At 45.0% G+C, this 115,343-nt stretch carries 101 protein-coding genes, 1 pseudogene and 1 riboswitch (2 of these 103 cut by a window edge); of the genes and pseudogenes, 13 read left to right on the top strand and 89 right to left on the bottom strand.

Features of this window, described 5'->3' with window-relative positions; genetic code table 11:
* The 20 genes from MHB46_RS16970 to MHB46_RS16875 form a co-directional block, all read right to left on the bottom strand.
* Positions 1–105: the 5' portion of a motility associated factor glycosyltransferase family protein gene (locus MHB46_RS16970; protein ID WP_341162934.1), read on the bottom strand. The gene continues 1,704 nt to the left of window position 1, outside the view; the window shows 105 of its 1,809 coding nt (coding positions 1–105); its start codon is at positions 103–105; its stop codon lies off the left edge, out of view.
* Positions 106–233: 128 nt separating this feature from the next.
* Positions 234–563, bottom strand: coding sequence for a hypothetical protein (locus tag MHB46_RS16965; protein WP_341162933.1), 330 nt, complete (start codon positions 561–563; stop codon positions 234–236).
* A gap of 14 nt (positions 564–577) precedes the next feature.
* Positions 578–961 (bottom strand): flagellar export chaperone FliS, encoded by a 384-nt coding sequence (gene fliS, locus MHB46_RS16960; protein WP_339201040.1) that lies wholly within the window; start codon positions 959–961, stop codon positions 578–580.
* 14 nt (positions 962–975) lie between these two features.
* On the bottom strand, positions 976–2,448 hold the full coding sequence (gene fliD / locus MHB46_RS16955; protein WP_339201041.1) for a flagellar filament capping protein FliD: 1,473 nt from the start codon (positions 2,446–2,448) through the stop codon (positions 976–978).
* Between the two features lie 14 nt (positions 2,449–2,462).
* Positions 2,463–2,846 carry a flagellar protein FlaG gene (locus tag MHB46_RS16950; protein ID WP_339201042.1) on the bottom strand — a complete coding sequence of 128 codons (384 nt, stop codon included), beginning with the start codon at positions 2,844–2,846 and terminating at the stop codon, positions 2,463–2,465.
* A gap of 170 nt (positions 2,847–3,016) precedes the next feature.
* Positions 3,017–3,790 carry a flagellin N-terminal helical domain-containing protein gene (locus tag MHB46_RS16945; RefSeq protein ID WP_322158809.1) on the bottom strand — a complete coding sequence of 258 codons (774 nt, stop codon included), beginning with the start codon at positions 3,788–3,790 and terminating at the stop codon, positions 3,017–3,019.
* A 420-nt stretch (positions 3,791–4,210) separates the two neighbouring features.
* Positions 4,211–4,444: a carbon storage regulator CsrA gene (csrA, locus tag MHB46_RS16940; protein ID WP_341162932.1), complete on the bottom strand. Its 234-nt coding sequence runs from the start codon at positions 4,442–4,444 to the stop codon at positions 4,211–4,213.
* Entirely contained in the window at positions 4,444–4,890 is a 447-nt protein-coding gene (locus MHB46_RS16935; protein ID WP_053326245.1) for a flagellar assembly protein FliW, read from the bottom strand. Before MHB46_RS16935 ends, csrA begins: the two co-directional genes overlap by 1 nt.
* A gap of 83 nt (positions 4,891–4,973) precedes the next feature.
* Complete coding sequence (flgL, locus tag MHB46_RS16930) at positions 4,974–5,882, bottom strand: flagellar hook-associated protein FlgL (protein ID WP_076294043.1); 909 nt, start codon at positions 5,880–5,882, stop codon at positions 4,974–4,976.
* Between the two features lie 24 nt (positions 5,883–5,906).
* Positions 5,907–7,487: a flagellar hook-associated protein FlgK gene (gene flgK, locus MHB46_RS16925; RefSeq protein ID WP_341162931.1), complete on the bottom strand. Its 1,581-nt coding sequence runs from the start codon at positions 7,485–7,487 to the stop codon at positions 5,907–5,909.
* Between the two features lie 15 nt (positions 7,488–7,502).
* Positions 7,503–8,003, bottom strand: a complete 501-nt coding sequence (locus MHB46_RS16920) for a flagellar protein FlgN (protein ID WP_341162930.1) — start codon at positions 8,001–8,003, stop codon at positions 7,503–7,505.
* A 10-nt stretch (positions 8,004–8,013) separates the two neighbouring features.
* Entirely contained in the window at positions 8,014–8,289 is a 276-nt protein-coding gene (gene flgM / locus MHB46_RS16915) for a flagellar biosynthesis anti-sigma factor FlgM (RefSeq protein ID WP_013312286.1), read from the bottom strand.
* Positions 8,290–8,485: 196 nt separating this feature from the next.
* Positions 8,486–8,896, bottom strand: a complete 411-nt coding sequence (locus MHB46_RS16910; protein WP_044648603.1) for a TIGR03826 family flagellar region protein — start codon at positions 8,894–8,896, stop codon at positions 8,486–8,488.
* Between the two features lie 747 nt (positions 8,897–9,643).
* Positions 9,644–10,111, bottom strand: coding sequence for a LysM peptidoglycan-binding domain-containing protein (locus MHB46_RS16905; protein ID WP_341162929.1), 468 nt, complete (start codon positions 10,109–10,111; stop codon positions 9,644–9,646).
* A 382-nt stretch (positions 10,112–10,493) separates the two neighbouring features.
* On the bottom strand, positions 10,494–11,321 hold the full coding sequence (locus MHB46_RS16900; protein ID WP_341162928.1) for a ComF family protein: 828 nt from the start codon (positions 11,319–11,321) through the stop codon (positions 10,494–10,496).
* Between the two features lie 86 nt (positions 11,322–11,407).
* The gene (locus tag MHB46_RS16895; protein ID WP_341162927.1) at positions 11,408–13,522 is read right to left on the bottom strand and encodes a helicase-related protein; all 2,115 of its coding nucleotides are present in this window, start codon (positions 13,520–13,522) and stop codon (positions 11,408–11,410) included.
* Between the two features lie 200 nt (positions 13,523–13,722).
* Complete coding sequence (locus MHB46_RS16890) at positions 13,723–14,163, bottom strand: hypothetical protein (protein WP_061831630.1); 441 nt, start codon at positions 14,161–14,163, stop codon at positions 13,723–13,725.
* A gap of 169 nt (positions 14,164–14,332) precedes the next feature.
* Positions 14,333–15,055, bottom strand: a complete 723-nt coding sequence (locus MHB46_RS16885; protein WP_007432713.1) for a response regulator — start codon at positions 15,053–15,055, stop codon at positions 14,333–14,335.
* Between the two features lie 4 nt (positions 15,056–15,059).
* On the bottom strand, positions 15,060–16,220 hold the full coding sequence (locus MHB46_RS16880; protein ID WP_013312293.1) for a sensor histidine kinase: 1,161 nt from the start codon (positions 16,218–16,220) through the stop codon (positions 15,060–15,062).
* A gap of 47 nt (positions 16,221–16,267) precedes the next feature.
* Positions 16,268–18,985 (bottom strand): stalk domain-containing protein, encoded by a 2,718-nt coding sequence (locus MHB46_RS16875; protein WP_341162926.1) that lies wholly within the window; start codon positions 18,983–18,985, stop codon positions 16,268–16,270.
* Positions 18,986–19,251: 266 nt separating this feature from the next.
* Here MHB46_RS16875 and MHB46_RS16870 point away from each other — a divergent pair, with 266 nt between their 5' ends.
* The 3 genes from MHB46_RS16870 to MHB46_RS16860 are packed head-to-tail and all read left to right on the top strand — an operon-like array spanning position 19,252 to position 24,732.
* Complete coding sequence (locus MHB46_RS16870) at positions 19,252–20,661, top strand: efflux RND transporter periplasmic adaptor subunit (protein ID WP_254326128.1); 1,410 nt, start codon at positions 19,252–19,254, stop codon at positions 20,659–20,661.
* Positions 20,658–23,774 carry an efflux RND transporter permease subunit gene (locus MHB46_RS16865; RefSeq protein WP_341162925.1) on the top strand — a complete coding sequence of 1,039 codons (3,117 nt, stop codon included), beginning with the start codon at positions 20,658–20,660 and terminating at the stop codon, positions 23,772–23,774. Before MHB46_RS16870 ends, MHB46_RS16865 begins: the two co-directional genes overlap by 4 nt.
* Before the next feature lie 55 nt (positions 23,775–23,829).
* The gene (locus tag MHB46_RS16860) at positions 23,830–24,732 is read left to right on the top strand and encodes a TetR/AcrR family transcriptional regulator (RefSeq protein WP_341162924.1); all 903 of its coding nucleotides are present in this window, start codon (positions 23,830–23,832) and stop codon (positions 24,730–24,732) included.
* A gap of 129 nt (positions 24,733–24,861) precedes the next feature.
* Here the strand turns inward: MHB46_RS16860 and metK are convergent, their stop codons facing one another.
* The 58 genes from metK to MHB46_RS16570 all read right to left on the bottom strand — a co-directional run bounded on the left by metK (position 24,862) and on the right by MHB46_RS16570 (position 91,017).
* A complete protein-coding gene (gene metK / locus MHB46_RS16855; protein ID WP_013312298.1) occupies positions 24,862–26,064 on the bottom strand; it encodes a methionine adenosyltransferase in 1,203 nt (400 codons plus the stop codon).
* Positions 26,065–26,395: 331 nt separating this feature from the next.
* A complete protein-coding gene (locus MHB46_RS16850) occupies positions 26,396–26,686 on the bottom strand; it encodes an alpha/beta-type small acid-soluble spore protein (RefSeq protein ID WP_341162923.1) in 291 nt (96 codons plus the stop codon).
* A gap of 143 nt (positions 26,687–26,829) precedes the next feature.
* Positions 26,830–27,408, bottom strand: coding sequence for a hypothetical protein (locus MHB46_RS16845; protein WP_341162922.1), 579 nt, complete (start codon positions 27,406–27,408; stop codon positions 26,830–26,832).
* 45 nt (positions 27,409–27,453) lie between these two features.
* Positions 27,454–28,995, bottom strand: coding sequence for a stalk domain-containing protein (locus MHB46_RS16840; protein WP_341162921.1), 1,542 nt, complete (start codon positions 28,993–28,995; stop codon positions 27,454–27,456).
* A 99-nt stretch (positions 28,996–29,094) separates the two neighbouring features.
* On the bottom strand, positions 29,095–31,467 hold the full coding sequence (locus MHB46_RS16835) for a copper amine oxidase N-terminal domain-containing protein (protein ID WP_341162920.1): 2,373 nt from the start codon (positions 31,465–31,467) through the stop codon (positions 29,095–29,097).
* A 541-nt stretch (positions 31,468–32,008) separates the two neighbouring features.
* Positions 32,009–33,355 (bottom strand): efflux RND transporter periplasmic adaptor subunit, encoded by a 1,347-nt coding sequence (locus MHB46_RS16830; RefSeq protein ID WP_341162919.1) that lies wholly within the window; start codon positions 33,353–33,355, stop codon positions 32,009–32,011.
* Between the two features lie 19 nt (positions 33,356–33,374).
* Positions 33,375–36,512 (bottom strand): efflux RND transporter permease subunit, encoded by a 3,138-nt coding sequence (locus tag MHB46_RS16825; RefSeq protein WP_341162918.1) that lies wholly within the window; start codon positions 36,510–36,512, stop codon positions 33,375–33,377.
* Positions 36,513–36,864: 352 nt separating this feature from the next.
* Positions 36,865–40,884 (bottom strand): S-layer homology domain-containing protein, encoded by a 4,020-nt coding sequence (locus MHB46_RS16820; protein WP_341162917.1) that lies wholly within the window; start codon positions 40,882–40,884, stop codon positions 36,865–36,867.
* A gap of 190 nt (positions 40,885–41,074) precedes the next feature.
* On the bottom strand, positions 41,075–42,205 hold the full coding sequence (locus MHB46_RS16815; RefSeq protein WP_013312307.1) for a glycosyltransferase family 4 protein: 1,131 nt from the start codon (positions 42,203–42,205) through the stop codon (positions 41,075–41,077).
* Between the two features lie 137 nt (positions 42,206–42,342).
* The gene (locus MHB46_RS16810) at positions 42,343–43,104 is read right to left on the bottom strand and encodes a WecB/TagA/CpsF family glycosyltransferase (protein ID WP_165177723.1); all 762 of its coding nucleotides are present in this window, start codon (positions 43,102–43,104) and stop codon (positions 42,343–42,345) included.
* A gap of 8 nt (positions 43,105–43,112) precedes the next feature.
* Positions 43,113–44,249, bottom strand: a complete 1,137-nt coding sequence (gene csaB / locus MHB46_RS16805) for a polysaccharide pyruvyl transferase CsaB (RefSeq protein ID WP_165177725.1) — start codon at positions 44,247–44,249, stop codon at positions 43,113–43,115.
* On the bottom strand, positions 44,225–46,240 hold the full coding sequence (locus tag MHB46_RS16800) for a DUF5693 family protein (protein WP_341162916.1): 2,016 nt from the start codon (positions 46,238–46,240) through the stop codon (positions 44,225–44,227). Before MHB46_RS16800 ends, csaB begins: the two co-directional genes overlap by 25 nt.
* Before the next feature lie 259 nt (positions 46,241–46,499).
* Entirely contained in the window at positions 46,500–48,218 is a 1,719-nt protein-coding gene (locus MHB46_RS16795) for a phospho-sugar mutase (RefSeq protein WP_341162915.1), read from the bottom strand.
* 98 nt (positions 48,219–48,316) lie between these two features.
* A complete protein-coding gene (gene fabZ / locus MHB46_RS16790) occupies positions 48,317–48,763 on the bottom strand; it encodes a 3-hydroxyacyl-ACP dehydratase FabZ (protein ID WP_013312312.1) in 447 nt (148 codons plus the stop codon).
* 893 nt (positions 48,764–49,656) lie between these two features.
* Positions 49,657–49,869 carry a DNA-directed RNA polymerase subunit beta gene (locus MHB46_RS16785; RefSeq protein ID WP_028542171.1) on the bottom strand — a complete coding sequence of 71 codons (213 nt, stop codon included), beginning with the start codon at positions 49,867–49,869 and terminating at the stop codon, positions 49,657–49,659.
* Between the two features lie 10 nt (positions 49,870–49,879).
* Complete coding sequence (locus MHB46_RS16780; RefSeq protein WP_134902232.1) at positions 49,880–50,707, bottom strand: flagellar hook-basal body protein; 828 nt, start codon at positions 50,705–50,707, stop codon at positions 49,880–49,882.
* A gap of 13 nt (positions 50,708–50,720) precedes the next feature.
* Complete coding sequence (locus tag MHB46_RS16775) at positions 50,721–51,605, bottom strand: flagellar hook-basal body protein (RefSeq protein ID WP_341162914.1); 885 nt, start codon at positions 51,603–51,605, stop codon at positions 50,721–50,723.
* Between the two features lie 104 nt (positions 51,606–51,709).
* On the bottom strand, positions 51,710–52,708 hold the full coding sequence (locus MHB46_RS16770) for a rod shape-determining protein (RefSeq protein ID WP_023990703.1): 999 nt from the start codon (positions 52,706–52,708) through the stop codon (positions 51,710–51,712).
* 170 nt (positions 52,709–52,878) lie between these two features.
* Positions 52,879–53,166 (bottom strand): sporulation transcriptional regulator SpoIIID, encoded by a 288-nt coding sequence (spoIIID, locus tag MHB46_RS16765; protein ID WP_007432737.1) that lies wholly within the window; start codon positions 53,164–53,166, stop codon positions 52,879–52,881.
* 201 nt (positions 53,167–53,367) lie between these two features.
* Positions 53,368–54,108 carry a M23 family metallopeptidase gene (locus MHB46_RS16760; protein ID WP_190298128.1) on the bottom strand — a complete coding sequence of 247 codons (741 nt, stop codon included), beginning with the start codon at positions 54,106–54,108 and terminating at the stop codon, positions 53,368–53,370.
* A gap of 70 nt (positions 54,109–54,178) precedes the next feature.
* Positions 54,179–55,618, bottom strand: a complete 1,440-nt coding sequence (spoIID, locus tag MHB46_RS16755) for a stage II sporulation protein D (RefSeq protein ID WP_341162913.1) — start codon at positions 55,616–55,618, stop codon at positions 54,179–54,181.
* A gap of 226 nt (positions 55,619–55,844) precedes the next feature.
* Entirely contained in the window at positions 55,845–57,200 is a 1,356-nt protein-coding gene (gene murA, locus MHB46_RS16750) for a UDP-N-acetylglucosamine 1-carboxyvinyltransferase (protein WP_013312320.1), read from the bottom strand.
* 323 nt (positions 57,201–57,523) lie between these two features.
* On the bottom strand, positions 57,524–57,775 hold the full coding sequence (locus MHB46_RS16745; RefSeq protein ID WP_013373430.1) for a DUF1146 family protein: 252 nt from the start codon (positions 57,773–57,775) through the stop codon (positions 57,524–57,526).
* A gap of 348 nt (positions 57,776–58,123) precedes the next feature.
* Complete coding sequence (locus tag MHB46_RS16740) at positions 58,124–58,537, bottom strand: F0F1 ATP synthase subunit epsilon (RefSeq protein ID WP_013312322.1); 414 nt, start codon at positions 58,535–58,537, stop codon at positions 58,124–58,126.
* A gap of 69 nt (positions 58,538–58,606) precedes the next feature.
* A complete protein-coding gene (gene atpD / locus MHB46_RS16735; protein WP_013312323.1) occupies positions 58,607–60,007 on the bottom strand; it encodes a F0F1 ATP synthase subunit beta in 1,401 nt (466 codons plus the stop codon).
* 120 nt (positions 60,008–60,127) lie between these two features.
* Entirely contained in the window at positions 60,128–60,994 is an 867-nt protein-coding gene (gene atpG / locus MHB46_RS16730) for an ATP synthase F1 subunit gamma (RefSeq protein WP_039271553.1), read from the bottom strand.
* Positions 60,995–61,212: 218 nt separating this feature from the next.
* On the bottom strand, positions 61,213–62,727 hold the full coding sequence (atpA, locus tag MHB46_RS16725) for a F0F1 ATP synthase subunit alpha (RefSeq protein WP_013312325.1): 1,515 nt from the start codon (positions 62,725–62,727) through the stop codon (positions 61,213–61,215).
* A 19-nt stretch (positions 62,728–62,746) separates the two neighbouring features.
* Entirely contained in the window at positions 62,747–63,292 is a 546-nt protein-coding gene (locus MHB46_RS16720) for a F0F1 ATP synthase subunit delta (protein ID WP_061832042.1), read from the bottom strand.
* Entirely contained in the window at positions 63,289–63,777 is a 489-nt protein-coding gene (gene atpF, locus MHB46_RS16715; RefSeq protein WP_023990709.1) for a F0F1 ATP synthase subunit B, read from the bottom strand. Before atpF ends, MHB46_RS16720 begins: the two co-directional genes overlap by 4 nt.
* A 113-nt stretch (positions 63,778–63,890) precedes the next feature.
* Positions 63,891–64,115: a F0F1 ATP synthase subunit C gene (gene atpE, locus MHB46_RS16710; protein WP_025683777.1), complete on the bottom strand. Its 225-nt coding sequence runs from the start codon at positions 64,113–64,115 to the stop codon at positions 63,891–63,893.
* 103 nt (positions 64,116–64,218) lie between these two features.
* Positions 64,219–65,043, bottom strand: a complete 825-nt coding sequence (gene atpB / locus MHB46_RS16705; RefSeq protein WP_103047405.1) for a F0F1 ATP synthase subunit A — start codon at positions 65,041–65,043, stop codon at positions 64,219–64,221.
* Between the two features lie 29 nt (positions 65,044–65,072).
* Positions 65,073–65,453, bottom strand: a complete 381-nt coding sequence (locus tag MHB46_RS16700; RefSeq protein ID WP_341162912.1) for an ATP synthase subunit I — start codon at positions 65,451–65,453, stop codon at positions 65,073–65,075.
* Positions 65,446–65,700 carry an AtpZ/AtpI family protein gene (locus tag MHB46_RS16695; RefSeq protein ID WP_341162911.1) on the bottom strand — a complete coding sequence of 85 codons (255 nt, stop codon included), beginning with the start codon at positions 65,698–65,700 and terminating at the stop codon, positions 65,446–65,448. Before MHB46_RS16695 ends, MHB46_RS16700 begins: the two co-directional genes overlap by 8 nt.
* Positions 65,701–65,871: 171 nt before the next feature.
* Positions 65,872–67,041 (bottom strand): non-hydrolyzing UDP-N-acetylglucosamine 2-epimerase, encoded by a 1,170-nt coding sequence (wecB, locus tag MHB46_RS16690; protein WP_341162910.1) that lies wholly within the window; start codon positions 67,039–67,041, stop codon positions 65,872–65,874.
* 110 nt (positions 67,042–67,151) lie between these two features.
* Positions 67,152–67,781 carry a uracil phosphoribosyltransferase gene (gene upp / locus MHB46_RS16685; RefSeq protein ID WP_013312332.1) on the bottom strand — a complete coding sequence of 210 codons (630 nt, stop codon included), beginning with the start codon at positions 67,779–67,781 and terminating at the stop codon, positions 67,152–67,154.
* A gap of 173 nt (positions 67,782–67,954) precedes the next feature.
* Positions 67,955–68,146 carry a hypothetical protein gene (locus tag MHB46_RS16680; RefSeq protein ID WP_341162909.1) on the bottom strand — a complete coding sequence of 64 codons (192 nt, stop codon included), beginning with the start codon at positions 68,144–68,146 and terminating at the stop codon, positions 67,955–67,957.
* Positions 68,147–68,225: 79 nt separating this feature from the next.
* Entirely contained in the window at positions 68,226–68,522 is a 297-nt protein-coding gene (locus MHB46_RS16675; RefSeq protein ID WP_341162908.1) for a CXXX repeat peptide modification system protein, read from the bottom strand.
* A 29-nt stretch (positions 68,523–68,551) separates the two neighbouring features.
* Positions 68,552–70,690 (bottom strand): radical SAM peptide maturase, CXXX-repeat target family, encoded by a 2,139-nt coding sequence (locus MHB46_RS16670; RefSeq protein WP_341162907.1) that lies wholly within the window; start codon positions 70,688–70,690, stop codon positions 68,552–68,554.
* Complete coding sequence (locus tag MHB46_RS16665) at positions 70,687–71,397, bottom strand: S8 family serine peptidase (RefSeq protein WP_341162906.1); 711 nt, start codon at positions 71,395–71,397, stop codon at positions 70,687–70,689. The genes MHB46_RS16670 and MHB46_RS16665 overlap by 4 nt, the downstream gene beginning before the upstream one ends.
* A gap of 14 nt (positions 71,398–71,411) precedes the next feature.
* The gene (locus MHB46_RS16660) at positions 71,412–73,160 is read right to left on the bottom strand and encodes an ABC transporter ATP-binding protein (protein ID WP_341162905.1); all 1,749 of its coding nucleotides are present in this window, start codon (positions 73,158–73,160) and stop codon (positions 71,412–71,414) included.
* Between the two features lie 181 nt (positions 73,161–73,341).
* Positions 73,342–74,607, bottom strand: a complete 1,266-nt coding sequence (locus tag MHB46_RS16655; protein WP_341162904.1) for an ABC transporter substrate-binding protein — start codon at positions 74,605–74,607, stop codon at positions 73,342–73,344.
* A gap of 15 nt (positions 74,608–74,622) precedes the next feature.
* Entirely contained in the window at positions 74,623–75,459 is an 837-nt protein-coding gene (locus MHB46_RS16650; protein WP_103047401.1) for a carbohydrate ABC transporter permease, read from the bottom strand.
* Positions 75,459–76,367: a carbohydrate ABC transporter permease gene (locus MHB46_RS16645; protein WP_445667594.1), complete on the bottom strand. Its 909-nt coding sequence runs from the start codon at positions 76,365–76,367 to the stop codon at positions 75,459–75,461. The genes MHB46_RS16650 and MHB46_RS16645 overlap by 1 nt, the downstream gene beginning before the upstream one ends.
* 147 nt (positions 76,368–76,514) lie before the next feature.
* Positions 76,515–77,765 carry a serine hydroxymethyltransferase gene (gene glyA / locus MHB46_RS16640; protein WP_013312336.1) on the bottom strand — a complete coding sequence of 417 codons (1,251 nt, stop codon included), beginning with the start codon at positions 77,763–77,765 and terminating at the stop codon, positions 76,515–76,517.
* 120 nt (positions 77,766–77,885) lie between these two features.
* Positions 77,886–78,473: a TIGR01440 family protein gene (locus tag MHB46_RS16635; RefSeq protein ID WP_341163761.1), complete on the bottom strand. Its 588-nt coding sequence runs from the start codon at positions 78,471–78,473 to the stop codon at positions 77,886–77,888.
* Positions 78,474–78,693: 220 nt separating this feature from the next.
* Positions 78,694–78,775: riboswitch (ZMP/ZTP riboswitch) on the bottom strand.
* 78 nt (positions 78,776–78,853) lie between these two features.
* Positions 78,854–79,438, bottom strand: a complete 585-nt coding sequence (locus tag MHB46_RS16630) for a low molecular weight protein arginine phosphatase (RefSeq protein ID WP_029518516.1) — start codon at positions 79,436–79,438, stop codon at positions 78,854–78,856.
* Between the two features lie 104 nt (positions 79,439–79,542).
* Positions 79,543–80,103 (bottom strand): manganese efflux pump MntP, encoded by a 561-nt coding sequence (locus MHB46_RS16625; protein WP_023990719.1) that lies wholly within the window; start codon positions 80,101–80,103, stop codon positions 79,543–79,545.
* Positions 80,104–80,245: 142 nt separating this feature from the next.
* On the bottom strand, positions 80,246–81,493 hold the full coding sequence (locus tag MHB46_RS16620; protein WP_341162902.1) for an L-threonylcarbamoyladenylate synthase: 1,248 nt from the start codon (positions 81,491–81,493) through the stop codon (positions 80,246–80,248).
* 155 nt (positions 81,494–81,648) lie between these two features.
* Positions 81,649–82,341, bottom strand: coding sequence for a stage II sporulation protein R (gene spoIIR / locus MHB46_RS16615; protein ID WP_341162901.1), 693 nt, complete (start codon positions 82,339–82,341; stop codon positions 81,649–81,651).
* Positions 82,342–82,597: 256 nt separating this feature from the next.
* Complete coding sequence (locus MHB46_RS16610) at positions 82,598–83,791, bottom strand: FtsW/RodA/SpoVE family cell cycle protein (RefSeq protein WP_071643366.1); 1,194 nt, start codon at positions 83,789–83,791, stop codon at positions 82,598–82,600.
* A gap of 75 nt (positions 83,792–83,866) precedes the next feature.
* Positions 83,867–84,766: a peptide chain release factor N(5)-glutamine methyltransferase gene (gene prmC, locus MHB46_RS16605; RefSeq protein WP_341162900.1), complete on the bottom strand. Its 900-nt coding sequence runs from the start codon at positions 84,764–84,766 to the stop codon at positions 83,867–83,869.
* A gap of 3 nt (positions 84,767–84,769) precedes the next feature.
* A complete protein-coding gene (prfA, locus tag MHB46_RS16600; protein ID WP_013312344.1) occupies positions 84,770–85,837 on the bottom strand; it encodes a peptide chain release factor 1 in 1,068 nt (355 codons plus the stop codon).
* Between the two features lie 270 nt (positions 85,838–86,107).
* On the bottom strand, positions 86,108–87,208 hold the full coding sequence (ychF, locus tag MHB46_RS16595) for a redox-regulated ATPase YchF (RefSeq protein ID WP_209947790.1): 1,101 nt from the start codon (positions 87,206–87,208) through the stop codon (positions 86,108–86,110).
* A gap of 131 nt (positions 87,209–87,339) precedes the next feature.
* Positions 87,340–87,831: a GNAT family N-acetyltransferase gene (locus MHB46_RS16590; RefSeq protein WP_209947788.1), complete on the bottom strand. Its 492-nt coding sequence runs from the start codon at positions 87,829–87,831 to the stop codon at positions 87,340–87,342.
* Positions 87,828–88,928, bottom strand: a complete 1,101-nt coding sequence (fni, locus tag MHB46_RS16585) for a type 2 isopentenyl-diphosphate Delta-isomerase (RefSeq protein WP_341162899.1) — start codon at positions 88,926–88,928, stop codon at positions 87,828–87,830. The genes MHB46_RS16590 and fni overlap by 4 nt, the downstream gene beginning before the upstream one ends.
* A gap of 351 nt (positions 88,929–89,279) precedes the next feature.
* A complete protein-coding gene (locus MHB46_RS16580; protein ID WP_023990727.1) occupies positions 89,280–89,771 on the bottom strand; it encodes a DMT family transporter in 492 nt (163 codons plus the stop codon).
* Positions 89,772–89,827: 56 nt separating this feature from the next.
* Positions 89,828–90,532: a Crp/Fnr family transcriptional regulator gene (locus MHB46_RS16575; RefSeq protein WP_341162898.1), complete on the bottom strand. Its 705-nt coding sequence runs from the start codon at positions 90,530–90,532 to the stop codon at positions 89,828–89,830.
* A gap of 59 nt (positions 90,533–90,591) precedes the next feature.
* Positions 90,592–91,017 (bottom strand): DMT family transporter, encoded by a 426-nt coding sequence (locus MHB46_RS16570; RefSeq protein ID WP_039271579.1) that lies wholly within the window; start codon positions 91,015–91,017, stop codon positions 90,592–90,594.
* A 235-nt stretch (positions 91,018–91,252) separates the two neighbouring features.
* Between MHB46_RS16570 and MHB46_RS16565 the strand changes: the two genes are divergently transcribed.
* The gene (locus MHB46_RS16565) at positions 91,253–92,749 is read left to right on the top strand and encodes a phospholipase D family protein (RefSeq protein WP_341162897.1); all 1,497 of its coding nucleotides are present in this window, start codon (positions 91,253–91,255) and stop codon (positions 92,747–92,749) included.
* Positions 92,750–92,783: 34 nt separating this feature from the next.
* On the opposite strand, the gene cls is transcribed toward MHB46_RS16565, so the two are convergent.
* Positions 92,784–94,295, bottom strand: a complete 1,512-nt coding sequence (cls, locus tag MHB46_RS16560; RefSeq protein WP_341162896.1) for a cardiolipin synthase — start codon at positions 94,293–94,295, stop codon at positions 92,784–92,786.
* 205 nt (positions 94,296–94,500) lie between these two features.
* Here cls and MHB46_RS16555 point away from each other — a divergent pair, with 205 nt between their 5' ends.
* From MHB46_RS16555 to MHB46_RS16540, 4 genes are read left to right on the top strand one after another with little or no spacing between them, the layout of a single operon-like run.
* On the top strand, positions 94,501–95,094 hold the full coding sequence (locus MHB46_RS16555) for a TetR/AcrR family transcriptional regulator (RefSeq protein WP_322155121.1): 594 nt from the start codon (positions 94,501–94,503) through the stop codon (positions 95,092–95,094).
* A gap of 44 nt (positions 95,095–95,138) precedes the next feature.
* Entirely contained in the window at positions 95,139–95,480 is a 342-nt protein-coding gene (locus MHB46_RS16550) for a DMT family transporter (protein WP_341162895.1), read from the top strand.
* A complete protein-coding gene (locus MHB46_RS16545) occupies positions 95,480–95,794 on the top strand; it encodes a DMT family transporter (RefSeq protein ID WP_013312355.1) in 315 nt (104 codons plus the stop codon). The genes MHB46_RS16550 and MHB46_RS16545 overlap by 1 nt, the downstream gene beginning before the upstream one ends.
* A gap of 56 nt (positions 95,795–95,850) precedes the next feature.
* Entirely contained in the window at positions 95,851–96,783 is a 933-nt protein-coding gene (locus tag MHB46_RS16540; protein ID WP_341162894.1) for a 1-phosphofructokinase family hexose kinase, read from the top strand.
* 104 nt (positions 96,784–96,887) lie between these two features.
* Here the strand turns inward: MHB46_RS16540 and MHB46_RS16535 are convergent, their stop codons facing one another.
* On the bottom strand, positions 96,888–97,322 hold the full coding sequence (locus MHB46_RS16535; RefSeq protein ID WP_341162893.1) for an Lrp/AsnC family transcriptional regulator: 435 nt from the start codon (positions 97,320–97,322) through the stop codon (positions 96,888–96,890).
* 160 nt (positions 97,323–97,482) lie between these two features.
* Between MHB46_RS16535 and MHB46_RS16530 the strand changes: the two genes are divergently transcribed.
* Both MHB46_RS16530 and MHB46_RS16525 read left to right on the top strand, forming a co-directional pair.
* Positions 97,483–97,944, top strand: coding sequence for a VOC family protein (locus MHB46_RS16530; RefSeq protein ID WP_341162892.1), 462 nt, complete (start codon positions 97,483–97,485; stop codon positions 97,942–97,944).
* A gap of 243 nt (positions 97,945–98,187) precedes the next feature.
* On the top strand, positions 98,188–98,637 hold the full coding sequence (locus tag MHB46_RS16525; protein WP_341162891.1) for a DUF3592 domain-containing protein: 450 nt from the start codon (positions 98,188–98,190) through the stop codon (positions 98,635–98,637).
* Here MHB46_RS16525 and MHB46_RS16520 read toward each other — a convergent pair.
* From MHB46_RS16520 to MHB46_RS16505, 4 genes are all read right to left on the bottom strand, one after another.
* Positions 98,590–99,204 (bottom strand): LysE/ArgO family amino acid transporter, encoded by a 615-nt coding sequence (locus MHB46_RS16520; RefSeq protein WP_165177779.1) that lies wholly within the window; start codon positions 99,202–99,204, stop codon positions 98,590–98,592. The two genes, MHB46_RS16525 and MHB46_RS16520, sit on opposite strands and share 48 nt — an antisense overlap.
* 74 nt (positions 99,205–99,278) lie before the next feature.
* Complete coding sequence (gene mobA / locus MHB46_RS16515; RefSeq protein WP_341163760.1) at positions 99,279–100,031, bottom strand: molybdenum cofactor guanylyltransferase; 753 nt, start codon at positions 100,029–100,031, stop codon at positions 99,279–99,281.
* Positions 100,032–100,173: 142 nt separating this feature from the next.
* Positions 100,174–103,782, bottom strand: a complete 3,609-nt coding sequence (locus MHB46_RS16510; protein WP_341162890.1) for an Ig-like domain-containing protein — start codon at positions 103,780–103,782, stop codon at positions 100,174–100,176.
* A gap of 18 nt (positions 103,783–103,800) precedes the next feature.
* Positions 103,801–105,624, bottom strand: a complete 1,824-nt coding sequence (locus MHB46_RS16505; RefSeq protein ID WP_165177783.1) for a motility associated factor glycosyltransferase family protein — start codon at positions 105,622–105,624, stop codon at positions 103,801–103,803.
* A 517-nt stretch (positions 105,625–106,141) separates the two neighbouring features.
* On the opposite strand from MHB46_RS16505, the pseudogene MHB46_RS16500 reads away from it, so the two are divergent.
* A pseudogene (locus MHB46_RS16500) lies at positions 106,142–107,364 on the top strand (MFS transporter).
* Positions 107,365–107,549: 185 nt separating this feature from the next.
* On the opposite strand, the gene MHB46_RS16495 reads toward MHB46_RS16500, so the two are convergent.
* Positions 107,550–109,229: a glutamine--tRNA ligase/YqeY domain fusion protein gene (locus MHB46_RS16495; RefSeq protein WP_039272163.1), complete on the bottom strand. Its 1,680-nt coding sequence runs from the start codon at positions 109,227–109,229 to the stop codon at positions 107,550–107,552.
* Between the two features lie 207 nt (positions 109,230–109,436).
* Here MHB46_RS16495 and MHB46_RS16490 point away from each other — a divergent pair, with 207 nt between their 5' ends.
* Positions 109,437–110,162 (top strand): copper amine oxidase, encoded by a 726-nt coding sequence (locus tag MHB46_RS16490; protein ID WP_341162889.1) that lies wholly within the window; start codon positions 109,437–109,439, stop codon positions 110,160–110,162.
* Positions 110,163–110,246: 84 nt separating this feature from the next.
* Positions 110,247–110,795 (top strand): GNAT family N-acetyltransferase, encoded by a 549-nt coding sequence (locus MHB46_RS16485; protein ID WP_028540721.1) that lies wholly within the window; start codon positions 110,247–110,249, stop codon positions 110,793–110,795.
* A gap of 99 nt (positions 110,796–110,894) precedes the next feature.
* Here MHB46_RS16485 and MHB46_RS16480 read toward each other — a convergent pair whose 3' ends face one another.
* The 4 genes from MHB46_RS16480 to MHB46_RS16465 all read right to left on the bottom strand — a co-directional run.
* A complete protein-coding gene (locus MHB46_RS16480) occupies positions 110,895–111,389 on the bottom strand; it encodes a GNAT family N-acetyltransferase (protein WP_103047379.1) in 495 nt (164 codons plus the stop codon).
* Positions 111,390–111,493: 104 nt separating this feature from the next.
* Complete coding sequence (locus MHB46_RS16475; RefSeq protein WP_341162888.1) at positions 111,494–112,741, bottom strand: MFS transporter; 1,248 nt, start codon at positions 112,739–112,741, stop codon at positions 111,494–111,496.
* A gap of 46 nt (positions 112,742–112,787) precedes the next feature.
* On the bottom strand, positions 112,788–114,920 hold the full coding sequence (locus MHB46_RS16470) for a molybdopterin-containing oxidoreductase family protein (protein ID WP_341162887.1): 2,133 nt from the start codon (positions 114,918–114,920) through the stop codon (positions 112,788–112,790).
* Between the two features lie 372 nt (positions 114,921–115,292).
* Positions 115,293–115,343 carry the 3' portion of a formate/nitrite transporter family protein gene (locus MHB46_RS16465; RefSeq protein ID WP_165177793.1) on the bottom strand. Its footprint extends 783 nt past the window's final position, so only the last 51 of its 834 coding nucleotides appear in the window; the start codon falls outside the window, past its right edge; its stop codon occupies positions 115,293–115,295.

The following is a 115,343-nucleotide window of genomic DNA, read 5'->3' as shown; positions in this document are numbered from 1 at the left end:
AAACAAAGGTATAGATAAGTCATCATTCGGCAAGCTATTGATTTTGGTTGCAACATGAGGAAACCTCTGCTTTAGAATTGTATGGTTTATTTGTAGTTGAGACAAGGTAATACCACCGTTTCGCATTAATATTTGTTAATTAGTATATCGGATTTACTCTTAATGGAATGAACCTTTTCACAAAAATCCCCCCATTCTAAATCGAATAGGGGGTACGCTCCATAAAGCATTTTTTATTTGCGATGATCAATAAACAAACTGTCTACAGAATAAGCTTGCTGGTATGCATGCTGCTGCATACGAATGGCTCCGCGTTTCTCCATCCAGTGACCAGCCTCATCCTTTAGTACATGCATACGCTGCAAAATTACAGAATCGTTACTTAGTATGTCACGAATTTTCTGCTTATCATGTTCCGTTAACGATAATTGATAGGACTGCATCTGTTCTACAATGCGCTGCCTTTGATCTGCAAAGTGTTCAAACTCTTCCTCACTTATATTCAGAAGGTTAGATAACACTGCTTCTGTCCTATGTTGCAGCTCTTCAAGGAGTACTTGCATATTAGGATCTTCCATCACACACTACCAACTACACCAGGCATTTTCGCGGCTTCCAACCAAGCTTCCCGTAGGTCAGTCAAATGTTCCAGCACCTCTTGTGCCGGAGCGGCTATTTTGTGAACATTCGCCTCAATCAGCTCATGCAGCATATATTCATACAATCGCAATAAATCATGGGATATTGGATACTCAAAATTCAACGCAGATATCAACTCGTGTACAATCGCTTGTGCTTTACACAAATTATTATTTGCCTTCTCATTATCCTTATTCTCTATCCCCTCAATTCCCGCACGAAGGAAACGAATAGCCCCATCGTACAACATAATTAGCAGTTTAGGCTTGGAAGCAGTTTGCGCTTGAGTCTGCCGGTATTTCTGATAGGGTGTATTGATCAATTGTAAAACCTCCTTTATGACGACATGCCTGTAAGACTCGAAGATGTACTATTATACTTGCTGATTGCCGTCTCCATCGCAGTGAATTTTTTGTAATAGTTAGTTTCAATCATCGTTAGTCGACTAGTCATGTCACTAATTCGACGGTCCAGGCTCGACAATTGCTCTCCCATTGTGCTCGTAGTAATAAATGAAGCTGTTAGATCCTTACTCACTTTTGAAGTACCAGCTGTATCGGCCATTCTTTGAAGTGAGGTATTCGAAATCTTTTTAAGTTTAGCAAGAATACCGTCTTGCTGTGTATATTTATTAGTTAGCGCCGTGCTTGGATCCTGTTTCCCAAAAAAATTCGAGATAACATCTGGATCTTTTTCTACCGCTGCGCGCAATTTGTCTGCATCTAGAATAAGCTTACCTTTCGTATCATAAGTGCCTGTAGTAATTCCAAGTTCAGACATCATTAAGGGCATATTCTTACCATTTGCATCAACTCTGCCGATGTCTACACCTTGAATCATAGCACTACGCATTTCAGATAATGTATCCTGCAGGATAGGATCGTTTCTAAGCATGCCACTCTTGGCCTTGGTTGTCCAGAGCTTGGCTTCATCATCACTCATAGCGGCTCTTTGTTCCGTCGTAAGCGGGGCGTATTTTTTATATCTCTCCTCACCAACCTTGCCATTGAGTGTAGCGAGAACATCATTATATGCATCGACAAAGCTTTGAATATTTTCGACAATCTTATCGGTATCTTTGGTAGCTTCGATTCTTGTCGCAGCACCACCGGCTGTCTTCAGTGTAATATCAATGCCATTAATGGTAAAATTATTTGATGACTTTTTGACTTCAAGTCCATTTACCTTTAGCACAGCATCCGTTCCGTTTGTTGAAGACAATTTAAATTCACTACTAATTTGAGAATCAATATTGAATGTTTGCGACCCCGTAGTCTTACTAGTTAATGACAAACCAGATTTGGGATCGTACAGGGCAGTTACTCCTGTCTTACTGTTATCATTAATTTTTTTAACAAACGATTCAATGGTTTCGTTTGCATCCACATCAATGGTGTCCCCACCAACCTGAACCGTACGAGCTGCCCCATCGGCAAAGGCAAGCTCTGTGCTTGCCTTTTCAGACCATGAGCTGTCTGAGACAGATCTTGCGGCAGTAGCGAGATTGGTTACCGAGATATCCAATACTCCACTGGCAGACGATGAAGCCGATGCAGTCAACGCGTCACTATTTCCCGATACTGTTACTTTCTGCGGATTCATTGAAGCAGTACGGCTTAATGTCGTCAGTTTATCTTGTAGAAATGAAACAATTTTAGTACTGGACTCACGATAGTTTTCTCGTTTCCATTCCATTAGCTGCTTTTGTTGAGTCAGCTTATCGAGAGGTACACGCTCAGCAGTCATCAGCTTTTTAACTACTGCATCAATATCCATGCCAGAGGCAAGACCGCTTATTCTAGTTACCATAATTGTATATCCCCCTATACTTTTTTATCGATAATGATTCCTGCAATCTCCATCATTCTAGCCGCTATATCCAAAATTTTTTCTGGAGGTACTTCACGAATCAAATCACCCGTTTCCTTGTTCATCACTTTTATCATGATTGCATGCGTCTTCTCATGCACAGATATTTCAAACGTCTTCTGTGGACCTTGTATAGCATCAATTACTTTCTGTAGCTCCAAAACTGCTTCCTCATGTGTCGGTTGCTTCTGACCGGTATCACCTCTATTGGTTGTTCGGACAGCATCTTGTGTAGCAACATAATTTGTTTCGGCATCTGAAAAGGCTTCACGTTTTATTCCTGTTGATGGCTGAACCGGCAACAGATTCCCAGTGCTAGGGGGGATCATCGAATCCATAGAATAACCTCCATTCATAGTTTTAGACACAATAAAACCGTTCTATATTTGAAAAGCTAATACATTATATATCGGTAAATGAGTGCAATTATTTACGAAAAAACTAAAATAAAACAAAAAAAGATCCTGCAAGAAGCAGGATCTTTTTTTGTAACGGCTGTCGTTTAAAATTAACGAAGCAACGACAATACGCCTTGTGGCGCAGAGTTTGCTTGTGACAGCATGGATTGGGAAGCTTGCAGCAAGATGTTGTTTTTGGACAGAGCAACCATTTCTTTTGCCATGTCAGTGTCACGAATACGGGATTCGGAAGCTGTCAGGTTTTCTACAGTTGTGCCCAAGTTGTTGGAAGTATATTCCAGACGGTTTTGCATAGCACCCAAGTTAGCACGTTGCTTAGCAACTTTTTCAATTGCATTTGTTGTTTGAGACAAACTTACACCAGAAGTAAGACCACGGAATCCAGTGGAATCGATACCTTTGATAGTAATTACGAACTTGTCGTCATCAGCTTGGATTTTAACACCTGTTCCGCCGGAAATTGCAATACCGTTGAATTTAGTGTTGGACAGGATTGCGTCAATTTGACCACCCAATTGACCAAGCTCTGCTTTGATGTTGGATTTATCGCCAGCACTGTAAGTATCATTGGATTGTTGAACGCTCAGTTCTTTCATACGAGTCAGCATGGAGGATACTTCGTTCATTGCACCTTCAGCTGTTTGTGCGAAAGAGATACCGTCTTGAACGTTACGTTGTGCTTGTTCCAGACCACGGATTTGACCGCGCATTTTTTCGGAAATAGAGAGACCAGCAGCATCGTCAGCTGCACGGTTGATACGCAGACCTGAAGACAATTTCTCCATATTTTTGCTTGCTGCCGTGTTGTTCAATTGCATGTTACGGTGTGTATTTACTGCAGGTAAGTTGTGATTGATAATCATTTTAAATTTCCTCCCTGAAATGGTTTGATTCCCACGTCCTTGTGGTATAAGCGTCTTCACAGGTCGGCCGCCCTGAAGAATTACCGCTCTAAACTATATATCGACCCTTAAGCTAGAATTGTTTATAGCATTCAAGCTTTTTTTTGAAATATTTTCTTAGAAGTTTACGACTCGGTTATTTCGATTTAAAATCACCATTTTATATAGTGATGACCTTGCCCAAATCCAACCTGTCCTACCTAACTTAAGCCATCAAACAATAACCAGATGGAGATTTTCGGTATTACCGATAAACGCGGTAATACATGATTATATCAATTACTGTTCCAGATAAATAAGCATAAAATCTAGCCAAACAAAGGCCGACACTTTACTCGTGTCGGCCTTTCTCAATGAATGTGCACTACTATCATTGGTGGATCAGGACTTTCTCTTCTCCATCTCCAACATAGCACTTTGAATGGCATTGGAATCCATAACAGCGAATTGGTTATTTTGCTGAATAGCATCAAAGACTTCTTTTCGATAAATATCGATATCCTTAGGGGCAGAAATACCGATTTTCACAGTATCTCCTTCAACAGAAAGAACTGTAATAACGATATCATTCTGAATTACAATGGATTCACCCTTTTTACGTGTTAATACCAGCATTAGGATTCACCGCCTTTGCTGGACTCTATTTTATTCCACAAGGGATGCTTAATTGTATAGTTCGTATTTTGCAAAACAACTTGCTTTCCCGTCTGCTGTTCAATGTTAAAAATTAAAGGCGCAAGCAAATTAACTGTTGTTTTGGATTGATCACTGTTCCATGTACAAATACATCGTACTGATATCTGTTCCTGACTTATAATCCCAATGTCCTCTAGAGCATCATCGGATAACTCAAATTCATAATCTTCAAAGAAATCAAATGGATTTACGGTAATAAAAATAGTAGCTGGCTGCTCTACTGCACTGAAAAGACTAAATAATTCATTATGCTCCTGTAGTTGAAATTCCCGAAGTTGTTCAAATCCTGGTATTCCTTTCGGAAACACATAAAGACTAGTATTTTTATCTTGGTTCTCTTCATCTAATTTCTGTTCTGGGGTCATAAGTAGTCCCTCCTATATATAGTAACAAAAAAGCTACGGACCACTCGTCCATAGCTTCAAATTATAAATGTCAAAGATAAAAATCAGCTCATAAAGTCCATCAAAGATGGCTGCATGATCTTAGCAGATGATTTCAGGGCAGCTTCATAAATGGTTTGGGCAGATGTAGCTTGAATCATCAAACTAGCAACATCCGCATCTTCCGTTTTAGCTTGAAGTGTCGTCAAATTCAAATTTCGCTCTTCCAAACGGGATTGTATCAGTTCAACCCGATTCGTACGTGCACCTACTTCAGACAAACTGGTCTGCATTTTAGTAAAGCGGGATTCAATACTTGAAAGTTGACTCGATATTGCTGTACTATTTCCGCTGCTTAGTGCAGAAGATATAGCATCCATGACCTTAAAAACATTATCAGCATCTGTCGATTTCCCAAAAAAATCGCTACCGGATGTATTTACCCGAAATGCATCTTGGTCTCCAACTGCATAGCTGACCGCGGCTTGATCCGGATTGATCTGATCATAACTTGTTACTGTAGCAGAAAGCTGATACGGCGCCTGATCATAATTTTGTCCATTAAAAACATACTTCCCACGAAGCTGGCTGTTACCAATATTCATCATTTGTTCTTTTAACTGATCAACTTCTAGCTTAATCGAATCCAAGCCGGATTGAGGTAGTGTTTCACTTGAAGCCTGTACTGTCAGCTCTTTAAGACGCTTCATTACATCACTGGCTTGTTGCATGGTTGTATCAGTGAAATCTAACCAGCTAACAGCCGCATCTGAGTTTGTCTTGTATTGTTCATTAGAAGCTAACTCAGCTCTGTAACGTAGGGCATAAGTTACCCCTACTGGATCATCTGAAGGCTTATTCAACTTACGACCAGTCGAAATCTGATTCTCCATTTTACCCATATTATTATTATTTCGATTCAGGTTACTGAGCAGTTGCATACTGGTCATCCCTGAAGTCACTCGAATTGGCATGGCTTACTCCACCTTCTCATTATACTAGAGACCTACGCGGCCTGTACCATTAATCAGTTTGTCCAACAGTTGATCAAACGTTGTCATGAACCGGGAAGCTGCACTGTAAGCATGTTGAAACTTGATCATGTTCGACATTTCTTCATCCAGTGACACCCCGCTGACGGATTGGCGGTTCAAGTCCACTTGCTCAGTCAACAGCTGCGCATTCTGCGATTGTCGCTCTGCTTCCTGAGTTTGGACACCTAATTGCCCAACAATTGCACTGAAGAAGTCATCTACAGTGGTAGTTTGCGCTTGAGTTGTATTAAAACCAAACTTCACATTTTTCAGGCTCGCCATAGACAATGCCAAAGCATTGTTACCTACAGTTACCTTTTCATTAGCTGTTCCCGTTCCATCTACACGCAAAGAACTGGCAATTTTATTGGGATCATCTTGAATATCCTTATTCAGCGTAATGTTACCGGCTGTAATAGCAGTTCCATCTTTCGAGGTGAAAAACACTCCTCCCTTTTCTGGAGTTGTGCCACTGAGTGTGTATCCCAATTGATGGAGTCCATTAATTCCTTGTACGGTTACTTTCAAATCCGCGGTCAAGGTTCTGTTGTTATTCGCATTTGAGTAAGTCACTGCTGCATTGTTGACACCTGAATTCAGTACCGTTCCCTCAGGTAGAACTGTACCTGCGGGTAAAGTAATTTCAATATCACCATTTGCCAAAGTATTAGCTAACTGGTCCATTTGGGTTTTGTAATCTGCTACATATTTATCTCTAGATAAAATCATACCGTACACTTCGCCACCAGTTAACGCTCCACCTTGATATGCAGCCTCAAGGCCAGCCGCCGTAATAGCAGTTACCTCTGTGCCTGCTACAGCTATCTGTCCTGCCACCGTTACCTGATAACCGTTATCCAGCTGAGTTACCTGCACATTCGCAAGCTTGGACAACTTATCAACTGCATAATCCCGCTGATCACGCAAGTCATTCGGATTATCCCCAAGTTGTTCTAACTTGTAAATATTACCATTCAAGTCCGCTACAGACTGCAATAACGAATTCATCTCGCTTGTTTTTAATGTAACGTTAGTAGTCAAATCAGAACTGAGTGCATCCAGTTGCTTGCTAGCCTGGTTCATCGCATCTGTTAGAGCAAGTGTAGTCTCTTTTACAATTTTGCGATTCGTGACATCCTGAGGGTCTTGGCTCAGATCGGACCATGCATCCCAGAAATTATCCATGACCTTACGGATACCTGTATCCGAAGGCTCATTCATAATGGTCTCCAGCTTGTTCAGTGTGTCATAGCGAATGTCCCATCCACCTTGAGAAGAACTTTCATTACGATACTGATCGTCCAAAAACGTCTGACGGACGCGTTCAATAGCAGTGAATTCAACCCCTGTACCCATTTGACCTCGTACAACGGAACGATTCAAACCGTAGGCTTCCATAGAATCCGAGGCCTTCATACTAACCACTTGTCTGGAGTAACCAGCTGTGTTGGCATTTGAGATATTGTGTCCGGTTGTATTAAGTGCTGCCGTTTGTGTGTTTAAGCTTCTCTTCGCTGTTTCTATACCATGAAATGTTGAGACCATATTTTCCTCCTTCAATTAGGCGCGTGTATCAAATAGTCCCGCTCGTACAGTAGAGGTGCTTTTGTCAGCTGGACGCTGATAAACCGCTTCAGATTCCGCATAATATGACATACTCTCAATGGAAAAATCAATATAGGAAAGCGCCTGTTGTATAAGCTGTTGATTCAACTCATTTAATTTCTTCAATTCTACAAGCGTATCCGCTAGATTTTTTTGAATTTGAAGGAGGCGTTGCTTGTCTTCTACATCAAACACAAGACGAGACAACTCCGTAATATTGAGATTCAACTTGGACTTAATACCACGTTCCTGCAAAAATTCATATGCAGCCTGCAGGCGTCGCTCATCCAGCTGTTCAATGTGTCTGGACATCTTCGATTCCTGGTTCATGACTAGAATGAGCTGATCTACCTTATTTGATATCAGTGCTTCTTTTTTTTGATTCCCTAATGTAATCAACTGCTCGTGAGTCTCTCTAAGTTGCTCCAGCACATCAATCAATCGATCTAAAGGCATATTCCTTCACCTAGCTTTCAGAAGACTGCTTGAAATAAGGTAACAGCTTCTCTGCAATTTTATCGGCATCCACACGATAAGTACCAGAAGCTACTTGCTGCTTAAGCTCCTGAATTTTCTTAACACGGTCTGCATCACTGCTGCGGTTCAGCATTTCCATTGCTTCTGGAGAAATCGAAACCTCGTCCTTGCGGCGGGATTTCTTTTGCTCCTCTTGACGTCCTGTTTCAATATTTCGCTGATATGGATTAATGGCTCCGATGCGGTTGGTCTCGTTAATTTTCATAACTTCCACCTTCCTTAGTTATTTGATATGGTCAGAATGTATCAGACGACATAGCGTCGAACATGGTTCGTATTATGCCTCACTTCTTTATTTTGTGCATGGTTGCTAAAAATAAAAAAACCGATAAGCTCTATAAAGATTATCGGTGGTATTTGAAACTTTTTGAATAGCTGAATGTGTTTTTAATTCCCCTGTACTACTTTCCACGAAGTTTATCAATCGCGCTGTAGGTACCTGAGCCCATATTATTACTTTGATCCTGATTACTACTTTCGCGTACAGCCTGATGCAGGTCTTTAGTCAGACGTGTTCGACAAGAATCGCACATATGCCCTTCACGAATCGGTATCCCGCATACCTCGCAAGGATACGTCATATTGGGCGCATTAGCAATGGAAATACGTCCCTCACGTATAAATGTCGTGATTTGCTTTACAGATACCTCAGTAGCCTCTGAAAGCTCATGCATATGAATGCCCTTATTTTCACGTATATGTTTGACACAACGTTCGTATTCAATTTCAATTTCTTTAATACAGTTCTGACAGATTCCCCTGACATTCTTAATAAACAGCTTTCCACAGCGAGGACAGTTATCCAAATTCATCCTCTGTAGCGCCCCTTTCCAATTTCCGATCTTTAATTACTTTTATCCTTACATTAACTTATAATGAAGAGCCTCGTCTAGCAAATATTTCAAAAAAAGTTTTTCAGATTTTACACAATTGCACATTTTATAAGTTATCATATTAAAAGTATAAGAGAGAATGATCCATCAGCAAAAGTTTCTCTATATTTATATGCATCAATATGCAATGACATAAAAATAAAGAAAGCCCATGAAGGCTAATAGCTCAGCCTAGTGCATGTATCTATTTATCGTCAAACATTACACCGTACTTTAGATAGAAAATAAAATAAGCGCCATTCCAGTTATTTTCGGGAATAGCGCTTCATTATACAATTAAATAGCTATATATGAATATGAGTAAATGTAGAAATTAATTATCAAGATGAGGGAAAAACCGGGCGAAACAATCCTCAGAAGAATTCATGTTCACCTGTGCCCCGAATGACATCAAGGAAATCCTGTAAATCCGGGGGAACGGCGCCCATACGAATGCTCCGCACATGGAGTGTGGGTATTCATAAATCTCATGGACCTAACATCATCTCAACTTATAACATATCTGAAATCAAGCTAGATGCATCAGTGGAAATTTGCAGCCCAAAAAAACAAGCTATTTCACAAATAATTATTCAAAAAAGCATTGTTTTAATAGAGGCCTTCCCGTATACTATAGTCAAACGCTTGGTTTAAAAAACACACTTCATTATACATTTATAATGATATTTATTTATTTGTGTTTGCCTGCGGTACTTGCAGTTCTTGGCCTACTTTAACTAGGTTGTTGATTTTAACCAGTTCTTCAACAGTTACACCGTATTTTTCAGCAATAGAAGCCAATGTGTCGCCCTCTTGAACATTTACTGTTATTGTATTTACAGTTGCTGGTGTTTCAGTTGTAGTCGTTGCTGGTTTTGTGGTTGTTGCTTGATTGTTGTTCTCAGTAGCTGGTTGAGCTGGTGTTGTAGTTGCTGCATCTTTAGTAGTTACAGTCCCAAAAACTTTTGTTTCAAATGCTTTTTGCGCTTCTTCTTGCTGTTTGATGATCAGTTGTTCTTCAGCTTGATCCTTATTATGGTCAGAGTTCGATTTTGCCATTACTTGACCTGTTGCAAGTGGACTCAACAAAGATACTGCACCTAAACTAACTGCCAACATGCTAGATACTGCTACTTTTTTCATTACGTTTTTCATGATTTGTTCTCTCCTCTTTTTAGCTTTAAATTTTAATTAACTGCTTTACTACTGAGCGAGACACTCCCAATGTCCGCTCTTTAGTCATTAGCTAATCACTTATTACCAATCATGTTAGCTATCAACAGATAGAAATTGTACTCCTCTTTTCCAAAAAAATCAACCTCTAAATTGAAATATTCTGTTTTCATCCCTCACTTCCTTACTTTTTGTTTGTCTCTATATTTTTATTATATACCTCTCTCTAGCTCGTTGTCAAATCCTGCTGATTGTACGGCTTAAAAGACTTTTACTCTATCATTTAATCCTGCTTTCAAGAAAGTTATAACCTTTTTTTCATAGTTTCAAGCAAAATTTCATGGAAAATACTAGATATTTAGACTTATGATCTTGCTAAGGTCAGGCAAAAAATAGTCAAATGCATTCCTTGCTCTAATGCCCTTTCTCTCAAAACACGTGCACACGCCTGCAATGTGCTCCCCGTTGTATAAATATCATCTACAAGCAAAACGGTAACGGAAAGCTTGTTCTCCGTAACACATTGAGATTCAGTTTTTAAAATAAAAGACTTCATCAAATTCGCCATATTGGGGTTAACAGAAAACGCGTTATTCATGGTGTTCATTCGTTCCTTTTTGGATTTAAAGCTTTGTTTGCCTGTATCTTGTGGACGAGCAAGTAAAGATAGGAAGGGGAGCTTATTCCGCCTAGCAATCTCTTCTGCCAAGATCCGAGCCTGATTGAAGCCTCGCTCCGTCAGCCTCTTCTCACTTACCGGGACACAGGTCACTACATCTACACTCCACAAAGATTGCTTGAAACGAGAATGTTTATGACTTGCAAACTCATACCTCATCGCCTGATAGGCTCGATTCATGATCTCGCCCAGCAAGGAACCATACTTTTCATTTCCACGATATTTGAACTGCCCAATCCATTCTCTCATCATCGGTGTATAGCTGGTTGCACTCCGATTGCACACATAGTAACGTACTAATCGGTCAAGCCTTACGCAATCCGGGCAAAACGTCGGACGTCCACAATAAACACAACGAATATCGTAAACCCAAGGAATTTGAAGCGAACAAGAAGTACAAATTCCAGGAAATTCGGAAAAACGCCCTGTGAGAGTGCCGCAAGCCATACATGTTTGGGACTGGCGATGGAATAACCAATTCAAAAATAGACGGGTTGTTGGAATCATCCCCATACCAGAATGCACCTTTCTTGGTAGTTTACGTACTGACATTGTTTCAGGTTTCACATTTCCAAAAAAACTTTTTTTATTTAATGCATTTAGTGCTTCGCCTCCTTCAGGTATCCTCTTTTCCGAGCCAGTGCATTCATACGTTTAATCTGTTTAATTGCTCTTTTTTGACCTCGTGTCCATTGGGGGGATGTAAAAATAACACCTCCACATGGGTCATCCTTGAACCTGCCCGCGCGACCCGCCATTTGGACAAGAGAGGCTTCATCAAAAAGACTGCTGTCCGCGTCTAATATGTACACATCACTCCGTGGAACAGTTACCCCTCGCTCCAAAATAGTCGTTGTAACCAGCACACGTATTTCAGTAGCTCGAAATAAGCGCACTTTAGCGGTTCTTTCTTCATCCTGTGAGGAGGTGCCTGCAATAGGTACATCAGGTAATTGTTTAATCAGCAGCTTCACAAGTCCCTGAATATGTGAGATTCGTGTCACAAATAGGAAAACCTGTGCCCCACGTTGTATAGATACGCGTAGGCGTTGAATAAAGGATAGGGGAAGCCGACCTTTTTGCAGCCAATGTTGCACTGAAGCAGCCCCCAGGCGAAATGGGACAGGTAAGGGATGACGATGAAAACGAACGGGAACCTTGGCGTGTGGCAGTAGACCGCATGCAGCCTCTTTCTGCAAGGATTGCGGTGGTGTAGCAGACAAATAGATAAACTTTCCCTTCGGCTTACATACTGCTCGTGCAGCAAAGGCAAGCATAGGATCATTGTGATAAGGGAACGCGTCAATCTCGTCAATCACAACCAAATCAAAGGCTTGACGATAACGCAATAGCTGATGTGTCGTTGCCAGTGTAAGCTGTCCCCTTTGCCACCGTTCTGCGCTTCCCCCGTAGAGCGTCACCATGCTCACATCGGGAAAAGCAATGGCCAAACGAGGCGCTAACTCCAGTACCACATCACGGCGTGGTGTTGCCACAAGTGCCGTTCCTCCGTGGTCCAACACATATTGCAATAGCGGAAACATCATTTCCGTCTTGCCTGCGCCTGTTACAGCCCAGAGCAGAAAACGTTCTACCGTGGTATCAGGTACCTGCCGATCAGCGTTATGCCTCGCACCTTCTCCAGGTTTCGGCGAAGGTTGCCTGCTGCGGGCAAGGTTGCTGCCATGCGAAGCGGCAGCATCTGATCCCCGGCGCGCAACCCTATCGTGCCGGAACAACGCCCGGAGCCCACGGCCTTCCGGGCGAAAACGTCCCCGCACTTCGCCGTGCGGTGCGGCCAAAAAGCGCAGCGCCGCTTCGGCGGCGGCACGTTGTGCAGGGCTCAGCCCCCAGCGGTCGAGTTCCGTCGCCGGGGCCCTGACTGCTGTGCGCGGCAGGACGAGTTTCGCTGCACCGCGCAACAGCAGCGAGCATTCACGGCTTCGCCCCAGTGCGAGACATGTCTCGCAGTAAGCGCACGCCTTACGTCCGCACGATGCGCAGCTCGTGCGGTGCACTACCCCGCTGCCACAACGATTGCAGCGAAGTTCATGCGTACGCGCGGCAGACCAGCGCGTACGTGGTGCTGGAGCGAGGCCAGCAGCAAAGCAGAGTCGGCCTTGCAGATATGCAAGTTGTGCAGCGGATCGCCAAGTATGCTCCAAACCTGGCGCTGCCTCTGCCAGCAGCGCTTCGACTTCCGGAACGAGTAACTGGCGTCCTGACAACAAATTAGCCAGTTCATTCGCTTGTCGTGTTAAACACTCCCTATCCAATCCATCAATTCCCGTGATGAGACTTCTTTTTTGAATAGAACGTAAAATTCCGTTTGTTTCCCGTCCCTCATCCCCACCTTTTGTGCAGGAAGTCCACCCTTGTACATGATCCCAAATGCATATATTTTCTACTCCTCCAGATAAAATTCGTTCTCCATCAAAAGGCTCAAGAGCCAGTTCACTTTTTAGCTGTGCGAGAATATAAGCCCACCACTTTCCTTTTCCCCATCGCTCCATATCTGCCAATCCCTTAAATGTTTCGCACAACTTTGTCCCCCAGGACAAGGGAAGCTCATCTCCTAATAACACCCATCTTTCGACAACATTCTCCTGCCCCTCATCTTGATTCATCCACCATGTCATATCTACTCGAATATCCACAGATAATCGGAGAGTCCAATTCCCTTTATACCTCACTGCATATACTGAAATCTTCACCTTCCCCTGCTCCTCCCATTCATGATTTTTGCGGTTCTTGTTACCCCAGAGAACAGCAAAAAAGCACACTCCTATGGCTAATAGCCTGAAGTGTGCTTCACATCAAGTAGATCTCAACGAAATCCCTGTCGTCTTGCCTATGCAACTGTTTTAAAACATTTATATCCGATTTTAACCACGATGTCCACAATCCCCTATCGCTAAGGAACAAATGGGGCGTCCGCCAACGACTTGACCGTTCTAAGATCAATAACAACCTGCTTTTCACCGCCTGACTTCGGTAAGACCGGGTTCCCCGGTGAAAAACGACTTGAAATGACTGAAACATCCATATGACTATAGCGTAGTAGCCGTGTCAGAATCGGTAGCGTATCGTCCATAGATTCATCATCCAGTACCGTCACATGTAGCGGCCTCCGGTGTAGCCAGGCAAGTATGTTCAGCGAACGCATCACCCATTCCACACGATCTCCGTCATTGGACGTAATCACAATATAGCGAGTCGCGCGATGACCCGGAGATATTGCGCGTGAATCTTCACCATTGTGATAAGCCTGAACCGCCTGTCGTATATACATAAGATGAACGACTGCGGCTCCCACACCGTATATAAGCAATATCCAAACCAAGTGAGCCGTCACGAGGGTTCCACCTCCTCCTATAGCGACAATATATGCCGTATAACAGGAAGAGGTGTCACGGTTATGTACTGGGTTTCCGTATGAGCGGACATATCGCTCCCAAAGAAAGGCGGTACAGCATTCATATCTATTAGCAGCTGCATCGACTAATGCATGGAAAGACTACACTTTACAGCGTAACCCATCCATATTTAATTGAGTTAATAACTGCTTGTGTACGGTCATCAACTTCCATTTTTTGCAGAATGCTGCTGACATGGTTTTTGACCGTTTTCTCACTAATGAATAAATATTCACCGATCATCTTGTTGCTCTTACCTTCAGCCATCAGACGCAGCACTTCAGCTTCACGACGGGTCAATGGATTATTTTCACCTGCGACAAACTTCACGCCGGCTTCCTTCGTATGACCTTCAGCCATAGCCCCTGTTTCATTCAGGTAGGTCATCCGGCGAAGCTGCTGAATGAGCTTACCCGTTACCTTCGGATGGATAAACGCATATCCTTCATGAACCGAACGAATTGCATTAATGAGGGACTCGGCCTCCATATCTTTTAACAGATAACCATTGGCTCCCTTGCGCAACGTCTCGAATACATAGCTTTCATCATCATGAATGGATAAAATGATAACTTTGACATCCGGGAACATCTCACGCAGTTTTTCGGTTGCCTCTACACCATTTTCAATTGGCATATTAATGTCCATCAGAACAATATCTGGTTTCTCTACGTTACAGAATTCCAACACTTGAATACCATCGCCACATTCTCCGATGACCTCAATGTCGTCCTCCATATTCAAAATACGTTTAAGTCCTTCACGGAACAACTGATGATCGTCCGCTAAGAGAACTTTAATGGGTGCATTGCTAATTTCCTGATTTTCCATGTTGTTACTCCTTTCCCTTTTCCACGTTGGTTGGGATATGAATCACTATCTTGGTGCCTTGATTCTCAGCTGATTCGATCTCCATTCTCCCCTCGAGCAGTTCAACCCTTTCCCGCATACCAATCAGACCAAAATGCCCATGATCTTTGCTTTTTTGCTGAAAAAGCTCTGGCTTAAAGCCCAAACCATTATCCTGCACCACGATTTTTACAAGCTGCGCCTGATAGGTAATCTCAACAAGCACATAGGTAGGATAAGCATGCTTGGCAGCGTTGGTCAAAGCTTCCTGGATCAGACGGTAAATGGCTGCTTCCATCGCGGAAGAGAGACGGTGTTCCTTGCCCCTTGTTTCAAAAAGCGATCTAATTTTCGTTTTTTCTTCAAAATCCTGCACATATTTCCGGAGCGTCGGAATAAGTCCCAGGTCATCCAGGGCCATAGGACGCAAATTGAAAATGACCTTTCGCATTTCCTCAAGACTGGAGCGAACCTGTTTCTTCAAGTCTACTATTTCGTCCTGAACCATCTTAAATTCCTGCTTGGCGATCATTCTTTCCACAATTTCCGTCCTAAGCACTAGATGCGCAAGGAGCTGCGCAGGTCCATCGTGAATTTCACGGGATATACGTTTGCGCTCCTCTTCCTGAGCCAAAATAATTTTCAGACCAATAAACTGCCGGTTTTTGGCCGATTCGATGATCCGCGTCACTTGCCCCAATTCACCTGACAAATATTCCAGCACGACCCCCATCTGCGAACCGATGGTTTCGGCACGCTCGACAGAAGCCTCGACACTTTTGGCCCGCTTTTGAAGATCATCTCTTCTGGCTTTGAGATACATTTCCTTCTCGCGGAAAATCATCACATCGAGTTGAAGCTGTGTTGCCTTCTCATAAGCCTGCTTGATATCCTCTTCCGAATAGCGAACGAAGTCGCGGCTGACCTCAGTCAACCGAATGCGGGACCGCCGATAGTTCATTTCCAGCTGGTCCACCTTTTCGATCGTTTCTGCTGTTTCCTTCAAGACGCTCTGGAGCTCCTGATTTAACGTGACCAGCTCGGTCCGGGCCGTGTCCAATATTTCGAACATCTGATATTTGCTGTTCTCCATCACCTGGATGGCGTTTTTAATGACTCGGTCTATGATATCGGCTTGAAAGTCCACAAATGTTCTACTCCAATCCTAGCATTTCAAGTATATATCATACCATATCATGACTGGAGGGTGATGGTCTTCGTTTCTTGTTCCCATTTTACAGTCATTCCTAACTGCTCAGACACGAGTCTTAATGGGACTAAAGTCCTACCTCCTAGCACAATGGGTGCAACATCAGTGCTTTGACGCTTCCCGTTCAGAACAACTTCTTTTTTCCCTACGGTCAAATCCATCAGCACACCGCCGCGCATAATGGTGATCCGCTGATCGCCCGCATTCCATTTGGCTTGTCCGCCAAATGCGTCCAGTACATACTTGATCGGAACATATGTTGAACCATCGCGAGTCATCGGAGCGGCATCAATCGTGGTCGGCGTTCCGTTCACCGTCATTGATTTTTGCCCGATCGTCATTTGAGCTGTTCCTTTTTTGAGTCCTTCTGTACCGACCGTTCCCGGTGTATTAAAAGAAATATTATCAAAAGCAACATTGCCTGTTTTAGCGCGCTCGTCCTGACCCTCTGCCACATTGACCACATAAAGACGCTTCAGCTTCGCCGGATACGAAATATTCAAACCGCTCATATCTGCGTTAATGGTTTTCCAGCCGTTCCAGTCGATCACTTTAGCGAGATCAATATATGCTGTTTTGCCTTGAGCATCCTCTAGCTCTGCGCGCAGCCAGTTCAGACTCTTATCCCCTCTGACATCAATCGAGATGGAAGTAGCCGCCTGTTCAAGCGTTTTCCCGGATGTGCCGTTCAATTGAGCGTAAGCATACATTTTACCACTGCCGTTCGTCATATCGTAGTTCAGCTCTAGCACTTTGGAATTGGCATGGTCGCCATCTCCTTGTACAACAGCCGCTGTGCCGGTAACACCTTCCACATTCGAAGTAAAATCAACCGGATACGAAACATTTTCGAAGTTCTCCCAGTTGTTTGTACTTGCTCCGCCAGCAGACAGGAAGACGACAGCGCTGAAACCATCATAGCGACCGATGGCATAGCCCGTTTTCACGCCTGCATCCACCGTATTTACTGTAAGCTGATTGTCCTTGACACTGCCCTTAAAGCCGATGAACTCCCATTTGAGCGCATCTGACGTAATGCTGACACTCTGTCCATCTTTTGTCTTTGCCGTTACCGGTACAGCGATTTTAGCTCCAGCGGTAAACGAGCCAGTTCCAGTGCCTGCGGTAAGTGATGAAATTTCATCTGCTCCAAGCACCGTGACCTTGGTTGTAGCGCTGGCTGAGCCACTAGATGCCGTTAAAGTAGCAGTTCCCGGTTTGGCTCCCTTTACAACGCCGCCGCTCACTGACACAACAGCCGGATTGCTGGATTTCCACGTCACTTGTACTTTCGAGGTATCGAATGGATTGTAGTAGTTGTCATAACCTTTGAAGGAATAGCTTCCGGTCTGACCAATCAGCAACGTTTTATTGCCCTTGATGGTGAAGCCTTTGAGCGTTCCTTTAGGAGCATTGGTATATACCCCCACTCCATTTACAATACTACGTTGCTCTGTACCATATTCTGTATTGAACGTAAGCCCCGCTGTCGTATCTCCCAAATCACGTGTCACCATGGTGGTAGAGCCGCCCCCGTCAAGGTTCATACCCTTCCAGACGCCAATATCTTTCATCAGCGTTTGCAGCTCGCTCAGGGATACACCAACGCTGTTCCCATTCTTCTCAACAGCAATGACATAAGCGTAACGCTTGTCACGAGAATATCCCAGAGCTGTACGCGCACGCGTTCCGCCTATGCTTGTTGTGCTTCGGGAGAAAGAGGTTTTCTGACCGTCATTTACTAATATGGTATGTCCACCAATCATCATTTGAAGGTTAGAAGGATCTACTTCACTCCCTGTCGATTTAACACGAAGGTGATAACTTGTTTCTACCGTCTGTCCCACGGTCAGATGCGCTTTGGCATAATCAGCAGCTTTACCATGAGTACGTAAAATATAGCCATCCTGCGGAACGGTCATATTCAACGTAGCATTGTCGGAGACTTGTGTAACCACACCATTTTGTACCAATATCTCGGTGGGCGTTGTCGAACTGTTTTTGGGCCGCTCAATCGCTTTCCAAGCAGATGTATAAATATACATAGCATTAGAGTGGCTATAGCCGCCCCCACTCGTCTCAGGCGAATACGAAGCCTTGTTCATCCCCGCCAAAGAGAAGGACGACCCATCTCCAGCTTTTACTGTACCTTCAAAAGTAAACTGCTCCACCATGGGAGAACCATCCTTGGTTACAGCAAAGGCATACATACCCGTTAAATCAGACGGAGTAGACATCAACACACCCTTGGATACTTGTCCACCGATCGGCGCTCCCTCGCTGGAGGTATTAAAATAATCTCCGTTTACACCAGCAACCGCCCCGGTCTCTTTTGCCATGCCACCTGTACTCTGACGGGTCGTAAACTGTCCATTCTTCCCCGTCATGACATCCAGCTTGACGTACGGATTTTGTAAGTCCACTCGAATGATATCAGCCAGCGCTGTTCCCTTGGACCCTTTAAAACGATATTTCAATAATGTTGCACCCGAAGTAATGATCTCTTCGCCCAATTTTAAAGTTGAACCAGAGGCTGCACTTGCGATTGGAGCAGACATCCAACTATTCAAGGGCATTAGAGCCCCAGTTCCAGCAACCGGACCGACCCATAATACCCCTGCCAGTGTTAACACGGCCCATCTTTTAGCAATTCCTCTGCCATTTACTTTCACTTCACTCTGTTTCTTATTACTTAAAAACATTTGGATAATAGCTCCCATCTTCAGTGTATTCAAACGGTTTTATTCCGCACGTGTACTCTATCAATAAACAAAAAAATCCTCTTATGTTAATAGACTTATTATATAGGCAAAAGTTACGAAAATCCCGTCAACTAATTCATAAAATCTAAAACGATGAATTGACGAATGCAATATCGGCGCACTATAATACATTTGAACTTATTAGTTCAAATAATACTGATTAGTTCACAAATCCAATTATGACCCTATCGGAAGGATTGATAATCATGAACAAACAACGGGCCATCATCATATTCACTTTATCCCTGAGCATCGCAATGACCGGATGTTCTACAGAAAAAAAAGATGCCGCTCTAGGTTCATCTGCACAGCCAACCGTTGTGCGCACCGCAATCGTCAAATCCACGCCACTTCATACGGCCTATAACTTGTCAGGCACTCTTCAGGCTTATGAGGAGAACACACTGGCTTTCCAAAATGGAGGCACTGTAGCCAGTGCATATCTCACTGTCGGTACTGCTGTACAGAAGGGCGCCGTTATTGCTAGTCTGGATGACGCTGACTACAAGCTTCAGGTGGCACAGGCGACAGCCTCCATCTTGGAGGCACAGGCTGGTATTGATAACGCACAGGCTAATTTACAGGCTGCTACCTCCGCGATTCAATCCGCCGATGCCGGCATTACAGGAGCTCGCGCGAATGTTAACAAGGTCAATAAAGGCGCACGTGCTCAAGAGAAACAACAAGCGCAAGCTACTGTAGATAAGGCACAAAGCGCTTATAACAAGGCCAAGACGGATAGCGAGCGTACACAGAAGCTGTTTGAGGCAGGCGCTGCTACCGCATCAGATAATGAAAATGCTCGCCTGAATGCTACCGCAGCCCTGAAAGACCTGGAACAAGCCAAGGAATCCCTGTCCCTTTTGCTGGAAGGAGCCACAGCCGAAGATCATCAATCCGCCCAAGCTTCCTTTCAAGATGCGCTTGCAGGTAAAAGCAAAGCCCTTGCGGCCAGTGAACAGGCTGCAGCTTCCCAAAAACAAGCCCATGCCAACTACGAAAAAGCCCTTGTTGCCAAGGGGCAGGCAGAACTGGCACTTTCACGCACACGTCTAATCTCTCCTGTGAACGGTGTAATCTTAGACAAAATCGTGAATACAGGTGATTTGGTCGCGTCAGGGCAAGCCGTCTATCGCATAGGGTCCATCGACCGCCTCAAAGTGCTGCTTCCTGTACCAGACAGTGAAATTAAGGATTGGAAAAAGGGTCAACAAGTAGAAGTGGCGCTCTATGAAGAGACTCGTCAAGGTACGGTGTCTAACGTCTATCCTTCGACCAGCACCGACACGGGAAGGGTTAACGTAGAGATTGTTATAAACAATCCACAGCGAGACTGGTTACCCGGTCAGGTCATTAAAGCTGCTCAACAGGTGACCGACAAGAATGGGATTCTCGTTCCTGCCGAAGCAGTCATTAACACGGGAAGCAAGCCTTTTATTTTCAAAGACATTCAAGGAAAAGCTGTTAAAACCCCTGTGGAGCTTGGTAATCAGGTTGTAGATAATCAGTTGCAAATCGTATCGGGACTTCGTGAAGGCGAACGTATTATCGTTAAAGGGGCAGAAAACCTGTTTGATGGAAATGCGATTCAGTCAGAGGAAGGCGGACGCCCATGATTGAGTACATCGTAAAAAAACGAAAAATTACATTGCTGTTTTTTGTCATGCTGATTTTGGTCGGAATCTTCGGCTTTTTCCAGTTACCACAGCAGGAAATGCCGGATGTCACCATACAGAATGCTATGGTAACAACAGTCTACCCCGGTGCTTCACCACAAAAAGTAGAACAAACCGTAACTAAAGAGCTGGAGAAACGCATTAAGGAAGTTGAAGGTGTTAAAACGATTAGTTCGACTTCTGGTAACGGATTCTCCTCTATTTTAATCGAATCCAAAAACGGAGTTGATCCTCAAACGGTTTGGGATAATATGCGTAAAAAAGTGCAGGATGCACAAGCTGATCTTCCTCAAGGCGCTGAAGTGCCTGTTGTAAATGACAAGCTAACCAGCTCTTTTATCGGCTCCTATGCCCTAACAGCTGACTCTTCCGCACCACTGTATAAACTAAATGATTTAACAACAACTTGGAAAGATCAGCTCAACACCATTTCTGGCGTATCTAGCGTCAAATTCAATGGTCTCCCTGATCAAGAAGTACGTGTTCATATTGACAACCAGAAGCTTCAGCAATACCAGCTGTCATGGGGACAAGTAGCTCAAGCGATCCAGTCTCAAATTGATCGGGTTCCTACTGGTAATATTGAATACAACGGACGTACCTATCAACTTATTGTTCGCGAAACCGAAAAAGCTGATGAATTGAATCAGGTCCTTTTGACACGCACCAAAGAAGGTAATCCTGTATATTTGAGAGATATCGGCACAACGGAGCTGGCACATCCTAATACAGAATACTTTGCCTATGTAGAGGGTAAACCGGCCATTACGCTAAGTATTGGAGCAGAAACAGGCACAGACATCCCTTCTATGAGCGAAAAGGTCAATACCAAGCTCAAAGAACTGGAGAAAACACTTCCCGCAGGTGTTCACTTTCAAACTCTTTTTGCACAAAAGGATCAGGTAAGCCATATCTTTGACGACTTAAAGCGTGAAACGATTCTTGCGATTGCGGCCGTTATTCTCGTTTGTATGTTGGGGCTGAATTTGCTCACCTCTGCATTTGTTGCACTGGCCATTCCTATTTCGGTTTCGATTGCCATTATCTTTTTGCCTATGTTCGGCATCACTCTAAATCAGATTTCCGTTGTCGGTCTGATCATCGTACTCGGCATACTCGTGGATGATGCCGTAGTTGTAAATGATAATATTGAGCGTAGACTTACGGAATTAGGAGAATCACCCTCAGTCGCAGCTGTAAAAGGTACCAAAGAGGTCATGCTTTCTATTTTGGTTGCAACTCTGGCTACTATCTCAGCTTTCGCGCCATTGTTGTTTCTTCCTGGAAATGTAGGTGCCTTTATTAAACCTATTCCTGCTATTGTCTCCCTAACCATGCTTGCCTCTATGATCATGTCGCTCACCATCATCCCTATTTTTCGAGAATGGTATGAGAAGCGCAGACAGGCTCGTCACCCTCAGGGTAAGTCTAAACCAGCAGGCTTGCTCGGCCAGCAGATTCATTCTTTAAACAAGCTCTATTCACAAAAACTGATGCCTAAGGTTATTCAGCGTCCCTTGTTGACAGCCATGGTCGGACTCATGCTTGGAACAGCCGCCTATGGATTAGTTCCCTTTACCTCAGTTGAACTTTTTCCTGAGTCGGAAGATCCTCATGTCGCACTAAATGTAAAAATGCCTGTAGGCACTTCAATTGCGGAAACCGACCAGGTCGTTAAAGACCTTGCAGGCTGGGTGAAAAAGCAACCTGAAACTTCCAAGGTCGTCTACAGCGCTGGAGGGACTGCCCCACAACTTTTTAGTGACATTAATAGTTCGGGTGGAAATATTAGTTATAACGAAACGGTGGGGCAGATTGCTGTCGTCGGCAAAGAAAACGTATTCGATCTCAATACGACAGTTGATGCTTGGGAACAACATGTTAAGAAATCCTACCCTGGAGTTACAGTTACGATGTATGTTCCTCGTCTCGGGATTCCAGTGGGTAAGCCCGTTTCTATTCGTATCTCAGGTCAGAATCTGAATGAACTGCAAACTCTTGCCCAAAAAGCAAAGGAGCAGATCGCGACAGTAGAGGGCACAACAGGCATCGTGGATGATATAGGAATTGAACGATATGCACTGGAGCTTGAGGTCAACAAACAAGCGATGGATCAATACCTGGTAAGTTACACAGATTTGACTCGCACCCTGCTTCTATTAAAAGAAGGAGCCCAAGTCAGCCAATTTGATACTGGAAACAGTCTGGTAGATATTAAAATGTATTTGAATCACAGCGACGAGGAGCCAAGTAAGCTTTTCCAACAATTAAGTGTAGTTAATGCAGCTGGTAAGCAAATTCCATTAAACCAGCTTGTCCAGATTAAACCGTCATTTGCTATTCAGCAAATCAAGCATTACAATATGGAGCGGACGATTACGGTGGAAGCCGATTTGAACGGACGAACTGCAAGCGAAGCGATGGTTGATGTTGAAGGTAAGCTGGCGCAAATGAAGTTCCCAGAAGGCTACAAATGGGAGGTTGGTGGGGAAACCTCTGACCAATCGACCATATTCAAGGACTTAGGACAGCTGGCGATCGTTGTAGTCTTGCTCATTTTACTCTTGATTACTATGCAATTTTATTCCCTCTCCATTCCTATTATTATTATGACGACCGTGTACCTGGCAGCAGCCGGCGGGATTATTGGTATTTTCTTGACCGGTATGCCTATTGGTTTTATGAGCATCATGGGAATTATTGCACTCGCGGGCATTGTTGTGCGGAATGGGATTGTGTTAATTGAATTTATCGAGGATGCACGACATGAAGGAATGGAATTAAAGGAAGCCGTAATACAGGCGGCCGCTGCTCGCTTCAGACCGATTTTATTGACATCTTTGGCAGCTATTGTAGGTATGATTCCATTAGCACTATTGGGAAGCCTGCTCTTTAAGCCACTGGCGTTTACCGTCATTTTCGGTTTGTTATTCTCGACCTTGTTAACCTTGTTTGTCGTACCGTCCTTGTATATGATCATGGCCAAGTACAAGATGCGCCGTCAACTCAAAAAACAGCAGCACACAGTTATCACACGTGACCAACCTTTGTGATGTATGAAGTGAATTCGATGCTGTCGAGTTGGCCGGTCCCTAGGGGGAAGTATGTATGGAAAGTAAAAAAAATGATATTTTACAGGCGGCCATTCGGCTGTTCTCCAGAAAAGGCTATTCTTCAACATCTGTTGAAGAAATAGCCAAAGAAAGTGGGATGGCGAAAGCATCCTTCTATAAATATTTTCAAGGAAAAGAAGAACTCCCTCTAGAAATGTGTATCATTCTGGAAAATAACATTGAACAAGACATCCGGGCTCTCTACAGCAAACCTAATCTTTCTAAGCACGATAAACTGCACGGTTTTATTGTACTTTACTTGAAAAATCTCGTTGAAAACAAAGTGTATCTCATGATGGATCTTCCTGAGCCTTCCATGCTTATTTTTCAGAATGAACAACTCAATTACGCATTCGAGAATCATGAATACAAATTGTACAAATGGGTTCGCGACTGCCTGATTGATATTTTTGGACCGAGCATTGAAGATCATGCATGGGATATGACCTTTGTACTTAAAAGCATTGTGTTTGAATATATTCGCTTCTTTGCCGATCGGATGAATGATGAAACGATTGAACATCTAACACAGTTTATTATCTTCTTATCCAGTTCCTTGGCAACCAGCCTGAACAATGCTGATTCAGCTCCACATTTGTTCTGGAGCAAGCAAGGCTGGTTACCTGAAAGTGCTCTAAGTAACCCCTTTGACCAAGGCCGTCAAATTAACAGCCTTCTCCACTCCTTGGAAGACAGTATACTGCTGTCTTCGTGGAGTTCAGAGGAGAAACAGGAGTGTCAGCAAATCTACGCTCATTTAAAGGAAGAGGCTCTGAAATCGAACCCTCAAAAAGGCCTCCTGAAAGCCCTTTTTGCGTATTTGGAGCAGTACAAGGAACTGCAAAAGGTTTGTCGTTTACTTAAAAATTTATTGGACCATGCACCGATATCCGAGTAGTCACTCAGTATTCGGTACTTCGGTGCAAATTCATACTTAACAGCGAAACACATCAAAAAAAGACTGTTCATGCAAAGCATGAAACAGTCTTTTTGGGTTATTGCTTTTATTTTGATAATATACGAGGAATTACAGCCCCGCTTGTTCTTTTAGAATTTCAGCTTTATCTACGCTCTCCCATGGTACATCCAAATCTGTACGGCCAAAGTGACCGTAGGCAGCAGTTTGCTTATAAATTGGACGACGCAGATCCAACATGCGAATGATGCCTGTTGGGCGCAGATCAAAGTTATTTCGGATCAATTCAACTAGCTTCTCATCGCTTACTTTACCCGTACCGTATGTATCGACGTTAATCGAAACAGGCGTAGCTACACCAATGGCATAAGCAAGCTGAATTTCCACTTTGTCTGCCAATCCAGCTGCCACGAGGTTTTTCGCTACATAACGAGCAGCGTAAGCAGCGGAACGGTCCACCTTGGTCGGATCTTTACCGGAGAATGCTCCCCCGCCGTGACGCGCATAACCACCATACGTGTCCACAATAATTTTACGGCCTGTCAGACCTGCATCTCCTTGAGGGCCACCGATAACAAAGCGTCCTGTTGGATTAATGTAATATTTGGTTTGCTCATCCAGTAATTCGGCAGGAACAACTGGCAAAATAACCTTTTCTTTGATATCTGCTTGAATTTGCTCCAAAGTAGTATCTTCCGCATGCTGCGTAGAAACCACAATAGCATCAATACGAACAGGTTTACCATTTTCATACTCTACCGTTACTTGAGTTTTCCCGTCTGGACGAAGATAATTCAGTGTTCCATCCTTACGTACTTCAGACAAACGTCGTGCAATACGGTGAGACATAGCGATAGGCAAAGGCATCAACTCAGGTGTCTCGTTCGTAGCAAAACCAAACATCAATCCTTGATCCCCAGCCCCAATGTTTTCCGTTTCTTTATCTACTTCAGCAGGATCACGGCTTTCCAAGGCAGCATTAACCCCTTGAGCAATGTCCGGCGACTGTTCATTCAAAGAAGTCAATACAGCGCAAGTATTATAGTCGAAACCGTATTTCGCACGTGTATAGCCAATTTCCTTAATCGTATTACGTACAATGGATGGAATATCCACGTATTCCGATTTGGAGCTGATTTCACCAATGACGAGAACGAGACCAGTAGCTACCGATACTTCACATGCTACCCGTGCATTAGGGTCATTAGCCAGAAAGGCGTCCAATACAGCATCGGATATCTGATCACAGATTTTATCCGGATGGCCTTCTGTTACAGACTCGGACGTGAACAAATGGCGGCCTTTTACAGACATGAATTTCAACCTCCCACAATTAAAATACATGAGGATTTATTAAAAAATCCTGACATGGCAATGGCATTATTCAGATACCTTCAAGCTAACAAATGGCGGAAGATATCTTGTTACCTTATTAATAAAAAATGAACCTTTTCCGGTAGGAAAAGGTTGCGTACAAGCCTCAAATGCCATGATATCCTATTTAAAACAAGGTGTCAATTCGTGCAGCCCAATTACAACATTCGAAATTGAGGTAAGTTTACATGCAAATCATTTTCGATTCACATGTAAATAACCCTAGTCTATACGCTACTATATAATCAAAAACTTAGAAAATTATTGCTATTTACAATGTACCAAATTCAGATAAGCTACGTTCAGCAGATTGTATCAGTCGCTTAGTAATTTCACCACCAACTGAACCGTTCTGTCTTGAAGTCAAATCACGCCATGCTACATTTTGGCCCCCCGAAAACTCCCCCAATTCTGCAGCAAATTCACTGTCAGCATTGGGATGTATATGAGTATATTGAGGATTATAAACTGGTAGCCCAAACTCAGCAGCGATCTCATACTTCAAATCATCTAACCTGGCACGGCTTTCGGGAATTAATCGTCTTTGACCTCTTGACGCCATCGTATACACCCTCCACTAAACATATTGTCTTTCATGGGGTTAGTGTGTAGCGATTAGGTTCAATTTAGCCAAGAACAATTTACTATCCCAAGCAGTATTTAAGAAAAAGAGCCCACCGAAAGCAGCTTATATACAAAAACAGTTTACTGAACAGTGTAACCGCCTCGTACCATAACGACCAGACCAAACTTCTGACCTTCTTTTACTTGAATACCTCTTCCTTCTCTAGGAAAGGATAATAAATGATTTTTTTCGACAGCCTGATTATGGAAAATTTCCGTTCCAGAAGTAATATCAATAGCACCACTGGTATCCATACTATACACAACAGCATAACCATTTCGTAAAATAAACTCTGACCCTGCTTTGGCAATCAGTTTTTGGCCAGGCTTTACATCAACTACTTTTAAAGCCTCTGTCTGCTCTGGTGTGGAAGTTTTTCCTGCACCAGAAGCTCCTGACGCTGTTGTGTTAGAAGTAGCGTTTGTTGTTGGAGTAGTCGAACTAGTCGTTTTACTACTCGTATTACTTGCTGGTGTTCCACCTTTGATGGCCTGAGCAATTTTTTGGTCAACATAGCTTTTGGTTACGACTGGATCATCAGCTGTACCAGGTTGTCCAGAACTGGAGGCACCATCAACTGAATTGTTCATTAAGGAACCAGCAACAATTCCTCCTCCAAGTAAAACAGCAGCCAATGATACTTTATAGCGTGATTTCATGAAGTCCTCCTACAGCAGGTTATAGCAAGTATAGTTAAGTTTTAATTATTGTGCGCTAGCTCCAGAAGAACCCTGCATAGCCCAAGGCTTATCAAAAGCCAACTTCAAAGTATCAATATTTGTAACTATATCTTCGGCCTGTTGCTCAGCAGTAGTGACTTTCAAATTAGCTTCATAAACCTGAAGCTCTGTAGCCAACCCAACATCAAATTGCTTCTTAGCCATATCAGCCGCACTTCTAGCACTCACCAAGCCAGCTTGAATCTGTGAATATTGGCTTTCCAATGCTTTGATGTTGTTGTAGATTGTTCTTACTGCTTCTTCGAGTTGTCTTTTTGTACCCTCTGTTGCATACTGAGCTTTCTCAACATTAAGCTGTTCGGCTTCGTAAGGTGTGTTACCTGGCGTACTAAAATTGTAAAGCTTCAAGCTCAATTCAGCCAAATCCACTTTTTGCTCACTCAGCCAAATAGCCGTGCTGCTGGTAAGTACTTGGCTTACTTTAGTTTCCACATTATCTTTAAACTCAGAATATACAGGTTTATCCTTTAATTCATAACGTTGCTCTGGTTTGTAACCAATCACTTGGTTCAAAGATACATATGCACTATCTAGATCTTTTTTTGCCTTCTCTAAAGCAGCTTGATTTTGAGTCAACTGATTAGTTGCTTGCGTAACCTCATAATCACTCGACATTTGATTATCTCTTTTAATTTGTGCAACTTTCAGCTTGCGCTCAGCATCTTCAATATTCAATGCAGCCAGTTTAACGGCATTCTGCTTTTGAAGAAGCTTATTGTAAAGATCCTTCACATTGTACTCAATGCCTTCTTTGGTCATATCCAAGTTCTTTTTAGCAGCCTCATAATTAAGGTTCGTTTGAGCATAACCTTTAAAAGCTTTGTCTTGTGCTTCATCACCTGCTTCTGCTGGAACAAAGTTAATATCCTTGCCAGCTTCTTTCATTATTTTCCCAGCCTGATCGATATTCGTTGCTGCTGTTTTAACTGAAGTACTATCAGCTATGGCCAGTTTAACTGCATCATCATAAGTCAAAGAATCATTATAATAGGTATCATAAGTAACTTTGGTCACAGGAGCTGTGAGAGGCTTACTGGATAAACTATTGGTTTGATCAACAGTAGTAGTATTACCATTAGCTTGATTGGAAATGGTCACTGTTCGTGTAGCCTGATCCCAATTTACTTTGGCGCCTAATGATTGGCTCACAAAACGTAAAGGAACAAGTACTTGACCCTTTTGAATTTGAGTTGCTGCATCGAGCTGTACAGGATTACTATTTTTATAAGCAAGTTTAGAACCAACATTTAAAGTTAACGTATCGTCATTTTTAGATGCTGTCACTTTTTTAGCTTTGCTGTCCCAATCGACTTTCGCACCCAAGCTTTCAAAAACACCACGGAGAGGCACTAAGGTTGTATTTTGACTAACAACCGGGGACTGGGTATATTGCTGAGTTACACCGTTAATAATAACCTTTATATCACCTGGTTGAGCTCCTGCAAGACTGGCGAACGCAGAAGAAAGAACCAATGTGGACAGTACTGCCACTCCAAAACGTTTCATAATTTCTCTCCTTTGTCAATAAGACTAATAAAAGAAAAGGGCTCCAAAAGGAACCCTCTTCTCATCTAATTCAGTTAACTCAAAAGAGTTGCTCTTAAATTAGTTGTTGTTTTCAACAGTTACTGTTTTAGCAGTTGCATCATAGTTGATGGATGCATCCAGCGCTCTGCTCACCCAGAAGATAGGCAGTACAGTACGGTTTTTGTTAGTTACAGCTTTAACGTCCATACGAACCACTGAACCGTTAATAGTCAACAGGTTTGTGTTCAGTTTGATTTGAGCAACGCGGTCACCTTTAATCAGCGTAACTGTGGAAGTTGCTTTGTCAAACAGGATGTTTTGTGGAGATACACCCAAAGCTTCAGCTGCATAACGTACTGGCAAGTAAGTGCGTCCGTTTTCAGCATAAGCAGCTACATCAGAAGTTTTACTTTCGCCGTTCACAGTGTAGGAAGTGCTTCCCAGTGTGAAGACAGCTTTAGTTTTAGTAGCACCTGGAGCTGGAGTTCCAACAGTTGCGATTGCTACTTCAGCAGCTGCAGTGTTGTTGTCTTTCCAGTTTTGAGTGTTGTCAGTTGCGCCTTTGTATGCAGTGTAAGAAACTGCGCTACCTTTCAGCTTAGCAACGATGTCGCCTTGAGCTACAGTACGGTCAACAGTCAGCTTAGGAGCCGAGATTGTGATTGTACTTGGAGTAGCACTTTCGCTGTCGATGTAGAAGCTCAGACGGCCTTTGTTGCTTTCGCCGTAAGTATCAGTAGATACGCTCTTCACTTTAACGTCACCAGCTGTAACTTTTACTTCTGGAGTAGAAGCAAAACGTACGCCTGTTGGCAATTCCAAGATTACTTCACGGCTACCGTCTTTCTTAACGAAAGCTTCTTTAGCAGCTTCAGTGATTGTGATATCGCCAACTTGTTGATCGCCCAGACCGATTGTCAGGGTTGGTTTGGAAGCAGCAGCCAGAGTAACTGCTTGTTTCACAGTTGCAACCTTAACAGTACCGCTCAGACCTTGGCTACCAGCAACATCAACGTTCAGATCGCCGGAGAAACCTGGTTGCGTAGCAACTTCAACGTTTTTCAGTTTCAAAGTACCAGCATCAGTTGTGCTGTTAGCGCTGTTGAAAGTCAATTTCAAAGTACGTTTGTCAGAGTCAGTATAGGAAACTTCTGCTCCGCCCAAACCGTTAGTGTTCTCCATAGAACCGGAGAAGTTGCTTCCTGGGGTATTGCTTTCAAAAGTTGACTGCCAACGAGCACCTTCAGGCAGACGCAAAGTTACAGTACGTCCTTTTACGAAAGAACCAGCAACAGTTTCTTTAATTGTTACATCACCAATTTTTTGCTCATCATGACCAGCAAGAATTGTTGTTGGAGTAGCAACGGAAACGCCACCACCGATTTGGCCATAGCTACCTACTACGAGGGAGCTAACATCAGTTGTTGCATTACCAGAGATACTAACTGTTACATCGCCTTCTTTAGCACTGTTTTCATCATCAACATAGAATCCTACAGGCAATTGGAAAGATGTTTGAGCATCACTTACTGTTTTCAAAGACAAAGTAAGAGTATCGCCATCAGTAGAATAGTTCACATCTGATGGTTTAATTGCTTTGTCTGTCTTGGAAGTAAACAAAATAGTAGCTGGGGATTTAGGAGCAGAATCCCATTTGAAACCGCTAGGCAATTTCAATTTAATGTTGTTATTACCCAAAGAACCAGCAGTTTCTTCTTTAACTTTCAAAGTTGCAGTAAAGTTTTCTTCACTGGAAACTGTATCAGCAGCAGACAAAGATACTTGACCGGAAGAAACTACGTTTGCAATTGTTGCTTCACCGCTAGTAAAACCACTTGCAGAAGCTGCATCAAAAGTAGCTTTTACAGGTCCATTGCTAGGTCCGTTAACATTAATTTTACCAAAGTTCAGGTAAAGATCAACGCTATCTTTAGAGTTAGTAAAGTTGAAAGTCACTTTTGCAGAGTTATTAGTGAGCTTCTCTACAGTCACACCTTCACCCGGAACGTATCCAGTTTCTGCACGAGCTGCAGCATCATCATTGTTATCGCCTGGATCAACGTAAACACCCAAACCATAAGTAGAATCAATAGCAGTAGGGACAACACCAGGATTAGTAGCGAATTCAAAACCCTTAGGCAATGTAACTGTGAAAGATTCATTCTTGCCAACAGAAGCTTGGCTTACGTTAACTTTCACTCTACCCAGAGTAGTGTTAGTAGTTTGGCTCGAACCAATACTAGGAGTATTCACAGCAACATAGCTAGAAGCCGCATGGATTGCAGTAGGTGCAGTCAATGCTGCGATTGGAGCTGCTACACCAGCAACCAATGTTGCTGTTGCCAGCACGTTAATCATTTTTTTGTTAAACTTTGTCATAACCTTTTTTTCTCCTCCTTGAATATAACCAGAAATATTATTTTTGTCTTTTTGTCGGATCTTGTCACTCATCAGTCGTTACACCTCCTTTCCGAGCTTTATGAGAACCCTTATAAAATGATATCTGTGACAATATCACAGAAGCTTGGAATCTAGTTGAAAGAAAGCGTCCATTTATGACGTACTCCAGTATTATACAATGTGATAACAATGCCGTAAAGATTTTTTTTAGCGAATTTTGTCTTTACGCTTTTGTACCCCTTTGTTTCATACTCACCCAATTAGACGTAGCATGGGTTCAAAAAGTTGCGTCTGTTTCAAAAAAAATTTTTATTTTTTTGATTATGTATTCCGCTTCCCACAGTCATAATTATACTATTAAACCTGTTCTTCCGTCATCCTACAACTTTTACCTTATCAACCTTAAATGTACAAGGGTTATTTTCGTACATCTAACTCGGTCTTTAATGGAGTATATTCGTTAAGAATTATCCATAGAATATATAAAGTATATAAAGTCTATAGATTCCCTTGAAATCTAATACTCTAATACACTTTAAGTAGTAGGAATGACGGAGTAACAGTGATTTACGCTATATATAACCGAGACAAATTACTTCACTACATTAATCTTCGCGCCATCCGTAAGCAGACTAACGCCCTTAATGACAACATTTTGTCCTTCAGCAAGCCCCTTGGTTACCTCAACCTGTTTGGCACTTTCCTGGCCTGTCTGCACCTCTACCCGCTTAGCCACTGTTCCCTCCACTACATAAGCATACTTTTTCCCTGCCTGCTCTGTAATGGCATCCTGCGATACCAAAATGTTTTTGGGAGCTTCTGATTTCATGTATACAGTTACAACCATCCCTGATTTTAATTCACCAGAACCATTAGGGACTGAAATCTCGACGGGATATGCCTTGAGATCATTATCCATTACCGGATTGACGGCCGATACTCTGGCCTCAATTCGCTTGTCTAAGGAGTCCACACCTACAGTCACAGATGAACCCACCCGCAACTTAAGAAGCTCAGATTCAGAAACGTTAACTTTGGCAATAATAGGATTGGTATTCGCTATTGTAGCAACCGCAGATTGTGCACTAACCATTTGCCCTTGGGTTCCTGTTACTACCGATATCGTGCCGGAAATCGGAGCTTTGACTACAGTATCCACTAATTGACTACGAGCTGTGTCTAAACTGGACTTAGCCTGATTGACAGAAGCACGAGCTACGTCAATGCCCGTTTTCTGTTGTGCAAGACGTAATGATTTTTGAGCATTATTATATGTTGTTTGCGCACTTTCCTTAGACGTTTGTGCATTATGAAGTGTGATCTGTGCATTCTCCACCGCAGTTACAGCCCTTCTATGCGCTATTTGAGACTGCTCTAACTCGGATTGAGAAAGAGCACCCGCACTAAACAGCTGTTGGTTGCGATTGAGCGTATTTTGAGCATCACGCACGGAACTCTGAGCATCTACCAGACTGGTCTGAGCTTGAGTGATCGTGTTGTCTTGCTGGACAAGCGCACTTTTGGCTTGATCCACGCTGGATTCTGCCTGCTGCACCGATTGCGCTGCACCTGACTCTGCCTGCTTTAAATTGGCCAGGGCAACCTGGTACGACTCCTGAGATTGCTTAATGGAGTCCCGCAAGTCCTTTTGGTCTATAGTAAACAATGTGTCGCCCTTATTTACTTTTTGCCCCACTGTAAGGTTAATGCTTTGAATTTTGCCACTAATTTTCGGAGACACCTGAGCCGTCTCTTTAGGAGCAAAGCTACCAATGATACCTGTTGAATCGTTAATGCTACCCTTGGTGACTTTTGCCACTTGGACCGGAGTGGCTTGTTGAGCCGTAGTCGATGCGGCAGGGGCCTCCCCCCCACCGCAACCCGCTAATGCAACTGATAAAAGCAAAGTTGTAGCAATCAGAGCACTTTTTTTATTCATTATGTTTCTCCACCTCACCTTATATATGAACACTTTTTTGTAGTTTCGCTTCTTTTTTTAATTCTCTCTTCGCTTGTCTTTTTAACTTCCGATTCTTACGCTTTTGTATCATATTATCCATGATGACGTAGACTACCGGAATAAGAATCAATGTAATAACAGCTGCGAAGGATAACCCGAATACAACAACAACTGCCATCGGTGCTTGTGTTTCGTTACCCTCTCCTGTAGCGAATGCCATTGGGAGCAAAGCTAGTACAGTAGCCAGCGTGGTCATCAAAATCGGACGCAACCGCTCAGACGCTCCATGAATAATAGCTTCATCCCGATCTTGGCCGTCTTTTCGGAGCTGAATTATAAAGTCAATCATAACAATGGCATTGTTGACGACCAAACCGACGAGCATGATGTAACCCGTCAAAGCTGAAACACTGAGACTGGCCCCGGTTACAGCTAAACCGATAAGCACACCAATTACCGTAGGTGGAACGGAAAACATAATAACAAACGGTGTGAGCAACGATTCGAACTGTCCTGCCATAACCATATAAATGAGCACGACAGATAGCAAAATAGCTATCGCTAAGTTCATGAAAGACTCCATCATCTGTTCATTTTGGCCGCCACCCGTATCTGCACTGTAGCCCTCTGGGAAGTGAGTAGTCTTCAAAAGAGCATCTATTTTTTGATTAATAGTAAGAATATCCCCTGTTCCGTCAATATCAGCTGTAATCTGCACTTGACGCGTTTGGTCATCACGAGTAACAGTATCGGGTACAGACCGTTTATCAATACTTACTACGGAAGACAAAGGTACATCAATACCTTGTGAAGTGGTAATCCGCAAGGCTTGTAGATTTGACAAATCATGGCGGTTTTGATCTGGCAACGATATCTTCACATCAATCTGATCTTCACCTGTACGATAGCTTGTGGCGACTGACCCATTAAAAGACGTATTCACTGCAGATAAGATTTGAGTCGCTGATAAGCCATATCGACTCGCAAGCTCCCGATTAACAGTAATCTCATATTCTTCACGAACCGCACTCAAGCTACTTTTCACATTAACGGTACCTGGTATCTTTTTCACGTCCGCAACGAGATTGTCCGAGAGTTCTCTCAGGACGTCAATATCGTCACCTTTTAAGTTAATATTAACAGCCGCTCCGCTTGAAAGGCCTGTTGTAGACGCCATTGTAATCTCTGCATCCGGAATGCTATCAAATTTTTTACGAAGGCCATCAACTATAACATCTGTTGCCTGATGTCCATCCTTCAGTGTTACACTTAGATCTGCTGAGTTGGTTGGAGCTGCCCCTGAATAACCAGAATTGCCACCAGAACCAACAGTCACTGTCATTTTATCTAGATCCGGAACTTTCAAAATTTCTTTTTCTATATCTTGAACAACCTTTTCCGTTTCTTCCAAGACCGTTCCATTAGGAAGTTTCACGTTAATTGTGAATTCCCCAGTATCGGATGCTGGGATAAATTCAGCCTTAACGAATGGAACTAGAGCCCCGCCTGCCACAAACATTAATAAAGTAATAATTAACACAGATTTTCTATGGTTAATTCCCCACTTCAGTATACGGCGATACCCACCCTTAAATTTCTCGAAGCCAATATTAAACCACACAATAGGGTTAACACCCTTATAAGTACCTGAAGAATAAATGGATTCATCTGGCACGGTAGGTAGCCAACGTGATCCCAGCATCGGCACAATCATAAGGGATACAAGCAAGGCTGCAATGTGAGAGAAAATAACGGTTAACGCCAACGGTTTAAATAGAACTCCCGCAATTCCATCAACAAAAACAACTGGTAAAAATACTACGATCTGCGCAAGTGCAGATGCCATAACGGCATTACCCACCTGCTTGGAGCCATCAATAGCCCCTTGTAGCATGCTTTTCCCTTCATGTCGCTGTCTAAAAATATTCTCAATAATAACAACCGCAAAATCGACAAAGGATCCTAACCCCAGAAGCAAACCGCTCAGTGAAATAATATTAATGGTTTGTCCGGTGAAATACATCATCATAAACGTAGCTACGAAGGAAATTGGAATAACGATAGTAGCAATAATGGTAGAACGTATACTATTCAAAAATAACAGCAACACAATAGCTGCGATAATAAGTCCCAATATAGCATGCTCTACTAATGAGTGTACGGAGTCGCTAATGGGTTTGGATGCATCTGTTACCATCTCCAATTGAGTTCCCGGAGGCAATTCCTTCCGTATTGAATCTAAACTTTCCTTCACAGAATTGGCGATGGAAAGGGTATTCCCCCCTGTGGCTTTAGTAACAGAAATATTGATACTTGGCTTTCCGTTATAGGTAGAAATGGTTGTAACATCATCCAAGGAATCTTCAACTGTCGCGATGTCCTTTAGCTTAATGCTTCCCTTCCCTACTGGAATTGGCGTTTCACCCATTTCTGAAACAGCTTTATACTCACCTTGAACCCGAAGTTGAATTTCTGTAGTGCCTCGATAGACCGAACCAGCAGAACCAGCTACGTTATTAGACGATAGCGCCTGGTTAATTTGATCTAGCGTAATGCCATAGCTTTGAAGCTTGGCTTGGTCTACAGTAATCTTCACAAGCCGAGCTTGCCCACCTGACATGTTGGCTGCAGCTACTCCCGCAATTCTTTCAAGCCGCGGCTCAATAATATCTTCAGCAATAGGCTTCAACTTGTTAATATCCTGGTCTCCTGTAAGAGAGAGCGTAATAACCGGCGTTGCGTTGAGATCCACCTTAAGGACACGCGGCGAATTAGCCGCCTTGGGAAGAGACCCTTTAACCCCATCAACTTTATCTCGCATGTCAAGGGTTGCTTGATTGATATCTACTCCCCAGTTAAATTGAATCATGACCATAGATGTTCCTTCTGAAGACTCGGACATGATTTTATCCACGTTCTCAATAGAAGCCAGACTTTTCTCAATAGGTTTAGTAACCAATTCCTCAACTTCTGTAGGCGTTGCATTTGGAATACTAGTCACCACTGCAGCGAATGGCAGCTTCATATCCGGCATTTGCTCTACAGGAAGTCTTAACGCAAAAATACCGCCCCCGATTAGCAAAGCAATAATTAACATAAATACTGTTACAGGACGGCGTATTGAAAACTGAGACATCTCATCACTCCCCACTCACTTCTCTATGTAATATTAAAACACACACATCCTCTACTACGATGAAATAGGCGTAAAGTTTCAGATAAATGTGTAAAAAAAACATATAAAAAAATAATAAACACATTTTGAGATAAAAGCTTAAAAAAAAGCAATTAATTACAGACGTTTAAGCCAAATCCAAAATAAAAAACGTTGTAAGGCTAATCCACAGTTTTTACCTCATTGATATTATGGCATAGGCCCTTAATTCCAGTCAAATAGCTGATTTATAAAAAACATCCCTCTCATGTATATGAAAGGGAATTTCCATTTCGCATGGAGGGATGTTTAATAATTTCAGGTGTTTTGTTGATTAGATTTTAGGAAGCAGCTTTTTATCAGCCATAACTTTAGCCACAATAATTGCTGCATCTCCGCGCAAGGTCAAGGAAGTAGGATTAAACATATATCCTTTTTTCAGATCACTTGCATCCACAGGTGACCCTGTGATAAAGCCTTTCTTGGCGATAGCCAATATAGATGCTTGCGCATAGTAATCAATCTTGTCCGCATCTTTAAAGGTCTTAGACAGGTTCTTCATGATCTTGTCATGATCTGTTTCCAGCTTCAAATTCAATGCCTTGGCAATAATGACTGCTGCATCTTGACGCGTGATTACATCTTCCGGCATAAAGATTCTTGGTTGTGAACCTTTGACAATACCGGCACGCGCAGCTGTTTCAATATAACGATAATCGTATAGAGCATCTGCTGATATCGTATTTGGAATAGACACGTCGTCGAAATGCTTCGCTCCACTGAAATTAAGCGGAATTTGCAGACCTTTGACAATCATAGACGTGAATTCGCCTCTTTTAATGTAGCTGTCAGGTCCAAAGCTATTAATTGGATCCATTGGGTTCATGACACCTTTGGCCAAGATAGCTTCGATGTAATCTCTAGCGTATTTGTGCTTAATGACATCACTATACGTTTCTCCAACCTTAGCAACTACATAGTAGCCAAAACGATCAAACGGTACCTTAATGGTATGTTTTTTCGGATCCACCACACCACCAATGTTCTGCCAATCTTTAAGATCAGAATCGAAATAGAACACTGTCATTTGTTTCCCTGCATCCTGAGCAATACTGCTATCATACGTCAGCGTCAATGTAGCACGCTTGGATGGTACTAACTCGTTAGATGGGTCGCGCCAGTAGAAGTTTTTGATCTTACTACTGTCATTTTGCGACTTGTTAGCCAATTGATAAGGATCAGCACCATAAGTTACTGGATCGTAATCATCCGTTTTAATGTCATCTGCTGTACCTGGATCAATCCAGAATACCGGACTCGACATATTAAAGCGGGCCGGAAAATCTCTGTTGAAGTATCTACTTCCATCTGCAATCAAGCTCTGCATATCGGACAATGCTTTTTCAGTTTCAAATTCATGACGGTCAACCACACCATCTTCGCTATTTGCTATTGCAAAGTACAAATTGTGACCAGAGAAAACCTGGTTTTTGAACTGTTGCGGTTGATCGTAGTCCCGACGAATCAGACTCGTTCCCTTTGCAAAAGCAAGTGTAAGATTACCATCGAACACTTTGTGCGATGTTTTCATCGCTTCCATGTACTGCTCGCCAGGGATATTAGTAGGCACATATTTAACAGTAATGGTCTGTTTCAGTTTTTCTTTGCCTACAGTAACCACTACATCAATTTTATTATCTTTGTTGGCTTTTAGACCTGTAACGATGGCTTTGTAAGTTGATGGATAATCAATGGTGCCATCATAATCAGAGTCGAAACCCTCTTGAACTGCTGTTTCTTTACCTACCGTAACACTATCTGCATTACCTGCATTTACAACAACTTGCACAAAGTTTTGATTCACGATTCTCTTTTCAGGGAGCGGACGCAAAATATCAAAAGATGTGGATTGACCGGATACTTGCAGTCGGAAAGTAGCAAATGGTCCGCTCTTACCGCTATTGTACAAGGTAATATTATAAGCTATTGGTGTTCCATCTTGCGAAATAGTTTGGTTTTTCAACACAAAGCTGAAATACTTTTTGTCCGGATGGTAGTACACAAGCAGGTCTTTTAAATCTTTATTTGTAAATTTGTCTGTAGTAGAACCGGAATTGTATGTTGTCTTAGCATCTTCTGCTGAGAAAAACTCGTTACTCAGTGTCCAGTTGACTTCACTGTCATCCGATCCCTTAATCTCCAAAATATATTGATCTTTATTAGCAATATCACTTAAAGAACCATTTACCTGATCTGCTTTACCCAAATCAGCAATACTGAAAGTACCAAATACATTGATATTTTTCAGAGATGTATTGTAGTTAGTATCATCCACTTTGGTGAAATTAGCATCTTTTGATTTCGGAGCAATTTCGCTATATTTCGGCGTATTGCTCAAGCCGCTAACTGGTGTAAAAGGGATGATTCCTTGTGTGTTGGGAACAGGAATTACTGGAATATTCGTCTGTGTAAAGTTTACTTTTACCGTATTGCTGTACTCAATACCTGGCTTGTATACAAACTTGATTTCATTATTCCCGTTTGCCAAAGCATTGGCTGCGGCTGTGTCCGAGGAAGCAGCAAGTTTGAAGTCCGCTCCTGAACCATCCAAATCAACCAATACATTATTAATATACAGGAATACATTTCGGTTACTTCCAGTGTAATGAATATCTGCTGCATTGCTCACATCAAGCAATTTACCTTTAAAGTAGCCCAGTTGAGTCAATTTATAGGTATTCAAGTTTGAGCTGGATGTATTCAACGGAATTTGTTGCCCATCATAAATCGTATCGTATTTCATGAACGGACCCTGCAACAGATTCACCGTTGCTTTAATTAACTTGGTCGAGTCACCATTCAGATAAAAATTCAGTACATTTTGTCCTTCTTTAGGCAAAGTGTCTACATAAGCAACAATTTTCTTCACTTGCGTTGACTTACCATTGATTGTACGAATCACATCTTGAGGCGATCCTACAATATGAACCGATACTCCAGAAAGCTCACTAATTGAAGAAGGTGCGCCATTAACAACGATAAACTCCATACCTACAGGTACAGATGCAGCATCTGTAGTCTTGTTCTTCATAGAGCTACCTGTTAATTTCATAGCTTCATCTAGGGCAGCTGCCTGATCAGACCCGCTTCCATTAGTTCTATTCAACAATTGAGTATTAAAATCAGGAAGATAGTTAACATCATCAATATACGGCTGAGTGCTGCTGCGCAATGTAAATTGGACAGCCGATGGAGCCGGTGGTGTACTGCTATCCGTATAAGTTATGCCCAGGGATGCTCTGGTCAAATGATCAAGTACAGCTTCCGAAGGTACAGTCACCTGAAATGGATATACTTTATAACCATTTGATGTAACTACATTTGCAGTATCAATTGTGGCATCAACCCCAGTCGCACTACCCACAGCACTACCATTGTTACTCACATCGGTAAAACGTGCATTGATTGTGGCCACTCCTGGATCAGTTGCACCGCCTGGCACCAAAACATTACCTTTTAAAACCACACCACTTGTAGACGATACGGTAAAGTCAGGCGAAGTGGCCAAATCAGCAGAAACATTCCCATCCTTATTCAGGGTCAAATCAGAAAATTCCGGTTTACCCGTATAAATCGTAATTTCACGTGTAACTGTAAGAGCCTGAGTTCCGTTATTCACTTTAATGGTCACTATATTTTTACCCGGACTCAGTACAACACTACCCGTTAGTTTGTAGCCAGTGTAAGAGTTAACTGTATACGTATTACTGCTTTTTGCAGACGTGAGCGTTACACTGTCAGCATTAGGAGCCGTACCTTGAATGACTACTTTCACATCATCCGTACCGCTATTGCGTGCGTCTGTCAGCACCGCTGTCTGATTCTCAAGCAACTGCTCGGTTTCACCATTCAACGTAGCAGATAGATCATAAAGCTTAGGCCCATCCTGATACTCAATGTAAATGGAGTCCTTCATATCAGCCGAATTTTGGCTACTTTGAAATGTAATCCGGTTCAAACCAGGAAACAGTTTAATGTCTGTAACTTTAAGCGTAGAGCCACTGACTGTAATTCCGCCTTTTTGACTCTCGTTCTTATTAACCACGTTAAGGTTTGTTCCATTTTTAGAGAGTTGGAATACACTATAAGATATAGTACTTCCGTTCACTCCGTTAATCGTACCGTTAACTGTAACTCGGTCAGTGTTTACCATTCTAGCCGAATCCACATCATATTTTTCACTTGGAAAAATAAAATAAGTTCCCGTCGCAGCATGAGCCGTACCTACCAGGGCCGCCGGCACCAAGCCAATGATGAGACCAACCGTCAGCAACATGGATAGCAATCGTTTCAAATCATTGTCCTCCTTTGATTCTGTCGCACCTTGGGGTACGTAATCATTCAATACTTTTTTTATCGGTAGTAAACATACAAAAAATTAGTAAATTCTCAAAAAAGGAGGGAGTTTTTTTACAGCAAACATCAAAAAAGCCTTCAAACCCGCGGTATACCGCCAAGCTTGAAGGGTTACTTTTAAATTAAAATTATAATTTCGAACGCGTTTGGGAATCTGGCTTAGCCAGCAAGCGAATCAGTGTGTTTATAACTGGGCGTTTGGTTTTGCCAACAAGACCAATAACCTCTGCACCAATCTGTAGGAAGAACATCATAATACAAATCACGACAAAGGTGACCCAGTTCGCTTCATTAAGCGCAGCAGACGATTGAATCACGGCCAATACACCGAAAAATGCCGCAATACCGTAGATAATCAACACCGTCTGTCTGTGACTGAAACCTAGTTCGCGTAAGCAGTGATGCAAATGACCTTTATCCGGAGAGAAAATCGGTTTTTTCTGCAACTTGCGACGAATGATAGCAAAGAATGTATCTGACAAAGGTACACCGATAATAATCAATGGCGTAATAAAAGATACGATAGCAATTTGCTTGAAACCAAGCATGGATAGCATGGCCAGACAGAAACCTAAAAATAATGACCCTGTATCACCCATAAATATTTTCGCAGGATGAAAGTTGAAAAATAAAAATCCGATAATACTGCCCAGCAGTACAAGACAAAGCATAGCTACCATGTAATTGCCCATCAATACCGACATCACAAAGATAGTCCCAATCGCAATTCCTGAGACACCTGCAGCCAGTCCATCCAGACCGTCAATCAAATTGATGGCATTCGTTACACCTACGATCCAGAAAATCGTAAGCGGAATGGAAATCCAGCTTTCCAAAGATGAGTATGCATCCTGAAAAGGTACATTTACAAAATCTACACGAATATCAAAAGCAAACACGACCATACACGCAACGGCAATTTGAGCCAAAAATTTCAATTTTGCATTGAGATCAAAACGATCATCGAGAGCACCAATCAGTGTAATCAGCGTGCCGCCAATCAGAAAGGCTGCGATAAAGTTAATATCCCGAGAGGACAGCATTCCGTCAGGCACAAAAGGTAACACCGCCAATAAGGACAACAGAAATGCCAAGAAAATCCCCAGTCCGCCAAGACGCGGCATAATTCGGGTATGTACTTTTCGGGCATTCGGTACATCGACGGCTCCAACCTTCACAGCGAATTTCTTGACGAGCGGTGTCAGTAACAGCGCAAGTCCCAGTGCCATGATGAACCCAATAATATAGATCAATAACATTTGATCATTCGACCCCCAATTTTAAAGCAATCCCTTTTCAGATGTAACCGCATTGAATTATACTCTGATCAAAAATAAATACCAAGCTTCATATTCTGGCAAATTAGCGGGTTTTGAAGGCAGATTCAAGCTATTTATCACACTTTTGTGACGTTTTCTTTTTCGCGCATCACTTTCGCGGCGAATTTCGGCAGCGCAAGCATTCTTTTGTATCGGCTTGGCTCTTTGAGGAGTCTATATAACCATTCAGCCCGTAGCTTTTGGAACAATTTAGGTGCGCGTTTGGTTCTGCCTGATATAACATCGAAGCTACCGCCAACCCCCATCATCACCGGTACACCCAGTTGTTCCTTATATTTACCAATCCAGGGTTCCTGTGTGTCCGCTCCACGTGCTACAAACAACAAATCGGGATTTGCTTCACGAATGGCTGCAATCACCGCTTCATCCTCTTTAGGTCCAAAAAAGCCATCACGCTTGCCACAAACCGTAATCCGGGGATAAAGCTCATGTACCCGCTTTGCGGTCGCTTGAATCACCTCAGATGTTGACCCCAGTAAATAAACCTTCCAATGATAGTTTTCTCCAGCTGCAAGTAATTCATGTAACAAGTCAAAGCCCGCTACCCGCTCAGGTACAGGATGTCCTACATAGTTTGCAGCCCAGACCACGCCAGTCCCATCTGGAACAATCAACTCTGCCTGTTTCATCACGTCCATGTACACTGGATCTTCCAATGCAGCCATTACCATAATCGGATTGGCAGTGATCACTTGATGGGGCCGGCGAGACTCCACTGCTTGAATTAATACATTTAATGTATCTTTCATATTAAGCCTTGATACCGGAACACCGAAAATCGGGACGGTAGGCACATTCGTAACCTTATCAACTGTCACTGTATCCATCATCCTTTGCGACACAAGTAATTAACGATATGCTGTGCCGGTAAGCGAGCCTCACTTTTTAACAAAGCAATGGCCGCTCCCTGGCTCTCGATCCATTGACTTCGCTGATCCAGCAACCGCATAGACTCATTAGCCATCTTTTGTCCATCCAGTGCCTCTGTAGTGCCTACAGGCTGGCTACCGACACGGCTGAGGAAATGATCAATCTTGGGATCGTAGGATATCCCCAACGGAGGCACCTGGTGGGATGCTGCATAGATCAAGCTGTGTAATCGCATCCCGATCATCAAACTGCAACGACTGACTTCCAAAAGCATCTGTTGAGGATCGGTGACTTGATCGCACATGCTGACAAGGCTTCCCGTCCCCCTAATATCCCCCAACAAATCCATTACCATCCTTGAAGCCTGCTCGTCATCAGGCAGATGGAAAGGTAAAAAGCGTAAGTGTACACGGCGCTCAGCAGCTAATTTTTTCAAGCCGTCCGCAATAGCCGTTAAATCGCGACGCTCCTTATCCCAGTAACGTACAGATACACCAACGATCGGAAGTTTATCCTTATCCGTTTCAGTTGCTGCTTTATGCAGCTCGGAACCCGAGGGCAATGGAAGCCCCATTACCGGATCAGGAACAACTTCGACAACCGGGTTCTTTAGTTTCATAGTACCCAGTAGTGCGGCAGACTGCTCATCTCTTACAGAAACATATTCACAGCGCTGAAACACAGAACGGATCATAGGATAAAATATCTTCCGTTGTACCGGACCAATGCCCTGAGCATATACAAACGTCGGTTTTCCAGCCCATTGGGCCAGTTTCAGAATCGCCAGATAATACGGAATACTTTTAGGGCTTGTTGCATCCTGGAGCAAACTCCCGCCGCCACTTATTAGCCCATCGCTGTTTTTAATCGCTCTACGAACTTCCCCCAGACTCATCCGTGGTACAGCTTCTACTCCGTACATTTTCTGTGTCCAAGCGGGGTCAGAAGACAGAACAACAGGCTTGATTGTAATCCCCGCCTGACGACTCTCCTCCTCTAAAGCTGTCAAAATCGACTTAAGCACCGCCTCATCTCCACTATTGTTAAAGCCGTAATAACCCGAGATGATTATCGTTTGAGCTGTGGTGACCATTTCTTCCAACACCCTTCCAGCACTTGCCACACGACAATTGCGATGATTCCCAGTACCAGGCCCAAGCCCAATCCTAACAGCCCGCGACTAAGCGACAATGCCGCTGGAGAGTGAATGTGAGCAAAGGTATCCACCATAGAGGCTTGACCAATAGCAGCTATAATCAGCAAATAGATTGCTTTGCGATATTTCAAAGCCAGGAATGCCCCTGCAATAAACAGTGGGTGAGCCATCAAAAATTCCTTATTGCGCGGACGTACACCAAACGCATTTTCAAGGAAGTTCCGGAAGACCAACTCCGTGTTCGACACCGTACCCGCATTTCCGGTACGAGTCAAATAGTAATAACCTGCGGCTGCGATAACAGCCAGTGCGATAACCCACAATACAGTAATCGGCGTACGTAGCAGCTTGGAAATTTCCTCCCGTATAGAAACGCCACGATAAAAGAAAATATATATCGCTGCCAAGAAGATCGGCAGAATGTGAAGCAAGCTTACACCTCTAAATTGATTCAGCACAAGGCTGTAGGCAATACTGTTCAACAGCGCAATAACGAAGGGCACCGCAGCCAGCGACAAAATCGCCGTCTGCACGTACAGTATAAACGTTTGAATCAAACGCTGACCTACAGAAAGTTCAGCACCCTGTTCACGTTTAATTCTAATCGTACGCGCAGCGATGATCATTGCAACCGTAGGTCCGCTAATCGCTGCGAGTAGGGCCAGGCCTTGCTCCATCAAGCTAGAGTTCAAAACATAAAGTCCTGCTGAACCTACCAAGCCAAGTGCAAATGCCAGCAAAGTCAATGCCGGGACGAAATAGGACACCATAATGGAGAAAAATGCCAGTGCACCTAGTACGACAATCATTTTCAGATAGCGCTGAATGGACGAATCGACGACTTGGAACGGTTCAGCCTGTCCGAGTTCAAACCCCTTTTTCTCCATCCGTTGTACAGCGTTACCCGGCTTGTCCAAGCTGTGGATTAGGTTATCTACCGAATCCTTCACCTTGGCTTCAGCAATACTACGGCTAGGCGCGGTATTCAGATACAACATGCGAATATTACGGTCCTTGGTGGCCAATGCAAAACGATCGGCCAACGTTTCAACATCGAGCGTTGAATCTTTATCGCTCAATGAGTATAAACGCACAACGTTATAGTGGATATCGTAAGCGAGCTTATTGAAGCCTGCTTGCGGTTTTTTTAAGTTTTCGATAGCAGCTAGGCCAATATCGTATTTGTTCAGCAATTTAGCAAATGCCGCTAAGCTGTGCTCTTTCTCGTTATCGGTGAAGCCTTTGACTGAATCACCTTCAAACAATATGCGTTTTACACCATTCTGCTGAAAGGAAGCAAGCATTTCTTCCGTCAACTCCTGGTTGTAAGGAAGACTGTCGCTCATCCGTGGAACAATAAAAAACCCTTTGCTCCGAAGCTGCTTCATCGCAATCGGGTCAGGCTGCATGGGCTTGAGATACGCATCCTCTGGAGATGTTTCCACAACTAACCCTTCCTGTCCCTGATAAGTCCAAGGTTTTACATTGATGTCCAGGCTTGTAAACGTACGTAAAATTAACGGCTTTAATGCCTCCGCATTTTCTTTGTCAGCGAAAACAATATACGTAAAATTCTCATTTGCAGGTGAAAGCCGTTTTTCCATATCGGCAACGTTCTGAGTCGTATAGGTTACGACGCGACCCGCTTTACGGAAATCATCCAACGTACTTTCATACATCGCCATGCTGTTCACACCCGCTTGCTGTAAGCGGTCAAGTTGCTCATTCAGATAGTCCTGCGGGTGAGCCTGATACGAGGCTGCCTCTGTCAAATCCCGATAATCGAATACAATCTCTACTTTTTTACTCGAGGATTCTGTCTTCATACGATCGGCGATGACTGGAATGGAAGCCAGCAAGCCGACAGCCACCAAAATCCATAACCATTTTCGAGAAGCCGTATTCCAATACTGCCATTTCTGATACACCAAAGAACCTCCTTAATATTCGGGATTTTGCAAAATTCAATGCTGCCCACCTCGCTATACTCAGCCTTTTGGTAGGTCACTCATTGAATTTTGCAAAATCCTCCGTTGCCGGAATAAGCCTATTTTCCCAAAGCCTCTTCCAGGTTATTCTGCAATACAGAAATGACCTCCACGGCGTACTGCCCTTTGCCGTGAGAGGTCACCGATTACTATATCTTATCCAATTACCTTAACCTATTCTATTATAAAGGGATTTTTCTCAAGCGTCTACGCGAGCCATAACAGCATCGACCAGATGGCTGATTCTTTGCTCCGCGTCTGCCAGCGAGGAACCGCGTACCGCAAAGTATACTTTGATTTTCGGCTCTGTGCCCGAAGGGCGCAGGCAAAACCACGAACCGTCCTCCAGTAAGAATTTGAGTACATTTTCCTGTGGAAGTCCGTTCAGACCTTGTGAGTAGTCCAGTACCTTGTCTACCTTCACGCCTGCAATCTCTTGAGGCGCGTTGCTACGCCAATCGGTCATTTTGCCCTGAATTTGTGCCACTCCATCCTTACCCTTAAGGGTACGAGACTCCAGCTTCTCAAGGAAGTAGCCAAACTGCTCGTACAGCTCTTGTAAAACATCATAGAGCGTCTTACCTTGTGTGCTGTAATAAGCAGCAGCTTCAGCGATCAGCATAGCCGCCAAGACAGCATCCTTATCCCGAGCATAATTCCCTGCCAAATAACCATAGCTCTCTTCATAGCCAAACAGGTAGGTGTACTCGCCAGTTTGGTCAAATTGGTTCATTTTCTCGCCAATATACTTGAAGCCAGTTAGCGTGTTAAACACGGTTGCTCCAAAATGTTCGGCAATGACTGCACCCATTTCACTGGTTACGATGGTTTTGATAACAGCCCCATTATTCGGAAGCTTGCCTGTTTCTTTCAGTTGATTCAACAAGTAGTAAACCATGATCGCGCCAGACTGATTACCGGACAATACCACATATTCGCCATCACGGTTTTTCACAACTGCACCCATACGGTCAGCATCAGGGTCTGTTCCGATCAACAGATCTGCACCAATTTTCTCACCCAGTGCAATTGCCAGCTTAAACGCATCACGTTCTTCTGGGTTTGGCGACTTGACAGTCGAAAATTCAGCATCTGGCAACTCTTGCTCAGGCACAATATGCACCTGTTTAAAACCGATTTTCTCCAGCACACGGCGAACCGGTACATTTCCTGTGCCATGGAGAGGTGTAAACACAACTTTGAAGTTTTTGCCTGGTCCGGCTGCAATCAGCTCACGGTTCACACTTACACTGGCTACCGTATCTACAAACGCTTCATCTTCCTCTTCTCCAAGCCAAACCAACAATCCCTGTGCCTCTGCTTCCTCACGTGTCAGACTGCGAATGTCGGCAAAAGAAGGAACCTCGCGGATATAACCAATTACCTGTTCAGCCTGATCTGGAACAAGCTGACCCCCTTCATCGTTGTATACCTTGTATCCATTATACTCAGGAGGATTGTGACTCGCTGTCACAACAATCCCTCCACTGGCTCCCAAATGACGGACACTAAACGAAAGCTGTGGCGTTGGACGCAAGGAAGGGAACAACTTAGCCACGATACCATTGCCCGCCAGCACCAAAGCTGCATCCAAAGCAAACTCTGGCGAAAAGTGACGCGAATCATGTGCAATAACAACCGAAGGCTTGCCTTCTTTACCAGCATGCTGTTCTAAAATATAGCGAGCCAGCCCTTGAGTCGCACGTCCAATGACGTAACGGTTCATCCGGTTACTTCCTGCCCCGATCACTCCACGCAGACCGCCTGTACCAAATTCCAGCTCTTTGTAAAAGCGATCCTCCAGTTCCTGCTCGTTGCCTTCCAATGCGCGCAACTCCTGTTTGGTCTCTTCATCAATATAAGGGTCTTGCAGCCAGCTCTCAATGCCTTCTAGTGCTTTTTTACTCAACTGCGTCATACGGAATTTCCCCTCTCCATTTTTGGGTTGTCAAAACAGGATTTCTATGTACACATGCACTCGGTTCAGACGTCGTGCTTATGTCGGCAGAGCTTTATTTATTGGGGAGGGTCAGATAAAGCAAACATAATTTCGCCCTCAGCTACTACCGTATCGCCTACTTTAGCCGTAGCTTTCCCTTTGCCAAATGCGCCTTTGGAACGAGTGATTTCCACTTCAAGCGTAAGCGTATCCCCAGGAACCACCTGTCCACGGAAACGGAAACCATCCAACCCTGCCAAGAACCCGATTTTGCCACGATTGCTCTCTAGATGCAGTAATGCGACAGCCCCAACTTGAGCCAGTGCTTCGGTGATCAACACACCAGGCATAACAGGATACCCCGGAAAATGTCCAATGAAATGAGGCTCATTCATCGTTACATTTTTAATGCCTACTGCTCTTTTCCCTTCCTCCAGCTCAATAATACGATCCACCAATAAAAAAGGCGCTCGATGTGGGATAATCTCCTGAATTTGATTAACATCCAATTGCAATTTGTCCATTTACCTTAATAACTCCTCCCGCTTGCAGGTTTGACTCTGTATCAGTCATGAGTTACTGCAAGCATAATATTACCCCGCTTACGCTGCATAAAAACAGCTCATAACGGCAACAATGTTAGATATCCTTCACCTACTGCAGAAGTGGAGGTTGAGATAAGGGGCTTTTTCCGCCGGTTATGCAACCTGAGGCGCGAAGAAGCCCTTTTGCCCGTGCTTGGTTTTACCCCGCAGTGTTATAAACTTCCCCATCATTATACAGTTATCAGATGCAAAAAGAAAATTACGCGGAAGTACCATATTGGGTGCTCCTATTATGGGGTGAAGCGAAGTTTCATTTGAGCCAAGGGGGGAAGGGCTGCACGATTTATTTGATCTTCCGATCGCTGTTGCCCCTAAATTTTCTCATTTTATAAAACCTGCAAGGTTAAAATTTAGGGGCAAAGGCGAACGCTATCGCTTCTCCAGATTCAAATAAATCCCTCCGCCGAGTTACTTTTAGCTCAAAAGGAAAGCCTCGCTTCAATAATGCTCGCTTGCCGTGAAGGGCAGAGAAAACCGAAGGCCTCTGTGATGGCCTTCATTGGCCACAATCCATGCGTGCTACGCTGGAGGCCCCTCCCTTAAAAGCATAACAAAACCCTGCGCCACTGGCACAGGGTTTTGTTATATACTACCCACACAAATTGCGGGTGGTTTATTTTAATAAAAGTGGCCTGATGGCGGGTAGCCAGCGGAGCGGGCAGAATTGTTCTGAAGAAGCGCAGCGTTTGCCTTTATCCCCGGATTCAAACCTCCAATGTTTTAAAACCAAAAGGAATCTGGGGATAACAGCAATCGGAAGAACAATCTGCACGCGGAGCGACCTTTTCCCGCCCCCACTCATTTAAAGTAAACTAAGGCGCAAATATAAGATCAATGACATGCTGCCAGGTTTTCCATTCAAATACGCCTGACAACCCTTGCTTACCTACAATTACATATCCTGCAATTAAGCCGCCTAACAGCGAGAACAGGAGCAGCAACGGAACTACGAAATAACGAGCAGTACGCCAGCGGGACTTCGTCTTTTCAGGCACCGGACGGGAATCAGATTGTTCTTCTTTCATCACCAAATCCTTAAGCCCTCAGATTGTTGGCCAGGTTCATCATCGTATCGCTAGAAGTTAGTGCCCGTGCCGCCATTTGATACATCCGCTGAACTTGCATCATATCCGTCATTTCGCCCGCTAAATCCACATTAGATTCCTCAAGATAACCGGAACGCACAGATACGTCCGCTGGAACAGCACCTGCCACACCTGCTGCTCCGAATACATTTGCCTCTGTTACACCATTCAACAACACGAATAGGTTATCATCCCGCTGTTCCAGTCCTTCTGGACGCTGTACATCCATCAGCTTGATTCTCTGACCAACTGTCGGAGCCCCAATTCCATTAGCACGAATCAGCAATTCGCCATCCGAGTTAATAGCCACCTTGGAACCCGCTGGAGCAGTCACAGGAACATCATTGTTATCCAGCACGGAGTAACCTTCAGCAGTGGTCAACATCATCGTCGCACTATCATTCGGATCAGGAACAAAATGAAAGCTACCGTCACGGGTCCAAGCTTTTTGCCCATTCCCCTGGACTTCAAACATGGCATTACCTTGAATCGCCAGATCGGTAGGAAGTCCCGTCTCCTTGAGCGGACCTTGCTCCATATTTTTCATGATTGCGGCCGTTTTAACTCCGTAGCCCAAATTATAGCCGAGCGGCATGGCTCGTCCATTTTGGAGATACGTAGAAGGCTGTTGCTGCACATTGGCCAATACATCTTCAAAGGAACCCTGTTTACTCTTATAACCAACTGTATTGATATTAGCAATATTATCGGCAATTAAATCCAAACGCTGCTGCACACTGGCCATAGATACCATTGCGCCAATCATGGAGTTGTTCATCACTTACCCCCTGTTATACACGGCCTACTTCATTAACGGCCTTGTCCAAGCTTTTATCATAAAATTGAATTACCTTCTGATTCGCCTCATACGCTCTTAACGCAGCCATCATATCCACCATCGACTGTGAAGCATCTACATTAGATACCTCCAGATAACCTTGACGAACGGATACAGCGTCATTAGCGGTCATCATTCTAGCTGTAGCACCGTCCGTATCATTCAGGCGGAAATTTCCATTGCCCTCACGAACGAGCTGGTACGGACGATCAATGACACTAATACCGAGCGTCGTCCCTAACGTCTGGTTGGACTGGCTATCTACCAATTCGCCCCGCTCATTTACTTTAAGCGCTGAGACAGCCCCCGTCAATTGAATTGGCTTTCCATTCGTATCCAGCACCGCTGAGCCAGTCGATGAAAGCAATGCTCCTGCTCCATTTACTTGAAAATGTCCATCACGTGTATAACGAACGTTACCATTACTGTCCCGCACCGTAAAAAACGCTTCTGGACGGTAGGTGACTTCACCGTTAGCATTGATGAATTTCCCTGCCTGATCAAAAGCCATAGGTTGACCAGTAGCTGTGTCGTTCACATTAATATTGGACTGTATCGCGAAATCCGTCGCTTGTCCACTGTCCTTTAATGCTCCCTGAATGTAAGGGGAGAGGCTTTCCTCAGCAAAAACGCCAGTATTGAGCTTGCCGACCGTACGGTCCGGGTTATCAGGGTTACCACCCGTCATGGAAATAAGCATTTCGGGGAAAGAACGCTGAACACTGTTCTCCTGTTTGTATCCCGTCGTATTCATATTAGCAATATTTTGCGTCACGGTGTCATGGCGTCGTTGTTGTGTCATCAATCCGGCGGCCGCAGTATATAAACCTCTCAACATGTATGGTGCACCCCAATCCTATACTCTGCTAAAATCATATGCTCGCGCGGAGGCAGGCAACCTGTCTGACCGCACACGAGTCTCTTATAGTCACTATCGGCAGATTAGAACTTTTTCTTAACCACATGATCCAAATTATCCAGCATAATTCCTGTACCTTTAACGACACAATGCATCGGATCTTCGGCAACCAGTACCGGAACACGCAACTCTTCAGCAAGCAGCTCGTCCAATCCGCTAAGCAAGGCACCGCCACCAGTCAAAATAACACCACGGTCAATAATATCAGCTGACAGTTCCGGTGGGGTCTGCTCCAATACAAACTTGGCCGCAGCAACAATCGCCGACACAGGATCTCTAAGCGCATCCTGCACTTCATCCGCAGAAATACTTAACGTTTTGGGCAATCCGGATACCATATCCCGTCCACGGATGTCCATTTCTGCACGCCGTCCGCTCGGATGCACGGTTCCGATAGCAATCTTGATATCCTCAGCCGTACGTTCCCCGATCAAAAGCTTGTACTTCGTTTTTACATATTTCATGATGGCTGTATCAAATTTATCCCCTGCCATTTTAATGGAAGAAGCTGTTACGACATCCCCCATAGAGAGGACTGCAACGTCAGTCGTTCCGCCACCAATATCCACTACCATGTTGCCGCTAGGCTCAAAAATATCCATTCCTGCCCCGATGGCAGCCGCTTTTGGTTCTTCCTCCAAAAATACTTCCTTGGCCCCGCTACGCTCCGCCGCTTCACGAATCGCTTTTTGCTCCACTGAGGTAATGTTCGTCGGCGCACAAATTAGAATACGAGGGTGGCTGTACCAGCTTTTTCCCCCTACCCGATTGATAAAATATTTTAACATCGCTTCTGTTACTTCAAAATCGGCGATGACACCATCACGTAATGGACGGATGGCTATGATATTACCAGGAGTACGTCCCACCATACGGCGCGCTTCCTCTCCGACAGCCAGAACTCTTTTTGTATCGCTTTCTATTGCGACAACGGAAGGTTCGTCAAGAACAACCCCCTTCCCTTTGACGTGGATAAGCACGTTGGCCGTACCGAGGTCGATACCGATATCATTACTGAACATATTAAAAAGGCCCCCAAAGTGATATTTTAAAAGCTAAGATTCGACAAGAAGCGGCAAATATATGTATAAACCTACGGTTACATGTCATTTTTCGTCTTGTACCATCTTTTAACATATCATACTTCAGGGGGTTGATTCAATGGCTTTGCCAGCCAATTCACTATATATTTTTAGGACTTGCCGGAAACGAGAATCTCCCTTCGTTTGCCACTCGTTTTTTTGTACTTAATTTTCGTCGCTTCTCCTCCCCTCAGATGGCGGATGGATTTATGGTATTCGAGAATGTGCTTCACCTGATCGGCAAGATCCGGGTTGATTTCAGGCAGCCGTTCGGTCAGATCTTTATGCACCGTGCTCTTGGAGACACCAAATTCCTTGGCAATCGTACGGACCGTATTCCTTGTTTCCACGATACAGCGACCGATTTTGATGGTCCGTTCCTTGATGTAATCGTGCACGCTCCCGCCTCCCTACTGTGGATAGTTTGGTACATTATATGAGGAGCGTGCCTATATATTCGCGGTTTGGCGGGAAGACATGCTTCGGAAGGCCTATTTATTTGGCAAAAGCAGCTTATGTTTACCTTATGCACAAAAACTACACAAGAAAAAAGCAGGGAATATGGATTCCCCGCTTTGCATGCAAAGCCATGACCAAATTTATTTTTTAGGAAGCAGACCTGCTGGATTCACCGGCTTGTCATCCTGATACACTTCAAAATGCAGATGTGTTTTCAAATCCTTTTCAAGCTCGTTACGACCTGCTGAAGCAATCACATCGTTTTGTTTCACTTGATCGCCTTCTTTTACTTTCAGATCACTCAAGCTTTGGTACACCGTTTTGAGATTATTATCATGCGTGATTTCTACGACATTACCTACCAGCGGATGTTGTTCTACACGAGATACTTTGCCACTAAGGGCGGCTCTCACTTCAAACGCCTGATCGTCGGCCCGGGAAAGATCAATTCCAGTGTTAGCGGTAAATGTTTTATCGTACTCTACCATAGCTGCCGCCTGCTCATCAGCGGTCGCGTTCTCATCAAAGAACGGCTTTACAACTTGTACTGCGCCAGCATCTGCCACTGGCCATGCGATATTTTCCGACTGGGCAACTACTTCCACGCTTTCTGGCTGTTGTCCGTTAACATCGGTATTCACTGCACTTGTGCTTTGTACCGATGGACTAGCTGGGTCAGGTTTGAAAGACTTCTGGCTGGCATCCTGATAGACCCACACTAAGGTTAGTATAATGGCTGCTGCGGCAATGTAGGCTGCCGGGTATGCCCACCTTTTGGACAACAGCTTTTTCCACGAAGACGGCCGTGAAGCTCTTCCACCCTGAAAGGTTTTGGGTGTTTCTTCATGGTTTTGGTTCTGGTTTTTATTTTGTTCATTCATTTGCTCATCACCTCAGTAACCAGTGTTACCGGGTGCAACTCTTTTATACTTCAAAGTTTCGAAATATTTACTAACTTAGAATACGAGAGGCTTGCGCAAAAGAAATGCCAGTATAATAGTGAAGGAGAATTTGAGTGGCAGTATGACCTTCCTTGGCCATTCCATTGGCTCCCCACTGACTCATACCAACACCATGACCATAACCATAGGTTGTTATAGCAATCCGATCCCCTTCAGCCTTCCACGTAAACTCAGCCGAACGTAATCCCAGTTTGTTACGGATTTCCGGCCCTGTAAAGATTGAGCCACCAACCTCAATCTTCTTGATGCGATGTCCTTCCGTCTTGGAGAGTATACGAATCTCTGGCATACTTCCTCCTCCAGTAGAGGCCGCAATTGCAGCACGACTCAATCCCAATCTATCGAACACACTCTGACGACTCAGTGTGACGGTTTCTGTATAACGTGGGGCCAACTGCTTGTCCCACGGACTTGACACACTTCGTAAATAGGGCACTGCCTTCGCCCATACATCCTCTGAATTTTCGGTATAGCCATTGCTAGTAGAAAAAAAAGATGCCGTTATGGGCTTCCCCTCATATACCATGATCGTATCCTTGGTGTCTCGTACAGCCTGCTGAATTTTAGCCAGCTCTGCGGATTTACCAGAACGCCCCCATTCTCTAGTAAGTTTGGCTTTGGAGATATAAGCCTGATGTTTAACCGTATCCGTCACATCTGCTCCCGCAGGCGCACCGCTAGTGTCATCAGCCAGCAAACGTCGGGCAATGAAGGTACGCGCGGCAATAGCCTGTGCTTTTAGTGCCTCGCGCTCGAAGCTGGGCGGCATTTCGGCAGCTACTACGCCGACAATGTATTGCTCCAGCGGTAACGTCTCCGTGCGACCGGTAGACGTAACGTACACGCGCACGTCCGGCTCTGCTGCCACCGGCACGCTGCGCGCTGGAGCAGCGGGCACCGCCGGTATCGGCGGGACGCCCGGCAAGCGCGTGACGGGCGTCTCGCCCTTTGCCGTCACGCTAGGCGCAGCTGGTGCTGCCGTGCGACTGCTCGGCGGCAACGGCTGCGCCGTCTGGCGAGGCCACGCCATTAGCGCGGGCACAGCCATGGCAAGCACCAGCACCCCTGCCATGGCAGCGAATGGCAGCCATAGGCGTCTGCTGCCCCAGCGCGGGGTACGCCCGGCGGAAGGACGCAGGTGCGGCAGCGTCACTTGCAGCGGGGTTGCAGCGCGCGTGTCATGGGCCGCTGCTCCAGCGATAGGCAGAGCCGTATCGACGGAGTTCACAGCGGAAGGCACGGCTGTTGTACGCCGATTGGGCTTGACGCCAGTCGGCAATGTACCTCTTGTGTCCGGCTGCTGTTGCATAAGCTTATTTTTCTGTAACGAAGTAGCTATAGAGCCAGAGCGTTCCTCCGCAAGTGAAGCCTGGCAATGTTCCTTAGGATGATGAATGGGTATACGGATGCGAACCTGTGAATCTTTCATAGGCTGAAACCTCCATCAAAGGGCTAAGTATCCGGCTGGAAGTACAGATATACTCCAGCAGATATTTTCAATCATATGAAGTCGTCCACTTTGATAGAACCATTTTAAGAGAACTGAAAGAATGAAAAAGACTGGCTGCAAACAACAAAAAACCAAGCCCTTTCGGACTTGGTTCCTTATTGTTCAAGAATATACTTATGCAACATGAAGCTACATATGTTAAGACTTAGGCGAGGGAAGGCTGGATCTTCTTAAACAGATTCCCCGACGTCTCTTCCGGCATTACGCGCTCTGTACTGGGTGAATGATCCAGTTTGGACTCTTCTACGGTCACTCTGTAAATGTCCGCTCCCAATCCAGTCAGCTTCTCAGCCAAATGAACGTAACCGCGATCGATGTGATGTACGCCGGATACCTCCGTTGTACCTTCCGCAATGAGTCCGGTCAGAATTAACGCAGCACCTGCACGCAAATCTGTAGAGGTTACTTTCGCACCTGTCAGCTTAGCATTACCAGTTACAATGGCGGAACGACCTTCGACCTTAATTTCGGCATTCATGAGATGAAATTCATCCACATGCATGAAACGATTTTCAAACACGGTTTCCGTAATAATGCTCGTTCCTTCAGCGGCAAGTTGAAGTGCCATCATCTGAGACTGCATATCGGTAGGAAAACCAGGATAAGGCAATGTTTTAACATCAACGGCCTTTAACGGCTTATCTGCAATGACACGAATTCCGTTCTCATCAGGTTGAATGGTTACACCCATTTCTTCCATCTTGGAAATAACCGGTCCCAAATGATCGGATATTGCGCCTTCTACATATACGTTCCCGCCTGTGATCGCAGCAGCAACCATATAAGTACCTGCTTCTACCCGGTCGGGAATGACGGTATGTTTTACACCATGCAGCTTCTCGACGCCTTCAATACGAATAACGCCCGTGCCCGCACCGCGTACTTTGGCGCCCATTCCATTCAGGAAATTTGCGAGATCAACAATCTCAGGTTCCTTAGCAGCATTCTCGATGGTAGTTACGCCCTCAGCAAGAGTAGCGGCCATCATAATATTCTCGGTTGCTCCTACGCTGGCTACATCCAAATAAACTTTAGCTCCACGCAGACGCCCGTTACTTTTAGCTTCAATAAAACCTTGGCCCAGGCTAATCTCCGCGCCCAATGCCTCAAAACCCTTTAAATGCTGATCAATTGGTCGCGTTCCGATTGCGCATCCGCCTGGAAGCGAGATTCTTGTACGTCCCAAACGTGTAAGCAGCGGTCCCATAACCAAGAATGATGCGCGCATTTTCCTAACCCACTCGTAAGGGGCTTCACAGGAAATTATCTTCCGCGCGTCAACACGAATGACCTCATCTTGGTATGTAACGCCTGCTCCTAAGGACTCCAGCACTTTGTTAATGGTCATCACATCGTCTAGAGGAGGTGCATCAATAATAACACTTTCTCCTTCTTCTCCTAGCAGAGAAGCGGCGATGATCGGCAGAACTGAGTTTTTGGCTCCGCTGACTTTGACACTCCCGGTCAATCTGTTGCCACCGCGGACGATAAATTTGCTCATCTATGGTTCCCTCCGCGCGTCATTTCCCTTTTCCATTCTGGAAAAAAAGAACATATTCCGCTATTTTCATGCCTTGCTTTTTCATTACATAAAAAAACAAGGTTTTACTAATACCCTAACTGCCATCATACCACTGATTAAAACAAGTATACAAGCGTTTTTTGTACTTGATGACCATTGTACTCTAACTGATTCAGCCAGCTATACATGTATGGTTCTTTTGTTTACCATTGTTAACAATATGACGCGATGTTATTCGACAATTCCCGCAGAGACACAGTCATAAGGTCATATAACCCGCCCACTTCATGTTAAAACAAATTCTAGAGCATCTGACTCCAAGAAATGTAGCTCAACAGGAACCCAGAAACCAACTGTCCCAAGATTATAGCAAGAAACAAGTGCAGCAATCTGCCCTGCGGTCCTTTGGGTTGCCGGATTAACAAATCCAGCTTCAAGCTCTGTAAAGCCCACCAAGCTAACGCTATACAGATAAGCGACACGATCATGGAGATCAGCGCGGTCATACTCGCCGATTGACTTAGCTGTTCAGCCAATTGCTGTTTCCCGTTCAACCATAATTCCTCCCATCTGCGTCACAGACTTCTTTATAATACTCGGCGAACGCCTAATATGCCAGTGCTATTTCTGCTTTTAGGACATTTATTTCGACAAAATGTGATTAATCACTTCTGTTTTGTGAATTTAAAAGGTACTAAATACCTAGCAACCGGGCAAGAAATAGGACTGTACATTTTGGTAATAACAGCTAAAAAAAGGGCCCGATCACAGTGATCGAAGGAAGCAAGGTTCTCCCTCACCTTCTACCGGACATTCTTTGGCAGAAGTTATGAAGTGGTCTCCTTGTCGTTCCATCCGTATACTATGCCGAACCCTTTTAAAATTCCACTTAAAATCCAATATTAATTCTTATTCGTTCTGATGCTTGTAGCATTTAAACGGTTAAGCGCCCGTTGCAGAGCTACTTCCGCCCGATGGTGATCTATCTGCTCCTGTTTGCTCTGGAGCCGCAGTTCTGCCCGCTCCCTTGCCGCACGGGCACGCTCCACATCAATTTCTTCGGAACGTTCCGCACTCTCAGCCAAAATGACCACTTTATCCTTGCGGACTTCAAGAAAGCCCCCATTGACCGCGATCACTTCGGTTTGACCACCGATTTTAATGCGTATCGGTGCAATCTTCAAGGGAGTGACCAAGGGAAGGTGTCCGGGTAAAATCCCAAGATCGCCTTCCGAGCCGCGAACACTGATGCTGTTTACCTGTTCTGTATAGACCAGGCGCTCCGGCGTCACAATCTCTAGTAAATACGTGCTCACTTGAATCCCTCCTGGAAGCTGTCCACAGACAGCTCACTTCGTAAGGCTCGGCTATTCTTTGCCTGTTGTTTACAGCGTTTTAGCTTTCTCAACTGCTTCTTCGATGGCTCCTACAAAAAGGAAAGCCGCTTCTGGAAGATGGTCATACTTGCCTTCCAAAATTTCTTTGAAGCTTCGTACAGTTTCTTTAACCGGCACATATTTACCTGGGAAGCCGTTAAATGCTTCGGCAACGTGGAAAGGTTGAGAAAGGAAACGCTGGATTTTACGTGCACGTGCTACCAACATTTTATCTTCTTCACTCAGCTCGTCCATACCCAGGATCGCAATGATATCCTGAAGCTCATTGTAGCGGGCCAAAATTTGTTTTACCCCTTGAGCTACATTGTAATGCTCTTCACCCACAACGTCTGGAGCCAAAATACGGGAGCTTGATGCGAGTGGATCAACCGCCGGGTAAATACCCATTTCGGAAATTTTACGTTCCAGATTCGTTGTAGCATCCAAATGGGCAAACGTCGTAGCAGGAGCCGGGTCAGTGTAGTCATCCGCAGGCACATAGATCGCCTGAATGGAAGTAACAGAACCTTTTTTAGTAGAAGTAATCCGTTCTTGCAATTGACCCATCTCAGTAGCCAGCGTAGGCTGGTAACCTACTGCTGAAGGCATACGTCCCAACAGAGCCGAAACCTCAGAACCCGCTTGAGTAAAGCGGAAAATGTTATCAATAAAGAGCAACACGTCACGGCCTTCTTGGTCACGGAAGTATTCCGCCATCGTCAGACCTGTGAGAGCTACACGCAAACGTGCACCCGGAGGCTCGTTCATTTGTCCGAACACCATCGCTGTTTTGTTGATAACGCCGGAATCTCTCATTTCATGATACAAGTCATTTCCTTCACGTGTGCGTTCACCTACACCCGCAAATACAGAAATACCACCATGCTCCTGAGCGATATTGTTAATCAATTCTTGAATGGTTACGGTTTTACCTACACCAGCACCACCAAACAATCCGACTTTACCACCTTTGGCATAAGGAGCTAGCAAGTCGATAACTTTAATACCTGTTTCGAGCATCTCTGCTTGAGTTGTCAGCTCATCGAAAGAAGGAGCTTGACGGTGAATCGGATTTCTAGCCGTTTCACTCATATCAGCACCATTATCAATTGGCGTTCCAAGTACGTTAAATACGCGTCCAAGAGTAGCTTCGCCGACAGGTACTGAAATAGGTGCTCCCAGATCTATGGCTTCAGCTCCACGAACCAGACCATCTGTGGAAGACATGGCAATACAACGCACACGGTTGTCACCTAGATGTTTTGAAGCTTCGAGCGTCAGGTCAATTTTGACTCCGCTCTCCAGCACAGTCCCAATATGAATGGCATTCAGGATTTCCGGAAGCTGTCCACGTTCGAACTCAACGTCAACAACCGGACCCATGATGCTCACTACGCGTCCTTTGTTCATCTTTTGGTTTCCCTCCTACAAGCTTGCACAGCCGCAAATCCGAACCACTCTGATTTGTTTTGCGCCCGCAATTTATCATAATAGTGTAGACATGCTATAAAACAGTCGCAACAAGCCTGATTAAGACTGAGCGCTTGCCCCTGCAACGATTTCCGTAATTTCCTGGGTAATAGCCGCTTGACGAGCACGGTTATAGGTCAAGGAAAGCTCACCAATTAACTTGGAAGCATTCTTCGTAGCAGATCCCATCGCCGTCATCTTCGCTCCCAGTTCACTAGCTTTACCATCCAGCAAAGCGCCGTAAATGAGCGTTTCCGCGTAACGCGGCAGCAATACTTCCAGCACTCCTTCTGGTGAAGGCTCATACTCATAGTTAATTGAGGATGAAGCTGTAGCTGAATCCGGTGTTGCCATTGGTAACAGACGGTCAACTGTTGGAATTTGAGTCAATGCGTTGACAAAGCGGTTATAGCATAGATAAAGCTCATCAAATTCTTTAAGTTCAAAGCCTTGTACAGCCTTGCTTGCAATTGTTTTGATATCTGCAAAAGCAGGTGTATCTGACAGATCTGTTACCGATTCAGCGATAGGGAATTCACGACGTCTGAAATAATCCCGTCCTTTTCGCCCAATGATGAAAATCACAAATTCATCCTGTGAACGGTGACGTTCAGCAATCGTCTGCGTAACCTGTCGCAAAATATTGGCGTTATAACCACCAGCCAGACCACGATCAGATGTAATGATAAGATAAGCAGTCTTTTTAACCGGACGCGTTTCCAGCATTGGATGCTTGATGTTATTCGCTCCAGAAGCAATGCTACTCACAACTTCCTTAAGCTTTTCCGAGTAAGGACGAGCAGACTCCGCTTTCTCCTGAGCTTTTCTCAGCTTGGATGCAGCGACCATTTCCATCGCTTTCGTGATCTGCTTCGTACTCTGCACACTTTTAATCTGACGTTTAATCTCGCGCATACCTTTTGCCATGATTTCACCACCTTTAAGCTCTAGCAAAGCCAAAGCTAACTTCGTAAGCAATCCCTTAGCTTAGCTTGGACCAAGTCTAAGCACTTCGTAAGATTCAAATCCAGCCGGACATATGTTAAAGGGCCTGTTATAGAGGGTGAAACATGCCAAGGAAGCCAAAACCCGGAGGGCACGCTTCCTTAGGACATCTTTCATCATAAACAGGCAATTCCAATGTATTAAACCGACGTGGCGAATGATTTTTTGAATTTCTCGATAGCCGCCTTCAAAGCCGCTTCGTTATCAGCCACCAAGTCTTTCGTGTCGCGGATAGATTGAAGCACGTCCTGATGGTCAGACACCATGAAAGACAGGAAGTCTTTTTCAAAACGTTTTACATCCGCTACAGGGATATCATCAAGGAAGCCTTTTACAGCAGTATACAAGCTCACTACTTGTTGCTCTACAGCAAGCGGTTGGTTAACGCCCTGTTTCAGAATTTCCATCATGCGTGCGCCGCGATCCAGACGGGCTTTTGTAGATTTATCCAAGTCGGACCCGAATTGGGAGAACGCTTGAAGCTCACGATATTGAGCAAGATCCAGACGCAGGGAACCTGCTACCTTTTTCATCGCTTTAATCTGAGCAGAACCACCTACACGAGATACGGAAATACCTACGTTGATCGCTGGACGTTGCCCTGCATAGAACAAGTCAGCTTCCAGGAAGATCTGTCCATCCGTGATGGAAATAACGTTAGTTGGGATATATGCAGAAACGTCGGAAGCCTGTGTCTCGATGAACGGCAATGCGGTAAGTGATCCGCCGCCCAACTCATCATTCAGCTTCGCTGCACGTTCCAGCAAGCGAGAGTGAAGATAGAAAACGTCACCCGGATAAGCTTCACGACCCGGTGGACGACGCAGCAACAGGGACAGTTCCCGGTAAGCTGACGCTTGTTTAGTCAAGTCATCATAAACAACAAGGACATGCTCGCCTTTGTACATGAAATACTCACCCATGGCGCAGCCAGAGTAAGGAGCAATGTACAGCAATGGTGATGGTTCGGAAGCAGATGCCGTAACGACAATCGTGTATTCCAGCGCACCGTGACGACGCAATGTTTCAACAACTTGAGCTACCGTGGATTGTTTTTGACCAATAGCGACATAAATACATTTCATGCCATTGCCTTTTTGGTTCAAAATTGCATCGATTGCGATAGAAGTTTTACCTGTTTGACGGTCACCGATGATCAACTCACGTTGACCACGACCAATCGGAACCATTGCATCAATAGCTTTAATCCCCGTCTGCATAGGCTCATGTACCGATTTACGGGCCATAACACCTGGAGCCTGACTTTCAACCGGACGGAATTCTGTTGTAGCAATCGGCCCTTTACCGTCTACCGGTTGTCCCAGTGGGTTAACTACACGTCCGATCAGCGCTTCCCCTACAGGGACCTGCATGATCTGACCTGTACGTTTTACTTGACCGCCTTCACGAATGTCGGAGAATTGACCCAAAATAACAACACCGACATTGCTTTCTTCCACGTTGAGCGCCAAGCCCAATACGCCAGTGTCGAATTCAACCAATTCACCGGCCATAACTTTTTCCAGTCCGTAGACGCGGGCAATACCGTCGCCGACTTCAACAACAGTGCCGACTTCAACGACCTCGATATCATTTTTATATTGTTCAATCTGACTTTTAATCAATGAACTGATTTCCTCAGGTTTGATACTCAAGTGTGTTCACCCCTATCTTCTATACTCGTCTGTTAAAGGATTTCTCGAGACGATCCAGCTTGCCGGCCAGACTGCCGTCGTACAGTGTATCGCCGATAACCACTTTCAATCCGCCCAGCAGACTCGGGTCTACTATATTTTCCACGCGGATTGTTTTATGTTCACGGGCTCCGAATTGCTCGGCTACCGCTGTTTTTTCCTGATCACTTAAAGCATAAGTCGAATACACCTTTGCATGAGCAAGTCCCAGCTTATATTCCTGAATATCGAGGTATCCGGCAAGGAGAGATTCGAACAAATCTGCTCTACTACGCTGAATCAACAGTTTGATCGTGTTAATTAGCGAGGCAGACAACTTGCCTTCAAAACTGTTAGCTAGAACTTGAAGCTTGACCGTTTCCGTAATGTTAGGAGAATTAATGAATTTACGGATTTCAGCATCCCCCGATACAGCCTCTACAAAAGCACGTAGCTCCTGCTCGGTTTCCATAATGGTCTGTTCTTGCTCTGCCACTTCAAACAAAGCTTTCGCATACCGTTTGGCAACTACCGTATCCCGGCTCATGCTTTGCCTCCTACCTCTTTAAGGTATTGGTCGACAAGCTCTCCTTGGACTTGGTCTTCCTTGATTTCCTTTTGAATCAGTTTGGAAGCAATTTGTACCGAAGCTTTACCCACTTCGCTGCGCAGTTCGGCAACCGCCTTATTACGCTCGCTTGTGATTTCACGAACAGCTTCGTCTTTCAGGCGGACAGCTTCGTCTTTAGCCTGAACAATAATTTGCTCCGCTTGCTTGTTACCTGTTTGTTTTGACTGCTCAATAATGTCGTACGCTTCCTTACGTGCCTGCTGGAGAGCCTGTTTTTGCTCCTCAACATAAGCAGCAGCCTGTTCACGCGTCTGTGCCGCTTCATTCATTTGCTGTAATACAAGCTGACGGCGCTTCTCCATAACGGAAAAGAGAGGGCCGAATGCATAACGCGTCAGTAACCAGTACAAGATCAAAAATGCAATGATTGTGAAAACGATACTTGTCCAATTTAAACTCAATTGAAGTCACTCCTTTCCGGTGAACGTCGGTCCTAGTTATCTCTTAAGCCAAGCAACAAAGAAGGCGCGGATGGCTGTGGCCTTCCCCGCCAAACCTTGCAAGTTTCAAATTATTATGCCTTAGCGTAGAAAATAAACGCCAGAACGACCCCGATGATTGGCAAGGCTTCAACCAGACCTACACCGATAAACATTACCGTTTGCAAAGTTGATTTAGCCTCAGGCTGACGAGCGATACCTTCAACTGTTTTACTTACGATCAGACCGTTACCAATACCTGCGCCGAGCGCACCCAAACCTACTGCGATAGCTGCTGCTATTAATGCCCAAGCTCCCATTTAAAAATCCTCCTTAGAGATGTGTATTTGTGTTGTACATGTATTTGCAGTTAAGAGCGAAGCGTACTCCTGAACTTAACTAAAAACCCGAAACTAAATTTACCTAATGCTCTTCTTCATGCGTGTCAATTGCCTGTGAAATATATACGAACGTCAAAATGGTGAAGACGAACGCCTGAATACTGCCGACAAAAATACTAAACCCTTGCCAGACAACGAGTCCCAATACGGAAGCAATCCAGCCTCCTACACCAAGTGCTGTCAATTTCAGCAGAACACTGATCAAAACTTCGCCGGCAAAAATATTACCGAATAGACGCATACCATGTGTCAACAGTTTTGAGAACTGCTCAATCAAGTTAATTGGCAAAAAGAATGGAAATGGCTGAACGTAATGCTTGAAGTAAGCTTTGGTATTACGGAAGATCCCCAGGAAATGAACCAGGACAAAGATCATCAAAGCCAATCCAATGGATACCCCTGCATCTGCGGTAGGTGATTTCCACCAGCTGATGCCTACATGGGCAACTTCGCCCGGGTGAGACGCCTGTGCTTGTTCTAATGCTTCTTTGACTGGAATGATTTCATGTCCAAATACTTGGGCACTTTGCGCATTATCGAATTCGGTCACAATCCCGAACGGTAAGCCCAGCATATTCCCTACGAAAATGAACATGATCAGCGTCATCCCCAAGGAGAGGAATGGCTTCCCTTTTTTCAAATCCATCGTGCTGGTAATCAGTCCTTGAACGAATTCTACGACCCATTCCATAAAATTTTGCAGCTTGCTTGGATTGTCCACAGACAAATTGCGCGTTGCAGCAAATGCCAGTCCAAATACAATCGCACAAGTCACAATAAGCATAATAATGACGGACAAGTCAATGTTAAACCCGCCCAATTCGATAATCGGTGATTCATGCAACATGTTTTCTCACCCCTTTCTCAGTTGAGCCATCATTTTTCCTGTAGCGCGAATATGATGCCTATAATTAAAAGAAGAAATTGTCCAGTCACCAGGCTTGCCATTACAGCGATCTCATGGAAATAGGCCGGAAATTCTAGCGCCAGCACTACTGCCAAAATAGAGGTCCCTACTCGAACGCCAAAGCCAATGCCCACCTTTTTCTTCTTGCCTTGACCGGCGGCTGCATTCGCAACCTGTCGAATTTTGTAGGCCATATACAGCACATTAAGACAGCTTACTCCCGTTCCCAGAATGATTCCGTGAGCAATGTCACGATGTTGGGGCATGAAGGCGGAGACCAGGAAACACAGAGCCATAATACCAAGCGCTACGATCCATAACATTTTTTGCATACGGGTCATCTCATTCATGGTTATCCCTCAATACCTTTCCGATCACAAGGGCAATACTTAATGCGCCTACAACCAAGCCTGCGAGAACGCTTACGCCAATCCAAATTCCGGAGCCACCAAGTTTGGCATCGAGCCACTTTCCGGCATAGAAGCCACCCAGTGTACATATCGCCAAATCAATGCCGATCGCGCTCACCAATCCAATTGCCTTGAAGGCATTCCCGGTGTTATTTCGGTTGTTGTTTTGCTTGGTAGGTTTGACCACTTTTCCATGTCACCCCTGCAATTCCAGTCCATTTTACTTAAATATTAGATGCTTTGTCAATTGAGATATTTTAGCGCCCTAAAGTATAAAATCGAACGACAAAGCATCTTAAATTGCTGTATCCCTTGGTAACCGTACAGTTTAACTGTATGCTTGCCTTGTAAAGAATAATTATATCGGACGAACACCTTTTGTGAACATTGTGTGAAATTCTTCAGGACGTTCGGATTGAACGCCATAATGGTGCAAAATCGCATTGACAATTCTTACTGATGCTTTTCCATCGCCGTAAGGATTCGCTGCCTGACTCATAGAATCGTACAACGCGGAATCTGTCAAAAGTGCCTTGGTCCGATTGTACACGTTCTCTTCGTTCGTACCCACCAGTTCCAAGGTGCCCGCTTCAATTCCTTCCGGTCTTTCAGTCGTATCACGCAGCACCAGAACAGGTACTCCGAACGAAGGTGCTTCTTCCTGAAGCCCACCGGAATCCGTAAGGATCAGATGTGTATGTGGGTAAAAATTGTGCAGATCCACGACATCCAGCGGATCAATCAGCTTAATACGCGGATGGTTGCCTAAAATCTCAAATGCAGGTTCCTTCACAGCCGGACTCGGATGAACCGGATAAACCATAGCGACATCCTCAAACTCATCCGCAATTCGCTTAACCGCATTAAAAATCTGACGATGCGGTTCCCCTTGGGATTCCCGGCGATGTGCTGTCATAAGAATCAGGCGTTTGCCCTGAGCCCAGTCCAGTACAGGGTGCTCGTAATCCTGGCGAACCGTATACTGAAATACGTCAGTCACTGTATTGCCTGTAACATATATTCGCGATTCAGGCTTATTTTCCTTCCGCAAATTTCCAGCCGATAAAGAAGTAGGCGAGAAATGCAGATCAGACAGCACGCCTGTGAGCTGACGGTTCATTTCTTCAGGATATGGAGAAAGCTTGTTCCACGTCCGCAAACCCGCTTCCACATGCCCTACTTCAATCTGCTGCATAAAGGCTGCATAGCTGGCGAGGAAAGTGGTCAGCGTATCGCCGTGAACCAACACGATATCGGGCTTGGCCTCACGCAATACAGGTTCAAGACCTTGAAGTACCCGCATCGAGATTTCATTTAGTGTCTGGCGATCCTTCATTACATCCAGATCATAGTCAGGGTGAATATTGAAAACTTCCAGAACCTGATCAAGCATCTGGCGATGTTGAGCCGTAACGCATACCACGGACTCGATATGCTCCGGGTGACGCTGAAGCTCCAAAATAAGAGGAGCCATCTTAATCGCTTCCGGACGCACACCAAAAATTGTCATCACTTTGATTTTGGACATTTTCTGTTGAACCCCTTTTCATAATAAATGTCCGCTTCACAGATCTTCCATTATTCAAAATAAAGACCTGTCAAAACGTCCATAGCTTTTGCCGAACCGCCAAAGGCAGTCTACTTGGTTCCGTACAAGCGGTCTCCCGCGTCACCAAGACCCGGAATGATATATCCATGATCATCCAGACGCTCGTCCAGTGCAGCGACATAGATGTCTACATCAGGATGCGCATCCTGCACAGCTTTGACTCCTTCAGGAGCAGCAATCAGATTCATCATTTTAATTTGAGTGCAGCCTCTCTTTTTCAACACATCAATCGCCGCAATTGCAGAGCCACCCGTTGCAAGCATCGGATCAATCACGATCAATTCGCGCTCAGTTACATCTGTAGGCAACTTCGTATAGTATTCTACGGGTTGCAGCGTCTCAGGATCGCGGAACAGTCCCACATGGCCTACCTTTGCTGCAGGCAGTAGCTTTACTACGCCATCCAGCATACCCAAGCCTGCACGCAGAATCGGAATAAGACCCAGCATACGTCCGGAAATCACTTTACCTTCTGTCTCAGCAACCGGTGTCTGCACCGTAATGCTTTCCAGCGGGATATCCCGTGTAATTTCATATGCCATCAAAGTTGCTACTTCATCCACCAGCTCGCGGAAATCCTTGGTGTTGGTCCGCACATCGCGGATAAATGTAAGTTTGTGTTGGATCAAAGGGTGATCGCAAACCACCAGTTTTGCCATAATATATTCCCTCCGTTGCTTCTTCAGATACTGTGTTATTTTTAATTAGTAGCAAGTATCCTTCATAAACCCTAATCATTATATCATTCTAATCGTGCTTTTACACTAAAGGCTGTATATGTAGAAAAATTATAAACTTAAATTAGTATATCATTATATAGGTGCTACTCAATCTACAGCTCAATGAGCAAGAGACTGTCAAGTGACAGTCTCTTGCCAGAGTCTTTATTGATGATAATCATAATATTACCATACCGCTTTCCCACTGCATGTATACGTGCAATTTGAACTACATGAAAAAGTACATGTGGTTGCACAGCCACCTGTACAGGAAAAGCTACATGTTCCACAATAGCCTTGTACATCTTCTCTATTTCCAACATTTCTTTTGGAAAATAAGTTTCTCATATTTTTCACCTCCTTTCAGGTGTAATTGTCTAACCATTAAGCATTTACTTCACTCATCACTAAGTTTATTTCATTAGTATTAAAATCAATGGTCCAATTAGAACTAGGGTGTCTTTTCCATTGATATTTCTTCGAGGTACAAGACCACCAATTCTCCATAGCTACCATAGTCTGACCGAGATCTTTTACAATCCTTTCATATAAATCATCATGAATCATTGCAGCATCATTAAAAGAATTGATTAGTTCTTGTAATGCAGTTTTTCGTTCATACAATTGTAAGATTTCTTCTTTTTCGGATTCCAGTACGACTCCTACCATTTCATTTTTCATAATTTGCACCCCTTAGTTGAATAAAGTTATTAATTAATCAATTGCTTTAACTTTGTTTTATAAAACTTATGAATAGGATCTAAATAATCTACACTGTTTAATCTATTTCTACATTCTACCCCTTCTTTCTCCAGACAATTTTTAATTTGAACCGAACATTCCCTTTCAATATGACTAATGATACATTGAATCTCAGAGGGCACATTGATTTGATTCGTAAGTTTATGATTCAAATATTTACATCTGCTGCAGTGGTATGCATCACATTCATTGCATAATGGTGATTGTTCCAAGCCCACTAATTCATTTGTTATCAGCTTCTTATCTAGCTCAAGATCGCAAATATATTTTTTAGAGTCTTCAAAGTAAAAAGCAGGGCACATATAAACTTTTCCATTAGGTGCAAGTGTGAATGTATTCTCTCCAGCACCACAGTTACACATTTTATCCAGCTCTAAAATATCAGTCAGTACATTAATCTCCAAGGGGCTCCCCTCTTTGTAACTTTCAATTATTATCTTGGAGAGTTTTCTTAACTCTCTTTCATAACTGTCCAAGTTTTCTTTCTTCCAAAGTTCGATATCATCTAAAATAAGATTAATTCTATTAAAGTTAAACTTTAAAACTTTGATAAAACCTTCAATATTGGTTATATTCTCCTTATTTATTTTGAGAATGCATAATTGCTTATCATTTTTATCTATTTGTGTATTTTGAATTTGATATATGTCGTTATCGAAAATTTGTATAAACTTATCACCTTTGTGATAATTAGTTTCACTCATTCGTAGTATTGATGCATCAGCGTAGGGAAAATCTCCTAGTAGAATAGGCGTTAAGTTTTGATTTTCGCAAAACTGCAGCCCAAGCTTATAAGTCCTCTCATCCATATATTCACTTTCTAATCCGATTTTATTTTTGTATGAACAATGCGTTGTTATATGATCCGATTCCAAAAATATTAAATACTTCTCTTTCCCATCCGGCAATGAAACTGATGGCTTTATTCCTGTTCTTTTTTCAAACTTGTTCCAAAAATAATCATTCGCATTACAATTTGCTTTATGCATCTTACAAATAAACGTTGCCCTTTGAAATATGGTATCAGTATATGCCGTATCATAATTATGTCCCACACACCATGCGCATCCAGAAGCAACTTCACAATTGATACACTCTTCTGTACTTTGATTTTGAAGATTAAGTAACATAAAAGGTCTTAAACGGTTTTTATCAATTCCAGTGTGTATATTACCAATGGAGTATCCAGGTCTGTTGCTTAAAGAGTAATCAACGAATCTGACACACGGAAAAAAATCACCTTTATAATCTATAGCAAGCATTTTTCCAACGCCACAAAAATTCTGCTTTAGCTTTTCTTCATCAAGTGGCTTACCTAAGTTTTCTTCAAAGAATCTTACGTTATGATCCTTCCATAGATCGTGATCTAAAATATAATCTGCCAAATCTTTGAGTTGTTCTTCAAAAATCTGGTCATCTCCTTCTTCCCACACATCTTCAAAAATCACATTTGCTGACACATCATTTATTCCTAATTCCCACAAACTAATTATACTATCTTTAAGATGTGGTAAATCATCATGCGAAAAGGTAGCCTTAGTGTGACTATTCGGAAACTGACTTTGCCACAACGTAATATTATTCTTCACAAGATCGTATGAACCACTACCATTAGGAAATACTCTTTGCATATCATGTTTGGTCTTATTTCCGTCTACACTAATTCCAATATTCAACTTACTATGGTTCTTCTTAATAAATTTTTGAACTTTAGGCGTATGGTATAAAAGACCGTTCGACGAGAAATTAAAACGATAATTGTTAAACCAGGGATGATTCAATTGATACATTTGGAATTTTATATAATCACAAATTTTATCAATTAAATCAATTTCTAGAAATGGCTCACCTCCAATAAAGTCCCAAATCACCGCTTTTTCTGGGAAATCTTCCGGATGACTCAGTATATAATCAACCGCCTTTTTGGCAATTTCGAATGTCATTTTATTCTTATGATTTTTACCTACTATATAACAATACTTACAAGCTAAGTTGCAGTCCTCAGTAACACAAAAAGTAATTTGCTTCCCTTCTTCTGCTCTCCACTCTTCTACTGTTTTACCTAACATATAATTCAGTGTACTCATATTTCCCCTCCCATAATTCCTCTTTTTAATAATGAATTTATTTCATCATACCTAAAGTCTCTTTTGCTAATTAGTCTGGCTATATGACCACTTATGAAGGCTGCTGCTATACTGGAACCCGTTAAATACTTATAATTTGGAATATCACCAATTCTCCTAACATCATTAACATTATCGCAAGCATAAAAATATTTATTTTTAAAACAATAATTTTCAGGATTTAAATCAGATAAACCCAAAACTCCAATAACATTCTTTAATCTAGCAGGTAAGGATCTAACTTTATTATTATTAGCAGCAGCTACAACAAAGACTTCATGTTCTCTAGCTTCATACGCCAATTTTTTCAACGGCTTTGCATACCTAAATTTTTTCGTCCCCAAACTCATGTGTATAATATCAGGATTACAATCTATCGCCCTCTTAAAAGCATATAGTAATACTCTACCGTCAGATCTTAGTTGTTCATTTAGTATGTTCATACTTATAAATTCAACGTTCGGCGTGATATGCTTAATGGCCATTGCGACTGCTGTTCCATGATCGTTATTATATGAATACTGTTTTGTCTCCAATACGACACCATTAATATCCAAACTAAAATGTATAGATTCCTTTACATGCTCTACGAGTCCTCCTTTGTCTGTATCTATTCCGCTATCTAAAACAACAACTTTGACAGGTCTAAAAGTATTATTTTGAATCACCTTCTTCCTCCTTATTATTTGATTGACATTTCAGAGCTAAACAGATCTATATAATTTTTATTACTAGTTAAACTAGTATGGATACCACTCTCAATAACCTTTCCCTTATCAAGAATGATAATTTTGTCACAATCAATAACATTAGATAGATGGTGCGCTATAATAACTATTGTATGGTTATGAGAAAGTAAGTTAAGTGTCTTATTAATAAAGTACTGTGACTCATTGTCTACAGAAGAAGTAGGTTCATCCAACAAAATAATCCTAGTATTTCTTAATATCGCCCTTGCAATTGCAAGCCTTTGTTTTTCGCCACCAGATAAATTGGAACCGTTTTCACCAATTATGGTTTCATACCCATTCGGCAAATTAATAATAGTATCATGTATGTAGGCCTGTTTACATGCTTCATAAAGGTCATCAACAGCGGCATCAGGATTAGCGACAAGCAAATTTTCTTTTATTGATCCACCAAAAAAATAAGGTACCTGTTGAACAAGCGTAATATACTTTCTAAGACTAAGTTCATCAATTTCTTGTAAGTTATAATTATCAATATATATATGACCACTTAAAGGTGAATAAAATCTAAGTAATATATTAAAAATTGTTGATTTTCCAGCACCACTTCTTCCTACTATTGCTGTTTTGGAGAAAGGTGATATTTCAAAGCTTACATTATCAAGAATTACACGTTCCGTCTCATAGGATACAGACACATTTGTGAAACTTATTCCTCCAATTAAATTATCCGTTATCTCCACCTTTTCTAATTCCAGGTTGTATTCTTTTCTATCCATAACAGCGAATATTCTTTCAAGTGATACAACTAATCTTTGAAAATCAGTGTTAAATTCTGTAACTTGCATTAGTGAATTAATTAATTGAAATGAATATGTGTTTAAAGCAATAAAAATTTCTATAGATAATGTTTTAGTTTCAACAACAAGATATGCACCTATCAAAATAATAAGGATTTGGATAATAAAGCTAACAATCTGGGCAAGGTTCTGAGAAATAGCCTGTAAATGTACAATTCTAATTTTTTTTGATTTAAGTTCTTCCGTGGCTGTGCCGAAGTTAATTAAATTCTGATCTTGTATATTAAGATTTCTAATTTCCTTAATACCAATAAAAGACTGCTGTACTATGAAATATATATAATCATTAATACTAGAAGCTTCAGTACTTCTAGCTTTAATATGCTTAGAAAATAACCTTATAATCAAATATAAAATTGGATTTAGCGCAACAATTAAGAGAGCTAATTTCCACTCAATGAAAAAAAGAGTTACACCTATAGCCAAAGAAGTTAGTAAATTCACGATAAAGTGTACAGACTTACCCACAATGACGTCGGCAACTATCTCAGTATCATTATGTAACTTAGAAATAAATTCAGACACGCCTATTTTGTCAAAATCATAAATTGATAAGTTCATTATTTTCTTATATAACTTTTGTTTTAAGTTTAAAATAATAGATTCATTTAAAAACGAAAAAAAATGCGCTCTTCCGATATTCACCAGGGTCTGGATTAAAAAGAATATTATAAAATATAATGTGAATTTGTATAGTTCATCTAGGTTTTGATCGTATAAGGAAGTAAGAATTTTTGCCCATAATAAAGGCTGAGCAAGACTTAATATAACTGAAGCTATGATCACACCTAAATTCACTAAAAATTGTACTTTATAAGGACGGATTAACATCCACATACGTCCTAGTAATTTCAGCGTTATTGGATGTTTAATATGATCCATAAACTAGCCCCTCGCCTTGTGACTTTCAAATCTCTTAACATATAATAATACAATTCATTCCATATTAATGTGATTATTCTCTCAAATGAATATTTTTTTGAATAAAAGCAATTTATATACAATAATATGCAAATGAAAAAGCTTATCCGATAAATGAATCGGAAAGCTTTTTCATCTATGCTTATCTATACTTCAAATTGTCCCATGCCCCCTGAAATTGTTGAAGCATTTCGTCCTTCGTGATAACCCCTGCAATATAGGCTTGCATACTACTGCTTAAATCCTGATTTAGCCCTTTCGGGAAGCGTTGAAAGTTCCAACTCCATATCTTGCCTTCCCTCACATGCCGAGATATTTCTGCACCTAGATCACCTGTCGTCTCGTCACTGGACGTGATACTTTTGAAGGCAGGAACAAACTTAAATTCCTTGGTGATATAATGTTTGCCTGTTTCTGATGTGACCAACCAATTGAGGAATTCTTTTGCCTCCTGCTTCACAGGCGAATTTTTGTTGATCACCCAGTTCGAGGCCACTCCCACCGCGAGTCTACCTCCTGTGGAGGAATCATTGTCTATAGGCGCAGGGAGAATACCCAAATTCAAGTTAGGATTAATTCCATCCATTTGCGGTTGCGTCCAGTTCCCCTGGTGCAACATAGCAGCCTTACCTGTCGAAAACAGTGTCACTTGTGTATTGTAATCCGTCGTGAGCGGATTGCGGTTCCCATATTTTATAGTCAGGTCAAGCAACTTCACCCACTGATCGAACACGGGGTTACCGGGGATGCGAGCCGTTCCTTTGTTTAAATCCTCAACATAACTTTCCGGGTTCGGCTGTCTGGCAAACGGGATATTGATAAAATGGTTCCCTAGAACCCACCATTCCGCATACCCGTTAGCAAAAGGTATAATCCCTGCCGCTTTCAGTCGCTTGGCTGCTTCCTCCAGTTCATCTATCGTCTGAGGCAGTTTGGTTATGCCCGCTTTTTTAAATAAATCCTTGTTATAAACAAATCCAAATCCTTCTAGGTTCATAGGCTGTCCATAAATCTTACCGTTAACTGTCATCGGCTTACGAGCGAAATCGTCCAGATCCTTCACCCATGGCTGATCCGACAAATCCTCCAAGTACTCCAACCACGTATCGCGGTCTTGGTAGCCCTCATTTGTAAAAATGTCCGGCTGATCGCCTGATGCGAATTTAGCCTTCAACGAAGCACCATAGTCCGTACCACCACCGACAGATTGGATATCCAGCTTGATGCCAGGATGGGTCTTTTCATATTCAGCCTTCAGCTTGTTTAACGGTTCCGATATCTCTACTTTGAATTGATAAATGTGTATCGTTTTTGTCTCACTCTGTTGAGCCTTCGTATTTCCACAACCTGCAAGTGTACATGCGAGCAGCACCATCAAGGAGATGACAAGTAACGCTGTTTTTTTCATCGATTATCTCTCCCTTCAGCCTTTGACCGCGCCGGCTGCAATGCCAGAAACGATGTATTTTTGCATCACCAGAAAAAACACAACAATTGGCGTGATCCCCAACACCAGTGCTGGCAGCGCCAAGTCCCATTGCTTGGTGTACTGACCAAACAACATATAGGTTGCAATCGGAATGGTGCGCAGCTCAGGATCATTCAAAATGAGCGAAGGCAACAGATAGTCATTCCAGATCCATAAGGTATTCAAGATAAGCACGGTTACGAACATAGGCAGCAGCAGCGGACAAACGATGCGAAAGAACACCCCGTACCGGGATGAACCGTCCACCCTTGCCGCCTGCTCGATCTCAATAGGTACCGTTTTAATAAAGCCATGAAAAAGAAAAACGGATAAAGGCGCTCCAAAACCCAGATAACATAAGATCAGTCCCGGTATACTGTTGTTCAAGCTCAATACGTTGGACACTTCCATAAGCGGCAACATAATCGATTGAAAGGGAACTACCATCGCAGCCACAAGCAAACCGAACAGGAACCGGTTAAAACGAGTGTCATGCCGAACCATCTGGTAAGCGGCCATCGAGCTGATTAGTAGCAAAAGCGCATTACTGACGATCGTGACAATCAGTGAATTCCCCAGTGCTGTGGGAAAATTTATTTTATTCCAGGCGTTAGCATAGTTTTCAAAACGGAAGGTTGTCGGCCACGAAGCGGAATGGGCCAAAATGTCGCCAAAGGATTTAACGGAGTTTACGAGCAAAAAATAAAACGGAACCAGAAAGATTAACCCGATCACAATTAGCAATATTTCAGCAGCCCATGTGCCCAAACGATAGTTTGACGTTTTTCCCATTACATTTCGACCTCCTTTTTCTTCGTGAGACGCACCTGAATGCTGGTAATGATTGCAACGACCACAAAGAAAATCATAGCTTTGGCAGTCCCTAATCCAAGTCGGTTATTTGTAAACGCTTCATTATATATGTCCAACGCTACAGACTCTGTCGACTTGAAAGGCCCCCCCTTTGTGAGAGCCAAATTCAACTCAAATACTTTAAAGGACCAGGATATCGCCAGGAACAAGCAGACGGTCACCGCTGGCATAATAAGTGGCACTACAATATGACGCAGAATCTGTCTTCGGCTCGCACCGTCGATTTGTGCCGATTCAATAAGGGCATGCGGGACATTATTTAACGAGGATATGTAAATAACCATGAGATAACCTGCATATTGCCACACAAACACAATGACAGTTCCCCAAAAAGCAGTTGGCCCATCACCCAGCCACGGCAGTTTAAAAAAAGAAAGCCCTGTTGCCTCACCTACTGCAGAAAAGCCGCGTACAAATATAAATTGCCAGATAAAGCCGAGCAGCAAGCCGCCAATCATATTGGGCATAAAAAATACAGTTCGCAGTGCATTACGGGTACGCAACGGTTTGGTAAGTGCATAGGCTAGGAAAAAGCCAATCAGGTTCGTCAGAATGACACCACATACGGTAAACCGGACCGTAAACCAGAATGCATTACGAAAATCTGGATCATCCCTAAAAATATGAATGTAATTCCCCAGTCCGAGCCATCGGATATTTTCAGATACTCCATCCCAGTTCGTCATAGAATAATACAACCCCAACAGGAACGGAATGACCATAATCAAGACAAAAAACAACGCCATCGGTCCTACAAATACGAGTTGCTGCAAAAATTGCGCGGATTTTCTTTGACTCAATGCAATCACTCCTTTGTCGTAGATCATGAAGGATAGCGCGCATAAACCCTTACTGTAATCGCTTATTACCCAAAAATGTATGTTTCGAGTCGTTCGGAAGCAAAAAAAGACTGTTCTCCTCCGGCTTACGGAAGGAAAACAGCCTATAACATAAAAATTATGAATGTCGATGAATTAGTATTGAGTTCCTGGATAAATCGGGAACTTGTCTGTCAACTCGCCAACCGCTTGGCTTGCTTTGGACAATACAGTATCATCTTTCGGGTTTTTAAGGGTTTCGGCAATGATTTTACCGATTTTGACCATAGCCTCTTCATCCATACCACGAGATGTTGCAGCAGGTGTACCAATACGAATTCCGCTTGTTACGAATGGACTGGTCGGGTCAAAAGGAATCGCATTTTTATTGACCGTGATGCCCACCGAATCCAATACATGCTCTGCTTCTTTACCTGTGATATTCAAATTGCGCGTATCCAACAGCATCAGATGGTTATCCGTACCACCGGATACAATGTTAATCCCTTCAGCCAACAGTGTTTCAGCCAGCACCTGTGCGTTGCGAACTACGTTTTGCGCATAGGTTTTGAACGATGGCTGGAGCGCTTCACCCAAAGCAACCGCTTTGGACGCGATCACATGCATCAGTGGCCCCCCTTGAGTACCAGGGAAAATAGCTTTATCAATCGCTTGCGCCCATGCTTTGCGAGTCAGAATCAGACCCCCGCGCGGACCACGCAGCGTTTTGTGTGTTGTTGTTGTTACAAATTGGGCATGCGGAACTGGACTTGGGTGAATTCCCGCTGCCACGAGACCTGCGATATGTGCCATATCCACCATGAACAGAGCACCTACATCATTGGCAATGGAAGCAAATGCTTCAAAATCAATAGTACGCGGATATGCACTCGCGCCAGCTACAATCAGACGAGGGCGGTGCTTAAAGGCTGCCTTGCGCACTTCATCGTAGTCGATGCGGAAGTTGTCTTCGCGTACACCGTAAGCAGCAAAGTTATACAACAAGCCGGAAGCGTTAACCGGACTTCCGTGTGTTAAATGGCCACCATGCGCCAGATTCATACCCAGTACAGTATCTCCAGGTTTGAGAGCTGCCAGATACACCGCCATGTTGGCTTGTGCTCCAGAGTGAGGCTGCACGTTAGCATGCTCGGCGCCGAACAATTCTTTTGCGCGGTCACGTGCGATGTCTTCAACGATATCTACATGCTCACAGCCACCATAGTAGCGTTTGTTCGGATAACCTTCAGCATATTTATTCGTCAGCACGGAGCCCATGGCTTCCATTACTGCTTCACTGACAATGTTCTCGGATGCGATTAGCTCGATATTGTGGCGTTGTCGTTTCAGTTCAAGTCCCATTGCTTCCATCACTGCCGGGTCACTTTTACGCAGGTGTTCCATCATGATTGATTACTCCCTCTCCATAGTCAATTGTTGGGTATACAAGCAAACGCCTGCTCCTCTGTTGGGTACCTCATCATCAATGCAAAAAAGATTAGTACAAACATGCCGCCATGCCAAATGCTAATCGCAGTTTCCGCCGACTTCTTGCTCCAGACTATACACTGCCCGTTGTCCACCAATAAGTGGAGGACGGGTGAATGCCGCTGTCACACGTGCTTCGCCAATCCAGCGAAGACTTGGGCGAAATGGAACAGCAATGGGTCGCAGATGCATGCCAATCAGCGTTTCGCCGATGTCTATCCCGGCATGGGCCTGCACGTCCGCCGCCAAACACGCGTCACTCATAGAACGATAGGCGACGGTGGCCATAGAGCCTCCTGCTGTACGAACAGGAACAGCTGCAACCTCCGTCAGTCCCAGTCGCTCCAGCACAGCCCGTTCAACGACCAGCGCTCGGTTTAAATGCTCACAGCATTGAAACGCCACATCAAAGCCATACTCCCTGCGAACGGACTCTACTCCAGACAACAGTTGCTGAGCCACATCGAGCGCTCCCGCCGTACCAATCCGACTTCCAGCCACTTCACTTGTGCTAACACCAATAACCAGCAGGCGGCCAGCCTTGAGACTGGCTGCTTCTGCGATTTCCCGCACAACAGAAGTGGTCTGTGCTTCCAGCGAAATCTCATGATCCAATTGTCCCACTATTGGAACCTCCTTTGGTTGAACAGTCTCTCAGAGACTAGGCACGGTCTCATGCCCCAAGTTCAACACACTCTCTCCTGATCACAATCTGACTATATTATAGCCGATGTTTCAGATTTCGAGCAGAAAAAATGGAAGAACCTTTAAAGGAATCAACTCTCAGCTAACAATCTGGCTCAACTTGTATATGAAAAAAAGAGCAGTCCACACCTATGTGGAATTGCTCTTTTGCCCAGGCGACCGGCCGTATATCCGATGCTCCATCGTGGTTAATCCCACTTTTGTCGCCAGTTACATCGGATTCTCATTTTTCCACCTTATCTTAACGGATTAGCCGCCGAAAATCAACAGATTCCGTACAAAACAGATGAGTAATACCAATTTTATTCGGAAGAAGCCTTTAGCTTGTCCAGCAGCTTGTGCAGCGCCGTACGGATTTCTGCAGCTGTGACATCGTAGTCTTCTCGCGAACCGCCAAACGGATCTGAAATATCAAAGCCCGGAATCCGTTGGTGTAATTCAATCATTCGTTCACGCTCCTGCGCCGATAGCTCTTGTCCAAGTGAAGCCATCAACTGCTGTGAAGCATATAAACCATCCAACTCCTGTACATCATTCAACACCGCATCCCGGTTCTCCACATATTCCTTAAGTGTAAATACTTTGCCCGCCGTTTGGGGAAAGCGCTGAATTACGTGCTGTTTATGTCCTTGCGTCAAGGTTAAGATCAGATGCGCCCACCCGGCAAGCCCGTCGCTCAAAGGGGTTGAAGTGATCTGATCGGATATATCGTGATCACGTAGAACCGCCTCTGCATGTCGGGATATCGGCGTGCCTTCCATCGCGGCTACTCCCGCAGAACGCACTTCCAGTTCTAGCCCATGCTCAGCAGCCAACTTACGTAGCATCCCTTCAGCCATTGGACTGCGACAGGTATTCCCTGTGCATACGAATAAGATATTCTTCAACGTTTTCACCCCCCGTATGTTAAAAAAATATATAAACAGAGGATTACTATAATCCTAATCCTTTACGATAACCCTGCACTTATTTTACACTGTCTACGCTAAAATCAAAACATAAACATAAAGCCGAATGCCAACAAAATGGCACCACCCACTGCTTCCCCATAATCTCCTAGATTACGGCTGACCTTGCGACCCAGCAGCAGGCCCAGCATCGCCATTGCTCCCCCGCAAAAACCAAACGCCAGAACGGACAGCACCAGATCACTCTGGAACATACCTAGTGACACTCCTACAGAAAATGAGTCAACGCTCACCCCAAGTGCAAACAGCAAAAGGCCTAAAGGCGAACGATGATCCAATACCTGTACGCCGTCCCCTTTAAAGGAATTATACACCATATGCCCGCCCAAAAGGATGAGTAGACCCCCTGCGAAGTAGGCCGTCACATGACCTAATAAAGAACTCATATAATGGCCTGTGAACATTCCCAGTAATGGCATCAGAATATGAAAAAAGCCAATGACAGTACTGATGCGCAGCACGTCTCGCAGGCGTATCCCCTTCATGCCGATCCCTACGCCCAGCGATAACGCATCCATTCCTAGCGCTACCGCCATGATCAGAATCGTTACAACCTGCCCGGCATGGGCAGAGGCTGCCAGCATACTCCATCCCTCCATTATCCGTCTGTTCTTGTACACGTTATGCGGACAAGGGGCAAATCAGTACAAGCATGTACTGAAAGTACCCAATACCGAGACGAGGAGGGAGGAAAATTTAATATAAGAGGCTCTGATTCGACAGAAGCTACAAGCGGACGATTCGGTGACCTGCCGCTTTAAGCAGGCGGTTCATGACGGCGTCTCCCAATCCCTTCGGCGGACAGGATTCCGCCAAAATGTAGGTGACGCCGTCCTCGTCGCAGCGGCGCAGCACGCCGTACAGGCGCTGCGCTGCCTCATGGAGCGCGTCCAGCTTGCCTAGCGTGTAGACGCGTTCTCCGGCGTAGCCGGCGGCATGCTCGTCGAACGCGAGCACTGCCGTGCGCTCCCCGCGCGCGGAAGCCTCCGCCAGCGCGGCGCGAATCCAGCCCGTCACCTCAACGGACGACGGGCCTTGTACCACGCTCAAGCGGCCTCGCGGCGCGTAGTGCGTGTACTTCATGCCCGGCGAGCGCGGCGCCGGGCTGTCTGCGTCTTCCCCGGGCGTAGCGGCCAACGCCGGGTCCAGCACGACGGCGCGAGCAACCGCAGCGAGCTGCTCGGCCGTCACGCCGCCAGGGCGCAGGATGGTGACGGTTCCGTCGTCACCCGCCTGCACCACCGTGGACTCGAGCCCCACCCCCGTGGGACCTCCGTCCAAAATGCCGCCGATGCGGCCCTCCAGATCCTCTCGCACATGCTGTGCAAGGGTGGGACTGGGCCTTCCCGACCGGTTGGCGCTTGGCGCAGCCAGTGGACAACCCGCTTCAGCGATCAAACGAAGCGCTATCGGATGATCCGGCATGCGCACACCAACCGTGTCCAGCCCGGCTGTCACACGCGATGACAGTGCCTGCGGCACTACCGGCAATACGAGAGTCAGCGGTCCCGGCCAGAACATATTCATCAGCGCTCGGGCTGTATCGTTTATTTCTGCTACCATACCCTCTAATTGATCAGCATCAGAAATATGTACAATGAGCGGGTTATCGGAGGGACGTCCTTTGGCAGCGAATACCGCCTCCACCGCTTTTGTACTACGCGCATCGGCCCCCAGGCCGTACACGGTCTCCGTAGGAAAGGCTACCGTCTCTCCAGTTTGGAGGAGTACGCCGGCCTCCCGTATGCCCTTTTCCGCCGCGATCCGAGTCTGTTCATCCCAAATTTCGTCAGAAACATCCCCGTCAGTGTTGCTCACAGGAACCAAACATCTTACATCCCACCATTGGGTATGGGAAGACTTCAATGCCTGCTTCAGCTCGCGAACCCCCTGTTCATCTAGCTTTTGCTCCGATTTTTCCTTTTGCACAAATTCTCCGCGCAAGTCTTGCATTTGATTCGATTTATCGCTCATATCAGATCATCCCATATCTTATTGTCATATACAGGCCAGTGATTTCGCTTGATCCTATAAGGCTACTTTGAAAGATCAGTTTATTTGGCTCTGCCATGTGTATATCTATCGTAAGCTCCATTATAGCATATCGGAAAACTTACACTCCTCAACGTTTAGGCAAACAAGCCACTCACCCAGCTACACAGTCCCGCAAGTGCATCCCACAGAAAAAAACGTACTTCCGGCTCCTTGTCAGCGGCATTCGTCCGACTTTCTCCGTGATCCGTTTTTGCTGATACCGTTTGTGCCGCTGCTTCCCCACTGCCTGCATCAATAAAGCACAGCGGAGGAAACAGCACGCACCACCAATTTTGCCCTTTTCCTTGCCCCAGCGTAACCCGAAGCGCTTCATAATTCCCTGCTGGGTAGACCAGACCACCGTACATTTTCGTCGGGAAAGGTACGCTCGCCAGTTCCACCTGATGATCATATGCAATGCCGCGACGAGCCAGTTCCGTACCCACCAAACGGTCAATTTCAGGTAAATGAGCACCAATCAATGATCTAGCTTGATCTAAGCTTTGCGGGTTTTCCAGCTCACCCACCCAGGCATTCATCTGCTGTACAATAGCGTCCCGTATTTCGCGTTTAACCAGCTGATCCTCCGGACGATCCGAGTTGGCCAAAATACGCAGTCGAATGGAGTCATGTGGAATCACATTCAGCCCTGTTGTAGCTACTCCTGATGCTAAGGTTCCTCTTGTTCCAGTGGTCATAGCAGCATCCGTCTTTTGACCTTCCCAAGACATCATTAATATCGAAATACAAACTAGTATCATTGCAGCTTGCTTGATCCAGCTTCTCATCTTCGTCTCCCCCAAACCCAAACTCTATCATGTCTATCAGTCTGTCCGGTTTGGGAGAGTCTAAACCTATGAATCTTGTAAAAGATTCAGGAACACTTTACAGATTTTCTTCACACACCCTCAAATCATGCTACACCAAGCTTCTGACCCTCACCGAGGCATATAAAAAAGCCCAGATTTCACAATCTGGACTCTCTCGTTGCACCGTTTCAACCCACACAAATACCAATCAGTTTCAAGCCAAAATCCACCTGCACTAGGCTTTTTTCGCCTTCGTCAAGCTTACTCTGGAAGGCTGCGGCAGATCGTCCTCCAGCTCTTGGCCGTGCACCTTAATACTCATAACCAAGCCGATACTAGCCATGTTAATAAGCAACGAGGTACCACCATAACTTATGAACGGGAGCGTAATCCCCGTAAGCGGCATAATGCCCAGAAACGCACCAATGTTCTCAAAAATCTGGTACAGCAACATGGACACAATCCCGACAATAATATACGGTCCGGCGCGATCCCGGCATTCCAGCGAAATCAGGATCATGCGGTGAATCAAAATAAAATATAACAATAGCAGCACTGAAGAGCCTACAAAGCCAAATTCCTCCGCTACGACCACAAAAATAGAATCCGCGTACGTATAAGGAACACGCCCGGACTGTACCGAGGTTCCTTGCAAAAAGCCCTTGCCCATCATCCCGCCAGAGGCTATCGCCAGCTTGGCATTTTTGGTATGATAAGACGCCTTTGCGGTTGCCTCTTCCGGTACCAACCAAGGGTCCAAACGCTCAACCCAGTGACTACGGCCAATCCCCTTCATAAAGGAGTCAATCTCATCGTGAAACGAAATATAAGCTTTGATCCCGCCACCAACAGCGACTGCAAATACGATGAATCCGATTAACGCATGAGATGCCTTCACATTACCAATCCATAGCATACCGATGACGATGACAATGTAACCGAGCGCATTACCCAAGTCATTTTGTGCCATAACCATGGCAAACGGGACAAAGCTCACCAGAGCGACTGGAAGAACATCCTGAATAAAATACAGCTTGCTCTTGCGCTTTTTGATCAGCATATAAGTCAGAAAAATGATAAGGACCAGCTTGAATACCTCAGCAGGCTGAAGATTCAAGCCACCAATTTTCAAAAAGCCCTGAGAGTTGTTAACCGTCCCGCCAAAAAATCCGAGACCCAATAGGAATATTCCGCCTCCATATACGTACAGGGCTTTTTTAATGAATATCCGAAAATCGACCATCGCTAAACCCAAGATCGCCACAAAACCCAATATATAATACCCGATCATCTTCTGGTAGTCATTGCCGTGCTCTGCCAAGTTCGTAGGGCCCCTACCTGCGCTGTATACCGTTATGATACTAATCGCCATGAGCAAAACCAGAATAAAGATAACCGGACCGTCAATTTTTTTCAATTTCTGAAGCATGATTTCCCCCTGAGCCGTTTCTCGGTCATACCCCTCTTATTCTAAAGGAAAGACTCGCAAAAAGAAAATGCAGCACTACTCCGAGACGCCTAGGACATGTCGTTCGATCCCTGCAAGGTCAGGCACGATTATAATGTCCTTCCAATGACCTGCCTGTTCCAACAGGCCAGCCACGTCTCTGGCCTGTCCCATCCCCAGCTCAAACCCGATTAGCCGGGGCGGAGCCTGAAGGAGTCCGAGCTGCTCCAGCATTGCCCGATACGGGCCGAGCCCGTCAGGACCACCATCCAACGCCATCCGCGGCTCATGGTCGCGTACCTCTGGCTGTAAGCCAGCGATGTCAGCAGCCGGGATGTACGGCGGGTTGGACACGAGAATGTCCACCCTCGTTCCCGCAAATGGCGTCAGCAGATCGCCCTCGCGGAATTCTACGGCTGCGCCGTTCGCAGCGGCGTTATGAGCCGCTACTTTTAACGCGGCAGCCGAAATATCCCCTGCCGCCACGCGCCAGCTCGGTCGCTCGGCCGCCAGCGTCACAGCGATTGCACCGCTGCCCGTACCGATGTCGAGCGCCTGCGGAGCGCCGCTTGGCCACAGCCGATCACCGTGCTGGAGTATCGCCTCGACGAGCAGTTCTGTCTCCGGGCGTGGAATCAGCACCGACGGCGAAACCATGAACGGACGGCCATAAAATTCCTGCCGTCCGATAATATACTGCGCCGGTTCACCCGCAGCTTTACGGGCTATGATCCGTTCCCACGCCTCCTTGGCGGTGGAAGGGAACGGATCACCCAAAGCGGCGTAAAACGCCGTACCTTCCAACCCGAGCACATGCTCCAGCAGCAAACGGGCATTATGCTGCGGCTCCAGAACGCCACAGCTTCCTAAAAAAGAAGAAGCCTCAACTAAGGCTTCTCTGACACTCATGTTCCGTTCCGGCGACATCCGATACACACAATCGCGTTCGTTTCCCAAAACTTAAACCTCTTGTTCCATCAAATCAGCCTGCTCTGCAATCGTGAGCGCCGATACGATTTCTTCGATCTCCCCGTTCATCACCTGGTCCAACTTATGCATAGTTAGTCCAATACGATGATCCGTTACACGGCTTTGTGGGAAGTTGTAGGTACGTATACGCTCACTGCGGTCTCCGGTACCTACTTTGCTCTTACGCTCGCCTGCATATTTGGCTTCCTCTTCCTGACGCAGCATATCCGAAATACGGGCACGCAAAACTTGCAGCGCCTTCTCCTTGTTGGAGTTCTGGGATTTGCCGTCCTGACAGGTTGCCATAATACCTGTTGGCATATGCGTTACACGCACCGCCGACTTGGTCGTATTAACGGACTGTCCGCCCGCACCGCTGGAACAGAATGTATCCACGCGAATATCCTTGTCGGAAATTTCAATATCCACTTCTTCTGCCTCAGGCATAACGGATACCGTAGATGTCGACGTATGAATACGTCCACCTGATTCTGTCGTCGGAATCCGCTGTACGCGGTGTGCACCACTTTCGAATTTCATTTTGCTGTATGCACCACGACCGTTAATCATGAAAATAACCTCTTTAAAGCCCCCGAGGTCATTCATGTTCGCGTCCATCAGCTCTACACGCCAGCCTTGGGTATCGGCATAACGAGTGTACATCCGGTACAGGTCAGCTGCGAACAGTGCCGCTTCGTCACCACCCGCTGCACCACGAATCTCGATAATAACGTTCTTATCATCGTTCGGGTCCTTCGGCAGCAGCAAAATACGGATTTTTTCATCCAACTCCCGCTTGCGAACACTCAGTTCTTCAATCTCCATTTTGACCATTTCACGCATCTCGTCGTCCAGCTTTTCACCCTGCATGGTTTTTGCAGCTTCCAGCTCTTCAACGACATTTTTATATTCGGTATATGCTTCATAAGCAGGCTGTAAATCAGACTGTTCTTTGGAATAATCTCTAAGTTTTTTGCTATCGTTCGCTACATCCGGATCGCAGAGCAGTTCGCTCAGTTTATCGTAGCGGTCCGCCAATGATTGCAATCGGTCCAACAAGCGATTCACCTCTTCAGTTAAATTAATATGAACCAGCTTCAATTTCACTGGCTACAGCTCTTTATTATACCAACTAATTCATGAATTAGCTACAAGAAATACTGACTAATTTAGGATTTTGCAAAAATCCACACAACAGCAATACAATAAAAAAGTCGCCGCCCTAATATAGGCAGCGACCACGTAATCTAGCACTTTTCAGAACACACATACATGAAGTCATCGTCTTTTATATATCCGAATCAGGTATTGTATTCTGGAAATTATATATTAAACATTAAAACGGAAATGCATAACGTCTCCGTCCTGCACTACATATTCCTTACCTTCCAGACGAAGCTGACCACGTTCCTTGGCCCCGTTCATCGAACCAGCAGCGACCAAATCATTGTAGGATACAACCTCGGCACGAATAAATCCGCGTTCAAAATCCGTATGGATTACGCCCGCAGCACCCGGTGCTTTCGTTCCTTTATGAATCGTCCAAGCGCGTACTTCCTGTACACCTGCTGTGAAATACGTATACAGTCCCAACAAGCGGTAAGCCGCTTTAATCAGACGGTTCAATCCGGATTCAGCTAATCCCAGCTCCTCAAGGAACATCGCCTTGTCTTCGCCTTCCAGCTCAGCGATTTCAGATTCTACTTTGGCGCTGATCGGTACCACTTCTGCATTTTCCGCTACGGCAAAATCGCGTACCTGTTGCACATATGGATTGCTGTCGGCTTCCGTTACGCCATCTTCGCTGACATTTGCAGCGTACAGTACAGGCTTCATCGTAAGCAAATGAAGATCGCGTACAATCAACCGTTCTTCATCCGTTAATTCTAAGCTACGCGCAGGTTTATCAGCATACAGCGATTCCTTGATCCGCTCCAGCACTTCTACCTCTTGGGTGTACTGCTTGTTGCCACCCTTCATGTTTTTGCGGGAACGTTCAATACGCTTGTCTACACTTTCGATATCCGCCAGAATCAGTTCCAAATTAATGGTCTGAATGTCGCTGATCGGGTCAATTTTGCCGTCCACATGGGTAATGTTCTCATCTTCAAAGCAACGTACCACATGTACAATCGCATCCACTTCACGAATATGAGCCAGAAATTTGTTACCCAGACCCTCGCCCTTGCTCGCACCGCGCACAAGTCCTGCAATATCAACAAATTCAAATGCCGTTGGCACCGTTTTATTCGGCACAACCAGTTCGGTCAGCTTATCCAGCCGCTCGTCTGGTACTTCAACGACGCCTACATTGGGGTCAATCGTACAAAATGGATAGTTTGCGGATTCCGCACCCGCCTGCGTTATTGCGTTAAAAAGTGTTGATTTGCCCACGTTCGGCAAGCCCACAATCCCCGCTTTTAAAGCCATAATCAGAACAACTCCCGTTTATATAAAATATGCGTTATGCCATCCGTTAGTTTACCAACCCACATTATATATGAGAACCTATACACGCGGCAAGCATACGGTTATGAAATTCAGGATATTGCTATCCCTATTTAGATTTCTTTGCTCATCTGGATATCTGTAATCCGATAGCCCGACTTGCGATATACATGCAAAGCTCGCTCATTATGCCCAAATACATGCAAACCGATGCGGACTGCTCCCAGTCTGCGAGCCTCCTGTTCCAAAGCCCCCATCGCCAGCGTGCCTAGACCCCTCCCCTGATATGAATCGTAGACAAGAATATCCAGTAGGAAAGCTTCTTTTCCTTGCACCCCATCCGTAATATTGAACCAGATGTAGCCAGCTTCCTCCTGACTCTGCCCCCCGGCATCGGAAAACATCAACATATACAGGTGAGCATGAGGTGTGTCTAGTCTCTGTGGCAGGTATCGAGCAAAACTTTCTGCCGCACGTTCTGGTGCTTCTTCTACCGTCCATGTACCTGCTTGGATTTTCTCATCCGCATAGTCGGCAAGCGAGCGTTGTTCAAATCGATCATATTGCTCCGCATTCATCGGAACCAATGTAATAAGTCCGCTCATCCGTTTACCTTCTTTCTTAGTCGAGTCGTATCTTTGAGTCCTTCTATTCCATCTACCCCAATCCCAAACATGACCGTTCGGAGTTCCAGCTCCACCTGCTCCAGGCGTGCTTCCAGCGCTTCGCTGGAGGCAACCGCCGAACCGAGCAAAGAACGCCCGAAGCCTGCCATGTCAGCCCCCAGAGCGAGCGCCTTCGCTGCATCGACACCGTCTCTCAGTCCACCGCTGCCGATCAGAGCACCATGTGGCTGAACGGCTCTGACTTCCACGATACAATCAGCGGTCGAGTTGCCCCAATCCGCAAATGCCTCCGCCGCCGCGCGACGAACAGGATCAGGATTGCGAAATTTCTCCACTTGGCTCCAGCTTGTCCCGCCTGCGCCAGCGACATCTATAAAGGCTGCACCCGCATCATAAAGTCTCGATGCCGTCTCGCCATCTATGCCCCAACCTACTTCCTTCACTCCTACAGGCATTGAAAGCTGACGACACAACTCCTCAATGCGCTTAAGCAAACCGCTAAAATCCAAATTCCCTTCAGGTTGAAAAATCTCCTGCAATCCGTTCAAATGCAGCACCAACATATCTGCTCCGGCAATTTCCACTGCACGGCGACAATCGTCCACGCCAAATCCGTAGTTCAGCTGCACCGCACCCAGATTGGCAAGGATCGGGATACTGGGTGCCAGACGGCGAACCGCAAAGGTTGAAGCCAGTTCTTCCCTTTCCACCGCAGCCCGTACCGAACCGACGCCCAATGCCCAGCCGCGTCTCTCCGCTGTCTCTGCTAATCGCTCATTAATTGCTCCTGTCTCGGCGCTGCCGCCTGTCATGGAGCTAATAAGCAGTGGTGTTCGTACAACTCGTCCTAAAAAAGTAGTATCCAGACGAACCTCGTCAAAATGCAACTCCGGCAGAGCGCAGTGCTTAAAGGCATATCGCTCCAGCCCGCTGGTAATGCCTTGTCCGGCCACATCTTCTTGCAAACAAAGGCGGACGTGCTCAATCTTCCGTTCGCCTGTCCTCGCGGCAGGCAACAAAGAGCCGGATCTATTAAAACCGTCAGGTGCTCCTTTTTCATTTTCTGTACTACTCATCTATGTTCCACCTCATCCAAAGTCACTCTGTTATTGCATCAAGTTCAAGAAGCACAAATAAGACCGTTCCCGAACACGGTAACCGATCTATTTATCGTCTCTTATATCAAATATCGTAGCCCTTAAAGTGGCTATTTTAAGATACTTTCATTGTATCATGGATGGGAAAATATATACACGATCGTGAACATTTTTTCTTACCCCTAGGTCATGTTCAAAATACGCAATATAGCAGTTATTTCGGAAACTCTACAGAAAAGCCGCTCCTAATTGAGCTGCAGCTTTTCTGCAAAATGCCTATTTGAAAGGACGATCCCAATCCCAGCAAGATAAAGGTCATTACAATCTCCTTTATCCCTTCATCGAATCAGGTACAGATGAAATGCTTTCTGCTTGCTCCTTCGTACGCCCATGTCCAAATTTGAATACGAGAATACCACCGATAATGACCAATACACCGATCAACTTATTAAAGGTAAACGGAATCTTTTCTAATCCCAGCCATCCTAACGAATCCCACAACAGGGCGGTCCCTAATTGTGCCGTCAATACAATGGAGATCGCATAGGTCGGCCCAAGTCGCTTCATTCCTTGTACCAGACAGAACACAACACCGACACCAATCATGCCACTGAACCAGTACCACGGCTGCATATGCTGTAAAGCAAATGTATTTTTCCCTTCAAAAATAAGACTCCCGAGTAAGGAAGCCAAGAACCCTGTTCCCAGCACCAATGTTGTTGTGGCCCACGATCCTGTCCGTTCATTCACCTTATTATTGAATATCGTTTGCAGACTGACCAAGGCACCTGCGATAATCGCCAATACAATTCCTAATAACATATGTTAACTCTCCCTTGATGATCCCTGATATTCTTCTGCTTTTATAAAAGCCCATATTACAATGATTCATAAATATTATGTCCTGCCAGTTCGCCCAAACCTTTTCTGTCTCTAATGACAATGTAGCCTTTTGTCCGTTCAACCCATCCATCTTCAATCATTTTGCGAATAACACGGTTGAGATGTCTATAGCTGGTTCCGATCAAATTCGCCACATCTACTAGACTGGATGCACGTAATTCCTCATGAAAAGCCGTATTCGATTCGTCAAAAGAAACCGATAGCAGGTAGCTCGCCAGCCTGACTTCCACCGGATACATGAGATTGAAACTGGAAAAGTCGGAGTCCAGGCAAAACTTTCGCGTGACAATATCCAATAGAAATTGCAGCAAAGGAGCATAGTCTCTGCCATATTTGTTCATCCATTGGTGGTGAATACCGATCACATAGATCGGAGACACTGCCTCTACTGTGTTGATGACGTGACTACTCCGAATATATTCAACATCTCCTATAACCTCGATCGGTGTTTTGAAGCAAAGGATCAGGGTTTTCCCTTCTGTAGAGCTGGTATAAATCTTGACCTTGCCCTGCACCAGTATATATAGATGCTCGATGGGGCCCCCCTGTAAACAGAGCTTTTCCCCTTGCTCCAAACGATGCAACGACAAATAAGGATGTAGTGGCTCGTAGAGTATGGATTCCAACTCATGCAGCTGCAAAAAATATTTTAGCTGCTCTTGATCCTGAATTTCTCTCATTCCTAAGCTCACCTTCAATCTCTTCATTCTAAGCTTTCTTTACAAGTTAAATTTCTATTTTAAAGCTTCAGAATAATTACACCCGCGATCATCATACCAATACCTATAAATTGTGGCAGCTTCATCTTTTGCTTCACTATACCGAACCATCCCTTAATATCTACCAGGAAGGTTAAACACAACTGCGCAATCAACAACGCCGAGATCGTGAACGTAACCCCAATATGTTGGATTGCCGTGACTTCACTAAATATAATAATTGCTGCAAAGGCACCGCCCCAAAGATACATCGGCTTTACCTGTTTCAGTTCAGCCACATTGCCATCCCTTGTAAACATCCAGACTAATGCTGCCAAAATAAAGCCTATTAGCTGAGTAACAGTGGCCGCCTGCCATGTACCGATATCCTGACTAATCCGTGTATTCGCTACCCCCTGTAGCGTAATACACGCTCCTCCCAGAAAAGCAAACAAGATTCCTCTCATAAATCGTTATTCTCCCCATGTAAATGACTTTTCTATATATTAAATTATAGGGCAGACTTCCTATAAAGGACATATGTCCTCAACGAATAGTAAATTATATTCCATTTCATTTCATTTATTATCCGCGTCAATCCTGCACACTTGCGTTAATAACTTGACAGTATCCCATCATAAAACTGCATGTTCCGGCACGATAAAATGGAATGCAGCATTCAATTGAGGAGTTGATCGTCATATGACTACACGTGATCCGCTGCATTCTGTGCCGGAATATCAAAGAAGAACTGAGAAAAAGGGTCGGGCTTTTAAAATCGCCATTCTGGTACTTATCCTCTGGCTGATTGCCGTCATGCTGTATCAGACCCATAAACCATTGCCTCCGTTCGTCTCTTATGAGAGTCAGGAGTATTCGACCCATGAGGTAAACTTCTGGACAGATTTGACCTATCCCACCGGGGATGGAAGCACTGTACAGCATGAAGGTCAAATTTTGAATCGTATGCTCGGGATCATTGATGAAGCCCAACAATTTATTGTCATCGACCTGTTTCTGTTCAATGACTATAAGCATAAAGGTCAACGCTTCCCCCAAGTCAGCGCACAAATGACCGATCATCTTATTGCCAAAAAGAAAGCTCATCCGGATATGCCTATCTTTTTCATTACAGATGAAGTCAATAGCAACTACAATTCTGCCCCCAATCCTTTGTTGGAGAATATGAAGCGAGCAGGGATTCAAGTCGTGCAGACCGATGTAGACCCGTTGCGGGACTCCACGCCCATCTATTCGGCGGTGTGGCGTACCTTTTTCCAATGGTTCGGGCAGCAGGGCACAGGCTGGATTCCCAACCTTATGGCCAGTGACGGACCTGATGTTACGGCTCGCTCCTATCTTAAGCTGTTAAACGTCAAGGCCAATCACCGAAAATTGGTTGCCAACGAACAGACAGCGCTCATTTCTACAGGCAACGTGCACGACGCGAGCGCCTATCACTCCAATGTAGCGCTGGAGGTGAAGGGGCCTATCATCGGAGACATTTTACAAACAGAGCAGGCGGTGTTGGACTTCTCGGGTGGTGGGCAGCTTCCTGCCTATACACCACAGGCCGAACCCAAAGTTCCATCGGGTAAGGACAGCTACCGGATCAAATATCTAACTGAGGGCAAGGTGTACACCTCGGTTCTGGATGGCATCGGGCAGACGAAGAAAGGTGACAGCATTCATATGGGCATGTTTTATTTAGCTGACCGCAAAGTATTGAATAGCCTGCTGGATGCCTCTGCGCGCGGTGTAAACATCCAACTGCTACTGGACCCCAATCAAAACGCGTTTGGTCAGGAAAAAATCGGCATCCCCAATCGTCCGGTTGCCCAGGAGTTGTCCGATAAATCGGGCGGGAACATTCAAATTCGCTGGTATCATACCACCCATGAGCAGTTCCATACCAAACTGATTTATATCGCCAAGGCGCAAGGAGAGCATATCATTTGGGGTGGCTCTACCAATCTGACCCCCCGTAATCTGGATGATTTGAATCTGGAAAATGAGTTGTGGGTGGCCGCTCCGGCGGACAGCAAGCTGACCCGACAGGTTGCGGCCTATTTTGATAAGCTATGGAATAATCAGGGGGCTGAATACAGTTTGGATCTAGCAGCTTACGAGGATCATTCAACATTTTGGAAAGATATTATATACCGTCTACAGGATATTTTAGGCTTTACTACATTTTAACTACGGGATACTGCTGTAGCGAATTCGTTTATGCTTACAGCAGCGGTGAAAGCAGCCGCGCGAGCGATTCCATCAAACGTTTGAACAGACGTTTTTTCATGAATTCTTCACGTACAATCAGACTGGCAGAGTGCAAATCTCGTTCGTAGTCTGTTACCATCTGCTGCACACTGTGCGTTTGAATTAACAGAGCGTTAACTTCAAAATTCAAATGAAAGCTACGCATATCCATATTGGCTGTCCCGATCGTCGCAACTTCCCCGTCAATGATGAGGAGCTTGGAGTGGAGGAACCCCTTCTCATATTCATATACCTTGACTCCAACCTCCAGTAACGACTGGAAGTACGAATGAGACGCGAGGAACGGTAGCCATTTATCCGGTTTAGCGGGAAACAGAATACGCACGTCCAACCCAGACAAGGCAGCCATCCGTAAGGCAGTCAGGATATCTTCATCCGGGATAAAATAAGGAGTGGCAATCCAGACTGATTTTCGGGCGGACGTGATCATGGAGAAAAAGAGATTTTTGAGCACTCTCCGCTCATTATCCGGGCCACTGGCAATAATCTGCACGCCTCCGTCCGTAATTGGTTCAATATTGGGAGACAGATATTCGCTATCGAGCACCGACTCACCCGTCATGTGAAGCCAATCTTGTAGAAATATAAGCTGCAACGTCCGTACAGCTTCGCCCTTCACAATCATATGCGTATCACGCCAAAAGCCGTAGGCTTTGTTGCGGCTGAGATACTCATCTCCCACATTTAGACCGCCAATTAATCCGATATTACCGTCGATGACTACAATTTTACGGTGATTACGATAGTTTACCCGGCTGGAGAAGAACAAGATCCGAGCGCCGCCGTACGCAACGACCTCTACTCCTGCATCTCTCATTTCCTTTAAAAATGACTTCGACAACTGAATACTGCCCACCGCATCGTACATAAACCGAACCTTAACACCCGCTTTAGCCTTTTCGATCAAAATTTTCTGAATGCTGGTACCGATATCATCCGACCGGAAAATGTAATATTCCATATGGATATGATGCTGCGCCTTGCGCAGTTCTTTCAGCAAAGTGGAGAAGGTTTCATCTCCATTGTTCAGAATTTGAGTTTCTGTCGCAAAATAAATCGGGGAGCGGGCCAGTCTGCGGGCCAAACGCATTAACTGTTGCTGCTCATCTGTAAAGCAGGTCAGATCTCGTTTGACTCGCAAAGCATCCTTTTCTATGCGGTCGTAAGCCTGTTGGTCACGCAATGCCTTTTTATCATACTTGCGACGCTTGAATACATTTTGCCCAAACAGAAAATAAAGAGGAAGTCCAACGACTGGCAGCAATGCCAGCAGCAAAATCCAGGACATCGTAGTGGAGGGATTACGATTCTCCGTAAAAATAATCAGACTGATGGAGATCACTGTCAGGGTGGAAAAAATACTGATGACAGTTCCTTCATTTTTGCCGATGTAATTAAACAAGCCAAAATAATAAATAATAAACACCATAGCCGCGATCAATACGGCCAGTAAGCTTCGCCTCATAACTAACCTCACTTCCAGTGGACTGCATTTGACAAGTATTCTTCATTATATTGTACATGAGCCCCTTATTTCTTCCCACTTTTTTATTAAAATGTTGATAAAAAAAATCCAAAGAAAAGCTTTATACAGAACGCAATGATGCTGGGTTGACACTTACTTTTTTTCGTGCAAGAATAAACTAACGAACGTTAGGTAGGTGACAATAATGGGGATGGAAGAGATTCGAAAGGCCGCTCTTTTTCAATTTGCCACCAATGGGTATGAGGGAGCCTCCTTGAGCAGTATTGCCGCTGAGGTTGGTATCCGAAAACCGTCTATATACGCGCATTTCCAAGGCAAGGAGGATCTGTTTCTACAGGTGGCTAGGTACGCTTTTCAAGAGCAGAATTTACGTATTTTCGAATACTTTACGGAACGTAAAGATCAGCCGCTTAAGCATACCCTGCATGACTTCTTGTTTTGGATGGGACAGGAATATGAGAGCAACGACTCAGCCAAGTTTATGCTTCGTTTTTCCTTCTTTCCGCCTGTATCGTTGTATCACGAGGTGCTGGATATTGTTAATCCTTTTCTGGATAAAATGGAGCGAAAATTAACTCGCCGCCTCCGGAATACACGGGATCGGGAACCCTTTGGGCATATGGAGCCCGTGGATGTGGCTTTGGCTTACATGACACTGGTGGACGGGGTCATGGTGGAGCTCCTGTACAGTGGAAGCATCAATTACCACCGGAGACTGAACGCTGCATGGCCTATTTTTTGGCGTGGGATTACGTTAACTTCACCTCATGAAGCGTGAAGCCGTCGAACTTATAAAATTTATTTTTGAGGAGAACATTCATCATGAATCGCAGTTGGATTTACGTTTTTGTTGGAGGTCTGATTGAGGTGGTATGGGTATCGGGTTTGAAGCATGCGGACTCTATACTCGCCTGGATTGTAACGGTGCTGGCCGTGGTGGCCAGCTTTTATTTAATCATTAAGGCTGCGAACCGACTGCCTGTAGGCACAGTGTATGCTGTATTCACCGGACTAGGGACGGGGGGAACAGTCGTAGGCGAAATGCTGCTATTCGGAGAACCGTTTCAATGGTCCAAAACGCTATTAATCACCCTTTTGCTGGCAGGTGTGGTCGGCCTGAAGTTAGTTACCGACCGTGATGTTCAGGAAGGGAGTGGCGCATAATGGCTTGGATTGCATTGGTTATCGCGGGGTGCTCGGAAGTGTTAGGAGTCATCGGTATGAAGGGAGTTACGGTGGGCAAAGGCTGGAAGTCCTTAGTGCTTATGGTCTTATCCTTTGTTCTTAGCTTCTCTCTACTCAGCTATGCCATGAAAAGTTTGCCTATGGGCACCTCCTATGCCGTATGGACAGGCATTGGAACGGTTGGCAGCACGATTACAGGCATGTTCTTGTACGGTGAACAAAAAAGCGTACTGCGCGTTTTATTCATCGCCATGATTCTTGCCGCAGCATTGGGATTAAAGCTGATATCTTAGCATGAGCGAATGGCATCAAATGTTGCAAATTGCTGATCTTAAAGGAGTGATGCCTTGTGATTACCACCGTAACGCTTAACGCGGCTGTGGATAAAATCTACACGGTTGCAGGCTTCGGTTTGAATGCCGTCCACCGCATTGAAGGCGGCCTCACGGTGCCGGGCGGCAAGGGCGTGAATGCCGCTCGCGTCATTCGCACGCTAGGCGAGCCTGTACGAGCGACCGGGTTTGCTGCCGGGCACACCGGACGGCTGCTCATTGACGGGTTGAGCGCAGAAGGCGTAAGTGCCGATTTCATTGAAACGGCACATGGGGAAACCCGTCTCGCCATTACCGTGCTCGACCCGTCCGCGCTCACGCAGACCGAGCTGATCGAGAGCGGACCGACCATTGGGCCGCTTGAATTAGCCGCACTGCGGCGCAAAATCGAGACCCTTGCCGAGGATTCGGCTTGGATCGTATTCTCCGGCAGCCTGCCACCCGGCTGCCCGCCCGATCTGTACGCCGAGCTGTGCACGCTGGCGAAGGCACGCGGCGCGCGGGTGGCGCTGGACGCGAGCGGGGAGGCGCTGCGCTTGGGGCTGCGCGGAAAGCCCGACCTCGTGAAGCCTAACGAGGACGAGGCCGCCCACTTCGCGGGAATCGACGCAACGCGCCCGGATGCCGCTGAAGCGGCGGCAGCAAAGCTGCTGGAAGCCGGAGCGCAGCTGGCCGTCATCTCGCTCGGCGCGCGCGGGGCGCTGGCGGTAACGAGCGATGCGCGCTACTGCGTGAGCCTGCCAGACGCGGACATTGTCAGCGCGCTCGGCAGCGGTGACGCCATGGTCGCCGGGCTGGTCACCGGCGCGGCTACGGGGCTGGATCTCCCTGCCATGCTACGCCAGGGAGCGGCCTGCGGCACAGCGGCAGCTCTGCACGCCATGGCCGGGAAAATCGAGCTCCAGGACGTGAAGCGCCTGGAGCAGAACATTATGGTGACGCTGTTGTAATTCAGCGTCATTTTTTTTATTTCATCCAAGCATTCGCTTATCTTCATTTCACAAATACAGTTATTCCGAATGCTCTATATTCCAAATGTGGGTTTTCGATTTGCTTACAGCAAAACCCTGTTTTCCAGTATATTTTTCATACAAATATGCGACTTCGAAGGCCCCAGCTTAACTAATGAATCCTGAAGCTCTGCAATTTCCTCTACCGACGCGGTTTGTACCTTAATGAGATAATTAAATTCCCCACTGATGCGAAATAAATCGGTAACTTCCTTAGCCTCTCTACAAAATTCAACTAACTCTTGGCAATGTTCTGTCTTTATTAGAATAAATGTAGTCGTTCCTCGATTCAGTTCCCGTAAATTAAATACGGTACTATATCCCGAAATAATCCCTCGTTCTTCAAGCTTGATTATCCTTTCTTTAACAGACGGCTGTGACATCGAAATTTCTTTACTGATTTGGGAAATAGTTATCCGAGCATCATGCTGTAGCAATTTCATGATTTTGTGATCTATATCGTCTATGTGATGCTGCATATCGAGCCCCTCCTGACCTGAATTTTAAAAAATAACATTTTTCACCCAAATTAACTTTTATTTAATAATTAATATAGTATAAAAGCCTTACTTTAAATATGTAAGCACCACATCATTATTTATATAATAAGGCTTACTCACATATAAAGGAGGATTTGAAATGAGTGTAAAGGGACTAGCGCATGTTGCCATACAAGCCCGTGACTATCAAGCGACCATTGCATTTTATACCAAGGTATTGGGATTTAAAAGAGGACATCACTGGAGTCTTCCGTCTTTTCGAATTCAAGAGGCTTCCATGCTGATCTCACCCGATCAGAGAACCTGTCTCGAAATTTTTGATAATGATGCTGTCATTCCTGCCCAAGGAAAAAAAGCTGCATCCGAGCAAGAGATTGCCCACGGGGCTTTATTACACTTGGCATTTTACGTAGACAATGTGGATGAAATATATCAAAAAGCCCTTGCCCACGGAGCAAGAACCTTTGTGGAACCCAATCAGCTTACACTTGGCGAACCTCCTCTAGTTGTAACAAATGCATTAGTCCACAGCCCCAATGGTGAGGTTATCGAATTTATCGAGGATGTTAATTTTGATATGTCCTTATCTAGCAATAAGTAATTCTCATAGCTATTAAAAAGATCCACTTCCCGGTGAAGTAGGATCTTTTTATATTCCATACAGCTCTGTCGTTATCTCTATGGAAGAATTAAACTGTTGCTAAAAAACATCCGATATATTGATTATCGCTTTGTTTAAAGGAGTAGATTATCATCTCAATTGATTTCAATGTGTATTGGTTTCATTTTAGTTCCGATTTACTGATGCCATTGTTCAGCTTGATTGGACTGCTACTCATCTATTTTGGATTCAGAACGATCCGTCGTCATCGTTATCGCAAACGCCACTGGGTCCGTACCAAGGGGAATCGTTGATGCGCATATGGAAGTAGACATTGATGTCGTTCCCTTTGACCGAGATGATCCGGTAGATACTAGCTACACCCGCCGATTAAAAGTGCGCTTCTATACAGCTTCAGGTGAAGCCGTAGAATTCTGGAATCCTTATAGCACCAACCTAAGCCTTAACCGAGTTGGCAGCAAGATCAAGGTATTATACAATCCATCTAACCCTCGAGACGCCCGAATTGCAGGCGGTGTAAATGGTGCAGGCTGTCTGGCCTTTATGCTGTTTTTGATCGGTGTTCCCTTTGCTTTGAGCGGGGTATTCGCCCGTATTGAAATTTTTCTTCTAACCAGGTTTGGATCACATACCAGTAATGAAATTTATCGCCATGTAAATAGCCAAGCCTAAAATAATCAGTGCCGATATTTTGTTGAGCACAGTCCCAAACTTCCCTTCCGAATCCATACGTCCCACGAGACGCCCCGCCGTTGCCAGACCGATAAACCATATCCAAGATACGGACACGGCGGCCAGACCAAAGGCCCAGCGTTCCCCGCCGTCATATTGAAGGGAGCTGGTTCCAATTACGCCAACCGTGTCGAGTATGGCATGTGGATTCAATAGCGATACCGAAGCGGCAAAAATCATCTGGCGTTTCGGCCGCATCGCCTGACTTTCTCCCGAGGAAGCTGCCTTCGATCTCCATAAAGTCCAGGCCATATACAGCAGAAACAAACAGCCCGCCGCATAGAGTACGTTCGTGAGCCATAGAAATTGCTGCAAAATAAGAGACACGCCCCCAACCGCAAGCGTGATCAGGATTGTATCACAGACACCCGCTGTAATGACAGCAGGCAGTGCATTGCGAAATCGCGACTGGGACGCCCCCTGATTAAACACAAATACATTTTGTACCCCCAAAGGCAAAATCAATCCCAATGCCAATAAAACAGCATGGATAATAGCTTCCAGCATGTTATGTACTCCCCTCAAAATCATTACACTTCTTCTCTCTCATCTCCTGTTATTTCCTTCCGTTCTTGATGTGGTTATCGTTCTGGTTTTTCCAGGTTCTGTGCACGTTCGGTACGTTTTTGTATATGCTCCAATTGCTCCACTGTAGTCTGATAATCTTGCGGGTAGTTCATATTAAACACAGCTTGCCGCCACATCTCTAAGCTCGCACCTGGCCAATTGCCCGCTATCTCATAACGAACGTTCAATGAATCTAACCAGTCGATCAAACGAAGACGGTCACTACGCAGACATTGCTCGGCAGACGGCAACACACTTTGATGATATATGCCTAGCAGCGGATGTATACGTCCATCCACAGAGGCGATCACTGCCTGTAATGCTGGTTCTACTGGCTGGGGCGATGAGACTTTTCCCCTCAAGGTTGTATGATCTCCTTGCACTTGTTGCTTTCCTTGTTCACTATTTGTCTCTTGCGCCGCTGCCCAGTTCGTTGCGTGAGTAAGCAAAGCACACAATATCTCTGGCTGCACAAAGGGCATATCGCAGGCAACGACAATGCCCCACTCCGTTCTGGAAGCAGAAAGTCCCGCATGAATGCCGCTCAAAGGCCCTAAGCCGGGATACAGGTCTTTTGTCGTTTCCAGATCAAGCTCCCTATACTGTTGCGTATCCCGGGTCACTACAATAACCCGTTTTGCTACCTGCCCCAACACAGCGGCTATTCTCTCCAGTACCGTAACCCCTCCCAGCTGAAGCAGCGCCTTGTCCTGTCCCATTCTGCTAGAGCGCCCACCTGCCACGATAATTCCAGTCACCTCCACCATCACCATCGCACCTCCTTTTTGCTAGACAAACTCTATCATTAACACGAATAAATCTAATAATATCATCTATATAAAGTATAAAAAATGGCGATCCACCTGGATCGCCAAAAAAGAGGGTGCCTATTCGTCTAGTTCGTTACTTTTAATTCGTGAACTTAATAAGTTGCAAAAATCGTTTTATTATGGAAGTAGCCTCCGCCCGGGCCGCCTGCTGTTTGGGCGCAAGCAAGTCGGGAGAGACACCCTTAATTAAGCCTTGCTCTGTAGCCTGCGCCATAGCATCTTGAGCCCAAGGAGAAACAGTAGATGCATCGCTGTAAACCTCTTTATATTTCTCACTAGAAGGACTGGCATTTAGAGTCTGAGCGTAATGTGCAGCCTTTTCAGCAATGACCGCGATCTCCTCACGCGTAATCACCTTTTCTGGCTCAAATGACTGATTCCCATAACCACGAATCAAACCAGCTTCCACCGCAGCTCCAACACTACCAGCATACCAGGCATTTTCTTTCACATCTGTAAAAGGCTCTGTTAACGGCTTCTCCTGCATACCAAGTCCGCGAACAAGCATTGCCACAAATTCAGCTCTTGTTACAGCCCGATTTGGTTCAAAAATATCAGGCTGGACGCCTTTGACAATTAGCCTATTTGCCAGCATCTCGACATCTTTTCGTGCCCAATGATTCTCCAGATCCTTAAACTTTTTGTCTGCTGAGACTACAGCATAAATGCTGTTATGATTTGATTTGATAATTGCCTCTGTTAGTCCATTTACATTCCGAATCAATACGGGAACAGATGACAACACACCTGTCTGAGGATCAAACCATACGGCCGCTACATGCTCAGGATCAACTTCATGATCCACAATCAATTTTCGCTCCACATAGTGCCCAAAAAATTCAGTGATCTCTTGATCTCCAGCCATAAGCTTGAAATCAACCGGGTTTACCACAACATTCGCTAAACCCCTGTCAGCAATAGCCTGCCTTACTTGTGCACTGTTTTCGCCTGTCAACGCTGAAATTTCAACGATTAGGTTGTCTTCAGGATATAATGAGGCCAGTTTGCCAACCAATTCAGCAGAAAGAGTAAACTGAGCTACTGCCGTGTGAATACTAATCGGCACCTTTGTATTTTCTCTCTCATATTCCTTTAAAAAGTCAGAAGGTATACTTACTTTTGCTGCTTTGCTGTATCCCGAGGCATCAACTATCAGTTCTTTCTGGTCAACATTTGTAACATTCAGGGCTTGGCTGGCGTCCCCATCATTCAAACCAATAAGTTGAATAGTGTGGCTCTTATCAGTTACCCTCTTAGCGTCTGTTAATAGGACACCAGTCTTAGTCTCTGTTGGGGAAGCCGCTGACGAGGTATCCTGAGCTGACGTTTCTTTATCCTTAGAACGATGTGAGCGCTCATCTCGTACGCGGAACGCCCATTCCTCTGGAGTATGCATCCCCACATACGGATTCATTGCCAAATCTGTTAGCGCCCCCGAGGTAATTTCCAGATAGTACGACTTTCCTTCTTCCAACCCACCTGATAGCTCAATGTACGCTATATTTTCCTCGCCTTTTAACGTAAAATTCGAATTTCCTGCACCCGATATTCGCAGTTCGCGAACCACTGCCCCACCTGAGGCTTCATGGAGTCTTACATAGCCTTGGTTCCACTTCATGGGCTCGTTGAACTCCAGCATAAAACCGGCATACGTGCCTACTCCACTGAGCTCCAACCCTTCCGGTGATCTCTTTTTCACCAGTTTCGGCGCGGTAGTGTCTGCTGTCTGGAAGGTCCACATGTTCTTGTCCCAAATCGCATTGGTACCTTGACCCGCACGGTCTACAAACATACCCGAGCTGACCTCCACATAGTACTGGGTACTATCCGCCAGTGGATGATCCAGTTCCATCCGCACATGCTGACCACTGATATGTACCGTGCCACCTACGACTGTACCTCCGCTCACGTTAACCCGGCCCGCTTCACTTCCATCCTTCTGGTGCACCACCAGATGGCCTGTGCCTAGTTGGACCTTTTCGCTGAATGCCATTCCCAACTCCGGTGTGAGCGTCCACATATTTCCGTGGGGGGACATATAGGTATAATAGGGTCTCTCATCTTGCACGCGGAACGTCCACTCCTCTGGAATACGCGTACCCACATACGGATTCATTGCCAAATCCGTCAATGCTCCCGAGGTGATTTCCAGATAGTACGACTTTCCTTCTTCTAGCCCACCTGATAGCATAAATTCGACTACATTATCATGTCCTTCTAGCGTATTGTTTAAATTTCCTGCACCGGATACTCGTAGTTCGCGAACCACTGCCCCACCTGAGGCTTCGTGAAGCCTTACGTAGCCTTGGTTCCACTTCATCGGCTCATTGAACTCCAATATAAAGCCTGCATACTGGCCTGCACCACTGAGTTCCAATCCTTCAGGTGTTCTTCTCTTTACCAACTTCGGCGCGGTGGTGTCTGCTGTCTGGAAGTTCCACATGTTCTTGTCCCAAATCGCATTTGACCCCTGACCCGCACGGTCTACAAACATACCCGAGCTGACCTCCACATAATACTGGGTGCTATCTGCCAGTGGATGATCCAGTTCCATGCGCACATGCTGACCACTGATATGTACCGTGCCACCTACGACTGTACCACCGCTCACGTTAATCCGACCCGCTTCACTTCCATCCTTCTGGTGCACCACCAGATGACCTGTGCCCAGTTGCACCTCTTCACTGAATGCCATTCCCAACTCCGGTGTGAGCGTCCACATATTTCCGTGGGGGGACATATAGGTATAATAGGGTCTCTCATCTTGCACGCGGAACGTCCACTCCTCTGGAATACGCGTACCCACATACGGATTCATTGCCAAATCCGTTAGGGCTCCCGAGGTGATTTCCAGATAGTAAGACTTTCCTTCCTCCAGCCCGCCTGATAGCATAAATTCGACTACATTATCATGTCCTTCTAGCGTACTGTTTAAATTCCCTGCACCGGATACTCGCAGTTCACGAACCACTGCCCCACCTGAGGCTTCGTGAAGCCTTACATAGCCTTGGTTCCACTTCATCGGCTCATTGAACTCCAATATAAAGCCTGCATACTGGCCTGCACCACTGAGCTCCAATCCTTCAGGCGTTCTTCTCTTTACCAACTTCGGCGCGGTAGTGTCTGCTGTCTGGAAGTTCCACGTATTCTTATCCCAAATCGCGTTAGTCCCTTGACCCGCGCTATCTACAAACATACCCGAGCTAACTTCTACATAGTACTGGGTGCTGTCCGCCAGCGGGTGGTCCAGTTTCATCACCACATTACGACCACTAAAATGGATATCTCCCCCTGTGATCGCTCCCCCACTTATGTTTATTCTTCCCACTTCACTTCCATCTTTCTGATGCACCATCAGATGGCCTGCGCCCAGTTGCACCTCTTCACTGAATGCCATTCCCAAGTCTGGCGTGACCGTATGCGCATATTCACGGGGGTATGTATAGACATAATGAGGTGGCTCGTCCATTTGCGCCTGCATATAGACTGATGAAACCACGCGGGATGAAGGAGCGTCTTGTATGAACCCGTCTGACACCGACACATTCTCCGTTGTATTGCTGCTTACGCTCTCCGATGCAAACGCTGCTGAAATATAGGGGTTTGCCAGGCTGAGCACCTGTGTTGTCAGCACACCTGCCTTAATCATTCGATTTACATGATTCTTATTTCTTTTATTCTTGCTCATATACGTGCTCCTTTTTATCTAGGTGTGAATGGAACGGTGAAATTCATGAATCTCGTTCTTGATTTCCATATAATCCTGCTGGCATTTCCATATGAAATCTCCGAAGTATAGCAAAATTTGTTCCCCTCTGATCAGAGGATTCCTGCTGCTCTGAATGGCGTCCATTTTACTGTACAAAAACTCATACCGCATACGATGGCGAGGCAGAACATATATTTTGAAAAAACAATTACCTAATAATGAGGCAAATAAGTCGTCAAACTGTCCAAAGGACTCGTTCAGCATATTGGCCTGCTTCAGACTGAGCTTATGTTTGATGCCGAGCAATACATGATGAATCTGCTCCATAATGGCTTGAAAAACCTCTTTTTCCCGCTGAAGCTCTTCAATGCGTGACCTCAGAAACAAGAGATCGTATTCCGAATTACTGCTGGTTTGCAGCCACGTGTCGTCAATAACACCTTTTAACCGTGTCTGGATGATCTCTTCCAAGTTCTGAAAAGATGTTCCCTTAATAACAGCACCTTCACGCGTTGTGTTTATAAATTCGGTTCCCTTCACTGTACTAATGTAAAACTCCATCTCTGTTTTCATTTTGATAAAAGAATGTCGTGTAACCACCTGTTGGCCATGAACGCCTTCTACACGCGGCAAATCCGCACTAGCTGGAACACCTTGGGCATGAGTAATCCCCTCAGCATAATATTGTTCATCCCGATAGGCTAAATTTTGCCCCACCAACACAATAGGGTCTGCTTTCATCTGGATCAGACATTGGAGTGCAATGACCGCTACTGAAGGAGCATCGTTAATAATCGTTGGTTTATTTCCCTCCGGTGTCCGCAATACGTGCTTGGAGAGTTCATCCTGAGAAATGATGATATGCATAAGACGACCTGGATAATGATCGAGTGTGTGTTTACCGACCGTACTGCCGAAAATAAGTGGAATTGAATCAATTCGCTTGTCGATCACCTTTTGAATTACGTTTACGTTGTATTCGTTCGGGTCATAACTGAACGTGCCGTGCGGATAAATGCCATGCTCCACCAGCGTGTTCACTGCCGATCCTACTGTAAACAGATAAGCAAGATTGTGCTCACGAATATGTCGCAGGTGTTCAATTTCGTCGTTAAGCGAAGGGCCAGCAGATATTACTAAGACTGGCTTGTCCCTAATATGCTCTGAGCCCGCGTGCAAAAAATTTGAACTATGTAAAATATAAGGGAAATTATGAATACTGTTTAACGCCCATTTTTTTTCGTACACGTTATTGATAGCCATTTTGTCCTTCTTGTTAGAGACCATTTTGTACAATATTTCATTAAATTTCTTTAATTGCGCAGCAAATAAGGAACGATACGGGAGCCATGGAACAACAAGGACCCCAGATACACGGTCAACCAACCTATGCAGTGTACCGATTGTTTCTCCAGTCATTCCTCCTACCATAACCTCTTCGATCATCTTATCAGCCAGCCAATCGGTTTCATTCAGATGCTGTAAAAAAGTATTCATCACATCAATGTCCGGCTCGACGACGGAGAAGCTGGTATTCGGGTGTCTACGCAGAAATTCACGGACATGATACCCAAGTCCTATACCAAAAAAGATCACGTGCGCTTGAGGTTTAACTTCTTTAAAGCCCGAAATAAATAATTCTGCTTCCCGCCCAGGCTGCTCAAGATCATGCAAATAATATGATTTCCCCTCACGAGTCAGTACTAAATTGGGCTCGTTGGTTTCAGAAGTCACCAACTCACTTCCTTCTCCTGCCTGAAGCAAAAGAAGCCGAGGAAATCGGCGGTACAAGGAATTGTCTCTACGATGCTGTAATGCCATTTTCCATCCCTTTCCACCCGGATATTTCATAAAACCAACTATACAGGCCAGTCGATTAAACCTATATAGTTTCTTATGAAGCATAGTATTCTGATTTTATGTAATATCTGCGACAATGTATTTTATTCAGAAAAAAATAATCCTAAATTCTCCTGATTATGGATTAAGTATCGGTTATTCTATGTATAAACTTTAGGTCTTAAGAACCTATCTATAAATAAAGATTTTGTAACTAACCAAACATTTACTTGGACTAACCATATATAGTCTCCAATGCTGTAGCTCGTCTACATGTCGCCCCTTGGAACAACAAAAACAATAACTAGTAAAATAGCGAAATAATCTTTAAGTTTGCTTAAACCATTATCAAATTAGTATCTTCTAATAATTATTACATAATTGTTAATTTATTGGTTTGTTAACCCTTTCAACACATGATACATTGGAATAAAGAACCTCCCCACAGATCGGCATCGATGCGCAGTTCTCTATCGGGCTAAGAAAGGAATGGCTTGTCTTGCAAAAGAGAGAAATTCAAGAGACTCCTCTATATTCCTTAAAACTGTATAATTTTTTTCTATATGGAGCTATGGTCATTTTCTCCAGCTTCTTCCCGTTGTATCTGCAAGATATCGGCATGGACAAGCTGGAGATCGGGAGTCTGATGGCCATCGGGCCTTTTGTATCCGTATTCGCGAACCCTTTTTGGGGCTATACAAGCGACCGGAGCCGTAACCTCCGACGTATTCTGCTATTTATGATTATAGGTACCTTGTTATTGCTACAAGCTTTGTTTCATGTCCATACGTATATCATGATTTATGTGTCGATGATTGGTTTTTATTTTTTCCAAAGCCCTTTATTTGCGCAAAGCAACAGCCTAATTCTCAGCTATATTGAGGGCACAGACCGGAAATTTGGCGCATTCCGTATATGGGGCTCCTTCGGTTGGGCTGTGACAGCAGCAGTTGCCGGCATAGTTATTGACCAAACGGGGATATCCAGCATATCCACCATCTTTACGGTACTTCTTCTGGCTGCATTGATCTGCACCTTGTCGATTCCACCACTGAAAAGCACTGTGGAGACAGCAACCATTCATTTGCGCGGCTTTGGCAGTGTTTTAATGAACGGATACTTTATATCCTTTATTTTATTGGGCATCCTTGTATCCATCCCGAATTCGATCAACAGCGCCTTTATGTCCCTGTACATCACCGAGCTGGGTGGGTCCAAACAGATGCTCGGTTTTGCTGTTTTTATGTCATCGGTATTCGAAATTATTGTATTTTTGCTGTTTGATCGCTTCTTGAAGAAAAGAATGACCGTGATGGTCGGCTGTTTGGCACTCGTCAGTTTGCTGTTTGCCTTACGTTGGGAACTGATGGCTCTGGCTACAGACCCGATTCAGATTGTGTTCATTCAGGCACTTCATTGCGTCACCTTCGGTGGATACTTCTATGTAGGCACCCAGTTGACCGTCCTATTTACCCCTGCAGCATACCGATCATCCGGACAGGCCGTATATACCTTGACCTGGAGTGGTATATCCGGTATCGTAGCAGGTTTTGCGGGAGGTTGGCTATTCCAGAACTTTGGTGGAGAAATGATGTACCATGCAGGGGTGTTCTTCGCCCTGCTTGGATCTGCGGGATTCGCTATCATGTGGTATATGCTGTACAAGAACGGTTATCAGCCAGGACTGCCAGCGGGCACAAACGAATAGAAGAAGCCCCTTAACAACACTAGAGGAATGAGCTATCCCCTCTTCCCTTCTGGCTTGTTAGCAAAGACAATAGAGTATCGTCAAGTCAATGACCATGTATAAAGAGTGTGCATGCGTAAAATAAAGGAGTCTGCCGACGGCAGACTCCTTTTCAACTTGGTCGCACGAAGCTACCATCTCTTCCACACTTTCCACCAGCCTATTGCTTAGGCAATTGGAAAGAGCTTTTCAACGATACAACACGGTTAAATACAGGCTTACCCGGTTGGGAAAGCTTCGGATCGACACTGAAATAACCATGACGGAAAAATTGGAACTTGTCCTGTGATTGAGCTTCTTTCATGTTCGGCTCGACATAGCCATGAGCAATTTCCAAAGAGTTCGGGTTCAATTGGTCAAGGAATGTTTTTTCCGATGCATCCTCTTCAATCTCTTCCGTGTTCTCTGCGTTAATCAAAGGCTCATACAAACGGAATTCGGCAGGTACAGCCTGAGTAGCCTCTACCCAGTGGATCGTGCCTTTCACTTTACGTCCAGTAAAGCCTGATCCGCTCTTGGTTTCTACATCATAGGTACAGTGGATTTCCGTTACATTTCCGTCTGCGTCCTTAATCACATCGTTACATTTAATGAAGTAAGCATGCTTAAGACGTACTTCATTACCAGGGAACAAACGGAAGTATTTGCTCGGCGGATTTTCCATGAAGTCCTCACGCTCGATATAAATCTCACGGGAAAACGGAATTTGGCGTGTACCGAGTTCCGGATTTTCAGTATTGTTTTCCGCCTCCAGCATTTCAACTTGTCCTTCAGGATAGTTCGTAATGACCACCTTCAGCGGATCTATAACTGCCATCGTACGGGGTGCCTTAAGCTTCAAATCCTCACGTACAAAATGCTCCAGTACCTGCAAATCGATGACTCCGTAGGCTTTGGAAATGCCTGTCTCATATACGAAGTTGCGGATGGCCTCCGGCGTGTAGCCGCGACGACGTAAACCGGAAATCGTCGGCATACGCGGATCATCCCAACCATCTACGTGCTTTTCATCGACCAGAAGCTTGAGCTTACGCTTGCTGGTTACGGTTTGAGCCAGGTTCAGCCGTCCAAATTCGTATTGGTGCGGTACCTTTTCCATCTCACATTCAGCTACAACCCAATCATACAGCGGGCGCTGATCTTCGAATTCCAGCGAACAGAGCGAGTGCGTTACTCCCTCAATCGCATCTTCCAGCGGATGAGCATAGGAGTACATTGGATAGATACACCATGTGTCGCCTGTATTGTGATGTGCTGTGTGTGAAATGCGGTAAATAACCGGATCACGTAAATTAATATTTCCTGAAGCCATATCAATTTTGGCACGCAGCACCTTTTCACCATTTTGGTATTTGCCTGCACGCATCTCTTCAAACAGCTTCAGATTGTCTTCCACACTGCGATCCCGATAAGGGCTATTTTGCCCCGGTTCGGTCAATGTGCCACGAGTTTCACGGATTTGGTCCGCGCTTTGATCATCCACGTAGGCTTTACCCTTTTGGATCAGCAAGATGGCACGCTTGTACATTTCTTCGAAATAATTGGAGGCAAAATGTTTTTCCTCCCATTCATAACCGAGCCACTTCACGTCCTCCTGAATGGAGTTCACGTATTCCGTGTCTTCCTTCGCCGGATTGGTGTCGTCAAAACGCAAATTTGTGCGTCCTCCGAATTCATCTCCCAACGAGAAATTGATCCAGATAGCTTTGGCATGTCCAATATGCAAATATCCGTTTGGTTCAGGCGGAAATCGTGTAACAACCTCCTTTACCTTACCCGTACGTAGATCCTCTTCAATAACATTTTTAATAAAATTGGGGGGAGTGATCGGCTTCTCCACGCTAATCAACCTTTCTTCCGTATAATCTGTGTAAAACCTGTTCCCTTAAATATACCCTTTCACACCGCATAACTCAATAAAATGAAAATCCTTATGCTCTCTTCAGCAAAAAAAGTGACAAGTTATGAAAAAGAGTTAACATTTTCGGCAAATAAATTCGTTATAGTGTATATATCTTTTATTTTGCCCGGAAAAGGAGACCCACCCGTGTTTAAGCTACTCATTGTGATCCTGCTGTCTATGCTTTTGTCCTCTTCCGTCATGACTTCCGGCCATCCTTCATCGGACCCAGTGAACGAAACCGTACAATCTCGTCCGCTAGCCAGCGCTCCAGAAGACTCATCCGTCCGCTTATATGCCGTTAATCCGTCACAGGGATTATTCCAATCAGCTGTACTGGAAATCGGCCAGCAACGCCGCACATTCCGATGGTCAGGCTCGGCGGATATCTCCACTGCACCACAATTATTTTACAGGGATGTGAACGGGGATGGTGTCCGTGAAGCCGTCGTGATCCTCACACGTGCCTCGGGAACGGGTGTCGAATTGCAGGAATTGCATATTGTTAACGCACGCACGATGGAAGAATATGCGGTCGAATCGGCAGTAGATGCTGTGTCCCAGCGCGTACATAGCTCAGTGGAGCTACGTGACCACAACCGCCAGGTTCATATTGCTGTCACGATTGACGGTGTTACACACACGATAAACCCTAAAGCATCCGTATTTTACGATGATCCAGCCCAATTTACAAAGTATCTCGATTTTAGCTCTGTCGTAATGTATGATGCTGAACAGCTTCCTCTGCAAGCCACTTTATCTGGCAGTGTATCCCCAACCGAATTTGTAGGGGATTTGGATCTAAAATATGTATACGAGCATGAACGGTTCCTTGTGGGACCTATTGAATTTGAAGCTTCCTCTCCCTTTTGACGACTCTCGCAGAATAAGGTAGCATGGGATTAAATGCTAGACTGGCTGGTTTAGCGATTTTCCGAGTGAAAGAGGGGATCAATCATGTTTACATATGCGTTGGACGAACGCACAGTCCTTCGGCCGCTCACCAAGGAGCATGTGCAGCCTCTGTTTGAGCTGATCGAAATGTCCCGTGACCGCCTGCGTCAATGGCTTCCATGGGTAGACTCTACCACGGAAATCAGCCACACAGAGCAGTTCGTGCAGGGCGCCTTGAAACAAGCCGCAGAGAACGGTAGTCTGACCGCCGGAATTTGGATAGACAACGAGCTTGCTGGCATCATCAGCTACCATGAGATCAATTGGACTCACCGCTCCGTTAGCATCGGATATTGGCTTGGACACGGGTACGAAGGACAAGGCCTAATGACTAGCGCCTGCCGCGTATTCGTTGAATATGCTTTGATGGAGCTGGACTTGCATCGGGTCGAAATCCGATGCGCAACTACGAACCGCCGTAGCCGCGGCATTCCGGAACGTTTGGGCTTTGTGCTCGAAGGCATTGTACGCGAAGCGGAATTGCTGCCCGACGGCTACATGAACCACGCAGTGTACGGTATGCTCCAAAATGAATGGAAGCAACTTCGGTAATATTGTATTGTACAACAACGCCGCAGACCTGATCAGGTCTGCGGCGTTGTTGGTTTAGGCCGGACATAAAACCGAATATTACTGTCTGTAGCCTCCCGCCTATTTTAAGAAATAGGCCATTAACACATCATCCACGAATTGGCCTGCTATGTAAAACTCCTCATGCAAACGTCCTTCAATCGCGAAACCGCATTTTTCATAAAACATAAGGGCTTCCATGTTACACGAGAGTACCCGCAAACTTAATTTGCGTATGCCCTCGGCAGCTGCAATGTCCTTCATGGAGTTCATGAGCGCCGTCCCAATACCTTTGCGATGATAGGCTGGATGTACAGCTATATTTATTTCGAGTACATGACAATTACTAGCCAACAGCGTTGGAGGACGAAATCCAATATACCCGCAGAGCACTTCCTGTTCGATGGCGACCAGTTGAGAGCCTGGAGGCGTATTGCGCAAAAACTCTCCGCGCGACTTCCAGGACAGCGAAGCGGGAGCCGTGCGTTCATTCCATACCAATTCATCCAGCGCAATCAGATCAGGAGCATCCTTCATCTCCGAATGACGTATCGTCAAGGGTTGACTTGTAAACAATTCCTTTCAATCCTTCCTGTGAAGGCTTTCCTGAAGCAATAACTGCAATCATACGTCACTTATTGTACCATAATCACAGCTCATTACTGAACTTTTATTAGGACTTAAGAACTGGGAACATCAGACTTGGAAGTAGTATCAAAAGTATCCAAATCATGTCGGTAACCGTTCAACCAGCTATGCAGGACGAAAAACAGGATCGACAACACTGCTACGCCCGCTGCCAGCCAAAGTGTAGGCGGTAACCCACCGCCATCATATAACTTCCCCATAATATAAGGTCCCATTACCCGTCCGGCTGCGCCAATGCCCCCCACAAGTCCAATGTAAAAGGGTGCACCCCGACCTCCATGATCAGACAGGAACGCAGGAACCGCAGGTGCAATCAGCATTTCTCCCAGGGTCGCCAGGACCATAGCGAATATCATCCCCGTATAGTTCTGTGTACCCAGCATGACGATATAAGCAGATAAGTAAAATCCGCCGGCCCATGTCATTTGGGCTGAAGCATGCCGGGCATACAGACGTTTTATCCAGAAAATAATCGGCTGTGCGGCAAAAATAAGGATACCATTCAGTGTCCATAGTAATCCATACATCGTTTTAGGCAAGCCCTGCTCAATAATATGGGGAGACACTCCTGTATTCCAGATCGAATTCCCGAACCATAAAAAAAGCGAACCTAACCCCACAAAGAGATACAGTCTGGTATCACGAAACAGCAATCGAGCTGGTATTTCCTCTCTTTTTTTCACGGACTTACTGAGCTGCACTTCTCCCTCTTCCCGATCCACCCTACTGAGATAAGACCAGAAGAATCCGGCAAATACCGCAGAAGTCACCCCATTCATCACAAAGCTGAGCTGATAGGAAAGGTCAGCCAGAACGCCACTCAATCCCGTACCCACTGCAACCCCAATATTGTTAGCGACATAAATAATATTAAACAGCTCACCACGACGGTCAGCGAAACGAAAACCTACAAAGGCCTGAATCGCCGGCACAGATACGACATTAAAAAAGCCGATAAAGCCCATCATGATGACAAACGCTACCCAATGGCCACTGGTAAATGGAAGCGCGAGAAGTCCCAGCGCGTTCATCGCGAGTGAGCCAACAATCAGTTTCTTGGCTCCAATACGGTGATAGAGGGCTCCGCCCAGCACTTGACCAAAAATTCCGCCCAGAGATTGCACTAAAATCGCAATCCCTGCATCTCCCATACTACGGTTTAGCTCGTCAAACACATACATGCTAACCAACGGCCACATCAGGGAACTTCCAGCGGAATTAATCAGACTAGCAACGAGAAACACTTTCACTTCTTTCGGATAAGACTCCAACCATTTCATATCTTTTGTTTCTCCTTTTGCATCTGACGCCATAAAAGGCATTATCTCATTGGCGCTTCACATTCACCACCGTTGAGAAGAAAGTAGCCCCCTGTCCCATATCCGACAGCCGATCAGAGGTTAACACATTGGCACGCTGTCTGCGTCCTTTGCCTTCCCACCATAATCCCTGGCTAATCACTGTACCGGGCAGCATCAGATCGGTGACTTTGGCTTTCAGCTCATACGTCCCCCGATCATTCCATACGGTAACCGGGTCCCCATCCGCGATGTCCCTTGTTTGAGCATCCTCCGGGTGAATTTGTAGCAAGGGCTCCCGCTCCAGTCGCTGATGCTTGGGCAAGTTAGCGAAAGTAGAATTCAGAAAATTATGGTTTGGCGGTGAAATAAACATTAATGGATACCGCTCGTCCGCTTGCGGTCGATGCTCTCCGTCGTACCCTTCAATCAGCGGCACATAAGAAGGCATCGCGGGCAGACCTGCTTGTTTCATTTTTTCCGAATACAACTCAATCTTGCCTGAAGGCGTGGTTAAACGATCCAAATAAGTAGCCTTTGGCGTCATATCGAGCTTTACAAAAGGTGATTTTTTCAAGGCTCCCAAAGTTACACCGTTGAGATAAGGGTTCGTTGGATTATCAAGCGCGCCCACGATCATGTCCTCTTCACTTTCCGTAAAGGCAGCTTCGTCAAAGCCCATAGCCCGTCCGAGCAGGCTAAACAGCTCATAATTGCTTTTGCTTTCCCCGAGTGGAGCAATGACGGGTTCCTGCATCTGGACATAGTGATGCCAGTAGGATTTATATAGGTCTGTACCTTCAAAGGAAGACGCTGCAGGCAGCACAATATCGGCATAACGGGCCGTATCCGTAAGAAACAGGTCATGTACGACTGTGAACAAATCCTCTCGTTCAAATCCTTTAGTCACCCGTTCCGAATCGGGAGCTACAACTACCGGGTTACTGCAGTATACAAATAACGCCTTAATCGGCTGTTCCTTCTGTAGCAGCGCTTCTCCGATCCGGTTCATGTTGATCACCCGGGCATCCGGGTTCTGTCGCAGATCAGGACGCGCCAGATGGGCACCGTTAATTTTGGCGTAAGCGCCATTGGAGCGCGACGCTCCCCCACCGTGCTTCAGCCATTGTCCAGTGAGCGCGGGCAAGCATGTAACCGCGCGTACGTTCATACCGCCATTATCATGATGCTGAAGCCCATTACCGATATTGATATACGCTGCTCGCGCAGTTCCGTACATTTCCGCCAAACGGATAATATCCGCTTCCGGCACGCCAGTAATCCGCGAAACCCGCTCTGGTGTATACGACTTAACATGCTCGCGCAGTTCCTCATGACCTACCGTGTAGCGACGTAAAAATTCGTCGTCCGTCAGTCCCTGATCGAACAGCACATTCATAACACCCAGCGCGAGCGCCGTATCCGTCCCCGGATATAACGGAATGAACCAATCCGCCCATTGCGCCGTCCGGTTGCGATGAACGTCAATAACAACTACCTTAGCACCTTTTTTACGTGCTTTCTCAGCCAATACTACCTGATGCATGTTGGTGCTGATGACATTTCCGCCCCACACAATAATGAGGTCTGCATCCTCTGTGTCCTCCGGGCTGGTGCCGCCCTTAAAACCCATAACGGACGCCCAGCCTTCATTCCCTGCCACGCTACATATCGTCTGATCCAGTTGGCTTGAACCCAGCGCATTAAAAAATCTGCGGTCCATTCCATCCACACTCAATACGCCCATATTGCCATAAAAGCTGTAGGGGAGAATAGATTCCGGTCCGTCCATACGTATCAGCTCCTTGAACCGACCTGTAATGGTATCGACTGCCTCCTCCCAGCTAATACGTTCAAATTTCCCTTCTCCTTTGGGGCCTATACGTTTCAACGGATAGAGCACCCGATCAGGATCATATACCCGCTCCGTCATATTGCGAACTTTGTTACAAATAGCCCCTTTGGTAATAGGATGATCCGGGTTCCCAGTCACCTTGACTATCTTTCCATTTTCCTTGTGAAGCAGGAGCCCACACGTATCCGGGCAATCTAACGGGCATACAGCTGGAAAGATACCGTCCTGCTGCTCCGTCATCCGCTGCCCCATTTGTAAGTCTTGTTGAGGCGTGGCCTCAGGAGGCGCGCTATTACGATGATCCATAGTGTTGATGCTCCTTTCCGTTACCGTTTCCAAAAATTACACTGATCTTATCATATCCACAGCTTTGGCCTATGGCAAGAGAAGGATTTTCCCACACAGCCGCTCTCCAAAATATTAAAAAAATCCGTCTGCTGCATAGAGCAAAACGGATTTTTTTAGAATCATAATTTTTTTCAACATCCTGTTTCATCATATCTTACCGAGGGTAAAAAAAGATCAAGGCATCATGGACGAGAGCACACTCATCCTCCATGCCAAATCATGGACCACTCCCAAAAAAATCCGCCATGACAGGTTTCGTTCCCCCGGGCCTGTCATGGCGGATTTGCTTTGTTCATTGCTGTTTAAAGTACCGTAATTAAGCAGGACCACTCAACGGATTTGATGTGCAACCGAAGAAGTAGTTGGAGATTCATTCGCTGG

Origin of the sequence: Paenibacillus sp. FSL H7-0703 (genome assembly GCF_038003485.1) — a bacterium.
GTDB classification, from domain to species: domain Bacteria; phylum Bacillota; class Bacilli; order Paenibacillales; family Paenibacillaceae; genus Paenibacillus; species Paenibacillus polymyxa_B.
Note: the sequence above shows the minus strand (reverse complement) of the source record. Positions and strands in the feature narration are given on the sequence as shown.

Excerpts from the sequence above, each read along its gene's own strand:
- MHB46_RS16965 (WP_341162933.1), bottom strand. The coding sequence starts at position 563 with ATGCAAGTACTCCTTGAAGAGCTGCAACATAGGACAGAAGCAGTGTTA.
- fliD (WP_339201041.1), bottom strand. The coding sequence starts at position 2,448 with ATGGTAACTAGAATAAGCGGTCTTGCCTCTGGCATGGATATTGATGCA.
- MHB46_RS16950 (WP_339201042.1), bottom strand. The coding sequence starts at position 2,846 with ATGGATTCGATGATCCCCCCTAGCACTGGGAATCTGTTGCCGGTTCAG.
- MHB46_RS16945 (WP_322158809.1), bottom strand. The coding sequence starts at position 3,790 with ATGATTATCAATCACAACTTACCTGCAGTAAATACACACCGTAACATG.
- csrA (WP_341162932.1), bottom strand. The coding sequence starts at position 4,444 with ATGCTGGTATTAACACGTAAAAAGGGTGAATCCATTGTAATTCAGAAT.
- MHB46_RS16935 (WP_053326245.1), bottom strand. The coding sequence starts at position 4,890 with ATGACCCCAGAACAGAAATTAGATGAAGAGAACCAAGATAAAAATACT.
- flgL (WP_076294043.1), bottom strand. The coding sequence starts at position 5,882 with ATGCCAATTCGAGTGACTTCAGGGATGACCAGTATGCAACTGCTCAGT.
- flgK (WP_341162931.1), bottom strand. The coding sequence starts at position 7,487 with ATGGTCTCAACATTTCATGGTATAGAAACAGCGAAGAGAAGCTTAAAC.
- MHB46_RS16920 (WP_341162930.1), bottom strand. The coding sequence starts at position 8,003 with ATGCCTTTAGATCGATTGATTGATGTGCTGGAGCAACTTAGAGAGACT.
- flgM (WP_013312286.1), bottom strand. The coding sequence starts at position 8,289 with ATGAAAATTAACGAGACCAACCGCATCGGAGCCATTAATCCATATCAG.
- MHB46_RS16910 (WP_044648603.1), bottom strand. The coding sequence starts at position 8,896 with ATGAATTTGGATAACTGTCCTCGCTGTGGAAAGCTGTTTATTAAGAAT.
- MHB46_RS16905 (WP_341162929.1), bottom strand. The coding sequence starts at position 10,111 with ATGAAAAACGTAATGAAAAAAGTAGCAGTATCTAGCATGTTGGCAGTT.
- MHB46_RS16900 (WP_341162928.1), bottom strand. The coding sequence starts at position 11,321 with ATGGGGATGATTCCAACAACCCGTCTATTTTTGAATTGGTTATTCCAT.
- MHB46_RS16885 (WP_007432713.1), bottom strand. The coding sequence starts at position 15,055 with ATGGAAAATCAGGAAATTAGCAATGCACCCATTAAAGTTCTCTTAGCG.
- MHB46_RS16875 (WP_341162926.1), bottom strand. The coding sequence starts at position 18,985 with ATGTTTTTAAGTAATAAGAAACAGAGTGAAGTGAAAGTAAATGGCAGA.
- MHB46_RS16870 (WP_254326128.1), top strand. The coding sequence starts at position 19,252 with ATGAACAAACAACGGGCCATCATCATATTCACTTTATCCCTGAGCATC.
- MHB46_RS16865 (WP_341162925.1), top strand. The coding sequence starts at position 20,658 with ATGATTGAGTACATCGTAAAAAAACGAAAAATTACATTGCTGTTTTTT.
- MHB46_RS16860 (WP_341162924.1), top strand. The coding sequence starts at position 23,830 with ATGGAAAGTAAAAAAAATGATATTTTACAGGCGGCCATTCGGCTGTTC.
- metK (WP_013312298.1), bottom strand. The coding sequence starts at position 26,064 with ATGTCTGTAAAAGGCCGCCATTTGTTCACGTCCGAGTCTGTAACAGAA.
- MHB46_RS16850 (WP_341162923.1), bottom strand. The coding sequence starts at position 26,686 with ATGGCGTCAAGAGGTCAAAGACGATTAATTCCCGAAAGCCGTGCCAGG.
- MHB46_RS16845 (WP_341162922.1), bottom strand. The coding sequence starts at position 27,408 with ATGAAATCACGCTATAAAGTATCATTGGCTGCTGTTTTACTTGGAGGA.
- MHB46_RS16840 (WP_341162921.1), bottom strand. The coding sequence starts at position 28,995 with ATGAAACGTTTTGGAGTGGCAGTACTGTCCACATTGGTTCTTTCTTCT.
- MHB46_RS16835 (WP_341162920.1), bottom strand. The coding sequence starts at position 31,467 with ATGAGTGACAAGATCCGACAAAAAGACAAAAATAATATTTCTGGTTAT.
- MHB46_RS16830 (WP_341162919.1), bottom strand. The coding sequence starts at position 33,355 with ATGAATAAAAAAAGTGCTCTGATTGCTACAACTTTGCTTTTATCAGTT.
- MHB46_RS16825 (WP_341162918.1), bottom strand. The coding sequence starts at position 36,512 with ATGTCTCAGTTTTCAATACGCCGTCCTGTAACAGTATTTATGTTAATT.
- MHB46_RS16815 (WP_013312307.1), bottom strand. The coding sequence starts at position 42,205 with ATGTTATTGATCTATATTATTGGGTTCATCATGGCACTGGGACTTGCG.
- csaB (WP_165177725.1), bottom strand. The coding sequence starts at position 44,249 with ATGGTCACCACAGCTCAAACGATAATCATCTCGGGTTATTACGGCTTT.
- MHB46_RS16795 (WP_341162915.1), bottom strand. The coding sequence starts at position 48,218 with ATGACGCAGTTGAGTAAAAAAGCACTAGAAGGCATTGAGAGCTGGCTG.
- fabZ (WP_013312312.1), bottom strand. The coding sequence starts at position 48,763 with ATGGACAAATTGCAATTGGATGTTAATCAAATTCAGGAGATTATCCCA.
- MHB46_RS16785 (WP_028542171.1), bottom strand. The coding sequence starts at position 49,869 with ATGAAAGAAGAACAATCTGATTCCCGTCCGGTGCCTGAAAAGACGAAG.
- MHB46_RS16780 (WP_134902232.1), bottom strand. The coding sequence starts at position 50,707 with ATGAACAACTCCATGATTGGCGCAATGGTATCTATGGCCAGTGTGCAG.
- MHB46_RS16775 (WP_341162914.1), bottom strand. The coding sequence starts at position 51,605 with ATGTTGAGAGGTTTATATACTGCGGCCGCCGGATTGATGACACAACAA.
- MHB46_RS16770 (WP_023990703.1), bottom strand. The coding sequence starts at position 52,708 with ATGTTCAGTAATGATATCGGTATCGACCTCGGTACGGCCAACGTGCTT.
- MHB46_RS16760 (WP_190298128.1), bottom strand. The coding sequence starts at position 54,108 with ATGAATGAACAAAATAAAAACCAGAACCAAAACCATGAAGAAACACCC.
- spoIID (WP_341162913.1), bottom strand. The coding sequence starts at position 55,618 with ATGAAAGATTCACAGGTTCGCATCCGTATACCCATTCATCATCCTAAG.
- murA (WP_013312320.1), bottom strand. The coding sequence starts at position 57,200 with ATGAGCAAATTTATCGTCCGCGGTGGCAACAGATTGACCGGGAGTGTC.
- atpD (WP_013312323.1), bottom strand. The coding sequence starts at position 60,007 with ATGAACAAAGGACGCGTAGTGAGCATCATGGGTCCGGTTGTTGACGTT.
- atpG (WP_039271553.1), bottom strand. The coding sequence starts at position 60,994 with ATGGCAAAAGGTATGCGCGAGATTAAACGTCAGATTAAAAGTGTGCAG.
- MHB46_RS16720 (WP_061832042.1), bottom strand. The coding sequence starts at position 63,292 with ATGAGCCGGGATACGGTAGTTGCCAAACGGTATGCGAAAGCTTTGTTT.
- atpE (WP_025683777.1), bottom strand. The coding sequence starts at position 64,115 with ATGGGAGCTTGGGCATTAATAGCAGCAGCTATCGCAGTAGGTTTGGGT.
- atpB (WP_103047405.1), bottom strand. The coding sequence starts at position 65,043 with ATGTTGCATGAATCACCGATTATCGAATTGGGCGGGTTTAACATTGAC.
- MHB46_RS16700 (WP_341162912.1), bottom strand. The coding sequence starts at position 65,453 with ATGAATGAGATGACCCGTATGCAAAAAATGTTATGGATCGTAGCGCTT.
- wecB (WP_341162910.1), bottom strand. The coding sequence starts at position 67,041 with ATGTCCAAAATCAAAGTGATGACAATTTTTGGTGTGCGTCCGGAAGCG.
- upp (WP_013312332.1), bottom strand. The coding sequence starts at position 67,781 with ATGGCAAAACTGGTGGTTTGCGATCACCCTTTGATCCAACACAAACTT.
- MHB46_RS16680 (WP_341162909.1), bottom strand. The coding sequence starts at position 68,146 with ATGTACAAGGCTATTGTGGAACATGTAGCTTTTCCTGTACAGGTGGCT.
- MHB46_RS16675 (WP_341162908.1), bottom strand. The coding sequence starts at position 68,522 with ATGAAAAATGAAATGGTAGGAGTCGTACTGGAATCCGAAAAAGAAGAA.
- MHB46_RS16670 (WP_341162907.1), bottom strand. The coding sequence starts at position 70,690 with ATGAGTACACTGAATTATATGTTAGGTAAAACAGTAGAAGAGTGGAGA.
- MHB46_RS16660 (WP_341162905.1), bottom strand. The coding sequence starts at position 73,160 with ATGGATCATATTAAACATCCAATAACGCTGAAATTACTAGGACGTATG.
- MHB46_RS16655 (WP_341162904.1), bottom strand. The coding sequence starts at position 74,607 with ATGAAAAAAACAGCGTTACTTGTCATCTCCTTGATGGTGCTGCTCGCA.
- MHB46_RS16650 (WP_103047401.1), bottom strand. The coding sequence starts at position 75,459 with ATGGGAAAAACGTCAAACTATCGTTTGGGCACATGGGCTGCTGAAATA.
- MHB46_RS16645 (WP_445667594.1), bottom strand. The coding sequence starts at position 76,367 with ATGATCTACGACAAAGGAGTGATTGCATTGAGTCAAAGAAAATCCGCG.
- glyA (WP_013312336.1), bottom strand. The coding sequence starts at position 77,765 with ATGATGGAACACCTGCGTAAAAGTGACCCGGCAGTGATGGAAGCAATG.
- MHB46_RS16625 (WP_023990719.1), bottom strand. The coding sequence starts at position 80,103 with ATGCTGGCAGCCTCTGCCCATGCCGGGCAGGTTGTAACGATTCTGATC.
- MHB46_RS16620 (WP_341162902.1), bottom strand. The coding sequence starts at position 81,493 with ATGAGCGATAAATCGAATCAAATGCAAGACTTGCGCGGAGAATTTGTG.
- spoIIR (WP_341162901.1), bottom strand. The coding sequence starts at position 82,341 with ATGAGAAGCTGGATCAAGCAAGCTGCAATGATACTAGTTTGTATTTCG.
- MHB46_RS16610 (WP_071643366.1), bottom strand. The coding sequence starts at position 83,791 with ATGCTTCAGAAATTGAAAAAAATTGACGGTCCGGTTATCTTTATTCTG.
- ychF (WP_209947790.1), bottom strand. The coding sequence starts at position 87,208 with ATGGCTTTAAAAGCGGGGATTGTGGGCTTGCCGAACGTGGGCAAATCA.
- MHB46_RS16590 (WP_209947788.1), bottom strand. The coding sequence starts at position 87,831 with ATGAGCGGACTTATTACATTGGTTCCGATGAATGCGGAGCAATATGAT.
- fni (WP_341162899.1), bottom strand. The coding sequence starts at position 88,928 with ATGAGTAGTACAGAAAATGAAAAAGGAGCACCTGACGGTTTTAATAGA.
- MHB46_RS16580 (WP_023990727.1), bottom strand. The coding sequence starts at position 89,771 with ATGTTATTAGGAATTGTATTGGCGATTATCGCAGGTGCCTTGGTCAGT.
- MHB46_RS16575 (WP_341162898.1), bottom strand. The coding sequence starts at position 90,532 with ATGAGAGAAATTCAGGATCAAGAGCAGCTAAAATATTTTTTGCAGCTG.
- MHB46_RS16570 (WP_039271579.1), bottom strand. The coding sequence starts at position 91,017 with ATGAGAGGAATCTTGTTTGCTTTTCTGGGAGGAGCGTGTATTACGCTA.
- MHB46_RS16565 (WP_341162897.1), top strand. The coding sequence starts at position 91,253 with ATGACTACACGTGATCCGCTGCATTCTGTGCCGGAATATCAAAGAAGA.
- cls (WP_341162896.1), bottom strand. The coding sequence starts at position 94,295 with ATGAGGCGAAGCTTACTGGCCGTATTGATCGCGGCTATGGTGTTTATT.
- MHB46_RS16555 (WP_322155121.1), top strand. The coding sequence starts at position 94,501 with ATGGGGATGGAAGAGATTCGAAAGGCCGCTCTTTTTCAATTTGCCACC.
- MHB46_RS16550 (WP_341162895.1), top strand. The coding sequence starts at position 95,139 with ATGAATCGCAGTTGGATTTACGTTTTTGTTGGAGGTCTGATTGAGGTG.
- MHB46_RS16545 (WP_013312355.1), top strand. The coding sequence starts at position 95,480 with ATGGCTTGGATTGCATTGGTTATCGCGGGGTGCTCGGAAGTGTTAGGA.
- MHB46_RS16535 (WP_341162893.1), bottom strand. The coding sequence starts at position 97,322 with ATGCAGCATCACATAGACGATATAGATCACAAAATCATGAAATTGCTA.
- MHB46_RS16530 (WP_341162892.1), top strand. The coding sequence starts at position 97,483 with ATGAGTGTAAAGGGACTAGCGCATGTTGCCATACAAGCCCGTGACTAT.
- MHB46_RS16520 (WP_165177779.1), bottom strand. The coding sequence starts at position 99,204 with ATGCTGGAAGCTATTATCCATGCTGTTTTATTGGCATTGGGATTGATT.
- mobA (WP_341163760.1), bottom strand. The coding sequence starts at position 100,031 with ATGGTGGAGGTGACTGGAATTATCGTGGCAGGTGGGCGCTCTAGCAGA.
- MHB46_RS16510 (WP_341162890.1), bottom strand. The coding sequence starts at position 103,782 with ATGAGCAAGAATAAAAGAAATAAGAATCATGTAAATCGAATGATTAAG.
- MHB46_RS16505 (WP_165177783.1), bottom strand. The coding sequence starts at position 105,624 with ATGGCATTACAGCATCGTAGAGACAATTCCTTGTACCGCCGATTTCCT.
- MHB46_RS16485 (WP_028540721.1), top strand. The coding sequence starts at position 110,247 with ATGTTTACATATGCGTTGGACGAACGCACAGTCCTTCGGCCGCTCACC.
- MHB46_RS16475 (WP_341162888.1), bottom strand. The coding sequence starts at position 112,741 with ATGAAATGGTTGGAGTCTTATCCGAAAGAAGTGAAAGTGTTTCTCGTT.
- MHB46_RS16470 (WP_341162887.1), bottom strand. The coding sequence starts at position 114,920 with ATGGATCATCGTAATAGCGCGCCTCCTGAGGCCACGCCTCAACAAGAC.